Annotated in this window: 103 protein-coding genes, 1 other RNA gene and 3 pseudogenes (1 of these 107 running past the window's edge); 77 read left to right on the forward strand and 30 right to left on the reverse strand. The window is 44.4% G+C overall.

Annotation, left to right across the window (positions count from 1 at the left end; all coding sequences use genetic code 11):
• Nucleotides 1-4 precede the first annotated feature (4 nt).
• The 4 genes from tgt (at nt 5) to secF (ending at nt 4,473) form a co-directional block, all read left to right on the forward strand.
• Entirely contained in the window at nt 5-1,138 is a 1,134-nt protein-coding gene (tgt, locus tag DYB02_RS04130) for a tRNA guanosine(34) transglycosylase Tgt (protein ID WP_005460199.1), read from the forward strand.
• Between the two features lie 165 nt (nt 1,139-1,303).
• Nucleotides 1,304-1,633, forward strand: a complete 330-nt coding sequence (yajC, locus tag DYB02_RS04135) for a preprotein translocase subunit YajC (protein ID WP_005460204.1) — start codon at nt 1,304-1,306, stop codon at nt 1,631-1,633.
• 21 nt (nt 1,634-1,654) lie between these two features.
• Nucleotides 1,655-3,511, forward strand: coding sequence for a protein translocase subunit SecD (gene secD / locus DYB02_RS04140; protein WP_005460193.1), 1,857 nt, complete (start codon nt 1,655-1,657; stop codon nt 3,509-3,511).
• A gap of 14 nt (nt 3,512-3,525) precedes the next feature.
• Complete coding sequence (gene secF / locus DYB02_RS04145) at nt 3,526-4,473, forward strand: protein translocase subunit SecF (RefSeq protein ID WP_005460198.1); 948 nt, start codon at nt 3,526-3,528, stop codon at nt 4,471-4,473.
• Nucleotides 4,474-4,694: 221 nt separating this feature from the next.
• Here the strand turns inward: secF and suhB are convergent, their stop codons facing one another.
• On the reverse strand, nt 4,695-5,498 hold the full coding sequence (gene suhB, locus DYB02_RS04155; RefSeq protein ID WP_005460178.1) for an inositol-1-monophosphatase: 804 nt from the start codon (nt 5,496-5,498) through the stop codon (nt 4,695-4,697).
• A 231-nt stretch (nt 5,499-5,729) separates the two neighbouring features.
• Between suhB and trmJ the strand changes: the two genes are divergently transcribed.
• The 20 genes from trmJ to DYB02_RS04260 all read left to right on the forward strand — a co-directional run bounded on the left by trmJ (nt 5,730) and on the right by DYB02_RS04260 (nt 24,502).
• Nucleotides 5,730-6,449, forward strand: a complete 720-nt coding sequence (gene trmJ, locus DYB02_RS04160; RefSeq protein WP_005460175.1) for a tRNA (cytosine(32)/uridine(32)-2'-O)-methyltransferase TrmJ — start codon at nt 5,730-5,732, stop codon at nt 6,447-6,449.
• 125 nt (nt 6,450-6,574) lie between these two features.
• On the forward strand, nt 6,575-7,081 hold the full coding sequence (iscR, locus tag DYB02_RS04165; protein WP_005381720.1) for a Fe-S cluster assembly transcriptional regulator IscR: 507 nt from the start codon (nt 6,575-6,577) through the stop codon (nt 7,079-7,081).
• Between the two features lie 28 nt (nt 7,082-7,109).
• Nucleotides 7,110-8,324, forward strand: a complete 1,215-nt coding sequence (locus DYB02_RS04170) for an IscS subfamily cysteine desulfurase (protein ID WP_005460179.1) — start codon at nt 7,110-7,112, stop codon at nt 8,322-8,324.
• Between the two features lie 37 nt (nt 8,325-8,361).
• Nucleotides 8,362-8,745, forward strand: coding sequence for a Fe-S cluster assembly scaffold IscU (iscU, locus tag DYB02_RS04175; protein ID WP_005483070.1), 384 nt, complete (start codon nt 8,362-8,364; stop codon nt 8,743-8,745).
• Nucleotides 8,746-8,816: 71 nt separating this feature from the next.
• Nucleotides 8,817-9,140 (forward strand): iron-sulfur cluster assembly protein IscA, encoded by a 324-nt coding sequence (iscA, locus tag DYB02_RS04180; protein ID WP_005482998.1) that lies wholly within the window; start codon nt 8,817-8,819, stop codon nt 9,138-9,140.
• Between the two features lie 55 nt (nt 9,141-9,195).
• On the forward strand, nt 9,196-9,711 hold the full coding sequence (gene hscB / locus DYB02_RS04185; RefSeq protein ID WP_029806046.1) for a co-chaperone HscB: 516 nt from the start codon (nt 9,196-9,198) through the stop codon (nt 9,709-9,711).
• Nucleotides 9,712-9,732: 21 nt separating this feature from the next.
• Nucleotides 9,733-11,586, forward strand: coding sequence for a Fe-S protein assembly chaperone HscA (gene hscA / locus DYB02_RS04190; RefSeq protein WP_015296286.1), 1,854 nt, complete (start codon nt 9,733-9,735; stop codon nt 11,584-11,586).
• A 12-nt stretch (nt 11,587-11,598) separates the two neighbouring features.
• Nucleotides 11,599-11,937 carry an ISC system 2Fe-2S type ferredoxin gene (gene fdx / locus DYB02_RS04195; RefSeq protein WP_005460237.1) on the forward strand — a complete coding sequence of 113 codons (339 nt, stop codon included), beginning with the start codon at nt 11,599-11,601 and terminating at the stop codon, nt 11,935-11,937.
• Between the two features lie 44 nt (nt 11,938-11,981).
• Entirely contained in the window at nt 11,982-12,176 is a 195-nt protein-coding gene (iscX, locus tag DYB02_RS04200) for a Fe-S cluster assembly protein IscX (protein WP_005460231.1), read from the forward strand.
• 171 nt (nt 12,177-12,347) lie between these two features.
• On the forward strand, nt 12,348-13,646 hold the full coding sequence (gene pepB, locus DYB02_RS04205) for an aminopeptidase PepB (protein WP_005460223.1): 1,299 nt from the start codon (nt 12,348-12,350) through the stop codon (nt 13,644-13,646).
• An 86-nt stretch (nt 13,647-13,732) separates the two neighbouring features.
• Nucleotides 13,733-14,158 (forward strand): nucleoside-diphosphate kinase, encoded by a 426-nt coding sequence (gene ndk / locus DYB02_RS04210; RefSeq protein ID WP_005460254.1) that lies wholly within the window; start codon nt 13,733-13,735, stop codon nt 14,156-14,158.
• Between the two features lie 219 nt (nt 14,159-14,377).
• A complete protein-coding gene (rlmN, locus tag DYB02_RS04215) occupies nt 14,378-15,505 on the forward strand; it encodes a dual-specificity RNA methyltransferase RlmN (protein WP_015296287.1) in 1,128 nt (375 codons plus the stop codon).
• Between the two features lie 413 nt (nt 15,506-15,918).
• Complete coding sequence (gene rodZ / locus DYB02_RS04225; RefSeq protein ID WP_029806623.1) at nt 15,919-16,869, forward strand: cytoskeleton protein RodZ; 951 nt, start codon at nt 15,919-15,921, stop codon at nt 16,867-16,869.
• 6 nt (nt 16,870-16,875) lie between these two features.
• Nucleotides 16,876-17,994 (forward strand): flavodoxin-dependent (E)-4-hydroxy-3-methylbut-2-enyl-diphosphate synthase, encoded by a 1,119-nt coding sequence (ispG, locus tag DYB02_RS04230; RefSeq protein ID WP_005496320.1) that lies wholly within the window; start codon nt 16,876-16,878, stop codon nt 17,992-17,994.
• A gap of 26 nt (nt 17,995-18,020) precedes the next feature.
• Complete coding sequence (hisS, locus tag DYB02_RS04235) at nt 18,021-19,289, forward strand: histidine--tRNA ligase (RefSeq protein ID WP_020904180.1); 1,269 nt, start codon at nt 18,021-18,023, stop codon at nt 19,287-19,289.
• A 125-nt stretch (nt 19,290-19,414) separates the two neighbouring features.
• Complete coding sequence (locus DYB02_RS04240; RefSeq protein WP_005460236.1) at nt 19,415-20,029, forward strand: YfgM family protein; 615 nt, start codon at nt 19,415-19,417, stop codon at nt 20,027-20,029.
• Between the two features lie 15 nt (nt 20,030-20,044).
• Nucleotides 20,045-21,205, forward strand: coding sequence for an outer membrane protein assembly factor BamB (gene bamB, locus DYB02_RS04245; protein ID WP_005460257.1), 1,161 nt, complete (start codon nt 20,045-20,047; stop codon nt 21,203-21,205).
• Between the two features lie 167 nt (nt 21,206-21,372).
• A complete protein-coding gene (gene der / locus DYB02_RS04250) occupies nt 21,373-22,869 on the forward strand; it encodes a ribosome biogenesis GTPase Der (RefSeq protein ID WP_005496319.1) in 1,497 nt (498 codons plus the stop codon).
• Between the two features lie 233 nt (nt 22,870-23,102).
• The gene (locus DYB02_RS04255) at nt 23,103-23,984 is read left to right on the forward strand and encodes a metal-dependent hydrolase (protein WP_029805995.1); all 882 of its coding nucleotides are present in this window, start codon (nt 23,103-23,105) and stop codon (nt 23,982-23,984) included.
• Between the two features lie 293 nt (nt 23,985-24,277).
• Complete coding sequence (locus DYB02_RS04260; protein WP_005460239.1) at nt 24,278-24,502, forward strand: zinc ribbon domain-containing protein; 225 nt, start codon at nt 24,278-24,280, stop codon at nt 24,500-24,502.
• Nucleotides 24,503-24,523: 21 nt separating this feature from the next.
• On the opposite strand, the gene xseA is transcribed toward DYB02_RS04260, so the two are convergent.
• Complete coding sequence (xseA, locus tag DYB02_RS04265) at nt 24,524-25,855, reverse strand: exodeoxyribonuclease VII large subunit (protein ID WP_029805997.1); 1,332 nt, start codon at nt 25,853-25,855, stop codon at nt 24,524-24,526.
• Between the two features lie 232 nt (nt 25,856-26,087).
• Here xseA and guaB point away from each other — a divergent pair, with 232 nt between their 5' ends.
• From guaB to DYB02_RS04295, 6 genes are all read left to right on the forward strand, one after another.
• Nucleotides 26,088-27,554, forward strand: coding sequence for an IMP dehydrogenase (gene guaB / locus DYB02_RS04270; RefSeq protein WP_005460229.1), 1,467 nt, complete (start codon nt 26,088-26,090; stop codon nt 27,552-27,554).
• A gap of 98 nt (nt 27,555-27,652) precedes the next feature.
• Nucleotides 27,653-29,206, forward strand: a complete 1,554-nt coding sequence (guaA, locus tag DYB02_RS04275) for a glutamine-hydrolyzing GMP synthase (RefSeq protein WP_005460250.1) — start codon at nt 27,653-27,655, stop codon at nt 29,204-29,206.
• Nucleotides 29,207-29,371: 165 nt separating this feature from the next.
• A complete protein-coding gene (locus DYB02_RS04280; protein ID WP_029806455.1) occupies nt 29,372-30,892 on the forward strand; it encodes a Na+/H+ antiporter NhaC family protein in 1,521 nt (506 codons plus the stop codon).
• A 214-nt stretch (nt 30,893-31,106) separates the two neighbouring features.
• On the forward strand, nt 31,107-32,810 hold the full coding sequence (locus tag DYB02_RS04285) for a chitinase (RefSeq protein ID WP_029845832.1): 1,704 nt from the start codon (nt 31,107-31,109) through the stop codon (nt 32,808-32,810).
• Nucleotides 32,811-32,981: 171 nt separating this feature from the next.
• Entirely contained in the window at nt 32,982-33,572 is a 591-nt protein-coding gene (locus DYB02_RS04290; RefSeq protein ID WP_005460258.1) for an acetate uptake transporter, read from the forward strand.
• Nucleotides 33,573-33,757: 185 nt separating this feature from the next.
• Nucleotides 33,758-34,738, forward strand: a complete 981-nt coding sequence (locus DYB02_RS04295; RefSeq protein WP_024703694.1) for an HAD family hydrolase — start codon at nt 33,758-33,760, stop codon at nt 34,736-34,738.
• A gap of 104 nt (nt 34,739-34,842) precedes the next feature.
• On the opposite strand, the pseudogene DYB02_RS04300 reads toward DYB02_RS04295, so the two are convergent.
• Nucleotides 34,843-36,397 (reverse strand): annotated as a pseudogene (locus DYB02_RS04300) (alanine/glycine:cation symporter family protein).
• 304 nt (nt 36,398-36,701) lie between these two features.
• Nucleotides 36,702-37,958, reverse strand: a complete 1,257-nt coding sequence (locus DYB02_RS04305; RefSeq protein WP_029805102.1) for a D-amino acid dehydrogenase — start codon at nt 37,956-37,958, stop codon at nt 36,702-36,704.
• A 107-nt stretch (nt 37,959-38,065) separates the two neighbouring features.
• Between DYB02_RS04305 and DYB02_RS04310 the strand changes: the two genes are divergently transcribed.
• The 3 genes from DYB02_RS04310 (at nt 38,066) to DYB02_RS04320 (ending at nt 40,862) form a co-directional block, all read left to right on the forward strand.
• Complete coding sequence (locus DYB02_RS04310) at nt 38,066-38,986, forward strand: LysR family transcriptional regulator (RefSeq protein ID WP_029805099.1); 921 nt, start codon at nt 38,066-38,068, stop codon at nt 38,984-38,986.
• Nucleotides 38,987-39,138: 152 nt separating this feature from the next.
• Nucleotides 39,139-39,705, forward strand: a complete 567-nt coding sequence (locus DYB02_RS04315) for a DUF6795 domain-containing protein (protein WP_041955808.1) — start codon at nt 39,139-39,141, stop codon at nt 39,703-39,705.
• A gap of 20 nt (nt 39,706-39,725) precedes the next feature.
• On the forward strand, nt 39,726-40,862 hold the full coding sequence (locus tag DYB02_RS04320; protein WP_005464246.1) for a lipase family protein: 1,137 nt from the start codon (nt 39,726-39,728) through the stop codon (nt 40,860-40,862).
• A 154-nt stretch (nt 40,863-41,016) separates the two neighbouring features.
• Here DYB02_RS04320 and DYB02_RS04330 read toward each other — a convergent pair whose 3' ends face one another.
• Nucleotides 41,017-42,762 (reverse strand): amidohydrolase, encoded by a 1,746-nt coding sequence (locus DYB02_RS04330; protein ID WP_020904175.1) that lies wholly within the window; start codon nt 42,760-42,762, stop codon nt 41,017-41,019.
• A gap of 294 nt (nt 42,763-43,056) precedes the next feature.
• Between DYB02_RS04330 and DYB02_RS04340 the strand changes: the two genes are divergently transcribed.
• The 3 genes from DYB02_RS04340 (at nt 43,057) to DYB02_RS04350 (ending at nt 46,694) form a co-directional block, all read left to right on the forward strand.
• Entirely contained in the window at nt 43,057-44,325 is a 1,269-nt protein-coding gene (locus DYB02_RS04340) for an O-acetylhomoserine aminocarboxypropyltransferase/cysteine synthase family protein (protein WP_005496305.1), read from the forward strand.
• 207 nt (nt 44,326-44,532) lie between these two features.
• Nucleotides 44,533-45,864 (forward strand): aspartate aminotransferase family protein, encoded by a 1,332-nt coding sequence (locus tag DYB02_RS04345; RefSeq protein WP_041955841.1) that lies wholly within the window; start codon nt 44,533-44,535, stop codon nt 45,862-45,864.
• A complete protein-coding gene (locus tag DYB02_RS04350; RefSeq protein ID WP_029805093.1) occupies nt 45,855-46,694 on the forward strand; it encodes a beta-keto acid cleavage family enzyme in 840 nt (279 codons plus the stop codon). The genes DYB02_RS04345 and DYB02_RS04350 overlap by 10 nt, the downstream gene beginning before the upstream one ends.
• 75 nt (nt 46,695-46,769) lie before the next feature.
• On the opposite strand, the gene DYB02_RS04355 is transcribed toward DYB02_RS04350, so the two are convergent.
• The 4 genes from DYB02_RS04355 to DYB02_RS04370 form a co-directional block, all read right to left on the reverse strand.
• A complete protein-coding gene (locus tag DYB02_RS04355; protein WP_005464256.1) occupies nt 46,770-48,137 on the reverse strand; it encodes a Na+/H+ antiporter NhaC family protein in 1,368 nt (455 codons plus the stop codon).
• A gap of 166 nt (nt 48,138-48,303) precedes the next feature.
• The gene (locus DYB02_RS04360) at nt 48,304-48,891 is read right to left on the reverse strand and encodes a DedA family protein (RefSeq protein WP_031822889.1); all 588 of its coding nucleotides are present in this window, start codon (nt 48,889-48,891) and stop codon (nt 48,304-48,306) included.
• A gap of 222 nt (nt 48,892-49,113) precedes the next feature.
• A complete protein-coding gene (locus DYB02_RS04365; RefSeq protein WP_005464264.1) occupies nt 49,114-50,646 on the reverse strand; it encodes a bifunctional GNAT family N-acetyltransferase/carbon-nitrogen hydrolase family protein in 1,533 nt (510 codons plus the stop codon).
• 135 nt (nt 50,647-50,781) lie between these two features.
• Nucleotides 50,782-51,672, reverse strand: a complete 891-nt coding sequence (locus DYB02_RS04370; RefSeq protein WP_020904169.1) for a LysR family transcriptional regulator — start codon at nt 51,670-51,672, stop codon at nt 50,782-50,784.
• Between the two features lie 399 nt (nt 51,673-52,071).
• On the opposite strand from DYB02_RS04370, the gene DYB02_RS04375 reads away from it, so the two are divergent.
• Nucleotides 52,072-52,635 carry a porin family protein gene (locus tag DYB02_RS04375; RefSeq protein WP_015296308.1) on the forward strand — a complete coding sequence of 188 codons (564 nt, stop codon included), beginning with the start codon at nt 52,072-52,074 and terminating at the stop codon, nt 52,633-52,635.
• 127 nt (nt 52,636-52,762) lie between these two features.
• Here DYB02_RS04375 and DYB02_RS04380 read toward each other — a convergent pair.
• Nucleotides 52,763-52,915, reverse strand: a pseudogene (locus DYB02_RS04380) (lipase family protein); the annotation flags it as partial.
• A gap of 983 nt (nt 52,916-53,898) precedes the next feature.
• Here DYB02_RS04380 and DYB02_RS04385 point away from each other — a divergent pair.
• Both DYB02_RS04385 and DYB02_RS04390 read left to right on the forward strand, forming a co-directional pair.
• Nucleotides 53,899-54,771 (forward strand): site-specific integrase, encoded by an 873-nt coding sequence (locus DYB02_RS04385; protein WP_123766433.1) that lies wholly within the window; start codon nt 53,899-53,901, stop codon nt 54,769-54,771.
• A gap of 162 nt (nt 54,772-54,933) precedes the next feature.
• Nucleotides 54,934-56,622, forward strand: coding sequence for a DUF3987 domain-containing protein (locus DYB02_RS04390; protein WP_029806688.1), 1,689 nt, complete (start codon nt 54,934-54,936; stop codon nt 56,620-56,622).
• Between the two features lie 56 nt (nt 56,623-56,678).
• Here the strand turns inward: DYB02_RS04390 and DYB02_RS04395 are convergent, their stop codons facing one another.
• Nucleotides 56,679-57,539, reverse strand: coding sequence for a hypothetical protein (locus tag DYB02_RS04395; RefSeq protein ID WP_029805444.1), 861 nt, complete (start codon nt 57,537-57,539; stop codon nt 56,679-56,681).
• A gap of 161 nt (nt 57,540-57,700) precedes the next feature.
• On the opposite strand from DYB02_RS04395, the gene DYB02_RS04400 reads away from it, so the two are divergent.
• Entirely contained in the window at nt 57,701-58,063 is a 363-nt protein-coding gene (locus tag DYB02_RS04400; protein ID WP_029805443.1) for a hypothetical protein, read from the forward strand.
• Between the two features lie 120 nt (nt 58,064-58,183).
• Here the strand turns inward: DYB02_RS04400 and DYB02_RS04405 are convergent, their stop codons facing one another.
• The 6 genes and pseudogenes from DYB02_RS04405 to smpB form a co-directional block, all read right to left on the reverse strand.
• Nucleotides 58,184-59,278, reverse strand: coding sequence for a hypothetical protein (locus tag DYB02_RS04405; RefSeq protein WP_029805441.1), 1,095 nt, complete (start codon nt 59,276-59,278; stop codon nt 58,184-58,186).
• Nucleotides 59,279-59,435: 157 nt separating this feature from the next.
• A complete protein-coding gene (locus tag DYB02_RS26200) occupies nt 59,436-60,191 on the reverse strand; it encodes a DUF8371 domain-containing protein (protein WP_487251159.1) in 756 nt (251 codons plus the stop codon).
• A gap of 87 nt (nt 60,192-60,278) precedes the next feature.
• A pseudogene (locus DYB02_RS26205) lies at nt 60,279-60,853 on the reverse strand (DUF8370 family protein); the annotation flags it as partial.
• A 251-nt stretch (nt 60,854-61,104) separates the two neighbouring features.
• On the reverse strand, nt 61,105-62,370 hold the full coding sequence (locus tag DYB02_RS04415) for a site-specific integrase (protein ID WP_029805436.1): 1,266 nt from the start codon (nt 62,368-62,370) through the stop codon (nt 61,105-61,107).
• Nucleotides 62,371-62,456: 86 nt separating this feature from the next.
• Nucleotides 62,457-62,824: a transfer-messenger RNA gene (ssrA, locus tag DYB02_RS04420) on the reverse strand.
• Nucleotides 62,825-62,891: 67 nt separating this feature from the next.
• Nucleotides 62,892-63,377 (reverse strand): SsrA-binding protein SmpB, encoded by a 486-nt coding sequence (gene smpB, locus DYB02_RS04425; protein WP_021823221.1) that lies wholly within the window; start codon nt 63,375-63,377, stop codon nt 62,892-62,894.
• Between the two features lie 118 nt (nt 63,378-63,495).
• Here smpB and DYB02_RS04430 point away from each other — a divergent pair, with 118 nt between their 5' ends.
• Nucleotides 63,496-63,939 carry an SRPBCC family protein gene (locus DYB02_RS04430; protein ID WP_005381641.1) on the forward strand — a complete coding sequence of 148 codons (444 nt, stop codon included), beginning with the start codon at nt 63,496-63,498 and terminating at the stop codon, nt 63,937-63,939.
• The gene (locus DYB02_RS04435; protein ID WP_005456005.1) at nt 63,929-64,276 is read left to right on the forward strand and encodes an RnfH family protein; all 348 of its coding nucleotides are present in this window, start codon (nt 63,929-63,931) and stop codon (nt 64,274-64,276) included. Before DYB02_RS04430 ends, DYB02_RS04435 begins: the two co-directional genes overlap by 11 nt.
• A gap of 100 nt (nt 64,277-64,376) precedes the next feature.
• Here the strand turns inward: DYB02_RS04435 and bamE are convergent, their stop codons facing one another.
• From bamE to nadK, 4 genes are all read right to left on the reverse strand, one after another.
• Nucleotides 64,377-64,736, reverse strand: coding sequence for an outer membrane protein assembly factor BamE (bamE, locus tag DYB02_RS04440; protein WP_029805379.1), 360 nt, complete (start codon nt 64,734-64,736; stop codon nt 64,377-64,379).
• A 239-nt stretch (nt 64,737-64,975) separates the two neighbouring features.
• On the reverse strand, nt 64,976-66,640 hold the full coding sequence (recN, locus tag DYB02_RS04445; protein ID WP_005456006.1) for a DNA repair protein RecN: 1,665 nt from the start codon (nt 66,638-66,640) through the stop codon (nt 64,976-64,978).
• A 167-nt stretch (nt 66,641-66,807) separates the two neighbouring features.
• Nucleotides 66,808-67,998 (reverse strand): DUF3103 domain-containing protein, encoded by a 1,191-nt coding sequence (locus tag DYB02_RS04450; RefSeq protein ID WP_005483024.1) that lies wholly within the window; start codon nt 67,996-67,998, stop codon nt 66,808-66,810.
• A 250-nt stretch (nt 67,999-68,248) separates the two neighbouring features.
• Nucleotides 68,249-69,133 carry an NAD(+) kinase gene (gene nadK, locus DYB02_RS04455; RefSeq protein ID WP_005455932.1) on the reverse strand — a complete coding sequence of 295 codons (885 nt, stop codon included), beginning with the start codon at nt 69,131-69,133 and terminating at the stop codon, nt 68,249-68,251.
• Between the two features lie 145 nt (nt 69,134-69,278).
• Between nadK and grpE the strand changes: the two genes are divergently transcribed.
• From grpE to dnaJ, 4 genes are all read left to right on the forward strand, one after another.
• Nucleotides 69,279-69,875, forward strand: a complete 597-nt coding sequence (gene grpE / locus DYB02_RS04460; RefSeq protein WP_005455958.1) for a nucleotide exchange factor GrpE — start codon at nt 69,279-69,281, stop codon at nt 69,873-69,875.
• Nucleotides 69,876-70,292: 417 nt separating this feature from the next.
• Nucleotides 70,293-71,567, forward strand: coding sequence for a dicarboxylate/amino acid:cation symporter (locus DYB02_RS04465; protein ID WP_017448814.1), 1,275 nt, complete (start codon nt 70,293-70,295; stop codon nt 71,565-71,567).
• Nucleotides 71,568-71,912: 345 nt separating this feature from the next.
• Nucleotides 71,913-73,826: a molecular chaperone DnaK gene (gene dnaK / locus DYB02_RS04470; RefSeq protein ID WP_005455943.1), complete on the forward strand. Its 1,914-nt coding sequence runs from the start codon at nt 71,913-71,915 to the stop codon at nt 73,824-73,826.
• Nucleotides 73,827-74,030: 204 nt separating this feature from the next.
• Complete coding sequence (gene dnaJ, locus DYB02_RS04475; protein ID WP_005496291.1) at nt 74,031-75,176, forward strand: molecular chaperone DnaJ; 1,146 nt, start codon at nt 74,031-74,033, stop codon at nt 75,174-75,176.
• 68 nt (nt 75,177-75,244) lie between these two features.
• Here the strand turns inward: dnaJ and DYB02_RS04485 are convergent, their stop codons facing one another.
• Nucleotides 75,245-75,676: a type IV pilin protein gene (locus DYB02_RS04485; RefSeq protein ID WP_024700118.1), complete on the reverse strand. Its 432-nt coding sequence runs from the start codon at nt 75,674-75,676 to the stop codon at nt 75,245-75,247.
• Between the two features lie 103 nt (nt 75,677-75,779).
• Here DYB02_RS04485 and DYB02_RS04490 point away from each other — a divergent pair, with 103 nt between their 5' ends.
• The 6 genes from DYB02_RS04490 to tadA all read left to right on the forward strand — a co-directional run bounded on the left by DYB02_RS04490 (nt 75,780) and on the right by tadA (nt 81,130).
• On the forward strand, nt 75,780-76,289 hold the full coding sequence (locus DYB02_RS04490) for a GspH/FimT family pseudopilin (RefSeq protein ID WP_021454347.1): 510 nt from the start codon (nt 75,780-75,782) through the stop codon (nt 76,287-76,289).
• On the forward strand, nt 76,270-76,887 hold the full coding sequence (locus DYB02_RS04495) for a PilW family protein (protein ID WP_005496288.1): 618 nt from the start codon (nt 76,270-76,272) through the stop codon (nt 76,885-76,887). The genes DYB02_RS04490 and DYB02_RS04495 overlap by 20 nt, the downstream gene beginning before the upstream one ends.
• Nucleotides 76,884-78,194, forward strand: coding sequence for a hypothetical protein (locus DYB02_RS04500; protein WP_029806449.1), 1,311 nt, complete (start codon nt 76,884-76,886; stop codon nt 78,192-78,194). The genes DYB02_RS04495 and DYB02_RS04500 overlap by 4 nt, the downstream gene beginning before the upstream one ends.
• Complete coding sequence (locus DYB02_RS04505) at nt 78,184-78,594, forward strand: type IV pilus modification PilV family protein (protein WP_005455961.1); 411 nt, start codon at nt 78,184-78,186, stop codon at nt 78,592-78,594. The genes DYB02_RS04500 and DYB02_RS04505 overlap by 11 nt, the downstream gene beginning before the upstream one ends.
• A gap of 287 nt (nt 78,595-78,881) precedes the next feature.
• A complete protein-coding gene (locus DYB02_RS04515; RefSeq protein ID WP_029806448.1) occupies nt 78,882-80,441 on the forward strand; it encodes an AbgT family transporter in 1,560 nt (519 codons plus the stop codon).
• A gap of 164 nt (nt 80,442-80,605) precedes the next feature.
• Nucleotides 80,606-81,130, forward strand: coding sequence for a tRNA adenosine(34) deaminase TadA (tadA, locus tag DYB02_RS04520; protein WP_029846271.1), 525 nt, complete (start codon nt 80,606-80,608; stop codon nt 81,128-81,130).
• A 57-nt stretch (nt 81,131-81,187) separates the two neighbouring features.
• Here the strand turns inward: tadA and DYB02_RS25865 are convergent, their stop codons facing one another.
• Both DYB02_RS25865 and mltF read right to left on the reverse strand, forming a co-directional pair.
• Nucleotides 81,188-81,322: a hypothetical protein gene (locus tag DYB02_RS25865; RefSeq protein WP_005488686.1), complete on the reverse strand. Its 135-nt coding sequence runs from the start codon at nt 81,320-81,322 to the stop codon at nt 81,188-81,190.
• A gap of 308 nt (nt 81,323-81,630) precedes the next feature.
• A complete protein-coding gene (gene mltF / locus DYB02_RS04530; protein WP_021823507.1) occupies nt 81,631-83,208 on the reverse strand; it encodes a membrane-bound lytic murein transglycosylase MltF in 1,578 nt (525 codons plus the stop codon).
• A gap of 299 nt (nt 83,209-83,507) precedes the next feature.
• Here mltF and purL point away from each other — a divergent pair, with 299 nt between their 5' ends.
• Both purL and DYB02_RS04540 read left to right on the forward strand, forming a co-directional pair.
• On the forward strand, nt 83,508-87,416 hold the full coding sequence (purL, locus tag DYB02_RS04535) for a phosphoribosylformylglycinamidine synthase (RefSeq protein ID WP_021823365.1): 3,909 nt from the start codon (nt 83,508-83,510) through the stop codon (nt 87,414-87,416).
• A gap of 269 nt (nt 87,417-87,685) precedes the next feature.
• On the forward strand, nt 87,686-87,988 hold the full coding sequence (locus DYB02_RS04540; protein ID WP_005455950.1) for a DUF3622 domain-containing protein: 303 nt from the start codon (nt 87,686-87,688) through the stop codon (nt 87,986-87,988).
• 87 nt (nt 87,989-88,075) lie between these two features.
• Here the strand turns inward: DYB02_RS04540 and DYB02_RS04545 are convergent, their stop codons facing one another.
• Nucleotides 88,076-88,519, reverse strand: coding sequence for a hypothetical protein (locus DYB02_RS04545; protein ID WP_021823167.1), 444 nt, complete (start codon nt 88,517-88,519; stop codon nt 88,076-88,078).
• A gap of 210 nt (nt 88,520-88,729) precedes the next feature.
• A complete protein-coding gene (locus DYB02_RS04550) occupies nt 88,730-89,800 on the reverse strand; it encodes a succinylglutamate desuccinylase/aspartoacylase family protein (RefSeq protein ID WP_005455969.1) in 1,071 nt (356 codons plus the stop codon).
• 330 nt (nt 89,801-90,130) lie between these two features.
• Here DYB02_RS04550 and DYB02_RS04555 point away from each other — a divergent pair, with 330 nt between their 5' ends.
• The gene (locus tag DYB02_RS04555; protein ID WP_005455994.1) at nt 90,131-90,670 is read left to right on the forward strand and encodes a DUF3332 domain-containing protein; all 540 of its coding nucleotides are present in this window, start codon (nt 90,131-90,133) and stop codon (nt 90,668-90,670) included.
• Nucleotides 90,671-90,746: 76 nt separating this feature from the next.
• Here DYB02_RS04555 and DYB02_RS04560 read toward each other — a convergent pair whose 3' ends face one another.
• Nucleotides 90,747-92,219: an aminoacyl-histidine dipeptidase gene (locus DYB02_RS04560; RefSeq protein WP_029806934.1), complete on the reverse strand. Its 1,473-nt coding sequence runs from the start codon at nt 92,217-92,219 to the stop codon at nt 90,747-90,749.
• 453 nt (nt 92,220-92,672) lie between these two features.
• On the opposite strand from DYB02_RS04560, the gene vcdP reads away from it, so the two are divergent.
• From vcdP to pgpA, 15 genes are all read left to right on the forward strand, one after another.
• Nucleotides 92,673-92,759 (forward strand): small protein VcdP, encoded by an 87-nt coding sequence (gene vcdP / locus DYB02_RS26210; RefSeq protein ID WP_017188447.1) that lies wholly within the window; start codon nt 92,673-92,675, stop codon nt 92,757-92,759.
• A 482-nt stretch (nt 92,760-93,241) separates the two neighbouring features.
• The gene (locus DYB02_RS04565) at nt 93,242-94,531 is read left to right on the forward strand and encodes an NCS2 family permease (protein WP_005456001.1); all 1,290 of its coding nucleotides are present in this window, start codon (nt 93,242-93,244) and stop codon (nt 94,529-94,531) included.
• A gap of 268 nt (nt 94,532-94,799) precedes the next feature.
• The gene (gpt, locus tag DYB02_RS04570) at nt 94,800-95,264 is read left to right on the forward strand and encodes a xanthine phosphoribosyltransferase (RefSeq protein WP_005381590.1); all 465 of its coding nucleotides are present in this window, start codon (nt 94,800-94,802) and stop codon (nt 95,262-95,264) included.
• Between the two features lie 91 nt (nt 95,265-95,355).
• The gene (frsA, locus tag DYB02_RS04575; RefSeq protein WP_005455935.1) at nt 95,356-96,603 is read left to right on the forward strand and encodes an esterase FrsA; all 1,248 of its coding nucleotides are present in this window, start codon (nt 95,356-95,358) and stop codon (nt 96,601-96,603) included.
• Between the two features lie 116 nt (nt 96,604-96,719).
• Entirely contained in the window at nt 96,720-97,109 is a 390-nt protein-coding gene (gene crl / locus DYB02_RS04580; RefSeq protein ID WP_005455997.1) for a sigma factor-binding protein Crl, read from the forward strand.
• Between the two features lie 121 nt (nt 97,110-97,230).
• Nucleotides 97,231-98,370: a glutamate 5-kinase gene (gene proB / locus DYB02_RS04585; RefSeq protein ID WP_005483011.1), complete on the forward strand. Its 1,140-nt coding sequence runs from the start codon at nt 97,231-97,233 to the stop codon at nt 98,368-98,370.
• Between the two features lie 17 nt (nt 98,371-98,387).
• On the forward strand, nt 98,388-99,638 hold the full coding sequence (locus DYB02_RS04590; RefSeq protein ID WP_005496257.1) for a glutamate-5-semialdehyde dehydrogenase: 1,251 nt from the start codon (nt 98,388-98,390) through the stop codon (nt 99,636-99,638).
• Between the two features lie 127 nt (nt 99,639-99,765).
• Nucleotides 99,766-100,215 carry a transcriptional regulator NrdR gene (gene nrdR / locus DYB02_RS04595; RefSeq protein ID WP_005482986.1) on the forward strand — a complete coding sequence of 150 codons (450 nt, stop codon included), beginning with the start codon at nt 99,766-99,768 and terminating at the stop codon, nt 100,213-100,215.
• A 7-nt stretch (nt 100,216-100,222) separates the two neighbouring features.
• Nucleotides 100,223-101,347, forward strand: a complete 1,125-nt coding sequence (ribD, locus tag DYB02_RS04600) for a bifunctional diaminohydroxyphosphoribosylaminopyrimidine deaminase/5-amino-6-(5-phosphoribosylamino)uracil reductase RibD (RefSeq protein WP_029805217.1) — start codon at nt 100,223-100,225, stop codon at nt 101,345-101,347.
• Nucleotides 101,348-101,359: 12 nt separating this feature from the next.
• Entirely contained in the window at nt 101,360-102,013 is a 654-nt protein-coding gene (locus DYB02_RS04605; protein WP_005483039.1) for a riboflavin synthase, read from the forward strand.
• A 169-nt stretch (nt 102,014-102,182) separates the two neighbouring features.
• The gene (gene ribBA / locus DYB02_RS04610; protein ID WP_020840184.1) at nt 102,183-103,292 is read left to right on the forward strand and encodes a bifunctional 3,4-dihydroxy-2-butanone-4-phosphate synthase/GTP cyclohydrolase II; all 1,110 of its coding nucleotides are present in this window, start codon (nt 102,183-102,185) and stop codon (nt 103,290-103,292) included.
• Nucleotides 103,293-103,461: 169 nt separating this feature from the next.
• A complete protein-coding gene (gene ribH / locus DYB02_RS04615; RefSeq protein WP_005440184.1) occupies nt 103,462-103,932 on the forward strand; it encodes a 6,7-dimethyl-8-ribityllumazine synthase in 471 nt (156 codons plus the stop codon).
• Nucleotides 103,932-104,399, forward strand: a complete 468-nt coding sequence (nusB, locus tag DYB02_RS04620) for a transcription antitermination factor NusB (protein WP_005456038.1) — start codon at nt 103,932-103,934, stop codon at nt 104,397-104,399. Before ribH ends, nusB begins: the two co-directional genes overlap by 1 nt.
• An 83-nt stretch (nt 104,400-104,482) precedes the next feature.
• The gene (gene thiL, locus DYB02_RS04625) at nt 104,483-105,448 is read left to right on the forward strand and encodes a thiamine-phosphate kinase (RefSeq protein WP_005496252.1); all 966 of its coding nucleotides are present in this window, start codon (nt 104,483-104,485) and stop codon (nt 105,446-105,448) included.
• Between the two features lie 37 nt (nt 105,449-105,485).
• Nucleotides 105,486-105,992, forward strand: coding sequence for a phosphatidylglycerophosphatase A (gene pgpA / locus DYB02_RS04630; RefSeq protein ID WP_029845715.1), 507 nt, complete (start codon nt 105,486-105,488; stop codon nt 105,990-105,992).
• 76 nt (nt 105,993-106,068) lie between these two features.
• Here the strand turns inward: pgpA and dxs are convergent, their stop codons facing one another.
• Genes dxs through xseB form a run of 3 tightly spaced genes read right to left on the reverse strand, consistent with a single transcriptional unit; the run spans nt 106,069 to nt 109,103 of the window.
• Nucleotides 106,069-107,934: a 1-deoxy-D-xylulose-5-phosphate synthase gene (gene dxs / locus DYB02_RS04635; RefSeq protein ID WP_015296331.1), complete on the reverse strand. Its 1,866-nt coding sequence runs from the start codon at nt 107,932-107,934 to the stop codon at nt 106,069-106,071.
• Between the two features lie 20 nt (nt 107,935-107,954).
• Nucleotides 107,955-108,839 (reverse strand): (2E,6E)-farnesyl diphosphate synthase, encoded by an 885-nt coding sequence (gene ispA, locus DYB02_RS04640; protein WP_015296332.1) that lies wholly within the window; start codon nt 108,837-108,839, stop codon nt 107,955-107,957.
• 21 nt (nt 108,840-108,860) lie between these two features.
• On the reverse strand, nt 108,861-109,103 hold the full coding sequence (gene xseB, locus DYB02_RS04645; protein WP_005381566.1) for an exodeoxyribonuclease VII small subunit: 243 nt from the start codon (nt 109,101-109,103) through the stop codon (nt 108,861-108,863).
• Between the two features lie 261 nt (nt 109,104-109,364).
• Here xseB and pomA point away from each other — a divergent pair, with 261 nt between their 5' ends.
• From pomA to rlmM, 7 genes are all read left to right on the forward strand, one after another.
• A complete protein-coding gene (gene pomA / locus DYB02_RS04650) occupies nt 109,365-110,126 on the forward strand; it encodes a flagellar motor protein PomA (RefSeq protein ID WP_005482965.1) in 762 nt (253 codons plus the stop codon).
• Between the two features lie 15 nt (nt 110,127-110,141).
• The gene (locus tag DYB02_RS04655) at nt 110,142-111,089 is read left to right on the forward strand and encodes a flagellar motor protein MotB (protein ID WP_005460634.1); all 948 of its coding nucleotides are present in this window, start codon (nt 110,142-110,144) and stop codon (nt 111,087-111,089) included.
• Between the two features lie 294 nt (nt 111,090-111,383).
• Nucleotides 111,384-112,832: a tRNA uracil 4-sulfurtransferase ThiI gene (gene thiI, locus DYB02_RS04660; protein WP_017448801.1), complete on the forward strand. Its 1,449-nt coding sequence runs from the start codon at nt 111,384-111,386 to the stop codon at nt 112,830-112,832.
• A gap of 547 nt (nt 112,833-113,379) precedes the next feature.
• Nucleotides 113,380-114,300 carry a transcriptional regulator GcvA gene (locus tag DYB02_RS04665; RefSeq protein WP_011105705.1) on the forward strand — a complete coding sequence of 307 codons (921 nt, stop codon included), beginning with the start codon at nt 113,380-113,382 and terminating at the stop codon, nt 114,298-114,300.
• A complete protein-coding gene (locus DYB02_RS04670; RefSeq protein WP_021822845.1) occupies nt 114,281-114,904 on the forward strand; it encodes an alpha/beta fold hydrolase in 624 nt (207 codons plus the stop codon). Before DYB02_RS04665 ends, DYB02_RS04670 begins: the two co-directional genes overlap by 20 nt.
• Complete coding sequence (locus tag DYB02_RS04675) at nt 114,894-115,292, forward strand: DUF423 domain-containing protein (protein ID WP_005489963.1); 399 nt, start codon at nt 114,894-114,896, stop codon at nt 115,290-115,292. Before DYB02_RS04670 ends, DYB02_RS04675 begins: the two co-directional genes overlap by 11 nt.
• Nucleotides 115,289-115,343, forward strand: the beginning of a protein-coding gene (gene rlmM, locus DYB02_RS04680) for a 23S rRNA (cytidine(2498)-2'-O)-methyltransferase RlmM (RefSeq protein WP_015296337.1). 1,037 nt of this gene lie beyond the right edge of the window; only the first 55 of its 1,092 coding nucleotides appear in the window; the start codon lies at nt 115,289-115,291; its stop codon lies off the right edge, out of view. Before DYB02_RS04675 ends, rlmM begins: the two co-directional genes overlap by 4 nt.

The following is a 115,343-nucleotide window of genomic DNA, read 5'->3' on the forward strand; positions in this document are numbered from 1 at the left end:
CATCGTGAAATTAAAATTCGATCTTAAGAAGAAAAACGGCAATGCGCGTCGTGGTCAACTGACTTTCGAACGCGGCACTGTCCAAACGCCAGCGTTCATGCCAGTCGGTACCTACGGTACGGTTAAAGGCATGACACCAGAAGAAGTAAAAGGCACTGGGGCAGAAATTCTGCTAGGCAACACGTTCCACTTGTGGCTGCGTCCTGGTCAAGAAGTGATGAAAATGCACGGTGACCTGCACGATTTCATGAACTGGCACGGTCCTATTCTTACCGATTCAGGCGGTTTCCAAGTATTCAGCCTAGGTAAGATGCGTACTATCACAGAGAAAGGTGTTCACTTCCGTAACCCTGTGAATGGCGACAAGATTTTCATGGATGCAGAAAAGTCGATGGAAATTCAAAAAGATCTAGGCTCTGACATCGTAATGATTTTCGACGAGTGTACGCCATACCCTGCGACACATAACGAAGCGAAAAAATCGATGGAAATGTCGCTACGTTGGGCTCAACGCTCACGTGATCACTTCGATAAGCTAGAAAACCCGAACAACCTATTTGGTATTGTTCAAGGTGGTGTTTACGAAGACCTTCGTGATGTATCGGTAAAAGGCCTAACTGAGATCGGTTTTGACGGCTACGCAGTGGGTGGTTTGGCGGTTGGTGAGCCAAAAGAAGACATGCACCGTATTCTTGAGCACACTTGTCCACAACTTCCAGAAGATAAGCCACGCTACCTAATGGGCGTAGGTAAACCGGAAGACTTGGTAGAAGGCGTTCGTCGCGGTATCGACATGTTTGACTGTGTAATGCCTACGCGTAACGCACGTAACGGCCACCTATTTGTGACTGGTGGTGTGATCAAGATCCGTAATGCGAAACATAAAACGGATACAACGCCGTTAGATCCGCATTGTGACTGTTACACTTGTCAGAACTACAGCAAGTCGTACCTTCACCACCTAGAGCGTTGTAACGAAATTCTAGGTGCTCGTCTGAATACGATCCACAACCTGCGTTACTACCAGCGTCTGATGGAAAGCATTCGTAAGGCGATTGATGAAGACCGTTTCGATGAGTTTGTTCAAGAGTTTTACGCTCGTCGTGACCGCGAAGTGCCACCACTAAGCAAAGCTTAAAAGAATTAAAGCCTTTGGCATGTCGCCAGAGGCTTTTGCTAATAAAGTAGGCTAACGCACGTTATTTTTGAGAGAGCGATCTCTATTAGTCACTCTCAGACTTGAATCTAAATTGCGAAAGCCCAACTTGTTGGATTATCAATAAAATATAATGAGGATGTTTTAATGTTTATTTCTCAGGCTCACGCAGCAGCAGAAGGCGCGCCAGCTGGCGGTGGTTTCGAAATGCTAATCATGCTTGGCATGTTCGCAGTGATTTTCTACTTCATGATTTACCGTCCACAAGCGAAACGTGTTAAAGAACACAAGAACCTAATGTCTTCTATGGGCAAAGGTGACGAAGTTCTGACCAGCGGCGGTCTAGTGGGTAAAATCACTAAAATCGCTGAAGACAACGACTACATTTCAATTGAGCTTAACGCGAACAATGAAGTTGTAATCAAGAAAGACTTCATCACTGCAGTGCTGCCAAAAGGTACGCTTAAGTCTCTATAAAACAGCTAAAGGGTCCTCGCTGTGCTAAACCGTTACCCATTATGGAAGTACTTGATGGTGTTTTTTGCCATCATCACCGCTGCATTGTATGCACTTCCAAATATCTACGGTGAAGATCCGGCTATTCAAGTTACAGGGGCGCGTGGCGCCTCTGTAGATATGTCAACGCTGGATGCTGTCACCACTGCTCTTGATAAAGAGCATCTCTCTCATAAATCCATTGCTCTCGAGAATGGATCAATTCTTGTTCGTTTCAACGACACTGATACTCAAATTAGTGCTCGTGATGTCATCAGCGAAGCGCTTGGCAAAGACAAAATTGTTGCACTTAACCTTGCTCCTTCTACTCCAGATTGGCTAGAAGCAATTGGTGCGTCGCCACTTAAACTAGGTCTTGACCTACGTGGTGGTGTTCACTTCTTGATGGAAGTGGATATGGACGCAGCAATGGAAAAGCTTGTTGGTCAACAAGAGGAAGCTTTCCGTAGTGAACTTCGTGACGCTAAGATTCGTTACCGTGCAATCCGTCCTTCTGGCAAAGAAGGGGTGGAAGTGCTGCTACGTGACGAAGAGCAACTGGCTGAAGCGAAGCGCACGCTAACGAAGAATCATCCGGACATGAACTTTGTCGAGTCTGATTCGAATGGTCGTTACGCTCTTATCGCCACTTTTACTGAGCAACGTTTGCAAGAGATTCGTAACTACGCTGTAGAACAAAACATCACGATTCTACGTAATCGTGTAAACGAGCTGGGTGTTGCTGAGCCGCTTGTGCAACGTCAAGGCGCTAGCCGCATCGTTGTTGAGCTGCCAGGTGTTCAAGATACTGCTCGTGCGAAAGAAATTCTCGGTGCTACGGCAACCCTTGAATTCCGTGAAGTTGATGATAAAGCTGATTTAGCAGCGGCGGCGAATGGCCGTGCACCTGCGGGCAGTGAAATCAAACAAGATCGCGATGGTCGTCCTGTTGTACTTAAAAAGCGTGTCATCCTAAGCGGCGCTAGCATCACGGATGCAAGTTCTAGTGTGGATGAATACGGTCGCCCTCAAGTTAACATCTCGCTAGACAGCGAGGGTGGTAACAAGATGTCGGCGTTCTCGAAGAAAAACATTGGTAAGTTAATGGCTACCGTGTTTGCTGAGTACAAAGACAGCGGTCGTAAAACGCCTGAAGGCAAAGTTATCCTGACTAAGCACGAAGAAGTGATTAACCAAGCAACGATTCAATCTGCACTTGGCCGTAACTTCCGTATTACAGGTATCGACTCTGCTGCTGAAGCGCACAACCTCGCACTTCTATTACGTGCAGGTGCACTTATCGCACCGATCTCTATCGTTGAAGAACGTACCATTGGTCCGTCAATGGGTCAGCAAAACATCGACATGGGTATCCAAGCGTGTGTTTGGGGTATGGTAGCTGTAATGCTATTTACTCTGCTTTACTACCGCGGCTTTGGTCTGATTGCCAATATTGCGTTGATGGCTAACTTAGTGTTGATCATTGGTGTGATGTCGATGATTCCAGGGGCAACGATGACGCTGCCAGGTATTGCCGGTATCGTATTGACTGTGGGTATGGCCGTCGATGCTAACGTACTGATCTTTGAACGTATCCGTGAAGAGCTGCGAGATGGACGTAGTCCACAACAAGCGATTCACCAAGGTTACGCCAACGCATTTAGTACCATTGCCGATGCGAACATCACGACGCTTATCACTGCAATCATTCTGTTTGCTGTTGGTACAGGTGCAGTGAAAGGTTTCGCAGTTACTCTATCTATTGGTATCTTAACTTCAATGTTCACCGCCATCATTGGTACACGTTGTATCGTGAACCTACTGTACGGTGGCAAACGCGTTGATAAATTGTCGATCTAAGGCTGGGAATTAATATGTTTCAAATTCTAAAAGCAGAGAAGTCGATCGGCTTTATGCGTTGGTCAAAAGTGGCGTTCGTATTCTCAATCTTTATGATTGCCGCTTCTATCTTCACATTATCAACCAAATGGCTGAACTGGGGTCTAGACTTCACGGGCGGTACGCTAATCGAAGTTGGCTTTGAAAAACCAGCTAACCTTGAAGAAATCCGTACAGCACTTGATGCAAAAGGTTTCGGAGATGCGACAGTACAGAACTTTGGTAGTGCTCGCGATGTGATGGTGCGTCTTCGTCCTCGTGACGACGTTTCTGGCGAAACGCTAGGTAACCAAATCATCGGTGCGATCAAAGAAGGTACTGGTGAAAGCGTAGAAATGCGCCGTATCGAGTTTGTTGGTCCAAACGTTGGTGATGAACTAACTGAAGCGGGCGGTCTGGCGATCCTTGTGTCGCTCATCTGTATCCTGATTTACGTATCAATGCGATTTGAATGGCGTCTAGCGGCTGGTGCTGTAATGGCGCTGGCGCACGATATTATTATCACGCTGGGTGTATTCTCATTCCTACAGATTGAAGTGGACCTAACTATCGTGGCTGCGTTGCTAACGGTTGTTGGTTACTCGCTCAACGATACCATCGTAGTATTCGACCGTATTCGTGAAAATTTCCGCAAGATGCGTAAAGGTGATCCTGCGGACATCATGGATGCTTCGATTACACAAACATTGAGCCGTACGTTGATTACTTCTGGTACAACGTTGTTCGTAGTTATCGCACTGTTTGTACAGGGTGGGGCAATGATCCACGGCTTTGCAACGGCACTGTTGTTAGGTATCACGGTTGGTACTTACTCTTCTATCTACGTAGCATCTGCACTTGCTCTAAAACTGGGTATCCAGAAAGAGCACTTGATGCCACCGCAAGTAGAGAAAGAAGGCGCAGAATTCGACGAGATGCCATAAGGCTGATTGAGAATCGAAAACAAAAACCGCTGAACTCTCAGCGGTTTTTTGTATCTAGACTTTGAGCAAAGAAGTAGAGTGTTTTGCGGCCATCAAGTTTTTATAATCTAGCCCAAGTTTTTAGAATCTAAACAATGTGGGTTTGGATACAAAAAAGCCCCGCTCGTTGAGCGGGGCTTCTTAAAGTCATCAGCGTGACGGGCTAAATTGACTTTTAAATCTTACTTAAGGATCGCGCTGTTACCATTTTCGCGAATATGCTTAAGCATAGATTTCACGCCACGAGCGCTTGAAGCAACAATGTTACCAGACTTCATGTACTCAGTGCCGCCAGCAAAGTCAGTTAGGATTGCGCCAGCTTCACGAGCAATAAGCTCACCTGCAGCCATATCCCAAGGTTTTAGACCTAGCTCGAAGTAACCATCAACACGGCCAGCAGCCACGTAACATAGGTCAAGAGCAGCAGAGCCGCTACGACGGAAGTCAGCACATTCAGTGAATAGAGAACCAACGATCTTAATGTAAGACTCTGAGTGTTGCTTCTGCTTGAATGGAAAACCTGTTGCTAGAACAGTACCTTGAAGGTCTTTCAGCGGAGTAACACGAATACGTGCACTGTTTAGCTGAGCACCAGCACCGCGTTGTGCAGTAAATAGTTCGTTTTGCATTGGATCGTAAACACAAGCAACTTCAGTTTTGCCTTTGATACGAACAGCGATAGAAACCGCGAAGTGTGGGTAACCTTTTACAAAGTTAGTAGTGCCATCCAGTGGGTCGATGATCCATTGTACGTCTTTATCTTTACCTTCGATAAGACCTTGTTCTTCAGCAACGATGCAGTGCTCTGGGTAAGACTGCTTGATAGTATCGATGATGATGTATTCTGCTTCTTTGTCTACGTTAGTGACAAAGTCATTAGTGCCTTTAAGTGTAGATTCTACTTTATCAGTGTTTTCTAATGATTTAGCAATATGATTGCCTGCTTTTCGCGCAGCGCGAATAGCAATGTTTAGCATTGGATGCATACAAATTTCCCAACGGATGTTAAAGAACGAATAAAAGCGGCGGCGAGTATACCAAAGATAAACGAAAAAGGAAGTGGTTATTTTTTAGACGTTAATGAATGGTGTCATCTTTGATATCGCGTCATACAACACAACAATTGATGAGAATGCGAATAGAAGTCAGCTTCTCCCTAGGGTGTGTTAAAAAACTATGGTAACATCCTGCGGTTTTAATTTAGGTAGCAATCATAGATGTTGGATCAAGTAAAAGTCGTACTCGTAGGTACCTCACATTCTGGCAATATTGGCTCAGCAGCCCGAGCAATGAAAGTGATGGGTTTAAGCCAACTTGTATTGGTCGATCCACAATGTGAAGTGGATGAACAAACGCTAGCACTGGCCGCTGGTGCCGCTGATATCGCTCAGAATGCTCAAGTCGTAAGCACACTGGAAGAAGCTATTGAAGACTGTGGTCTTGTGGTCGGTTCAAGTGCTCGCTCTCGCACATTAGAATGGCCAATGCTTGAGCCACGTGAATGTGGTGAAAAGTTTGCAGTTGAAGGCCAAAAACATCCGGTAGCTTTAGTGTTTGGGCGTGAAAGAACAGGCCTAACTAACGAAGAGCTACAAAAGTGCCACTATCATGTATGCATTCCTGCTAACCCTGAATACAGTTCCTTGAACTTAGCGATGGCGGTTCAAACGCTAAGCTATGAAGTTCGTGTTGCTCATCTTAATCTTGAGCAGAAACAATTCTCACCAGTTGAAGTCGAAGAGTATCCTCGTCATAAAGAGCTAGAAATGTTCTTTGACCATCTTGAAAAGGTCATCGTAGAGACCCAGTTTATAAACAAAGAACAACCTGGCCAGGTGATGAATAAGTTGCGTCGTCTTTTCTCTCGAGCACGACCAGAGACTCAAGAGTTGAATATTCTTCGCGGTATTTTGACCTCGATTGAAAAGAAGCTCTGAATAAAGAATAACCTTTTTAGGTGTAAGGATGAATACCTGAGTAATTTAGTCAAATAAATACTTGACCATTTTACTCGGGTATGGAAAAATCTTAACCATTACAAACCATGTGGATACGGTGTGGTATGAAACTTACATCTAAAGGAAGATATGCGGTGACAGCCATGCTGGATGTGGCACTGCATTCGCAACAAAACCCTGTACCTCTTGCTGATATTTCAGAACGTCAGGGGATCTCGCTCTCTTACTTAGAGCAGCTTTTTTCTAAATTGCGTAAAGCAGGTCTCGTTGCCAGCGTTCGTGGTCCTGGTGGTGGTTACCGACTTGGTGCCGACGCACATAGTATCGCTATCGGTACTGTGATTGCGGCCGTTGATGAGTCAGTTGACGCAACCAAATGTCAGGGCAAAGGAGATTGCCAAGGCGGGACTCGTTGCTTAACTCATACGCTATGGCGTGACCTAAGTTCTCGCATTAGTGACTTCTTGAATAACATCACTCTTGGTGAGTTGATGACAGACAATGAAGTGCTAGAAATTTCTGATCGTCAGGATATTGATCTGGCGGTAACTCATGGGCTTTCAAACAAAAATACAACCGCCGCGCCCATCGGTGTAAACGTCCGCTCTTAGCGGTCAGCATTTTACATTGGAGTAGAGAATGAAACTGCCGATTTATCTTGATTATTCCGCTACATGTCCAGTTGATCCACGTGTTGCTGAAAAAATGGTTCAGTACATGACAATGGATGGCACATTTGGCAACCCAGCTTCACGTTCGCACCGTTACGGCTGGCAGGCAGAAGAAGCGGTAGATACTGCTCGTGAGCAAATTGCTGACCTTCTAAATGCAGATCCTCGCGAAATCGTATTCACATCTGGTGCGACAGAGTCTGACAACCTTGCGATTAAAGGTGCTGCGCACTTTTACTCGAAAAAAGGCAAGCACGTAATCACGTGTAAAACAGAGCATAAAGCGGTTCTTGACCCATGTCGTCAACTAGAACGTGAAGGCTTTGAAGTGACTTACCTAGAGCCAGAATCAAACGGCCTTATCGATCTTGAGAAGCTGAAAGCGGCAATGCGCGATGACACAGTGCTTGTGTCTATTATGCACGTAAACAACGAAATCGGTGTAATTCAAGACATCGCAGCAATCGGCGAACTATGTCGTGAGCGCAAGATCGTGTTCCACGTGGATGCAGCTCAGTCTGCTGGTAAATTGCCAATCGACGTTCAAGAAATGAAAGTTGATTTGATTTCACTGTCAGCACACAAAGTCTACGGTCCTAAAGGTATCGGTGCACTTTACGTACGTCGTAAACCTCGTATCCGCCTTGAAGCACAAATGCACGGTGGCGGTCACGAGCGTGGTTTCCGTTCTGGTACGTTAGCAACTCACCAAATCGTAGGTATGGGTGAAGCTTTCCGCATTGCAAAAGAAGAGATGCAGAAAGATTACGACCACGCACTAGCACTTCGTAACCGCCTTCTTAATGGTGTGAAAGACCTTGAAGCGGTAACAGTGAACGGTGACCTAGAGCAGCGTGTACCACAAAACCTAAACATCAGTTTTGCTTTCGTAGAAGGTGAATCACTGCTGATGTCGCTAAAAGATTTAGCGGTATCTTCAGGTAGTGCATGTACTTCTGCGAGTCTAGAGCCTTCTTACGTACTTCGTGCCCTAGGCATGGATGATGAATTGGCTCACAGCTCGGTTCGTTTCTCATTCGGTCGTTTTACCACTGAAGAAGAAATTGATTACGCAATTGAACAAATCCGCGTTGCAGTGACTAAGCTACGCGACATGTCTCCTCTATGGGATATGTACAAGGAAGGGGTTGATCTGAGCACTGTTGAATGGGCTCACCATTAATCTCACGGACTGAATAGAGGATTCGAGGTAATTTATCATGGCATACAGCGAAAAAGTAATTGATCACTACGAGAACCCGCGTAACGTTGGTTCATTTGACAAAGAAGACCCATCAGTAGGCAGCGGCATGGTTGGCGCTCCAGCTTGTGGTGACGTAATGAAACTGCAAATCAAAGTGACACCGGAAGGTATCATCGAAGATGCGAAGTTCAAAACTTACGGTTGTGGTAGTGCAATCGCGTCAAGCTCACTAGTAACAGAGTGGGTAAAAGGCAAATCAATTGATGAAGCGGCTGCAATTAAGAACTCTGAAATTGCAGAAGAGCTAGAACTTCCACCTGTGAAAGTTCACTGTTCAATTCTTGCTGAAGACGCAATCAAAGCAGCGGTTGCTGACTACAAGAAAAAACACCAAGAATAATTATTCCGTAATATAATGGGAGCCTTTAACGCTCCCATTCCAATCGTAATTTAGACAGACTAAGGTGCAGTATGGCCATCACAATGACAGAAACAGCGGCAAGTCGCGTAAAAGCATTCCTAGATAACCGAGGCAAAGGTATCGGTTTACGTCTTGGAGTGAAGACGACAGGTTGTTCCGGCATGGCCTACGTACTTGAGTTTGTTGACGAGCTAAACGAAGAAGATGAAGTGTTTGATTTCTCAGGCGTGAAAATCATCATCGACAAGAAAAGCTTGGTGTACTTAGACGGTACCGAATTGGATTACGTGAAAGAAGGGTTGAATGAAGGTTTTGAATTCAACAACCCTAATGCAAAAAGTGAATGTGGTTGTGGTGAAAGCTTCAACGTCTAATTGATTGTCCTTCTGGGCAAGCGAGTCCGGAAGGCTTTACTAGGACCCGATCTTAATGAATCACTTTGAATTATTTGGGCTACCAAGTCAGTTTCAGCTGGATGGTAGCCTTCTTTCTTCTAAGTTCCGAGAACTACAAAAGCGCTTCCACCCGGACAACTTTGCTACCGCCTCTGAGCGAGACCGCTTGATGTCGGTGCAAAAGGCTGCGCAAATTAACGATGCGTACCAAGTCCTCAAACATCCTATCTCTCGTGCGGAGTACATCTTGGCAGAGCAGGGAATGGAAATCCGTGGTGAGCAACATACCATGCAAGATCCGATGTTCCTGATGGAACAAATGGAACTGCGCGAAGAACTAGAAGATATTGCTGACTGCTCTGATCCTGAATCGGCGCTTTTTGACTTCGATTCTAAGGTCAGCAAAATGTATAAGCAGCATTTGGCAAGCGTTGAGCAAGAGCTTAACGATGGTCTTTGGGCTGAAGCCGCAGACCGAGTTCGTAAATTGAAATTCATTGCCAAACTAAAGAACGAAATTGAACTGGTTGAAGATAAGCTTCTCGGCTAGTTAGCGTGACAAGGACCAATCATGGCACTACTTCAAATCGCAGAACCGGGCCAAAGCTCGGCACCTCATGAGCATAAGTTAGCGGCTGGTATCGACTTAGGTACTACCAACTCTTTGGTCGCTTCTGTACGCAGTGGCGATGCCACCACATTAAATGATGAGCAAGGTCGTAGCATTTTGCCGTCGGTGGTGAATTACTCAGCAGAATCAACAGTGGTTGGTTACGATGCGAAAGCCAAAGCAGAGTTTGAACCTGAGAACACCATTATCTCAGTGAAACGCTTGATTGGCCGCTCGCTAAAAGACATTCAATCTCGCTACCCATCATTACCTTACCGTTTTAAAGAGAGTGATAATGGCTTACCAGTACTGCAAACTGCTCAAGGGGATAAAAACCCGATTGAAGTTTCTGCAGATATTCTAAAAGCGCTAGGTAAACGTGCAGAAGAAACGCTGGGTGGAGAGCTTGCGGGCGTGGTAATTACCGTTCCTGCGTACTTCGATGACGCGCAACGCGCGGGCACGAAAGATGCGGCTAAGCTAGCGGGTTTACATGTACTGCGTCTTCTTAATGAGCCAACGGCAGCGGCGATTGCCTACGGTCTGGATTCAGGTCAAGAGGGCGTGATTGCCGTTTACGATTTAGGTGGCGGTACGTTCGATATCTCTATCCTACGTTTGTCGAAAGGCGTATTTGAAGTATTAGCAACAGGCGGCGACTCTGCACTTGGCGGTGACGACTTTGACCACCTATTAGCGGATTACCTAATGGAGCAAGCAGGCCTAGAAGCGCCGCTTTCTGCTGAGAAAAACCGTGCATTACTGAACATTGCAACGGCTACCAAAATTGCTTTCTCTGAGCAAGACAGCGTAGAAGTTGACGTGTTTGGCTGGAAAGGCACTGTAACACGCGAGCAGTTCGAAGACCTGATTCGCCCACTCGTGAAGAAAACTCTGATGTCTTGTCGTCGTGCACTGAAAGATGCTGACGTAGAAGCGGAGGAAGTACTTGAAGTGGTGATGGTTGGTGGCTCAACTCGTACCTTGCTTGTCCGTGAAATGGTGGGCGAATTCTTTGGTCGCACACCACTCACTAGCATCAACCCTGATGAAGTGGTGGCTATTGGTGCGGGTATCCAAGCAGATATTCTTGCTGGTAACAAGCCTGACTCTGAAATGCTGCTGCTTGACGTGATTCCATTATCATTGGGTATTGAAACCATGGGTGGGTTGGTTGAGAAAATCATTCCGCGCAACACCACGATTCCTGTTGCTCGCGCGCAAGAGTTTACCACCTTCAAAGATGGTCAAACGGCGATGAGCGTGCACGTTGTGCAAGGTGAGCGCGAGATGGTGGATGATTGTCGTTCACTTGCGCGTTTCTCACTAAAAGGTATTCCTCCTATGGCGGCAGGTGCTGCGCACATCCGAGTGACGTACCAAGTTGATGCTGACGGTTTACTATCTGTGACTGCAATGGAAAAGAGCACTGGTGTTCAGTCCGAAATTCAAGTGAAACCTTCTTACGGTTTAAGCGATAACGAAGTTGCGAACATGCTGCGTGATTCGATGACTCACGCCAAAGAAGACATGCAAGCTCGTGCGTTAGCTGAACAACGCGTTGAAGCCGACCGGGTGATTGAAGGTTTGATCGCTGCAATGCAAGCTGATGGTGATGAACTACTATCAGAGCAAGAAAAACAAGATCTATTAAAAGCCATTGAAGCACTGATTGAGCTGCGTAATGGTGATGATGCAAATGCCATTGAGCAAGGCATCAAAGATACAGACAAAGCTAGCCAAGACTTTGCGTCGCGCCGTATGGATAAATCGATTCGAGCTGCATTGTCAGGTCAATCAGTAGACGATATATAAGAGAAAGTAGTTATGCCTAAGATTATTGTATTACCACACGAAGATTTGTGCCCAGAAGGCGCAGTGTTGGAAGCGAAGACGGGTGAAACCGTTCTAGACGTAGCACTAAAAAACGGTATTGGTATTGAACACGCGTGTGAAAAATCGTGTGCTTGTACTACTTGCCACGTGATCATTCGTGAAGGTTTTGATTCTCTTGAAGAGAGCGAAGAGCTAGAAGATGACATGCTAGACAAAGCATGGGGTCTTGAGCCGGAGTCTCGTCTTGGTTGTCAGGCGAAAGTTGCGGATGAAGACTTGGTTGTTGAAATTCCAAAATACACGCTAAACCACGCATCAGAAGATCATTAATACTATCGCTCCAAAATAGGGGCGAAGAAAAAGGAAGATGAGCAATGAAATGGACAGATTCTCGCGATATCGCGATTGAGCTTTGTGACAAGTTTCCAGATGTGGATCCACAAACCGTGCGTTTTACCGATCTTCATCAATGGATCATGGAGTTAGATGAGTTTGACGATGAGCCAAACCATTGTAACGAAAAGATCTTAGAAGCGGTTATCATGTGCTGGATGGATGAGGCAGACTGATGCTCAATTCGGCGGTAAAACGCAGCCGAGTTAACAATTCTTACTAAAAAAAGCGGACCTCTAGGTCCGTTTTTTTATCAAGTTGACATTTTTACCCTACATAATGCTAACATCCGTGAGTTATTAAAAAGAAGCGGCGTAGGCTACGCCGATATAAGACAAGGAGAAACCATGTCTACACAGATGTCTGTATTTTTAAGTCAAGATTCAGCTGCTCCACACTGGGGTGAGAAAGCACTACTTTCATTCTCTGAAACCGGTGCGACGATTCATCTAGGTGAAGGTCATGATCTTGGTGCAATTCAGCGTGCAGCTCGTCAGCTAGATGGCCAAGGAATTCATTCAGTTCTACTTTCCGGTGAACATTGGGATTTGGAAAGCATCTGGGCTTTCCATCAAGGTTACCGCAATCCGAAAAAACACGGTTTACTAGAATGGACTGCGCTTTCTGAAGAAGACCAAACTGAACTTCAAGCTCGCATTAAAGCGACCGATTTTACGCGCGATATCATCAACAAAACGGCGGAAGAAGTTGCACCTCGTCAACTTGCTACGATGGCGGCTGAGTTCATCAAATCTGTCGCACCAGAAGGCACAGTAACGGCTCGTATTGTTAAAGACAAAGATCTACTAGCTGAAGGTTGGGAAGGTATCTATGCGGTTGGTCGCGGTTCGGATCGCACATCAGCAATGCTGCAATTGGATTACAACCCGACTGGCGATGAAAACGCACCAGTATTCGCGTGTCTAGTAGGTAAAGGCATTACGTTTGATTCAGGCGGTTACAGCCTTAAACCTTCAAACTTTATGAGTGCAATGAAAGCCGATATGGGCGGTTCAGGTACGATTACTGGCGGTTTGGGGTTAGCTATTTTGCGTGGTTTGAACAAGCGCGTAAAACTGATCTTATGTTGTGCTGAGAATATGGTTTCTGGTCGTGCGCTTAAGCTTGGCGACATCATCACCTACAAAAACGGTAAGACTGTTGAGATAATGAACACCGACGCAGAAGGTCGTTTGGTACTTGCCGATGGTCTTATCTATGCAAGCGAGCATAACCCTGAGTTGATCATCGACTGCGCAACGTTAACCGGCGCGGCGAAAAACGCATTGGGTAACGACTACCACGCGTTAATGAGCTTTGATGATGAACTTTCTCATCAAGCTCTAACCGCAGCAAACAAAGAGAAAGAAGGCCTGTGGCCACTGCCTCTGGCTGATTTCCACCGTGGTATGTTGCCGTCAAACTTCGCTGATTTATCGAACATCAGCTCTGGAGACTACAGTCCAGGCGCAAGTACCGCTGCTGCATTTTTGTCTTACTTTGTTGAAGACTACAAGAAAGGCTGGTTGCACTTCGATTGTGCTGGTACTTACCGTAAGTCTGCATCAGACAAGTGGGCGGCTGGCGCGACTGGTATGGGTGTCCGCACTCTTGCTCGACTTCTTAATGAGCAAGCAGAAAAATAATATTTATGGTGGCGTCAGTTAGGCGCTGCCGTAGTCAAGTAAGTCACTTTTAAACACTATTATTACAAGTACAAAAAGGAAACTTTATGGCTCTAGAAAGAACGTTTTCCATTGTTAAGCCTGACGCTGTGGAAAGAAACCTGATCGGTGAAATCTACAATCGAATCGAGAAGGCAGGCCTACGCATTATTGCTGCGAAAATGGTTCACCTGACTGAAGAGCAGGCGAGCGGTTTTTACGCAGAACATGAAGGTAAAGAATTCTTCCAACCACTAAAAGAGTTCATGACTTCTGGCCCTATTATGGTTCAAGTGTTGGAAGGCGAAAATGCGATTGCACGTTATCGTGAATTGATGGGTAAAACCAACCCAGAAGAAGCGGCAGCAGGCACACTTCGCGCAGATTACGCGCTAAGCATGCGTCATAACTCTGTTCATGGTTCAGATAGTCCTGAATCAGCGGCTCGTGAGATCGAGTTCTTCTTCCCTGAGTCCGAAATTTGCCCTCGCTAATCGGTAGTTAGTTTGTGCTCGTAAAGATAGTTAGCCTCGGATAATTCCGGGGCTTTTTATTATCGAAACAGTTCGAAGACGCATTGGTGAGGTTGTTTAATATTTAACCGATGTGTTTTTAATGCCTTAGCAAAGACAGGGTTTTAGACCTCTTGTTGTAGCTGCATAAAGGCTGTACAATTCGCGCCCTTATTCTTGTTTCAGTCATTGAGAGGCAACATGACTACTGAAAAAATCAATCTACTCGACTTTGATCGCAAAGGCATGCGTCAGTTTTTCGCGGAAGAACTAGGCGAGAAAGCGTTTCGTGCTGATCAGGTTATGAAGTGGATCTACCATTTCGGTGTTGATGACTTCGACAACATGACGAACATCAACAAGAAACTACGTGAAAAACTGCAGCACAAGTGCGAAATTAAAGCCCCAACGGTTGCAGAAGCTCAGCACTCTTCAGACGGCACGATTAAGTGGGCAATGAAGGTGGGTGACCAAGACGTAGAAACGGTTTACATCCCAGAAGAGGATCGCGCGACGTTGTGTGTATCTTCTCAGGTAGGTTGTGCGTTGGAATGTAAGTTCTGTTCGACCGCTCAACAGGGCTTCAACCGTAACCTAAAAGTATCTGAAATAATCGGTCAGGTGTGGCGTGCTGCACGTGAAATCGGTTTGCAAAAAGAAACTGGTCGTCGTCCAATCACTAACGTCGTAATGATGGGTATGGGTGAGCCTCTTCTTAACATGAAGAACCTAATCCCTGCGCTAGAAATCATGCTTGATGATCTTGGTTTTGGCCTGTCTAAGCGTCGCGTTACTGTATCGACTTCTGGTGTAGTATCAGGCCTTGATCAGATGACAGGCAAAATCGACGTCGCATTGGCTATCTCCCTACATGCGCCAAACGATAAGCTACGTAGTGAAATCATGCCAATCAACGATCGTTGGGATATTCAAGACTTCTTAGCGTCAGTTCGTCGTTACATCGCATCTTCGAACGCAAACCGTGGCAAAGTAACAGTCGAGTACGTGTTGCTTGATCATGTGAACGATGACATGGATCACGCACGCGAGCTGGCTGAGTTGATGAAAGACACACCATGTAAGATCAACCTGATTCCGTTTAACCCGTACCCAGGTTCTCCTTACAAGAAGCCAAGCAACTCGCGTATTGACCGATTCCAAAAAACATTGATGCAATACGAGCATACGGTGACGGTTCGTAAAACACGTGGTGATGATATTGATGCGGCATGTGGTCAGTTAGTTGGTGACGTTATTGACCGTACTAAACGTACTGCGGCTTTAAAAGCTGCGCGCGGTGCAGAAACCATCGACGTAAAAGCGGTATAATTTGCCCCAAATTAAAAATAGCCAGAGCCTTTGCTCTGGCTATTTTGTTTGTTGTATTTGTAAAGTAACCCCTAAAATTGAATGGTTTTGGCGTTTATTTCAATTTACTGTGTCAAAGTTTGGACAAAAGCTTGAGCTATCTGTTAGTTTGAGTGGAAAGAGTTTTTGTCTTCGTTATACATTCGCTTATCATGGTGAAGAGCATTCATGAAGGCACCGATTATTCTCAACATTTTTTCTCATACGCTTTGCTGATTTTTGCAAAACGGGTATTCACACTCAATTGTTGAGAATTTCTTAAAAATATAATTTTGGTTAACGCGAACAGGCTAGCTATCTTTAAGTGAGGCTTAAGAACAACAACGAAAATAAATAACCGTGTTAGCCACTAAAACAGATTAAATACCACCATTATGACAGAACACGAAAATACCAATGAAGTACCGCTTTCGATTGAAGCGGGCACATTACTCAAAAACAAACGCGAATCTTTAGGTATGACTCAAAAGCAAGTTGCTGATCGCCTGAGACTTCGCGTTTCTGTTATTGAAGATATTGAAAACAACCGATTTGAATCTCAACAAGTAGCGACATTCACTCGCGGCTATTTGCGTTCTTACGCAAAGTTTGTCGGGCTAGATGAGAAAGTGGTGCTGGTTGCTCTAGAACAAACGGCAGATGTAAAGCCAAAAGAGCAAGAAATCGAAATGCAAAGCTTTTCTCGTAAAACCAAACACGAGAAACACAACAGCCGAATTATGTTGCTGACTTGGGTAATAGCCATTGTCATCATCGGTATCTCAGCAGCTTGGTGGTGGCAGAATCAGCAAGAAAATAGTCTCGCTCAAGTTGTAGCAGAGGCTAATGTTGAAACAAGCCAACCAAGTGCCGATGAAATTGCTGATATTGATCTAATGACCGAAGAAGAACTGATCGCAAGTACTCCAGCAGAACTAGCGGCATCAAACAATACAGCATCAGAATCATCCATCAATGCAGCGCAAACTGATGAAGTGGTATCTGCGGAAACAGAAGAGTCGACAACAGAAGCAACTAAAGAGCCAGTTGCTGTGATTGAAGCAGTAGAAGAGGTTCAAGAAGCATCTCCTGTAGTGCCAGAAGGTATGACTCTGCTCACCATGAAATTTAAAGCAGATTGCTGGATCCAAGTAAAAGATACAAACGGCAAAACACTCGTAAGTGGCACTCAGAAACCGGGTCAAGATGTAGAACTTACCGGAAAAGCGCCATTTAAAGTGATATTAGGCGCACCGGAAGGTGTAACAATGACATTTGCAAGTGAACCTGTCGACCTTTCTGGGTATACTTCAGGCAAAGTAGCTAGATTCACTCTACCGTTATAAAAAATTATGCAACACGAATCTCCAATTATTCGTCGTAAATCGACGCGTATTTATGTGGGTGATGTGCCAATTGGTGATGGTGCGCCAATTGCCGTACAGTCAATGACTAACACTCGCACGACTGATGTGGAAGCGACAGTCGCACAAATCCGAGCACTAGAAAAAGTCGGCGCAGACATCGTCCGTGTTTCAGTACCAACGATGGAAGCAGCAGAAGCGTTTAAGCTGATCAAACAGCAAGTATCTGTTCCTCTGGTTGCTGATATTCACTTTGACTACCGTATCGCACTGAAAGTCGCGGAATACGGCGTCGATTGTTTGCGTATCAACCCAGGCAACATTGGTAACGAAGAGCGTATTCGCTCGGTTGTTGATTGTGCGCGTGATAAGAATATCCCGATCCGTATTGGCGTTAATGGCGGCTCTTTGGAAAAAGATCTGCAGATGAAATACGGTGAACCAACGCCTGAAGCCCTAGTTGAATCAGCGATGCGTCATGTGGATCATCTCGATCGTCTTAACTTTGATCAGTTCAAAGTCAGCGTTAAAGCATCGGATGTATTCCTCGCGGTTGATTCTTACCGCTTGTTGGCGAAGAAAATCGACCAGCCGCTTCATTTAGGTATTACTGAAGCTGGTGGTGCGCGCGCAGGTGCTGTGAAGTCAGCAGTTGGCTTGGGCATGCTTTTATCTGAAGGTATTGGTGATACGTTACGTATCTCTTTAGCTGCTGATCCAGTCGAAGAAATCAAAGTCGGTTTCGATATTCTGAAATCTTTGCGTATTCGCTCTCGTGGCATCAACTTTATTGCTTGCCCAAGTTGTTCACGCCAAGAATTCGATGTTATTGGTACCGTAAATGCGCTTGAGCAGCGTTTAGAAGACATCATCACACCAATGGATGTGTCTATTATTGGCTGTGTGGTAAATGGTCCTGGTGAAGCTGAGGTTTCCCATTTGGGTCTTGCGGGTAGCAACAAGAAGAGTGCGTTCTATGAAGACGGAAAACGTCAAAAAGAGCGTTTCGATAACAATGACCTTGTGAATCAGCTAGAAGCAAAGATCCGTGCGAAAGCGTCTATGATGGATAGCGAAAATCGCATTGAAGTAAAAGTACAAGATTAATCTCAACGAGTATTACGGTAAGTATTGTGGCAAAAACAATCCAAGCAATCCGAGGCATGAACGATTGTCTCCCAACTCAATCTCCGCTGTGGCAGAAACTTGAAAACACAGTGAAAAATGTAATTAGCGCATACGGTTATAACGAAGTGCGCATGCCAATCGTTGAAGAAACAAACCTATTCAGCCGCGCTGTTGGTGAAGAGACAGACGTCGTTTCAAAAGAAATGTACACCTTTGATGATCGTAACGGAGACAGCCTAACACTTCGCCCTGAAGGTACTGCGGGTTGTGTTCGTTCATGTATTCAAAATAGCCTGATCAACCGTGACGAACAGCGTCTGTGGTACATGGGGCCTATGTTCCGCCATGAGCGTCCGCAGAAAGGTCGTTACCGTCAATTCCACCAATGTGGTGTGGAAGTGTTTGGTCTAAATGGCCCAGACGTTGACGCCGAGCTTATCATGATGACTGCACGTCTATGGCGTGAATTAGGCATCGACAAACACGTTCGTCTTGAGCTGAACTCAATCGGTTCTCAAGAAGATCGCGCAGACTACCGCACAGCACTGGTTGCCTTCCTTGAACAACATATCGATGTGCTAGACGAAGATTGTAAGCGCCGCATGCACACTAACCCACTGCGTGTTCTGGATACGAAGAACCCTGACATTCAGGCTATTTTAGGTGATGCACCGCGTCTTTCTGAGTACTTAGGTGAAGAATCTAAAGCACACTTCGCAGGTCTATGTGAACTTTTAGACGCAGCAGGTATCGAATACACAGTTAACGAACGTCTTGTTCGTGGTCTGGATTACTACAACCGCACAGTATTTGAGTGGATCACGGAAAGCCTAGGTGCTCAAGGCACTGTGTGTGGAGGTGGTCGCTACGACGGCCTTGTAGAGCAACTTGGTGGCAAACCAACACCAGCAGTTGGCTTTGCAATGGGTCTAGAGCGTCTAGTTCTTATGTTGGAAACTTTAGAGCTTACAGACGTACGTCGCAGTGTGGATGTTTACGTGGTAACTGCAGGTGAAGGCACCATGATGGCAGGTATGAAGCTAGCAGAGCAGCTTCGTGAAGCTATTTCAGGCGTTCGCGTGATGAATCACTTCGGTGGCGGTAACTTCAAGAAACAGTTTAAACGCGCAGATAAAGTAGGTGCTGTTGTAGCATTGGTTCTGGGCGAAAACGAAGTTGCCGACAATACCGTTGTACTAAAAGATTTAGTTGGTGGTGAGCAAGAGACTTACAGCCAAGCTGAAGTTGCTGAGAAGATCGCAGCACTGATTTAAGTCTTTTAATAAGCTAAAGATTAAATCCTAGTTCGTAACAATAAGGCTCCCAAAATCGGAGCCTTTCGACGAAATAGGAGCAATGGCAGCTTTGCTGCCATTTACATGTTTTAAGAGGACAGGAAGTGGAACTTTACGATACTGAAGAACAACAAGTTGAAGCTATTAAAGACTGGTGGAAGGAAAATGGTAAAGCCGTCATCATCGGTGCTGTTGTTGGCTTAGGTGGTCTATTTGGCTGGCGTTACTACCAGGATACTGTGATTCAGGCGAGTGAAACAGCTTCGCAAAGCTACACAACCGCAATGAATACGCTGCAAGAAAAAGGCGTAGATGCGCAATCAGATGTGCAAGCTTTTATCGAATCGAACGAAGTTAAAGAATATTCAGTATTGGCTGCTCTGCAACTAGCAAAAGCACAAGTCGAAGCGAAAGACTTTGCTGCTGCTCTTGAGCAACTTAAATGGGCTCAAAGCAATACGAAGGATGCTGCTTTATCTCCACTAATTAGCTACCGCATCGCTCGTATCGAGACAGAAATGGGTAACTTTGATGCTGCAAACACTGAGCTAGGCAAAGTGACAGATACAGCATGGGCTGGTCGCATTGCTGAATTGCGTGGTGATATTGCACTTCGTCAAGGTGACAAAGATGCAGCTTACGCGGCTTACACAGAAGCGCAGCAAGCAGCAGATGCAAGCCCAACACTGCAAATGAAATTGGACGACTTGGCGAAATAATAAGGACCGCATTGGATGAAAAGAGTCTTTAAGAAAGCCTTGTTAGGGGCATTAACGGTGGGCATCCTGGCTGGTTGTGCTGGCGAGGAAGATACCATTGTTATGGCACCACTACCGCAGGTAGATAGTCAGTTTACGACCAAGAGTGAATGGAGCACATCGATTGGTGATGGTGTTGGTCATTACTTCTCAAAGCTTTCTCCTGTCTACGCAAACGACATGTTGTTTGTCGCGAGCCGTGATGGTTTGGTGAAAGCGCTTGATCCAGAAAATGGTAAGCAATTATGGCAAACCGATCTGGAAGAAGACGTGATTGCTCGTCTGTCTGGCGGTATTACTGCGGCGTACGAACATCTTTACATCGGTTCTGAAAATGGTGAAGTGATTGCACTAAGCCAAGAAACTGGTGAAATCATTTGGCGCATTAAAGTCGGTGGTGAAGTTCTGGCGAAACCCGTTGCGGATTCAGGCTTGATCATCGTAAATACCAGCCGTGGTATGTTGATTGCTTTGGATGAAAGCTCTGGTGAGCAGCGCTGGGCACTAAGTACTGAAGTTCCAAACCTGACACTACGCGGAGACAGCACTCCAACTGCGATTGGTGGTGGTGTTTTCTGGGGTACGGCAAATGGTCGACTAGCCGCAGCGATTGTGGAGCGTGGTCAGCTTATTTGGCAACAACCAGTAGGCACACCGAAAGGCGCTACGGAAATTGACCGTCTGGTTGACGTTGACTCTTCTCCTATTGTACTGGGCGGAACTCTTTTCACCATTGGATACAATGGTCAGTTGATCGCTATTGATTTGCGTTCGGCTAACCCAATCTGGAAGCGTAATTATTCGTCAGCGAACGATATCGCAACGGACGGCAGTCGTATCTTTGTGATCACCGAAAAAGATCACGTGGTCGCGGTTGATGCTCGAAGCGGTACTGAACTTTGGGAAAATAGCCTATTAGAACACCGTCAGTTAACTGCGCCAGTTATCGTCGGTAACTATTTAGTTTTAGGTGATACCCTAGGTTACCTGCACTGGTTAGATCGTTCGACGGGTGAGTTCGTAGCTCAACAATTCGTTGATGACAGTGGTTTTGCGGTTGGTCCGACTCTATTGTCTGATGGTTATGTCATTACAACTCGCAACGGCGATGTAAAGAAACTAACCATTAACGAATAATATCGTGATATAATTCACATTCGGCTCCTGGCTGGTGACAGTTAGGAGCCGTTTTGTTGTTTGAAATTTTTAACCCTGACGTGGTTATAGGTAAAAAGCTGGCTTGATTTGGCATCGGGCAAGTCGTTACCTATAACTACAGAAGAAAGATTATTGTAGAGGTTGTTATGGTACCTGTTGTTGCTCTAGTAGGGCGTCCGAACGTAGGTAAATCTACACTATTTAACCGATTGACACGCACACGTGACGCGTTGGTTGCGGACTTTCCAGGCCTAACGCGAGACCGTAAATACGGCCAAGCTCGTCTTGATGAAGAGCACGAATTCATTGTCATTGATACTGGCGGTATTGATGGCACAGAAGAAGGCGTGGAAACCAAAATGGCAGAGCAGTCGCTAGCAGCGATTGATGAAGCTGACGTCGTGCTATTCCTTGTTGACGGTCGTGCTGGTCTTACATCTGCTGATGAAGCGATTGCGGCGCATCTGCGTAAAATTGAAAAACCAGCGATGCTGGTGGTAAACAAAATTGATGGTATTGATGCTGACGCTGCGTGTGCTGATTTCTGGCAGCTTGGTGTTGATGACATGTACCAAATCGCGGCTGCACACGGTCGTGGTGTTACAGCGTTGCTTGAGCGTGCACTAGCTCCATTCTTTGATGATTTACTAACAAGTGAATCAGAAGAAGGTGAGATTGAAGATCTGACAGAATTTGAAGACGCTGAAATTGCACCAGACGAATACACCGAAGAAGAAGCGGAAGCGGAGTTCCAACGTCTACAAGAACAGCCAATCAAACTGGCAATCATTGGTCGTCCAAACGTTGGTAAGTCGACGTTAACCAACCGTATTCTTGGTGAAGAACGTGTTGTGGTATACGACATGCCAGGCACAACTCGTGACTCAATCTACATTCCTATGGAACGTGATGGCCGTGAGTATGTAATCATTGATACTGCGGGTGTACGTCGTCGTGGTCGTATTAACGAAACGGTTGAGAAATTCTCCGTTGTTAAAACGTTGAAAGCCGTCGAAGACGCAAACGTAGTGCTATTGGTTATCGACGCACGTGAAAACATCTCTGACCAAGACTTGAGCCTGCTAGGTTTTGCATTGAACGCCGGTCGTTCAATCGTATTAGCGGTAAACAAGTGGGATGGTCTAGATAACGAAGTAAAAGAGAACGTTAAGAAAGAGCTAGACCGCCGCCTAGGTTTCGTTGACTTTGCTCGCATTCACTTTATTTCTGCACTGCACGGTACTGGTGTTGGTCACTTGTTTGAGTCTATCCAAGAAGCGTACAAGTCGGCAACGACACGTGTTGGTACCTCTGTTTTGACTCGTATCATGAAGATGGCGACTGATGATCACCAACCGCCAATGGTTCGTGGCCGTCGTATCAAGCTAAAATACGCGCACGCAGGTGGTTACAACCCACCAATCGTCGTGATTCACGGTAATATGGTTCGTGAACTTCCGGATTCATACAAGCGTTACTTGATGAACTACTTCCGCAAGTCACTGGAAATTATGGGTACGCCAATTCGTATCAACTTCCAGAATAGCGAAAACCCGTTTGAGAATCGTGCGAACAAGCTAACTTTGTCTCAAGAGCGTAAGCGTAAACGTATGATGTCTGTGGTTAAAAACCGCAAAAAATAATTTAAGCATTTGAAGATACCCAAGTTTTTACTTGGGTATTTTTTTATCTGTTTTTTGCAACCTCTAAAAGTGATGTGAGATGTGTCCTTTTCTAAACCTTACTTTCATCATTATCACAATGTTCTTCTGCGCGGTTTTTCTCTAGTGATATTAGTGATGACGTGCAGATTCCTGTATCTTCAAATGCTCAGCACACAACCTTAACTTCTTACATTCACAAAGATAAGCAAAGCATGACGATTACCGCGACACAAACCCGTTTCTGCCATCAAACTTGGCAGTTGGACGCTCAGATTCAACTCGTTCAAAACCACAATGAAGTGACCTACGTAGTCACCGACGTGACTCCGTTTCATCCCGTTAGCCATATCTGGCCTGATCATCCCGCAGATAAAGGCATCTTAGTATTTAATGATCAACAATTTGAAGTGATTGGTTGTCAAGTTGGTGCCATTGAAGTGGCAACCGGAGAGCTATTTGTTGGAGCGGCAATCCCTGTAAAGCGCGATACAGAAGGCTGGTTATTTGTTGTCGTACATGTATTAGCGCTTGTTGACACTCTATCTCAAGATACACGAGTGACGCTGAAAGTGGATAAAGAGTACCAACAAGCATTGAGTCGTGGACACAGTGCAGGTCATCTCGCCTATTTAGCCCTAAATAAAGTCCTCGCTGCCAGCTACTGGCGTAAAGATGCAGATCGTAAAGACCCACATGGCAACTATGATTTTAATAGTTATGCCCAAGAATCCAGCTTTGTAACACCAGACAAGTGCCTAGATACTTACCGTTTAGGTAAAACACTCCGTAAAAGAGGCCTAAACAGCGCAGAAATGCTGTCAGACTTAGAGAAAATAGAGAGTCAGGTGAATGCACAATTGAAGCTTTGGCTGGAAAGAGACGCGGCGATCATTATGGACTGCCATGGTGACAACTTGACCGATTCTCGTTATTGGAAATGTGACTTGGGAGAGGGAGAATTGGCCGTGATCCCTTGTGGAGGAACGCACGCAGAGCATTTGAGTGACTTTGGCTCGATACACGTCAAGTTGGTCGAAATGGATTCACAAACGATTGAAATGCACACCGATGTAATAGCTTGCTTTTCCAATTAGATCTTTTTATTAAATTCTGTTTTTTCTTTTTTTGAATTTAATTTTGGTGTTTTATGCTTCTTTAAATTGGAATGCAGAATATGTAACTTATGCTTTCGGTGTGTGGTTATATAAATATTCTTTTAGGGGGTGATCGCTGATCAAATGGTAAATATCCGATGATCAGAATAAGATCTTTCTTAAAGTAAGCTTCTCGTGAAGTAAACCCATTACCTTGCATACGGTGATATACATCAAGGCTAGCGGTTAGAAAATGTGAATACTGGAGCGAGTGAAACAGTAAGGTGAGAGATATGCAACAGAACAAATGTCCAGATTGCGAAGTAGAACTAGAATGGACTGGCCAATACCATTGTGGCCAATGTGAATCCGATTTCAAAAAAGTAGGTTTTTGTCCGGACTGTGGTGCTGAGTTAGAAAAGCTTCAGGCTTGTGGGGCTGCGAATTATTTCTGCAATACCTGTAATGAACTCAAATCTAAATCTCGTGTGCGATTTGAGTTTCAAAAAATCAGCTGATTAAGCTCATTTTAAAGTCGGCTAACTAACGGTAGAGTGAATCTCACCATTAGCCAAACGGGTGACTAAAAGGTCGCCCGTTTTTACATCATCTGCGCTTGTAACGACCTTACCTTGATCCGTTTGCGTGATGGAGTAACCACGCTTGAGTGTCGCTAGGGGACTGACGGTATCTAACTTCTCTGCCGCAATCGCTAACTGATGACGCATCGTCAGTAGTTTTCGATCCATTGCGTCTAATAGCTTGTGCTCAACACGTTCAAGTCTCGATTTTTGTTGTGTTAAGTGTTTAATAGGAGAGTTTAATTGCAGACGGTGGTGTTTACGCTCAACGGCTTGTTGACGTGTATCGATGAAGCGCTGCATAGCTCTACGCAAACGCATATCCAGCTCATCGAGTTGCTGTGACTGACGCTGCAACTGATAACTTGGATGTTGGCGTTCTAAGCGATGCAGAAGTTGCGCAGATTGCTGTTTTTGCTGTGCTAAGTAGTAGCGCATCGCACTAGCTAGTTTATGCTGTTTCGCTACAAGCGATTGATCTTTATGGCTGTTGTCACGGCTAACCAGTTCAGCGGCAGCTGATGGAGTAGGAGCTCGCACATCGGCAACAAAATCGGCAATCGTCATGTCGACTTCATGGCCCACAGCACTAATGATCGGGATTTGACTTGCAGCAATAGTGCGAGCAAGGATCTCATTGTTAAAGCACCATAAGTCTTCTAGAGAGCCGCCGCCACGACCAACAATCAATACATCACATTCATTTCGGCTATTAGCACGACCGATTGCTTGGGCAATTTGAATGGCTGCGTCATCACCTTGGACCATGGTCGGATAAATCACCACGGGTAGGGAAGGATCACGGCGTTTTAAAACGTCCAATATGTCGTAAAGCGCAGCACCTGTTTTAGAAGTGATGATACCAACACGCTTTGGATGCTCTGGTAGTGGCAGTTTGTTGGTTTGAGCGAACAAACCTTCCGCTGCCAACTTCATCTTAAGCTCTTCAAACTCTTGTTGCAGACGACCATCGCCTTCAGGCTGCATGCTTTCGATGATCAATTGGTAGTCACCACGTGGCTCATAAAGAGACAGACGGGCTTTAACTAAAACTTGATTGCCGTTTGCAGGTTTGAAAGTAACGCGACGATTGTTACCACGGAACATGGCACATTTTACTTGAGCACGAGAATCTTTAAGGGTGAGGTACCAGTGACCGGAAACAGGAGCAGAGAAGTTGGATATCTCTCCGACAAGCCAAACGATCCCCATTTCGTTTTCAAGGAGTAAACGAACTTCTGCGTTGAGACGAGAAACAGTGAAGATGTTCTGATTGGTCTTGGAGAGCACAGCTAATCTCTTAGACGTGAGTATGGAAATTAGCGGCAATATAATACATATCAAGGGGGTAATTGCAAGAAAAAAATTAAAAAACTTGTAGTCAAGCGATTGCGTTGAACGTATAATCCCTCCGCAATATCTAATCCAAATGTAACTTGTTACCTAAAACCAGTTACCCTCATTATGCGAAACGATGAGATTGGATTGTTCTTTTTACTCCTCTAATTGTGAGATATTGCAAATGCTAAGAATTGCCAAAGAAGCGCTGACATTCGATGACGTACTACTTGTGCCAGCACACTCCACCGTTCTCCCAAACACAGCTGATCTTCGCACTCAGTTGACGAAAAACATCAGTCTGAACATCCCTATGATTTCTGCGTCGATGGACACCGTGACGGAAGCCCGTCTAGCTATCGCTCTTGCGCAGGAAGGTGGCATTGGCTTTATCCACAAGAACATGTCTATTGAGCAGCAAGCGGCAGAAGTTCGTAAAGTTAAGAAGTTCGAAGCTGGTGTGGTAACAGACCCTGTGACTGTGAATCCTGATGCAACCATCGCCGATGTAGTCGCTCTGACTGAAAAGCACGGTTTTGCAGGTTTCCCTGTAGTAACAGAGCACAACGAGCTAGTGGGTATCATCACTGGTCGTGACGTACGCTTTGTGACTGACCTATCTAAGAAAGTGTCTGCGGTAATGACGCCTAAAGAGCGTCTAGCTTCTGTAAAAGAAGGTGCAACTCGTGAAGAAGTTCAAGAGAAAATGCATGAAGCACGCGTTGAAAAAGTACTGGTAGTGAACGATGAGTTCAAACTAACCGGTATGATCACGGCTAAAGACTTCCATAAAGCAGAACGTAAACCAAACGCATGTAAAGATGAGCGCGGTCGTCTACGTGTTGGCGCTGCTGTTGGTGCTGGTGCGGGTAACGAAGAACGTGTTGCTGCACTTGTAGAAGCGGGCGTTGACGTACTACTTATCGACTCTTCTCACGGTCATTCAGAAGGCGTTCTACAACGTATTCGTGACACTCGTGCTGCGTACCCAGATCTAGACATCATCGGCGGTAACGTCGCAACAGGTGCTGGCGCGAAAGCACTGATCGAAGCTGGCGTAAGCGCAGTGAAAGTCGGTATCGGCCCAGGTTCTATCTGTACGACTCGTATCGTAACGGGTGTTGGTGTTCCTCAAATCACAGCAATCGCTGACGCGGCTGAAGTGGCTAACGAATACGGCATCCCAGTGATTGCTGACGGCGGTATCCGTTTCTCTGGTGATATCTGTAAAGCAATCGTAGCAGGCGCATCATGTGTGATGGTTGGTTCTATGTTCGCAGGTACAGAAGAAGCGCCGGGTGAAGTGATTCTTTACAACGGCCGTTCTTACAAAGCTTACCGTGGTATGGGTTCTCTAGGCGCGATGTCTCAAGGTTCTTCTGACCGTTACTTCCAGTCTGACAACGCAGCAGACAAGCTTGTACCAGAAGGCATTGAAGGTCGTATCGCATACAAAGGCCGCCTAAAAGAGATCGTACACCAACAAATGGGTGGTCTACGTTCAAGCATGGGTCTTACGGGTTCTGCAACTATCGAAGACATGCGTACTAAAGCTGAATTTGTACGTATTTCTGGTGCGGGTATGCAAGAATCTCACGTACACGACGTTCAGATCACTAAGGAAGCGCCAAACTACCGTCTAGGTAACTAATAGCCTAACGTAAACGTTTGCTTTTTCCTTGAAGCATTAAGAAGAGGCGAGTACACTCGCCTCGGTTTTAATCACTTAGCCTTAAAAGACTGCTCAAAATGACTAAAAATATCCATGACCAACGTATTCTGATCTTGGACTTCGGTTCTCAGTACACTCAATTAGTTGCGCGTCGCGTACGCGAAATCGGCGTTTACTGTGAGCTATGGAGCTGGGACGTAGAAGAAGCGGATATTCGCGAATTCAACCCAGATGGCATCATCCTTTCTGGTGGCCCAGAAAGCGTTACAGAAGAAAACTCTCCTCGCGCTCCTCAATATGTATTTGACTCAGGTGTTCCTGTACTTGGCGTATGTTACGGCATGCAAACCATGGCAGAACAGCTAGGTGGGAAAGTAGCTGGCTCAAACGAGCGTGAATTTGGCTACGCACAAGTAAAAGTTTCTGGCGAATCTGCGATCTTCAAAGATCTTGAAGCGACTCAAGACGTTTGGATGAGCCACGGTGACAAAGTTGTAGAAATTCCAGCAGACTTCGTAAAAGTCGGTGAGACAGACACTTGTCCTTACGCGGCAATGGCGAACGAAGAGAAGAAATACTACGGCGTTCAGTTCCACCCAGAAGTAACACACACGAAAGGTGGCCTACAAATGCTAGAGAACTTCGTTCTTGGCGTGTGTGGCTGTGAGCGTCTATGGACCTCTGAATCTATCATCGAAGACGCTGTTGCTCGTATTAAAGAGCAAGTGGGTGACGATGAAGTTATTCTAGGTCTTTCTGGTGGTGTAGATTCATCCGTTGTTGCTATGCTGGTTCACCGTGCAATTGGTGACAAGCTTACATGTGTATTCGTGGATAACGGTCTGCTTCGTCTAAACGAAGGTCAGCAAGTAATGGATATGTTCGGCGATAAGTTCGGCCTAAACATCATCAAAGTTGACGCAGAAGAGCGTTTCCTTGAAGCGCTGAAAGGCAAGTCTGACCCAGAAGAAAAACGTAAGACTATCGGTCACGTGTTCGTAGACGTATTCGATGAAGAATCGAAGAAGCTGAAAAACGCAAAATGGCTTGCTCAGGGTACTATCTACCCAGACGTAATCGAGTCTGCTGCATCTAAAACTGGTAAAGCGCACGTGATCAAATCACACCACAACGTGGGCGGTCTACCTGACGATATGGAAATGGGTCTAGTTGAGCCACTACGTGAATTGTTCAAAGATGAAGTTCGTAAGATTGGTCTAGAGCTAGGTCTTCCATACAACATGCTTTACCGCCATCCATTCCCAGGTCCTGGTCTAGGTGTTCGCGTTCTTGGCGAGATCAAGAAAGAATACTGTGACTTGCTACGTCGTGCTGACGCTATCTTTATTGAAGAGCTTCACGCAGCAGACCTATACGACAAAGTATCTCAAGCGTTCACGGTATTCCTACCAGTTCGCTCTGTAGGCGTAATGGGCGACGGTCGTAAATACGATTGGGTGGTATCACTGCGTGCAGTTGAAACTATCGACTTTATGACAGCGCATTGGGCACACCTACCATACGACTTCCTAGGTAAGGTATCTAACCGTATTATCAACGAAGTTGAAGGTATTTCACGAGTTGTTTACGACATTTCTGGTAAGCCACCAGCGACAATCGAGTGGGAATAATTTCCCTCTAGACTGTTGAGTTTACAAGAACCAGCCTTCGGGCTGGTTTTTTTGTACTTCCAATTTGTGAAGAGGTGGATCAACTTTTTTATGAGAAATATATACACGCGCCTAAATTAAATATATATTCACTTTTATTGTTTAAATATTAAAAATGGTATTGCTATGGAACAGGCTGACGTTACCTCTCTCATTCCCATCCTTATTACTCTTTTCCTCGCGCTGACTACGAGAAATGTCGTAGTTGGTTTGTTCGCCGGTGTGGTCAGTGGCGTCGCCATGCTTGAAGGCACCTTTGTTGAAAAAGGACCACTAGACTCGTTTAGTGCGTTGATGAAAAGCTATCTACTGCCGCAACTTACGGATAGCTACAACGCTGGTGTGATTTTGTTGTTAGTATTTATTGGTGGTTTCGTCGCTTTAATGGAAAAGTCCGGCGGCGGTGTCGCCTTTGCTAAAAAGGTTACCCAATGGGTGGCGAGTAAATGCCAAGCTCAACTATCAGCATGGTTCGGTGGTGTCGTTATTTTCTTCTCAGACCTTGGTACACCACTGATTGTTGGCCCTGTTTTTCGCCCTTTATTTGATAAGTTAAAAGTATCACGCCAAAAATTAGCTTTCATTATCGATTCTACTTCCTCTCCCGTCGCAATCTTGATTCCTTTTATCGGGTGGGGCGTTTACATCATGGGATTGATTCAAAAAGAGTTTACTGCCCTGAATGTCAGTATGAGTGACTGGGATGCTTTCATTGGCGCGATCCCGTATCAGTTTTATGCCTTTCTTGCGATCGCGATTGTGCCGATTGTCTCTTTCTTCAAGTTGGACTTCGGCCCGATGGCGAAGGCTGAACAGTTAGCTGAACAAGGTTCAGACTTTGGCAAAGTTCAGGAATCGATGGATGTGTTTACGCATAAAAATGCAAAATCCAGTTTTGTCTGGGCGCCTTTGCTCGTTATGTTGGTGGTTCTATGCAGCATCCTGGTGCCACACGGTTTTCCATTTCAAAAAGTGGCAGGCTCAACGTTTAGGGCTGCACTCTCTTCGGCGTACTTCTTCGCGGCCTTCACTTTAATTGCGCTGATGGCGTTTTATGGCGTCAGAAAGCTTTCCGATGGTATCCAAGTGTACCTCAAAGGCATGTCAAACATGATGTCTGTCGCGGTTATCTTGGTATTGGCTTGGGCGCTTAGCTCTGTTGGGAAAGAATTAGGTGCAGCTGCATATATTGCTGAACAAGCTCAAGCCGGTTTCCCGTATTGGCTATTGCCAGCCGTTGCTTTTTTGCTTGCCGGTATTATCTCGTTTGCTACGGGATCTTCTTGGGGCACGTTCGCCATCATGATGCCATTAGTGATCCCAACGGCCGTTGCGATTGATGCTCCTTTGCTAGTTTGCATTGGTGCCGTGTTATCTGGCGGTTTATTTGGTGATCACTGTTCTCCAATCTCTGAGACCACGATTCTGTCGTCAACAGGAGCGGGGTGTGAACAGTATGAGCACTTCCGTACACAGTTGCCTTACGCGGTGTTGAATGGCTTGATTGCACTTGGGTGCTTTCTTTTGGCAGGCGTTGCTGCCTCACCTGTGATTGTACTTGCGGCGATTGTCGCTCAGTTAGCTATTTACTATGTGCTATCAAAACAGAAGCCAACCGAGCAACTTGAGTCTGTTTCAGCAGAGTAATAGAGATAGAAATATCATCAAACGGAGGCGTAGTCAGCCTCCGCTTTTCTTTTGAGTCAAGGTAACATTTTTCTTGTGACAAAATGTGTGCAAGGACTTATTTATTCATTTTGTCTCGCAGAATGAACTCACTTCGCTCGGCGTTTTTTATATATGATCCACTATATGTCTAGTTATTCCTTGTATATTGTATTGTTAAACCCGGAGACTAGACATGTTTGCACTCAAACATCTTCCTATTGCATTGAGTTGTGTCCTAGCGGCACAAGCGAATGCAAGTATGAATATCCAGCCTGATCCGCAAAATCCGAATGGTTATGTCATTGCTCGTGGTGACGTTCAAGCTATGGAGCAAAGCAAAACCTCTGACCCTATGTATGCCATTTGGTCACAAGCACTAGAGACGCGTCCTAACTCAGTCGTTGAAGCGATTGTTTCTGGAGCGGCAACCAACCCAGAAAACGTGAAGCGTGTAGAGCGTGTGTTCCCTGAAAGTGAGTGGGACTTCCTGACTCAAATGGCAGCACCAGAATACACTTACACGCGTTTCCTACGTGCGATTGGTAAATTCCCAGCATTCTGTGGTGAGTACACTGATGGCCGTGATTCGGATGCGATTTGTAAAAAATCGATCGTGACAGCCTTTGCTCACTTTGCGCAGGAAACTGGTGGTCATATTTCGATTGATAACGTATCGGATAATCCTTTTGGATTGGAAGAATGGCAGCAAGCTTTGGTTCACGTACGTGAAATGGGCTGGTCAGAAGGTCAAGAAGGTTACACGACAGGTTGTGGTCAGAATGACTGGCAAAACAAACGTTGGCCATGTGAACCGGGACAAGGTTACTTTGGACGTGGTGCTAAACAGCTTTCTTACCACTTTAACTATGGCGCGTTCTCTGAAGTGATGTTTGATGGTGATGCATCTGTATTGCTGAAAAATCCAGGTTTGGTTGCGGATTCGTGGCTGAACTTGGCATCGGCTATCTGGTTCTTCCTAACCCCACAAGCACCTAAACCAGCAATGCTACATGTAATTGACCGTACTTGGGTTCCTTCACAACGTGAACTTGATGCAGGCATTGGTTACGGCTTCGGTACCACTATCAACGTGATCAATGGTGGTATTGAGTGTGGTGAGCAAAACAAGGATAAAGGTCAGCCTGTTAACCGTATCCGTTACTGGGAAGGTTTGGCGGCACACTACCAAATTCCAATTGAAGCTGACGAGAAGAACACTTGTTGGCAGCAAACGCCTTACGGCAGTCTAAACCTAAATGGCGCAACTGACGTGCTTTACACTAACTGGGATGGTAACTGGAAATACTACTCAGATCGCCCTGGAGGCCATTCGTTTGAATGTGAGCTGGTTGGTTTCCAAACGGCTTACTCTGCGCTAGTTGCGGGTGATTACGAGAAGTGTGTAACTAACTTCTACCAATCTCATGCGGGTTGGCCTGAAGTTCGTGTGGTTGACAAGTTAGACCCTGTAGATCCGGTCGATCCGCCTGTAGGTGGCGTGGCAGCTTGGGATTCAGGCAAAGTCTACAACACTGGTGATCAAGTTTCTTACCAAGGTGCTGTTTACGAAGCGAAATGGTGGTCACAAGGTAATGAGCCAACGAAAGGAGACCCTTGGAAGTTGGTTTCAGGCACTCCTACGGAGCCGCCAACAACGGAACCTGAACCACCTGTGACTGAACCAGAACCGCCAGTCACAGAACCAGAGCCTCCGGTCACTGAGCCAGTGCCACCAGTAACAGGTAGCTTCATTCAGTGGGAGCCAGGCGTAACTCAAGTGGCTAACGGTGATAAAGTGACGTACCAAAACAAATGCTTTGTCGCAAAAAACGGCCCTGGAGTGTGGGAAAGCCCAACGCAGAGCAACTGGTTCTGGGATGAGATTTCCTGCCAATAAATAATTTAACTCTTTATAAAGGCTCTGCTTTTTAGCAGGGTCTTTTTTTATTTGTGCTGTTGCTTATTTGTGGAATCTAAGTTTTCAATAACGGCTTTTCTCTTTTTATTGGGTGTCCATTAAAATTCGCGCGCATTTTTTATCAACATTTTTGAAAAAAGGTATTTGTACATGTCGACAAAACTGGCTAACCCAGCACCGCTAGGTCTGATGGGTTTCGGTATGACCACTATTCTGCTGAACATTCATAACGCAGGATTTTTCCCACTTGACTCTATGATTCTAGCGATGGGCATCTTTTACGGTGGCCTTAGCCAAGTAATCGTTGGCATCATGTGCTTTAAACGCGGCGACACGTTCGGCACAACTGCGTTTACTTCTTACGGTCTATTTTGGCTAACATTGGTTGGTTTAATCGTAATGCCTCACATGGGTCTTCCTGCAAGCCCAGCAAGCTTTATGGGTTGGTACCTAGCACTTTGGGGTATCTTCACTGGTTTCATGTTCATTGGCTCTCTATGTTACCCAACAGCGAAGCAGGTGGTATTTGGTTCTCTAACTATCCTGTTCTTCTTGCTTGCTGCTCGTGATTTCACTGGTAGCGAAGTTATCGGTGCTATCGCTGGCTTCGAAGGTATCTTCTGTGGCGCAAGCGCAATTTACTTCGCAATGGCGCAAGTGCTAAACAACGAATTTGGTCGTGAAGTTCTACCTGTAGGTAAAGCAAAAATCGCTCGTAAAGTTGAAGCAGTCGCAGCTTAAGCGTTAAATCGAACTCATTGAAAAAGCGGGCCAATAGGTCCGCTTTTTTATTTCATTGAATTTTATGAATCTTTTGGGCTTTCAAGTAGGAATATTCCGAATAAGACATTGTTGTGACCAAGAGCGAATTTTTTCTTCGAGAATGCTCCATTATTAAACTCCCCTATATAAAGAGTTTACAACTGATGAAAAATTACCTCTTGAATGTTTTTACGCTCGCTGTCGCGGTGATTTCATTTCCTATTTTGGCGCAAAATAGTGACCCATTGCCTTCGTGGAACGACGGTCAAACCAAACAAGCAATTATCCAATTTGTCAGTGATGTTACTGACGCTAACTCTCCCAATTTTGTTGCTCCTCAAGATCGTATTGCCACTTTTGATAACGACGGAACGTTATGGTCAGAAAAGCCGATGTACTTCCAAATCTTGTTTGTGCTCGACCAAATTAAAGAGCAAGCGGCTAGCCACCCTGATTGGAAGACGACTAAACCATACTCACTGGTGTTAAGCGGGCAGATAGATAAGCTGAGCTTAGAAGATGTTCTAACTATGGTGCAAAAAACGCATTCAGGAATGAGCAGCGATGAGTTCACTTCTATTGTACAGGCTTGGATAAGTACGGCTAAGCACCCCGTAACGGGCCGCCCATACACCGACATGGTGTATCAACCAATGTTAGAACTGTTGGATTATCTTGATAGCAATGGCTTTAAAAACTTCATTGTGTCTGGTGGTGGCAATGCCTTTATGCGAGCTTGGGCGACGGATGTCTACAACATCCCATCCGAGCGTATCATTGGTACTCGTCTATCTACAGAGTTCGTTAATGTTGATGGTAGTTACCAAGTTAAGCGCGTACCGGGCATTGAAGTGAATAACGACAAAGCGGAAAAACCGCAGCAAATTTATCAGCACATTGGTAAGCGCCCAATAGCTTCGTTTGGCAACTCAGATGGTGACCTACAAATGCTGCAATGGACGACGTCAGGTACTGGTCCTCGTTTAGCAATGTACGTTCATCACACGGATGACCAACGTGAGTGGAAATATGACCGCACCTCTAGCATTGGTAAGCTAGATAAAGGATTGGATGAAGCGAAAGCGAAAGGTTGGTTAATCGCTGATATGAAAAACGATTGGAAGCAAGTGTATCCGACCAAGTAAGATTTCAAATCTGACTGATATAAAAAGGGGTTAACCACTGGTTAACCCCTTTGTTGTGTCCGAAGAACGGACCACTGCTTTTTCTTATTTTTAAGGAAAGAAACTTAGGTCGAAGGCTGTTCTACCGTGTCTGTTGCGGTAGTTTCAGTCGTTGGTGCTTGACCTGTTTTACGTTTGTATTTCTCTTCCCAGTAATCTGCCCCTTTGATACCTAGCGCAACTGGGTTGAACGTAAACTCTGTGACACCTTGCTTCTGTTGTTCTTCGTAGTCGGTTAGCGCTTTCAGAGCAGGCTTCGACATAAAGAAGATGATCAAGATACCTACGATGTTCAGCCAAGCCATCAAACCTACGCCAACATCACCCATCACCCATCGCCCATGCTAGGTTTGCGGTTTTTACTGTACCGTAAAACACGGCTGAGATAAGTACCAGTTTTAAGATAAACATCAGACCGTTCACTTTAAAGGTACGGCGAATGTAGGCAATGTTTGTTTCTGCAATGTAGTAGTAAGCCAAGATAGTGGTGAATGCGAAGAAGAACAGTGCAACAGCGATGAACGGTTTACCAACTCCAGGTAGAGCACTTTCAATCGCCATTTGCGTGAATACTGGACCATTGGCCCCAATATCGGCTGGTAGGTTTTGCACAAGGAATGCACCTTCAACCGCACCGTGTACGTTGTAAGCACCTGTGATAAGAATCATAAACGCAGTTGCCGAACATACTAGTAGTGTATCGATGTAGATTGAGAATGATTGAACCAGACCTTGCTGTGCAGGATGATCAACGCTTGCTGCCGCTGCTGCGTGAGGGCCGGTACCTTGGCCTGCTTCATTTGAGTAAACACCACGTTTAACACCCCAACCAATGGCAGCACCAACACCAGCCATAGGAGTGAACGCGTCTCCTAGGATCATGCCGATAATGCGTGGGATTTCACCGATGTTTAGAAGAATGATAACGAAAGCGGTGATGATGTACGCCAATGCCATGAATGGCACAACGATCTGAGTGAAGTTCGCAATACGCTTTACGCCACCAAAGATGATGAAGGCAAGAATGACACAGACAACCGTACCAGTGAAAATTTTAGCAAAACTGAAGGTACCAATAGCGGTTTCGATCATGTCACCAGAGCCAAATGCTGCTTCTACCGCGTTACCAATACTGTTGGATTGAACGCCAGGAAGTAGCACACCACACGCAAAGATGGTCGAGATAGCAAAGATCCATGCGTACCATTTTTGCCCCATTGCCTTTTCGATGTAGTAAGCAGGGCCGCCACGGAATTCACCTTCATCTTCTTCTTTGTAGATTTGAGCGAGAGTGGATTCTGCATATGCTGTTGCTGCGCCAAAGAAGGCAACAACCCACATCCAGAATACGGCGCCAGGGCCACCAAAGCCGATAGCCGCAGCAACACCGGCAATGTTACCTGTACCTACACGGCCAGATAGCGAAACGGCAAGCGCCTGAAATGATGAGATCCCCTTGGTTGAACTTTTGCCCGAAAGTAGCAAGCGCCACATCTCAAAGAAATGACGAATCTGCACAAAGCGTGTCATGATCGAATAGAACAAACCCGCCCCAAGACACAGGTAGATCAGTACTGGGCTCCAGATAATTCCATTCAGAAAATCAACTAATGACTGCATGAGTATTTTCCCTGTTAGTTGTGTTTGTGGTTATTTTTCAAACAACACATTACCCTTTTTGTAATGCAATTGTTAACTTTTTTGTCTATAAATCGTTTATAGCGTGATGGCGGGCACAGAATGGCTTGGTGTTGTTAAAATTTGGTTCTAGTTGATTATTGTGCGCAATTAGATGGGGAATTTATTGGTTTGATTAAATATGCAGCACGTTGTCATTTTAATGTGCTGCATATTCGATGAGTTAAAAATGCTAACTATTATGCAGTATGTGGAATAAAGGTCTGTTTGATTTTTGTGCGAGTATTTACGCGTAACGAAGTAAGTTGAGCTCTGAGTTCTCCATGATTTTGGCTTTTTCACCTGTCATGATATTGGCCAATAAGTGCCCTGAACCACATGCCATTGTCCACCCTAACGTCCCATGCCCAGTATTAGTAAAGAGGTTGTCGTATGGCGTTGCACCTATGATTGGTGTGCCATCTGGCGTCATTGGGCGAAATCCGGTCCAGAATTCTGCTTGGCTGAAATCACCGCAGCGAGGGAACAAATCGCGAACCACCATCTCAATCGTGTTTTTGCGCTTTTGTGGCAAGGATGGGTCGAAACCTGCAAGTTCAGCGGTGCCAGCCACTCGTATGCGGTCATCAAATCGAGTCATAGCGACTTTATAAGTCTCATCCATGACGGTAGAGCGCGGTGCGTATTCTTCATTTTCTATCGGTAGCGTCAGTGAATATCCTTTAACCGGATACACTGGAACATCAATATCGAGCTGCTTTAAAAGCGCAGTGGAAAAGCTACCAGAAGCAACGACAAATTGGTCTGCCTTAAACAAACCATGGTTCGTTTGGACACCTATGATCTTTTTGCCTACAGTAACCCAATTACTCACTTCGGTATTGAATTTAAACGTGACACCATGCGCTTTCGCAAGTTCTGTCAGCTGTTGGCAAAACTGAAAGCAGTCACCTGTTTCATCATCAGGCAAATACAACCCGCCTACGATTTTATCTTTGACCAGCGCTAAACCGGGTTCTTGTCGAAGGCACTGTTCAACGTCCATCAACTCAAATCGAGTACCACTTTGCTCAAGCAGCTTGAGGTCTTTTTCGATTGCGGTTAACTGTTGAGTTGTGCGGAACACTTGCAAGGTACCAAACTGGCGTCCTTGGTATTCAATCGCGTGCTCATTACGTAATTGTTCTAAGCAAGTTCGGCTGTGGTTGGCGATAGACAGCATGCGAGCTTTGTTGATTTGATAGCGAGGCAAGGTGCAGTTCGCAACCATCTTGCTTGCCCAACTGATCATGTCTGTGCTGAGCGACGGCTTTATTTTTAGTGGAGCGTGTTCTTCCATCAGCCATTTGATCGCCTTGAGCGGGATACCCGGAGCCGCCCATGGGGATGAGTAGCCATAAGAAATTTGCCCTGCATTGGCAAAGCTTGTTTCCATCGCGCTGCTTGGTTGGCGATCGATGACCGTGACTTGATAGCCTGCTTGAGATAAATACCAAGCAGAGGTTAAACCGATAACACCGCTGCCTAATACGATGACTTCCATTGAGGTACTCCACACATTTATCAGTAGCGGTTAGTTTCTTTTCTTTACCTTTTATTAACAATCGATATAAATTACATACAGCGTTTAGAAAAACTATAGGCTTAGTGATGAGAAGTAACGTGATAAGTGGTTTATGGTTGTTTAACCAAGTGGCGGCACATGCCAGTTTTACGGGCGCTGCTAAGCAACTACACCTTACGACAGGAGCTGTAAGCCAACAAATAATCCACTTAGAAGAGTCGTTAGGTTTTACTCTTTTTGAACGCCACTCTCGAGGGATCCGCCTCACCGAAAAGGGAATACAACTGCAACAAGCCACGCAGTTGCATTTCTCTGAGTTAAGCAAGTTGCTTGATGATCTGAGAGTAGAAAAGCATATCAATGAGGTTCGCTTGAAGCTCACTCCCTCATTCGCCTTTAAGTGGCTAGTGCCTAAACTCGAAAGCTTTCAACTAGAGAACCCAGAAATACAAGTGCAGATCTTTGCGGAAGGAGCGCTAGTCAACAGCGATTTGAAAGACTATGACGTCGCCATTGACTACGCTCTTCACCCTTATCGAGACCATGATGCCGAGTTGATTCTCGATGAACAATTGCTGCCAGTGATGAGCCCTAAATACCTTGAGGATCATCGGTGGCTAAAAACTCCTTTTGGTGATCAAACATCGTCGATGTCTGCGAATCAATGGCAAGCGGCTACGTTGTTGCACGACGCGATGCCGTGGGAAAAAGCGACACGTGACTATGAGTGGTTGTATTGGGCTTCGGCAATGGGATTGGATTTTAAAACCGATGTCGGTCACTTTTTCAATCGAACAGACATGGCGATGTCTGCGGCGGAAGCTGGAGTCGGGATCGCGATGGCACGCATGGCGTTGATTGAGGATGAATTGACGACGAAACGTTTGGTTTCTCCATTCGCCCCCATTCCTGCCAATGCTGGGTATTACTTGATCATGAATACAAGATGCCAGTCAACTGAGCGGTTTAGAGAGTGGCTTTTGAAGCAGATTGAGTCACGACGATGATTTAAGTGTTTAAGAAATAATAAAAATAAATTTCTTAATTACATATTATCTTGAGCCACTTCCCACAAATTATCTTCACTTTATTAACTTCTCTCTCTTACTCATCTTTTTCCATATCATCCTAGAAAATAACTAATGGATAGAGAAAGGCTATGGCTAAAAAAAACTCGCTTATATTGGTCCTAGCTCTATTTTCGGTAGGAGCAAGTGCAATGTTTTGGCCGTTTAAAAAATACGATGTGGAAATGTCACCAGAAGTACGTGGTGTTATTAAGCTTGATGGTAAACCACAAGTTGGGCTAACGGTTCATCGAGAACTTTTTTATGAAGGATATAAAAAAGGAAAAACGCTAAAGGATGAAGCCCAAACCAATGAACTAGGTGAGTTTTTCTTTCCTGGCGTTATTGTTCGGTCACGAGCTCCCGGAGACATATTTGGCGGGAGTTTGAAGGTGTATCAATATGTCTGCGTTGATTGCGAGTCTGAAAAGAAAGAAGTCTGGGGGGCGTGGGTGCCAACAGAAGGCGCAGACTCATTGAGATGGATGCTGATGAATATTGACTGTGAGTTATCGAACAACAAGCAAATCCACGAAGTTGATATTTCACCAGAAAGCACAAGGCGAACTCCTGTTCATTCTGTATGTGATTGGAATAGCGAGAGAATAAATACATACGAATATGACGAAACTACTGATACCCACGTATTGAAAAAATAAAGAGTAAGGAAAAACAACTAATGAGCACTATTTCTCCATTTATGGCGAGTGAACTATGTAATATTGCATACGAAGTGAAGCATAATCTTGAACGTGTGAAACTGCCAGCTGTTGTTGATAATCACTTTGGTTTTTCGAAAGTAGCGGTAGGTACAAGTGGTGGTTTTTTCTTTCGTCCTGAAACAGGGTTTGCTCTGCTAGGAAAGGGAAAAAGTGAGCGTTATAAAAATGACCTTGTCTTAGCTTTTAGAGGTACAGCAGGATTAGCTGATGGGATTACCGACTTAACGTGTAGCGGGAAAGGAACAGATACCGGAGAGACCGTCCATTCGGGATTCCAAACTACGTTCTATTCTATGAGAAAAGGTTTAACTCGTTTTCTTCGTGATAATCCGGTAACCGCTAACGGTACTATACATTGTGTTGGACACAGTTTAGGTGGTGCATTAGCGACTCTGGTTGCTAATTGGATTTCTGCTTCTCCAGAGTTTAAAGGCAGAGTTAACTTATATACTTTTGGCTCACCAAGAGTCGGAATGAAATCTTTTTCGATCAACTCATCATCTCGAATATCGACGCACTTCCGTTGTGTCAATGGTGCGGACCCCGTAACAAAAGCGCCAGTATGGCCTTTTTATCATGTGCCTTATGATGGTTCGGAGTACATATTGAATCGTGCTCAAGGTCTTTTTCCTAGCGCACATTTTATGGCGGAGTACAGTTCTTATACACAGACTGCAACCTGGGATAGCCTTGGCTTTCAAAAGGCAAGCTCCACTTTTAAACGCGTCGTTTTAAACTATGAGAATCGACTTCAAGCCACACCTTCTGCTGATTGGGCAGATAAGATCTCGGCAGCGCTCCTTACGTTGTTAGTTGATGGTGGGGCTGCGGCGTCAGTCTTTGCCCTGCAAAATGTAGGTTCTGCTATTGCTACTATATATGACGCGATTGCTCGTTCAATCGTCAAAATTTCAGAACTCTCTAGCGAATTTTCTGAACGCGTAAAAGGTTTACTTGGCCACATGTTGGTATTTGCGGGGAAAGGTGCAAATATCGCGATCAAATTTACTTATTCCTTTATTCGTTGGGTGTTTGAATTGGTGCTAAGTAAGTTGAATCAGGCTGTTAAAGCCGCCCTCAAAACGACCTTCTGATTTTGATTAATCCTCTTTTGCTTAGGTGTGGTTTATTCTTAAATACGAAAAGTTTCCTACTTGGTTAGTGAAGCTAGTGGCGAGCAAATAGATAAAGTGCTTGGTGAGTCAGATAGAAAACACCGCCTTGATAGCGGCGGTGTTTTATTTTGGATTACTGTCGTTGATAAACCGATTGACCTCTGCTGATGGTTTCTTCCACGTTTAGGTCTTTTAGCGCCTTAGGTTCAATCTTCATCGGGTTGTTATCGAGGATGATTAAATCCGCATTCTTACCCACTTCGATAGAACCCTTATACGACTCCTCAAAGTGTTGGTAAGCTGGCCAAATGGTCATGGCTTGCAGAGCGGTGTACGTGTCAACGCGCTGATCTGCACCCAGTACTTTATCAGTTCTGGTGGTGCGATTGACGGTCGCATCCAATACTCGGAATGAACTTGGCAGCGCAACAGGTGCGTCATGGTGAGTACTGAACTTTAACCCTGCCTTTCTCACCGCTTGAGTTGGTGAAATGAAATCGGCACGAGGATGGCCGAGCACCGAGTCCACATGCCAATCACCCCAATAAAAAGTATGCATTGGGAATAGAGAAGGGAAGATGCCTTGCGCAGCTAAGCGATCCACTTGGTCTTGGCGCATGGTTTGGCCGTGAATGAGTACAGGTCGGCGGTCTTGTTTTCCTAGCTTTTCATTTGCTTTGGTCACTGCATTGATAAATTGCTCGATCGCAGCGTCACCATTGGCATGCGTCAGCACTTGCCATTCATTTTTAAAGGCCGTTTCTACGTAATCGTAAGCTTGTTGATCTTCAAAGGTTGGGTAGCCAGCGTAGTCTTTATCTTGTCCATGTGGCGGGTGGAAGTAAGGCTGACTTAGCCATGCCGTTTTACCTTGTGGAGAGCCATCAAAGTTCAGCTTTACGCCACCGATGCGGAAATGGTTTGTGTACTCTGGCGTGTTGTATTCCGAGTCCATAAAATCACTGCTCGATACCATATCGGCGTAAGCAACCAAGTCGATCATCAGCTTGTCGTTTTTCGACGCGCGTTTCATCGCTTCATAACCTTCTGATGTCGCTCGTCCTTCTTGAGCTGTGGTATAGCCATATTTCGCGTACATACCTTGTGAGGCTTCTAACATGCGATCTTGAAGTTCTGAATCAATCAACTTATTGAGGTTGAACAGCATTGCAAAGTGCGCGTTTTCTTCTAGGACACCATTTGGCTCTTGGCTGTTTTCCATTCGGCGGATAATGCCACCTTTTGGATCTTCCGATTCTGATGTGATGCCTGCTAGCTCTAAGGCTTTACTGTTTGCGACACTCAAATGCCCCGAAGTGTGAATGATCAATACAGGCTTATCTGTGCTGACTTTATCGAGATCCGCTTTGGTAGGGTAGTAATCCAGTTGGGCGTCGTCGTAACCAAAACCTAAAATCCACCCCGTTTTCTCAATGAATAGGCGTTGCGTATTATTGTTCTCGGCATTTTTCAGAGTTTCTATGATTTTCGCAACGGTATCGGCTTCGCCATCAGGAGATGGCAGCACGTTTGCGACCATGGCTTGCAGACCAACACCATACACATGACTGTGCGGATCAACAAAGCCAGGCAACATAGTTTTGCCTTTTAAGTCGACCAACTGTGTTTTACCGAACTTGTGTTCCATCGCTCCATCTTTGCTGCCGACATAAATGATTTTCTCGCCTAATGTCGCGACGGCTTCGGCGTACTCTGGCTTATCGCCAGCCATGGTTAGGATGTCGCCACCATAATAAATTTTGTCTGCGGCGGTTACTTTGAGTGGCTCGGCGACGGCTTCTACTTCTTTCGCTTCTTCAGAAAAACACCCCGTTAAAGCAAGCCCAGATAGGGCAATGGGGATCCAGTTTTTGTTCATCGGTCATCTCCATACAGAGTAAGTTTTTTGCCTATTGCTCCCATCTCAATGAGTTTGAGAACTCAATAGGTCACATTCACTTTAGTTCATATTGAAGGAGGATTATCAACAAGATTAAAGACTTTCAATCAAGCGCAAGTTATACCTATCGATGAATATCAAAAATGTTACCTTTTCCCATTTCATAAACGTTTCTGGACTTGGGCAATGTGACCCATAACGAGGTTCTGAGGTTAAAAAGTCGGCATGATAAGATAAGTCCACGATTTATCTCGATGACGCTCAAGGAAGAACATGAAAGACGAAACGCTATCCATCCATTTTGGTTACGAAACTGACCCTACCACTAAATCTGTCGCGACGCCGATTTATCAAACGGTCGCGTACGAGTTTGATAACGCGCAGCACGGCGCTGATCTGTTTAACTTGGAAGTGCCGGGTAATATCTACACTCGCATCATGAATCCGACTAACGATGTTCTGGAAAAACGCATGGCGGCGTTAGAAGGCGGCATTGCTGGATTGGTTGTGAGTGCGGGGAGTGCAGCGATTAACTATGCGATTCTGACCTTAGCGCAAGCAGGCGATAACATCGTTTCTACGCCGCAACTTTATGGCGGTACTTACACCTTGTTTGCGCACATGCTGCCAAATCAAGGTATTCAAGTGAAGTTTGCCAAAGATGACAAGCCAGAAAGTTTGGCCGAGTTAATTGATGAAAATACCAAAGCGGTGTACTGCGAGAGCATTGGTAACCCTGCGGGTAATATCATTGATTTAGAACGTGTGGCGGAGCTTGCTCACGCACAAGGCGTGCCTGTGATTGTGGATAACACCGTCGCGACGCCAGTGCTGTGCAAACCCATCGAGTTCGGTGCGGATATCGTAGTTCACTCTCTCACTAAATACGTTGGTGGGCATGGCACCACATTGGGTGGCGTGATTGTGGATTCCGGTAAATTCCCTTGGGCGCAGCACAAAGGCCGCTTTCCCGTTTTCAACCAACCAGAACCTTCTTACCACGGCGTGGTGTATACCGAAGCGTTTGGTGAGGCAGCATTTATCGGGCGCGCGCGTACCGTACCATTGCGTAATACCGGTTCGGCATTATCACCGATGAATGCATTTATGCTTATGCAAGGGCTAGAAACGTTACCGCTGCGTATGGAACGCCATACTGAGAATGCACTCAAAGTGGCTGAATTCTTGGAACAGCATGACAAAGTCAGTTGGGTGAGTTATGCCGGCTTGCCGAGTTCAGCACACTTCAACCTCGCTGAAAAATACATGAAAGGTAAGCCTTCTGCGATTTTGTCGTTTGGTTTAAAAGACGGTTATGAAGCAGGTGTGCGCTTTTATGACGCTCTGAAAATCTTTAAGCGTTTGGTGAACATTGGCGATGCAAAATCATTGGCTTGTCATCCAGCATCGACGACTCATCGTCAGTTGAGCGAAGCAGAACAAAAACAAGCTGGTGTGTCACCAGAGATGATTCGTTTATCTGTAGGTATTGAGCATATTGACGATATCCTAGCCGATTTAGAACAGGCACTAAACGCGTAAAACGATTCTTTTTTAGCTTTTGGTTACCCATAGGCCAGCCTTTAAAAAAGCTGGCCAGTTTTTGTTTTATTGTTTAAATATCAAAGGTTTTAGTGTTTTTGGGTTGTGGTATTCCAAAAGCTCATGGTGGGTGAAATTTATTCCCTTGTCGCATTTGGGGTTGTTCCTGATGATGTGTGCAAATCTTACACATTGGAAGGGACTCAAATGTCTTACGTATTTCACCGTCATTGCCATGCCACGCTGCCAATCATCGATAAAGGTGAAGGTGTTTATCTATTCGATAAACAAGGAAAACAGTACCTCGATGCTTGTGGCGGCGCTGCGGTATCAAACCTTGGCCACAGTCATCAAGCCGTTAAAAAAGCCATGTTGGAACAGCTCGAGCGAGTGTCGTTTGCTCATACTGGATTTTTTACTAGTGACAGCAGTGAGCGACTAGCGGAATTGATTTGTCAGCATATGCCTGAGCAGTTCAACCATGTGTATTTAGTCAGTGGCGGATCAGAAGCGGTGGAGTCGGCACTAAAAATGGCGCGGCAGTATTTTGTGGAATCAGGTAAGCCAGAGAAGAAGCAATTCATTGCGCGTCAGCAAAGTTATCACGGCAATACGTTGGGAGCTCTGGCGGTCGGTGGTAATGAATGGCGACGTGAACCGTTCAAACCTATCTTGCATCCGAGTCATCACATTGCCCCTTGCTATGCTTATCGTTATCAGCAGAGTCATGAGTCGGAATTGGATTACTCATTGCGAGCGGCGAATGAACTAGAGGCAAAAATTCTTGAGTTGGGGGCTGAGAATGTAATGGCTTTTGTCGCCGAGCCTATTGTGGGAGCCACCGCTGGAGCTGTGCCTGCGACTCAAGGTTACTTCAAACGTATTCGCGAAATATGCGACCAATACGATGTGTTATTGATCTTGGATGAAGTCATGTGTGGCGTTGGGCGAAGTGGCAGTTTTTTTGCGTTTGAGCAAGAAGAGGCAGAGCCCGATCTGGTTTGTATGGCTAAAGGGCTTGGTGCGGGTTATCAACCTATTGGCGCGGTGGTTGCTAATGATCGAGTCTATCAAGCTATTGCTGATGGAAGCGGTTTTTTCCAACACGGTCATACCTTTATGGCGCACCCTATGGCGTGCGCTGCCGCCGTGGCAACAATTGAAACCATCTTCCAAGATGACTTATTAACGGCGGTGAATCGGCAAAGTGCTTTGCTGCGTAATGAGCTTACTTCTGCATTGGCCCATTTACCGTACATTGGCGACATTCGTGGTAAAGGCTTGTTTTTTGGCATTGAGCTGGTGGCGGATAAAGAAAGCAAGTCGCCTCTGAGTAAAGCCACATTGGCAGACAAACGCATCAAACAGCGAGCAATGGAAAATGGCTTAATGTGCTACCCAATGGGCGGAACGATTGATGGCGTTAATGGGTACCATATTTTGCTCGCACCGCCATTCATTATTCAGTCTCATCATATTGATGAACTAGTCGGCAAACTCTCACTGACGTTAAAAGAGGTGGCGGAGACATGGAAGTAGCAAACCAATATTTGCGAGAACCTATCGCCATTATCGTGGCTCCAAACGGCGCAAGAAAAACCAAGCATGATCACGCCAACTTACCCATGACAACGGACGAACTGGTTGCAGAGGCTATCGCTTGTCAAACAGCAGGGGCTGCCATGATCCATTTGCATGCTAGAGACGCCAAGGGACGTCATTCATTAGACATCGACGACAACATGGAAATTTACCATGCCGTGAAAGAAGCGGTGGGAGAAACCATGATGGTTCAGCTCACCACAGAGGCAGTGGGTTTATATTCTCCGCCACAACAGCGGGCGTTAGTCAAAGCTGTGAAACCTGAAGCTGCTTCTTTCGCATTGAGGGAGTTAATCCCCGATCGCGCAAGTGAGAAAGAAGGGCATGCCTTTTTCCATTGGTTGGCAGAGAACAGCATCGTGAGCCAAATTATTCTCTACGATGCAACCGACATTGAACGTTATTTCCAACTACGCGATGCGGGCGTGTTACCTAAAACGTATCAGCATGCCTTAGTGGTGTTAGGGCGTTATCACCAAGCTCAACAGTCTTCGCCATGGGATTTACGAGGTTTGAATTTGGCGCGTTTTGTCGAGGAAGAAATTCGATGTGCCATTTGTGCTTTTGGCGCGCGAGAGCAAGACTGTTTAGCGAGTGCGATGTTACTTGGATTCGATGTGAGAGTTGGGTTTGAGAATAACCACTTCGATGTGGCAGGCGAATTAGCAATCAGTAACGCGGATCAGGTGGAGGCTCTACGCGATGTGGCGCATCGCTTCGCGATTCCTTTACACAGTGCGCAAAGTTTGCGTTCAGTTTTAAAGTGAATCTGTTTGAAGCAAGGAAAATAAAGAAGAACGGAAAGCAAAAAGGCTCCATCGGAGCCTTTTCGGTATTTGTCGTTAGTTTTCGGTTTGCACTGCGGGTTGGCGAGCTGGGTGTTTGATAAACACCGCCACAATGGCTGCAATTGCCAGCGCGAAACAGTAGTAAGAGTTGGCAACCACTTCTAATGGAGAAAGGTTAAATACTGAGCCTAGCAACAATACTTGCGCGCCGTAGGGCAAAATGCCTTGTACCACGCACGAGAAAATATCCAACAAGCTTGCTGAGCGACGAGGAGAGACATTGTTCTCTTCCGCCAACTGGCGCGCCACGCTACCCGATACGATGATGGCGACCGTATTATTTGCCGTGCAACCATTCACCATAGAAACCAAGCCCGCGATACCTAGCTCACTTGCGCGGCTGTTCGCGTGTTTTGAATGGCTAGAGCCAAACGCGTGGATCATGCTGCTCACTAAGTTGGTCAGGAAAGCAAGACCGCCTTGACGACGCATCAATTCACTCAGACCACCAATCAGCATCGATAGTAGGAAGATTTCCTGCATGTTGCCAAAACCGCTGTACACGTCTTGCGCTAGGTTCGTTAGACCGTAGTCGTCAATCGAAACCAAGCTTACGCCACCCGCCAGTAAAATACCGATAGTCAGCACAACAAATACGTTAAGCCCTGAAACCGCCAAAATCAAAATGGTGACGTACGGTAGCACTTTTAACCATTCAATTGGGCCTGTCTCTGGCACTTGAGTCGCAGTGCTGTTGAACGCAAAAATACCCATAGCAACCAGTGCTGCGGGCAGTGCAATGCGGATGTTCTCTTTGAACTTGTCCTTCATTTCACAGCCCTGAGAGCGCGTTGCCGCGATGGTGGTGTCAGAGATGATAGAAAGGTTATCACCAAACATCGCGCCGCTGAGCACAACACCAGCGGTTAATGGCAAGCTCATACCTGCAGATTGAGCAATGCCCAAAGCCACAGGTGCAACGGCAGCGATGGTGCCCATCGAAGTGCCCATCGCTGTCGCAATGAAGGCTGAGATCATGAAAATACCAGGCAAAATCATGCTGGTCGGAATGGCAGATAGACCTAAGTTTACGGTAGCATCGACACCGCCAGAAGCCTTTGCAACGGCAGCAAACGCACCTGCAAGCAAGTAGATCATGCACATCGCGATGATGTCTTGATGACCAACACCACGCATAAAATGTTCAATAGAGCGGTTAAGTTTCTCTTTGCTGAGAAGAAACGCAATGATGATGGCTGGTAATACCGCAATTGGTGCTGGCAGCTGGTAGAAGGCAAATTCAACACCTTGCAAAGATAAGTACGTGCCTACGCCAATAAATAGCGCAAGGAATACGATCAATGGGATCAGTGCGACCGCAGACGGTGCAACTGTTTTAGTAGTTTGTTGGGAACCGGACATGTAAACGACAAAGATAATAATAAGAGAAGTGAGCAGACTAATCTCACCGACTTTTATTGTCAACGTCTAGACGTCTAAATGGCTGCGTAATTTTTGTATTTGGATGAAAGAAAAAAGCTCATGGCATCTATCTTACTGATACCAAGAGCCTTTATTGAAAGTACATTTATAGCGACGATTTTGTTTTTTTTCGCTTAAGCAAGCCTAGGATCATCAATGCGAACACAACCGCGGCGCTCGCCCAGATTGCGTATTTGTAGTGGCTATATAAATGGCTGAGTGCGCTGAGGTGCTCAAATGCAAAATGCGTAAGTAAACTGAACACCAAAACCCAAATGGTGGCAGCGAGTGCGTTGCCGAGTAAAAACTCTCTGCGTGGCATTTTTGCTATCCCACACGCCAGAGGCATAAATTGCTTCATCCCTTCAATAAATCGGCTGACCACCAAACAAGCAGGGCCATATTTTTGAATGGTGATTTGGAGCTTCTGCATTTTAGGGCCAGAGATGTAACCTTTTTTATCTAGCCATCCTTCAAAGTAGTAACCAAGTAAGTAGCCACAAGTATTGCCCAAAAAGCAGCTGAGCCAAGATATAACCATAACCATACTCAGATTCATGACTTGTTCTGAGGCCAGAATTGATGCTGCGATCATCAAAGATTGCCCAGGCATGGGAATGCCAATACCTTCAAAAAAGATGCTGACAATAAGCGCAAGGTAGCCGTACTGCTCCAGCAGAGGCTTCATGGATATGAGTAAAGCGTTAATGTGTTCCAAATGCTTTCCTCTAATAAAATTGGAAGGAAATTGGAGTGATACTCCTGTTGTTTTCTCTGGTCAATTCTTGTTTCTCATTCCCGAGAAAAACTGACACACCTCTGATAATGGTGTTTACCTGATGCGCTGTTGCGCTGGATTCCGCTCGCCGTTTGATTCGCGACGGCGAGCGGTCACTACCATGGCTTGGGTCTCAGGTTACTCTTTTGGTGTTGTGAACGCACCGTACAAATCGAGGCGTCTATGGCGCAAGTTCGTTACCGAGCCTTCGGTGTTGAGCTGTTTCAGCTTGGTTAAGTCAACATCGGCAAAGATGATCATTTCCGTATTTGCACTGGCTTCCGTCAATGTGGCATCGTGTGGGAAATAAATATCTGAAGGTGAGAACACCGCTGATTGAGCATATTGAATGTCCACGTTGTCCACGCGCGGTAAGTTGCCGACACTGCCGCCAATCGCTACATAACACTCGTTTTCGATCGCGCGAGATTGAGAACAGATCCGCACACGTTGATAGCCGTTTTTGGTATCGGTCCAGAATGGCACAAAGATAATTTGCGCGCCTTGTTCGGCGAGCATTCGACCCAGCTCAGGGAACTCGCTGTCGTAACAAATCAGAATGCCGACCTTACCAGCATCGGTTTCGAACACTTGTACATTATCGCCGCCATCAATTACCCAGTCTTTTTGTTCGTGTGGCGTGATGTGGATTTTGTACTGAGCGTTAATTTCCCCATCGCGTTGCAGTAAGTACGCTACGTTGTAGAGCTTGCCATCTTCGATGAGCGGCATACTGCCAGCAATGATATTGATGTTGTAAGTGACCGCCATTTGCGAGAAACGGTTTTTGATCTCTTCTGTAAAGCTAGCAAGAAAGCGAATAGCTTCAACCGAGTTTTGATCGTTTTGCAATCCCATCAACGGAGCGTTGAAGAACTCGGGAAACAAAGCGAAGTCGGCTTTGTAGTTGGCCAGAGAGGAGATAAAAAACTCGGCTTGATCGAGCAAGTCTTCCAAATCGTTCATCGCGCGCATTTGCCATTGCACCACGCCAATACGAATCAAGGTTTTCTCAATGTCGTGAACGGATTGAATGTCTTCCTCGTAGAAAAAATTATCCCACTCTAGCAACGTGGCGTAGCCTTTTGAGGCGTTATCTTCTGGCAAATAGCCACGCATGATGCGTTTAACATCAAAGTCATTCGCAAGCTGGAAGGAGAGGATCGGATCGTGCAATTCGCGGCGTTTTACTTTGTCGATGTACTCTGCAACGCTCAGTTCATCCGCGTATTGGTGGTAATTCGGAATGCGGCCACCGGCTAGTATTGCTTTAAAGTTTTTGCTGCGGCACAACTCTTTGCGCGCGTCGTAAAGACGTCGGCCCAAGCGAAGCCCACGGTAATCAGGGTGAACAAACACATCTAGGCCATACATGGCATCGCCTGTCACTTGGTTCTGAATGACGTTATTTTCGGTGATGATGTCAGTGTACAGGTGAGGAAGTGAAAATCGGTTGTAGTCCACTTTGATCGTCAGCGCTGCGCCGACAATTTTGCCGTTATCCTCAATACAGATTTGTCCATCGGGAAACTGATGAATGAGATCCATGATGGTCAGGCGTGGCCATGAGCCGCCTACATCAGGAAAAACGAGGTCCATTAATTCCGCGAGCTCTGGGTAATCGGTCGGCTCAATGGTACGTAAAGAGAGTCTTGGCGTGTTGCTGTCCATATCCTACTATCCATTTATCCTTTTCAAATAGTATGGATGAGAATGCCACAAATTTAACCATACTTACATTTGAGGCGCGGTAGGTGATAGGCTCTGCACAATCTTCATATTTATACTGGTTTCATATCGGTAGCTTTATGTATGATGGGTAAGTTTGTCTTTTAACCAGTCATGAAAAAGTGCCACTTTTCTTGACGTTAACCGGAAGTTTGGGATCACCACATAATAGCCATAGCCGCTGTGAAGCTTTAGATTCCCAATATGTTGGATGTCACCACGCAAAATAGAAAATTGCGCCATAAAATCGGGCAGCAAAGCCAAGCCCTTCTCCATTCTCACGGCTTCACACGCCAAATAAAAATGCTCAAACCCGACGGAGTGATAGGTGATTGGGTACTCTAAATCGTTCTCCTGTTTGAACTGCTCCCACAGTTGCGGGCGAGTCGTTTGCGGAATAAATGGGTAATGGCTGATAGCTTGGTTGTCTGACAGTTCTGGTAGGTTGGTGTTGCCAATCAGCAACAAGGTTTCCTCACATAAGAGCTGGCTATATTCATAATGAGTCGAAAGAGGCAAACATCGCACATGCAGATCACTTTCGCCATGAATGTTTTTAACTGCGCCATCTCCGGTAAGAATTTTCACGCGAATATTTGGATGGCGCTGGTGGAAATCATCGATATTTGGCACCAGCCAAAGACTGGCAAACGAGGGTGTGACATCGACAACCAACAGCTCTTGATCAGTATTGGTTTGAATTAGGCTGGCGGTTGCATGCTGAATGAGCTCCAGAGCTTCTGTTATTTGGGGCAAATAGCGCTTTCCTTCCTCTGTTAGCTCCACGCCGTTTAACCCTCGATGAATGAGAGGAAGCCCAACGAGTTGCTCTAAAGATGCCATCTGTTTACTGACCGCTCCTTGTGTTACGCATAGGTCATCGGCGGCTTTAGAAAAGCTGAGATAGTTAGCCACAGCAACAAAAGTCCTCAATGCACGAATGGAAGGGTACTCACTGCCTTTTATCATTCTTTCAATTCCATTGAATTTGATTAGGCACAGAGTAGAGGATTTGTGCTTTTAAGCAAAGCAAGGCACGACGGATGTGTGATTGGCTTCCTTTCTAGTAAACACGCAATGCGATATATCAATGACTATTTAACAACTCAAGAATATTCACGCTGTGTATTTTTATTTTGAAAAAACTACAAATTAGCGAGAAGCTTTTTCACTAGTTATATTTATCCTACATTTATATTGTTTGTGTAAGGTAAATAAATAGCCTGTATTTTGTTTTTTGTACGAGTGTTTTTAGCTAATTGTCAGAATCTTATTAAATTAAAATAGCTTTTCATGAATTTAATATTGGCATTGCTTTTGCTATTTATGATTGGAACTTTCGATAATCAGTTAATTTAGGAGAACGAAATGAAAAGCAATGTTGTTACTCTGGTTGGTCTATTTTCTCTAGCAACGTTTAGTACTTTATCTTACGCAGCGGACTCCAAAGATCATGGCGTTTATGTAGGTGCGAACTACGGTTATTTAAAAGTTGATGGACAAGATGATTTCGATGACGACAGCGATGCAATGCAAGCATTGGTGGGTTATCGCTTTAACCGTTACTTAGCGTTGGAAGGCGGCTACATTGATTTTGGTAGCTATGGTAACAACTTGGCTAATGCAGATACGGATGGTTATACCGCAGCATTGAAAGTGACGGCTCCAATCACCGATAGAGTGGATGTGTACGCGAAAGGTGGCCAAATGTGGTATTCGACAGATTATAACGTTGCTGGATTCCATGGGAACAAAGATGACGAAGGTGTATTTGCTGGTGCCGGTGTGGGTTTCAAAGTAACGGATAACTTTTTAGTTAACGCAGAATACACTTGGTACGATGTGGAACTGAACGCAGAAAATGTATTTGATGGTGCGAATACAAATACAGACTTTAAACAAGCATCTTTAGGTGTGGAATATAGATTCTAATATTGCTAATAATTCCAATCCATAATAAAAATGCGAAGCTTAAATAGCTTCGCATTTTTTGTTGTGTTATATGAACCAGACCTGAAATTCTTAGTAAGGAGAAAATTGAAGAGACTATTTTACTCACTCAATCTGTTGCTAATGAAGCAAGAGCACCACCTAAACTATGACCTACGCAGTGTATTACCTTTGGTGCTTTTATGTTCTTTTTCGAATAACCAGCGATGCATGCTGCAAGTTGTGGCTTTATTGTATTGAAGAGATTTACAAAACCAGCATGTACTCTGTAACCGGATGAAGTACCTTATATCCCAAAAGCTTAGAAAACTTTAAATTGAAAAGCATATAGTAAGTACACACTTTCTATCTTTTAATTAGTACTTTTGAATTCTCATGTGTGGTTGGTGTTGTACTTATGAGCGTATAGTCTGCTACTTAATACTCAACGAGTTTTTATCAGCATAGGTTGTAAAGTTACGCAGTAATGCTTGTGATAAGTCATCAGGTAGTATGAGAGCCTGAGAAAAGAAGGCAATATGATTGTTGATACAAAAAAGGCCACCCGAAGGTGGCCTTTTCCAAACGTTTGGTGGAGCTGGCGGGAGTCGCCAATTCTAAATTAAACACCTATTTTACAATCACTTAACTGAATGGTTATGGGGTTTTTAGTACCAAAATTTAGCACCTCATTTGCAAGTCATCAAGCTAAACTCGTCCGAAAATGAACTCCACATTTTGTGTTCTCCAACTCCACTTCATCACATGAGAGTTTGGACGCCAGTTCAACTCCTGAAATGGCAGGTTTTGAAGGTATTAAACGAGTCGAACTACTTGTGTAAAGTCAAAACGTCGCCAAAATCGGCGTCCCAAACATTTGTAAACATGTAAACGCTTAAATGTCAATTATTGTAGTGTGATTAAAGTCGCATATATTAACATTCATCTCCATGGTTTTTCCTTACTGAAATAAATACTTATCTCTTAAGTGTATAAATATTAAGCATTTTTATGGTGCTTAGTGAGAAATAAACGCTTGCGGCATAAAATTTTTCGCGTAAAAATTAATGACATAGAACGAAGGAAGAGTATTAATTTGGGTTTTTACTTGTGGATGAAAAAATAAAATCTGTGATCAACGGATACATTGAATATAAGCGACATAGAGGGTTGTCTTATAAGACGTGTGAGTCTAGTGGTAATGAGATTAGAAACATTTCTCGGTTGAGTAAAAAGAATATCCTATGCTGGGATAAGAGAGAATGTTTGAAAGTATATTACGCACTCGGAAAGCTGCCCATAAACTTATCATCGAATACTAGGTTGGCGGGATTTTGTGGTGAAGATCTCTTAAAGGAGGCGGAATCTCTAGGTGTTAAAAGAATAAAGTTAGCTACTGTAGAAAAATATCTTGGAAGACTAAAAGAATTTTTCGAATGGCTGGTATTGAAAGGGATAGTTAATACAAACTACTTCAAAGGTCTTAAAGCACCTAGGAACAAAATAAAGAAAAACAAAGCAAGATCAGCTTATTCTGAAGAGCATGTTAGTGAATTAATTAAAAGTGATATTTTCATAACTAAAAACAACAATTATCACTGGGTTTTAATTATCGCCATTGAAATGGGTCTAAGACAAAATGAAATATGCCAGATATATAAGGATGATATCATTATTAAAGATAATTTATGGTGTATTAGCGTGACGAACAAACGTAAAGATCAAAGAGTAAAGAATGCAGATTCAGAGCGCATTGTACCAATACCAAAAAGTCTACTCAGGTTAGGGTTTATCTCCTTCGTCGAAAAGAGTGAAGGAAGGATTTTTTCATCACTAAAGTATAACGAATCTGATGGGTATTCTAGACAAGTATCCAAATGGTTTTCTAATTATAAAAAACGATTTAATTGGGGGAGTGAATATAGCTTCCATTCATTTAGGCACTATTTTATTAGTAAGTTAAAAACTAACGGAGTTGAAGAGTCAATGGTGTCAGAGATTGTAGGTCATGAATACAAAAAGGAAACATATGGAAGATATGGGAAGGATTATTCACTAAAGAAAAAAAAGAAAATAATGGAAAAACATGGTTCTATTAGCCTTCGCTGGAAGGCTAGAATGAGTATTTTTAAAAAGTAACAAACAATAAATTTTTATCATCTAGGTTAGGGTGTGACTCCCAAGGATTGTTGCATCCAAAATTTCGAATGACACATGATTTTAATCCAGACATATAAATGTATTTTTCTGGGTTAAAAATACAATAGTGTATTTTTATGGATTAAAAATAGGATATAGAAAGTGTTTGGTTTATTTGGAAAAGCAAAATCTTTATTAAAAATAAATGCTTCTGAAAGTAAAGAAAAAAATCGAAAAGTAGATAGTTTAGTTAATTCAGTTGAATCTGATATTACCAAATTAAACCAAGGAAATGTAAATAATCAAAATTGTTACGCAGTAAAAAAAGGTAGTTCAAAATGTAAAGCTAAAAAAAATCTATCAAAAGATACAGAAAATAATGTATTAACTGAATCGTTAACTTGGACTGAGCCGCAACCTGTAGGTGAATTTTCGAATGAGCCTATGTTATTTGATATGGGAATGCTTCCAAAAACACTTGCAGAGTATACATTTAGAAATGCATATGCAATTAATAATACTGCTCCTGACTTCTTGGCTGTATCAATTGTAGTCTCACTTGCTAGCCTAATAGGGGGATCTGCATCAATTACACCGAAGAGAAGAGATAAAACGTGGATAGTGAAACCAACTTTGTGGGGGTTGGTCATAGGAGGGCCATCGACCTATAAAACACCTATGATGACACTGGGTGTATCCCCCTTGAACTACGCGCAAGAAAACGTTATTGACGTACAGAATTTTAAAAATGAAAAAATTGAAAAATATCATAACACTAAAGTCGAGAGGGAGAAGATAACACTAGAGGAGCAACTAAAATCAGCTATTGAAGAGGAAGATAACGACCGTGTTGAAGAGTTAATGAACTTGATGATGAATTTAAAAGTGTTAAATAACTCGGCGCGTAATATCGTTACGAACGATGCTACACCTGAAGCATTAATTCAAAAGCTAAGTACAAATCCGCTAGGGATTCTTATATTTCGTGATGAAATTAATGCGATATTTGTGGGAATGAAAAAACAGGGAAGAGAGCAAGAGCGGGCTCTTTTTCTTGAAGGATTTAACGCGTCTGGTTCTCGGTTTGTTCAGGAAAGGATATCGAGAGAAAATGTTGAACTGGATAATGTTCACATAAATATCCTCGGAGGAATTCAACCTAAAATTCTTATTCCAGTATTATCTGATCGAGCTAGCGGTCGAGGAGATGACGGCTTGTATGAACGCTTTCAGCTTGCAGTATATCCGAATGTTATCAATATGGAGTATATCGACATTGATAGGAATGTTGAAGACAATAAAGGTGTTAATGATATGTTTAGCCTTATTGCCAAATTAGGAGGTAAAGAATCGTCTTGTTTTAACTTTTCCGAAGAGGCACAGGATATCTGGGATAAATGGTCGAAAGAGTTTCATCAAAATGTAAACTTACTGTCTGATGATGAGCAAGCCATTGAAATAAAATATCCTGCGTTAGTCGCAAAATTATCTTTAGTATTCCAGATAGCACTAAACGCTGAGAGTAACGTAGCTGACTTAGGTACTGATAATTGTATTGTTAATTTAGTATCACTAGAAATGGCGTTGAAATGGTTAGAATATCTAAGATCACACTCAGCTAAGATTCGCGCGTTGATCACAAAAAATCCAAGTAATGTTAGTTCACTGCTTTGCAATTTAAGTAAGTTGAACGGTGCTTTTACAAAGCAAGAACTAGGTCAAAAGGACTGGAAATATTTGACCAATGCAAAGGATAGAAATGAAGCATTACAAGTTCTCGAAGAAAAGGGATATATTAAACTAGTAAATAATCCAAAAAAAATGTACTTGATACACCCTGAATATAAGTAAGTTTTAACCTGCAACACCTTCATTTTCATATTTATGAAGGTGTTGCAGGTTTATTTTTATATAATAATCTTCTTTCCCGATAAATTTTCTATTTCAGATAGGGTATGAGATAAATTACCCATAGATTCTTTGTTTATCTCGATATCACTTGAAATTATTTTGTAACTTTTTCTTATCCGATTCAATTGTCTATTAAGTTGACGGATATCTCTTTCTTTGAACGCGGTAAACCATTTGTCGATCTGTTCTTGAATCCGGCGGAGGTTCTCGGAGTTCTCTGCTTCTTTATTTCTATGATACTTCCAAATTTCCAGCCTTTTTGTTTTATTCAGTTGTGATGGAGTGTATTCGAAATGATTTAGTCCTACATACTTTAATATGGCAAAGTTAAATGCTGATTTAAGAGCTTTAGTTGTTTTTTTTTGCTGAAGTTCCGTTAATACTCTAGAGTTATCTCCTGCTAAGATTTTTCCTACAATTAAATGAACATGATCCCCGCTACCAGAGGTAATGGTTTGATCTTGCCTATGCAAAACTGCTCTTATGTTCTTATTGAAGGTGTGCTCTTGCTCGTTTGTAATAGAACATATCTTTTGTAATGATTTACAACAAAAACTGACTATCTCAAGCCACTGTTTGTTAGTTGGACACACTCCCTTAGGTAATGTTAGGCAATATTCCATTGCATAAGATGACAAGTGTCGTCCAGCTTTACCTGACATCTGTTGTCGTAATCGATATTGCTCACCGATTAGAGCTATATATCTTGCAGTTTTTTCGTTTCCAATTATCTCTTTAATGTCAGATGTGTTTTTGTGATTTGGATGTTTTCTTGAAGTAAGATACCGCTCGCGGTAAGCAATTCCTTTACTTCCATATCGTACTGGTTGAGTAATAACAGTCCAATTGTTTATCATAATTTATTTTCAATATACAAATTGAAAATAAATATATCAAATATCATTCTAATGTATGGATTTCAAGATAGGACAATTACTTCGTTATTGATCCAACTTGTTGGGGAATTATTCCCCAAGCCCCTTGAAGTTATCATTGCAAATATTTATTTTTAGAATAAATGACGAATTTTAATGAAAGGTTTAATAACGCTATTGACATGGTAAAATTGGAGAAAGCTGTAGAATTATCAAAAAGAGATAGTAGATTCAAGGAAATATTTAATATTATTTTTTTGAAATGCAAAACTGTGGGGTTCATTGATGATGTTGATAGGAAAAACAATACTTATAAATATAAATGGTTATCTATAGTTATTGATATTCATCTTACTGCAATGATGTTGACGGACTTACTCGATGAGAATGATATACCTATGGATTCGGATATGATTAGAGAAGATAATTTCATAAAGGCTAACCAAATTCTCGAGAATATAATTCTTTATTTGGTGGCATCAGTGCCAAAACTAAATGGCAAATAGTTTTATCTATTAATTATTGTGTGATTTTTTATGAACTGATGTGGTAGTATATTTAAATTAGAGAGGTATCTATATGGAATAGGTATCCTCTCTACATTATTAAATAAAAACACTAGATAGCTAGCTATCTACATCTATTTTTCTTTCAGCGGGGACTTCTAGTATCTCTGTATTAGCTTTCGGCATATGTAATTCTAGTTTTTCTAGCTGTTTATCTGCTTTGTTTACCTTGATTCTTTCCAATATAGCATCTCGAATTTTATGACGTGTATCCAAATCTAGAATCCCATCTATGCCCATTAATTTATTCCCAAATAACATACTATATGCTACGAATGTTGGTGCTATCCAGCTGTATTGTTCTACAGCACTAGACATTACTGTCCAGATGTCACCCGGTGAATTGAATTGAGCTTTAGTAGTTACAGTGAGTTTGTCGTTTTCTAGATATTCATCAAATATCTCTTCAAAATTGTTAATGTCAAAGTCACTGTTGAACTCTTTTCCAATAATCTCAATTTCATTCATTAGCTTTAGAAGACTCATGACTGAGTAGTTACTGATAGCTTGCTCAGACCTTATCTTAATAGAAAGATATAGGCTTCCATTAGCCTTGAATGCGGGAAAAATTGAATGGTGAAGAGCCTGCCAATGTTCATCTAAGCTAGTTACAGTCTGTCTTGCGCGGAGGGCTTGTGAAAGACCATATGGTAGGTTCCTTCTCCGAATAATCGGTCCCCAATTTACGTTTCTGCGAAGATGTTTAGTCATTTTGACTTCATAATCGCCGTTTTGATAGTCCACAACGAGTGGTTCGGTTCTAATATATGGAGAGCTAGTAATCACTCCATAGCGAATACCAATTTTACCAACCGTAATTACCCAGTCGCCAACTTCCATTTCATAGATGAAGCGTATGGCTTGGTTTATTTGACTATAAGCTTTTGTCTTAGCTTTTTTATTCTTTTGATCTATGAGTTTCATGTATCTATCTCTAAGATCATCGGAATCTAAGATGAATTCATTAACATCACATTCATCTAATTTAAGTTTATCTAAATGCCCTAGAGCAATGACATTATACATTGTAAAGTGATCAAAATATTTACCTGAATCAGATCGAACAAGCCAGTATCTCCTATTGGCTGGTACTTCAAAAATTCCATTGAGGTCTTGATTTTCAGTTTCTTCCGGTGGTAAAGAATTATTTGTCATGCATATCTCCATAAACATTAATATTGGAGTTACTTAAACTAGGTATAAATAAAGTAGTTACCAATATTCAGATTTATATAAATGTCTTGTCATTTGGTTTTTACTATATTTTACGAATATAGATTAGAGGCTTTTATCTTAGTTTTATTGAAACAAATTACTTTCTCTTACTAGCGGAAATTTTTTTAGTAGCATCGATTACAACTATATCAGAAGCGGGCTCTCCATTTTTTATCCTACGTTCTCTAATGTCATTAATCTGCTTTAATTTTTTCCCTAGGTCACCATAATTCATCACTACGAATATACCATAGTTAGTTTTTGAAGCATCTTTGTAGATTTCTAATTGCGTTTCATAACCATGTTTGACTGTTCCTGTTGATCGTTTCATCTCCACTAATACTTTTGCTTTGTAACCAATAGAAAATTTGAAATCGATTGGCCCTCCACCCATGTTTGCTTCTGGAGATACATCTACATTATTTGCAGAACAAAAACAGTCAGCTATAGCAAAATACATTAACTGTGCTGCCCTTTCTTTTTTGGGTTTGTCGTCAATCCACAGTTCTTCCCATAAATTTCCGTTTTCTACATGGTGTTTAAAGTGTGCAATAGTCAATAGAACAAGTTTTTTTAAGTTGTCAGGACTTTGATAAATATTTGGTATATCTTTAAATATGTACTGTGTTTGATCTCCTCGAAGAATTTGACGCAGTTTGTAGTAACCTAGGGCGTCTTCATTGACATTATAATTATCTGCATTTTCCTTAATTGAATCTAAAAAATGTTGGAAAGTATCAGAAGAACCTAGAGCAGCATCTCTTAGTGCTGCTTTTCGTTGAGTTACCGTTGGTCTTGCGATATTTGCAAGATACTTGTTTACCCTGTCACGGATTTCTTTGTTTTGAAGCACTGCTGATTCTATGTCTGACCAGTCATTTGCTATCGGAAGATCCCTTACTATATCTTGTGGGACTAAGACTACAAATGCGCCTTTATATACGGGAAGTTCAATTCCGTTGGATATGTTAGATGGTTGTGTTGGAATATTATGTTCGGAGCAAAATTTTTGAGTGACGATTGCTAGGCTGTCTAAAATAACTCTTGTCGTAAAATCACTTATGGTATCTGGGCCTACATTTTCTTCAAAAAATCCCATTAGCGAAACCATCTCGGGATCTTTAGCTCCTAGATCAACAATTTCTTTGGCTGTGCGCATCATTTTTTCTTTTATGTCGTCAGGCCTAGAGCTACCACTACGACTACTTCCTCCATACCCTAACCCTGTTTGAGCTGGTTCTCTCAAGTCGAGCAAGTTACGTGCTGCTTTCCATGCTGCATCACCTTCTTTCTCTGAGATGGTTAAAAGTCGTACATAGTTGGAAAATGATGACAAAAATGGGTATATCCGTTTTTGCTGATCTCTTCAAAACGAGATTTCTTTAGAAGAACAGGATCAATGAATAGTTGAGTGTCTACGTTCAAGAACGGGTCAATTAATCCTGCGTCATGCAGCTTGATCTCGTCTATATGAAAGTGCGCTGAAAACAGAAGCGGTTTCGTAATTTTAGCCATCTTTTATACGCCGTTGAGGAGGGTAGAATTTGTTAACTTCCCAAATATCGAACAATTAACACCCAATTGTTGTGTAGATGATAATCGAATTGTTGATATGAAACCATGTTAGTTGTGCAATGGCTCCAGATTTTTTGATGGTTGTCAAAAGAAGTATTGGCTGATTTGAAGATTAGTTGTAAGGCTTTCTAGGATTTTAGGAGCCATGCAAGCAAAAGTCTTCGACCTTCTAACCTCCATGGCTCTAATACTTAAAGTAAATAAATGTTGTTGATTACCTTTTGCAATTTTTTGATGCTAACTGATTTACCGTATCTGTCATACGTAATACTGTTTTGTGCGTGTCCTAACAGCTCTGCCGCAAGTAAAGATGACACCTCAGCGTTTTTGAGTTGTGTTGCCACTGTATGACGGAATGAGTGGAAATCGTGGCCACGGCCAAAGCCAAGTTTAGTCTTAAAGCGTCCGAACCACTTGGAAGCAGCTGTGCCAAAGCCATCACGTTCCTCTTTAAGAGCTGGGAACACACGTTCGTGTTGCACGCTATTGATATATTCGATAAACCCGAGCTCCAACAGCTTTTCATGAATAGGGATTAGTCTGCGGCTAGTATTGTTTTTGAGCCTTTGTCCCTTGAGCTTGTCATCAATGTTGATGACCCATATTCCATCTTTTTTATATATATCTTGGCGGTATAGTTGGCATAGCTCGTTTAAACGTGCACCAGTGAATAGGCCCAGAAGTGGTAACCAGTAGTAATGGGGGTGCTTATATTTTTTATGTGTATGGATTTCTGTGCTAAATACTATTTTTAAGTCAGCATGGCTATAAGCTTTTTTGGCTTCACTATCCTTGCGAGTTTTCTTGAATCTCATGCTTTTAAATGGATTTATGTCCGTCATTTCCATCTGTAAACACCACTCAAAAAACGACGAACATTTTTGAATGTAATCTTTGACGCTCTCGGCGCTTAGGGTAGGGAGTTTATGTTTTTTATTAGCTTCTATTAGCTGTTTGCCTTTCATCCCATCAAATTGTTTATGCTTGGTTGCATTGATTGGATATTGGCCCAACAAGGTACGGACTTCTTCTGCTTGAAGTCTACGAATTTCTTTTATGCTTTTGGCTTTTAGCAGTGCGAGTACGATATGACATTTCGCATAAGCCATATCAATTGTCTTTTGGTTAACGAGGTCTTTTTTGGAGTCTCGGTACATTTCGAGGCATTTGAAAGGATTAAGTGATGCCGTTTCTGTCTTCGAAACTAAAATTGCAGGTAATGCAGGTTTCGCTGGCTCATGTGATGCCACATTAGAAGGAGTTAGAGGTTGGTTGTTCTGAATTGAAATACGAATTTCTAGCTCAAGTTGCAACGCCTTTACAATAGCTGACTGCTTATCGGACGTGCGAAGAGATCGTTTGATTTCATATCGATTGCTGAAGAGATGTCGATGCGCCACTGGAATCTGGTAGCGGAATTGCCAAATACCACTTTTTGAAATCTGCAGGTTTCGCATGTTTCAGTACCTTGTTTTAGTACCAAACAGCCAAAAAAAAGACCGAATCAACGAAAATTCGTTTAGATTCAGTCTCTTATAGTGATTGGTGGAGCTGGCGGGAGTTGAACCCGCGTCCGAAAACCTTTCATCATTGGTACTACATGCTTAGTCGATCTTTAAATTCACCATCCACCTGCGAACCGACACGCTAATGAATGACTATCCTGAATTATAATTCGCCGTTCATCTCTCAGGCGGGAGAATCCGGGCTAGCGCGTTTGGGTTTGATCTCTCGTTATTCCCCGTCTTACGTGCGGAAGCTAGGGCGAGAGAGCTCTGAGCAGGGTATTAAGCTGCTAGTGCGTAGTTTTCGTCGTTTGCGACTATTTTTTTGCGGTTTGTTAACGAGGCCTACCGCACCTCGGCATGCACCTCAGACTTCTGAATTCCCGTCGAATCCTAAATCAGCCCCAAGGTATGATTCGCATAGTAACAGAAAAGACTTAGCTGTCCAGCACTATGCGTTTAAGTGGTCAAGATTAACGCAGTGTGCTCTTCATTACGCGTGCTTTTTCTCTTGCCCAGTCTTTTTCTTTAAGATCTGTACGTTTATCGTGAAGCTTTTTACCTTTTGCTACACCTATTTTTATCTTCACCCAAGAGCGAGACCAGTACAGAGAGAGTGCCGTAAGTGTCATACCTTCACGGTTAATGCGACCGAGTAGGTTGTCAAGTTCACGACGACTCATAAGTAGTTTGCGCACACGAGTAGGGTTCGCCACTACGTGTGTCGATGCCTGATTTAAAGGAGTGATTGTCATGCCACTCACAAAGGCTTCACCGTCACGCATGAATACGTAACTTTCAGAAATATTGGCTTTACCTTGGCGAAGGGCTTTCACTTCCCAACCTTGGAGCTCCAAGCCAGCTTCGATTTCATCTTCGATGAAATACTCGTGGCGAGCTTTTTTATTCAGCGCGATAGTGTTACTACCCGCTTTTTGTTTTGATTTTTTCTTTGCCATAATGGCGTCATTATACGGGTTGGATATCGGATAGGAAATCCTTTTATTTGCGCAATCGTGGAATAAAAGTAAAATTGTCGCGAGCTTTAAATCTGTACATGTATCGATAGGAGTATGTATGAAGCAAGTCAGCCGTTCTGCGTTGGTGTCTTTTAGTGCAGAACAGATGTTTAATCTGGTCAATGATGTTGCTAAATACCCTGAATTTTTGCCTGGTTGTTCGGGCTCTCGAATTATTGAGTCTTCGGGTAACGGCATGGTCGCTTCTGTCGATGTTGCGAAAGCGGGCATCAGTAAAACGTTCACTACGTCCAATGAGCTTATTCCTGGCCAAGCTATTATGATGAACTTGGTTGATGGTCCGTTTAAAACGCTCCGAGGTGGTTGGATTTTTACTGCGTTGGATGAGCAGGCATGTAAGGTTGAACTTAAGCTTGAGTTTGAGTTTTCGAGCAAAATGATTGAAATGGCGTTCGGCAAGATTTTTAACGAGCTAACTAGCAATATGGTTAATGCATTTACCAAACGCGCGAAACAGGTGTACGAGTGTTATGAGTATTGAGTCAGACATGATTCACGTTGAGGTCGTGTATGCATTGCCTCATGAGCAACGCGTGTTTAACTTAGTTGTGAATAACCACGCGACGGTTGAAGAGATCATTCGTCAGTCGGGTGTCTTGGAATTGTATCCAGAAATTGATTTAGCGAAAAACAAAGTAGGTGTGTTTAGTCGTAATGTAAAACTAGACGCGACCGTACGTGATAAAGACCGCATTGAAATCTATCGCCCTTTATTGGCAGATCCAAAAGAGATTCGTCGTAAGCGAGCAGAGCAAGCAAAAGCGGCTGGGAATGCCGATCCAGTGACTGGTGGCAAGCCAAATGCTCTGCGCAAGTAAGCAGAATAAGCAATATTTTAGATGATAAAAAACCTCCCAAGTGGGAGGTTTTTTTGCATAAAGGTTTTATGATGCCAATCGATGTAATGACAGGATTGGTTTATTGGATCTGTTCGTAAAACGTGTCACTTTTCGGGAAGTCACCGCTGATATCGGCCAGCGTTCCTTGGTCATTAAAGTTTACGACAAGATCTTTCTGTACTGGGTCACCGTGGCCTGGCGTGTGATGGTAGATATAATACCAAGTGTTAGGATAGCCATTTTCGATAAGCATTGGCGAGCCAAGTACGAAGCGAACCTGTGCTTTAGTCATCCCAAACTTTAATTTATCAACCGCACTTTGTTCTACATAGTTGCCTTGGTTGATATCAATACGATAAACCAGTTTTTCCAATACCGAACATCCTGTCAGCAATGTCATTGCTAATGGTACGGCAACTAACCACTTCTTTAATTGCATAATAATTTCTTAGTAACCTTTAAAATACTGCGCTGATAATAAACAAGCTCGACGCAGATGTAAAAAGCTATGCGTCGCATGGTAGGGAATCTGACAACGAATTTTGAGTTGAGTTGCATTTATTGGCAGATATTAAGGGGTGATAGGGAGCCTAATGGTGTTTTCGTTAGCCGAGTCATTGAAGTGATTAATATGAAAAGAGTCATCAACTGGAATGCCGATGACTCTGTGTCATATGGTTAGGCGGCGATAAGGAGTTCTTTCGCGTTAGCTAATGTTGAATCAGTGATTTGGCTACCACCGAGTAAACGAGCCAGTTCTGCCACACGTTGTTCTTCATCTAGTGCGCGCATTTGTGTTTCCGTTTGACCACCTTTGGTGTGTTTTGCGACAAACATTTGTTGGTGGCCACAACCGGCTACTTGCGGTAAGTGTGTGACACACATGACTTGAGTCGATTCTCCAAGCTTGCGTAGCATTTTGCCTACTACCGCAGCTGTTGGGCCACTAATACCCACGTCCACCTCATCGAAGATCAAACTTGGCGTATCTACTTTTTGAGCAGTGATCACTTGGATCGCTAGCGAGATTCGGGATAACTCACCACCTGACGCAACTTTCGCAATTGGTTGTAAAGGTTGACCCGGGTTAGTGGAAACCAAGAAGCACACACTGTCCATACCCAGTGGCGACGGATGTGTGTTTTCGTTGTTTACTTCAATGCTGAAGACGGCTTTTTCCATGCTCAGTTCGTGCATGCTTTGCGTGATCAGCTTGTTCAGTTCTTTTGCGTAACGGCTGCGTGATTTATGCAGCTTTTCCGCTTGAGTCAGGAAGCTTTGGTATTTCTGTTCCACTTCTTGAGCCAATTCATCCAGACGTTCATCAGAGCAATCCAATGCTTCGATTTGTGCTAGAAGGTCTTGGTGATGTTGGTATAACTCATCAGGCATAACATGATGCTTACGAGCCATCGACATCACTTTAGAAAAACGCTCTTCGACATAAGCCATACGACCTGGATCAACATCGATGCCATCCAAGTAGCTACGAAGTTCGTTTTTGGTTTCTTCTAGCTGGATCATCGCGTCAGCCAGCATATTTGGTAGCTCGGCTAATTTTTCATCTAATTCCGCTAATTGAATTAGGGAGTGATTGGCCGATTGCAAAATACCAAGCGCATTGACTTCTTCACCTTCGTAAATAAGTTCGAGGGCTTGCTGACAGGTAGCGGCGAGTTCACCGCTATTGGACAGTCGTTTGTGCTCTTGCTCGAGTTCTGCGAATTCTTCTTCACCTAGCGATAGCTCATTCAGTTCTTTGATTTGGTATTCAAGCAACTGTTTTTGCGCCTGATTCTGCTGGCTGTTTTCCTTGAGTTGCTTGAGGTTATTGTCTGCCTGACGCCAATGTTGGTACGCACTGCGTGTACTCTTTAATAGATTTAAGTGTCCGGCATATTGATCCAACATCGCCATTTGGTATTCGCTTTTCATCAGTTGGTGATGCGCGTGTTGTCCATGGATGTTGATTAACAGCTGCCCAAGAGATTTTAATTGTGAAAGTGGTACTGGGCTGCCGTTGATGAAGGCTCTTGAACGGCCTTCTTTAGTTATGATGCGACGCAAGATACATTCAGTGCCATCCAGCAGATCGTTATCTTCTAGCCAACGCGTTGCATGTAGGTTGTTGTCCAGTAAAAAGGCGGCACTGACTTCGGTTTTCTCTTCACCTTGACGCACCATACCTGCATCGGCACGTCCGCCTAGGCACAGACCTAACGCATCAATCGCAATAGATTTACCAGCGCCTGTTTCACCTGTAATGGTGGTCATGCCCTTAGAAAGCTCGAGTTGTAAAGACTTAACAATCGCAAAATTATTAACACTTAGATGAGCCAGCATTTTTATTTACCTGTATAACTGAACAATACTGTATATGAGAACAGTATATACTGTTTCTTTATACAGTAAAGATGAGCGGGAATATTTTTATCTAACAGGTTATTTTTTGTGATGAGGTGGGAAAAATGAGTCGAAGTCTCGACAACGACTCATTGAAATTGAAAGGGTTATGGGCGAGTTGGATTGATCGTCAGTGGCTCTAGTGTCACGACAGCATTAACACTTGCTCCTGGGTGATCGACATACGACGTGTCTTGCATCAACGTGTAGAAAACGTCAACAAAGTCATCATCGTTGGTAAGCACACCATCTGGAATGGCATCGATGATCTTGTTAGTGATTTGTGGGATGACTGCGTATGCCTGAACTTGCGGATCTGGGATGGCTTTCAGAACTTCTTCAGCGACTTGCACCAATAGTTTAGCCAGCTGTTTGTAGTCTGTGCCGTCATCTTGCTCCATCAGAACAATATCTGCAGCGCCCCAGCGGTAGCGAGACCAGTGAATGATGATTTGATTTGGGTAGTAATCTTGGTTGTCGTAATCCAAGTAAGGAAGCTCTACCAGATCAATTGTCGGCTCGTCGCGGCTTGGATTGACACCTGTCACGATGGCGTAAACCTCTGCTTTGCCAGAGATCCACGGTTCTTTGTCATCCGCTAAGCGAATTTTCTTCAGTTGAGTTGTTTGAATCGGAGCGACATCACTTGTCGCTGCGCTTTGTAGCGTTGGTGAAGATTGTTTTTGACTCTCTGAATAATAAGGCTGAATTAGAGCTGGCTGACCCAGCTTTTTCATTTCTGCCTGCATCGCCTGTAAGCCTGCTTTGAGCTCTGCAGAGCTGTTGTTATCGACAACTAGAACGGGAACGTCAGGAAGCTGATACACATCAAGTTGATGAATTTGCCCGTAAACGTCAAACGCTTCGATGTATTGCCAGCTTTCATCATCACCGCTTGGTTCAAAGGCAAAGAGTGGTGCAACGTCGCCATTGAGCCATGCTCCTAGCATTTTTTCGTTGGCTAAGCGCACTTCTAGCAATTGATCTGAGAATTCAGTAATTCCTTTCCAGCTACGAATTTGAGCGTCGGCTTCAACGAGCTGTTGGCTAAATTCTGCAGTAGGGTTTTGCTCAATGAAAGAGGAGACAGGAACATTGGTTTGTTGAGCAGTAATATCTCTTCTCAACATTGGCTCAATTGCCGTATAGTTTTCGCTCAGTTGTTGAGCAAGTTCCCGTTTGGTTTGTGTAATGTCGTCCGCACGCGCATTAGATACGTTTGTCACTTTAGTATCTTCAGATTGGCAGCCAATCAGTGCTAATGTACTGAGAACAGACAGAATGATAGTTTTTTTCATAGTATGTCCTTTATTGATTTTATGAAATAGAGTTAATACTCTATTCATGGTGAGAATATCACCCGACATACTCCATTCAATTTGCTTTTCTGGAATAAGTTAAACTTTGCACACAGGATCAAAGTTTATAAATTTCGTTTTAACGGCAGGATATATTGCGTCGCCTTATTAGTAAGTCTTTACGTGTTATCCCAAAAAAGAAAAAAGCCAGCAGCAATCAGCAACTGGCTTAAATTCGTGTTCATGAAAGCTAGAATAACTTACTAGACCAACCGAGTTTGTTCCTTAATACGTGATAGTAGCTGTAGTCTTTCGGATGGATGAGTTTGAGCACATTTGGGCTTTGATAAATGTGGATCTCATCGCCGGGAGAAACTGGCAGCGACACTTGTCCATCACAACTTACTTCTTGTGTACCGCGATTTTCTGGTGACACAATCAGTTTGATTCTACGTTTGCCATCAACCACCAACGGTCGGCTAGATAAGGTATGAGGGAACATAGGCACCAGTGAAATGGCATTCAGGCTTGGTGACAGAATAGGGCCACCACCAGAAAGTGAGTATGCTGTCGAGCCTGTTGGTGTGGAGACAATCAACCCATCGGCGCGTAAAGAGAAGGCAAAGCTTTCATCAATGTACACCTCAAACTCAATCATATGTGCGATTTGCCCAGGATGGAGCACGGCTTCGTTTAAAGCGGCGTTATGACTTTTTATTTGACCATGACGATGCACTTCTGCCTCAAGTAAGAAACGCTCTTCTTCAATGTACTCTCCCGCAAGTACGGCTTTGAGTGCCGCTTGGAAATCGTCTGGGTTTAAATCAGTTAAAAAGCCTAGATTGCCACGGTTTACGCCAATCACAGGCACGTCAAAACGCGATAAAATTCTCGCTGCGCCCAGCATGTTGCCATCACCACCGACAACTATCGCAAGATCTGCGTTTTTGCCCAACTCAACTAAGCTGGCGAAGTGGTTTTGCGGGATCTCGTCCAAAATCGCTGCAAGGCGATCGTCAATAAACACTTTGTAACCTTCTGAGGTCAGCCATTCGTAAAGCTCTTTATGAGTCTGAATCGCTTGTTGATCTCTTGGTTTTCCGATAATCGCGATCACGTTACATGGATTTTTCATAGCATTTCCGCATTAAAGAGGCTTGAATCAGGAATCTTCATCCCCATAATAATGGCAAGTTACCTAAATATGCGAATTTTTATGTGGTTAAAGCCCGCAAAACGAGCATGGCTTTAAGGGCATTACGTTGAATTCTGGAGATATCATGAGCAACGAAGAAAACAAAGTTACAGAAGAAGAGCTTGATCAAATCATCGAAGAGGCTGAAAAAGTAGAAGCTGCGGCTCAAGAAGCTGAAGCAGAACTTGAAGAAATTGGTGACGAGAAAGACGCTAAGATTGCTCAACTAGAAGCGGCATTATTGTCTAGCGAAACCAAAGTAAAAGATCAGCAAGATGCAGTGCTTCGCGCAAAAGCTGAAGTTGAAAATATGCGTCGTCGTACTGAACAGGAAATCGACAAAGCGCGTAAATACGCTCTTAACAAGTTCGCTGAAGAACTGCTTCCTGTTATCGATAACCTAGAGCGTGCGATTCAAGCTGCAGATACAGAAAACGAAGTGATTAAGCCGATCCTTGAAGGTGTTGAGCTGACTCACAAGACATTTGTTGATGTGGTTGCTAAGTTTGGTTTGAAAGAAATCAACCCTGAAGGCGAAACGTTCAACCCTGAATTCCACCAAGCAATGTCTATTCAAGAAAGCCCAGATCATGAATCAAACACCGTGATGTTTGTTATGCAGAAGGGTTATGAGTTAAACGGCCGTGTGATTCGTCCTGCAATGGTTATGGTTGCTAAATAACGACACAAGTCACTGCAAAGTAAATACAAAATGCCTGTCACGTTTGTGATGGGCATTTTTGTTTCAAACAAAGGCGTGCTCCCTCTGTCTCGCTGAACCATCGATATCTAAAATTTGATCCCTTTCAAAGTTTTTCCTATTGAGGATATTTTTTCTTATAGGGAATTTTCTTTCTATCAACTGCGTAGTTATACAACCTTCAACCGATAACTGGTTGTTATCATTTGACTAAGTGAGTTTTGTTCTGAATATGAATGTATTCATAGTTTGTTTTGCTGAATTTTATTGTTAACAAAAATGTAAATTATCGCTTTATTTTGTAACTTTGATATGTATTATTTGCGATCACTGCTTTAGAAATAAGCAGATATAACTACAAAAATGTAAATAGTAAACACAACATATCGGAGATTTATAATGGATAAATCGCTTTCTAGTAAGATTTTCATAGGCTTGTTTGCCGGCCTTGTGCTGGGCACAGCTATTCAGTACTTATTTAGTGGTATTGCGATTTTTGATACTTACCTACTTGGAACGGCAGAAGGGGTTGGCGGCATGTTTGTCTCGCTGATCAAGCTTTTGGTTGTGCCTCTTGTGTATGTTTCAATCGTGTGCGGCATTGTCGATTTGAAAGACATTAGTGCTTTTGGTCGTCTTGGTGGGAAAACTTTTACTCTCTACATTCTCAATACCATCATTGCGATCGCAGCAGCGTTGACCGTAGGTTTAATTTTCCAACCGGGTGCTGGTGCAAACTTAGCGGGTACGGTTTCTGAAACCGTCAAGCTGACGACAACTGAAACACCAGATATTTTCTCGCTCGTGGTAAACATTGTACCAAGCAATCCAGTACAAGCTTTTGCTAACGGCGACATGCTACAAATTATCTTTATGGCTATTTTGACAGGTCTAGCCATTCAAGCTCTGGATTCTCGTGGTGGCCCTGCTATCCGCACGTTTAAGATGGCCAATGAGATCATGATGAAGCTGGTTGGTTTGGTCATGAGTCTAGCACCTTACGGTGTGTTTGCTCTGATGATTCAACTAGGTGCAACCTTAAATGCGAATACACTGATGTCTGTTGCAGGTTACGTTGCGCTTGTCGTGGCTATGCTTGTGTTCTGGATTTTCATCTTCTATCCAATGGCAGTTGGCATTACGACTGGAACTTCTCCAAAGGCATTTCTCCGTGCAACTCGTGAACAAATCCTATTTTCCCTATCTACGGCAAGTTCAAATGCAACCATCCCTGTAACCATGCGTACTCTGACAGAGAAACTGCAAGTTTCTAAATCAGTTGCGGGTTTTGGTGTACCGCTAGGCGCGACGATGAACATGTCAGGTGTATCTATTTACATCGCGCTTGCAACAATCTTCGTTGCTAACGCGTTTGGCCAGCCAATTAACACCGCTGATGTGTTTACACTCGGTCTGACGATTCTTCTTCTTTCTATTGGTGCTGGTGGCGTACCAGGTGGTGGTGTGGTGATGGTTGGCGTGCTTCTTCACCAATTGGGTCTTCCACCAGAAGGTTTAGCTATCATTGCAGCGGTTGACCGTATCAACGATATGTTCTGTACCTCTTCGAACGTGGTAGGAGATACCGCAGTGAACACTATTGTCGCCAAAACAGAAGGTGAGATTGGCAATCAAGAAGAAGTAGAGGCGCAGCCTGCACAAGCTAATGCTTAGTCTTGAACAATAGAGTTGAATCTATATATAGAAAGCGAGCGGAATGAGCTCGCTTTCTTGTTTTTATGTCACAGAAAAGTAACCGCTTTTCATCATGTTTACTTTGGAAGTTGTCTCTGGAATGTGATGCATTCCCAACAAGCTTGAAAGAAATCAATTAATTCATAAAAAATACGCTTTTTTTCAATTCTGCCCTTGAAAAGCGTTTTGACGCCCTTATCTATGTGGCATAGAGAAGCAAACATTGATTATTTTTGTTTGTGAGCAAGGGTTGAAACCCGATTCTCCTCCCCCCACATTGGGGTTATAACCAAACGAAAATAGAATTTATTCGGAGATAGCCAGATGGGTAAAATCATTGGTATTGACTTAGGTACTACTAACTCATGTGTTGCTGTACTAGACGGCGACAAACCACGTGTAATTGAAAACGCAGAGGGTGAACGTACTACTGCATCGGTTATTGCTTACACTGACGGTGAGACGCTAGTAGGTCAACCTGCGAAACGTCAAGCAGTAACTAACCCAACTAACACGCTATTTGCAATTAAGCGTCTAATTGGTCGTCGTTTTGAAGACGAAGAAGTTCAGCGTGACATCGAAATCATGCCTTACAAAATCGTTAAGGCTGACAATGGTGACGCTTGGGTAGAAGCGAAAGGCCAAAAAATGGCAGCTCCTCAGGTTTCTGCTGAAGTTCTTAAGAAAATGAAGAAAACTGCTGAAGACTTCCTAGGTGAGGAAGTAACTGGCGCAGTTATCACAGTACCTGCTTACTTTAACGATGCACAGCGTCAAGCAACGAAAGATGCTGGCCGTATCGCAGGTCTAGAAGTTAAACGTATCATCAACGAACCAACAGCAGCTGCGCTAGCTTACGGCCTAGACAAGAAAGGCGGTGACCGCACTATCGCTGTATACGACCTTGGTGGTGGTACATTCGATATTTCAATCATCGAAATCGATGAAGTTGAAGGCGAAAAAACATTCGAAGTTCTAGCAACTAATGGTGACACTCACCTAGGTGGTGAAGACTTTGATAACCGTCTAATCAACTACTTAGTAGACGAGTTTAAGAAAGAGCAAGGTATCGATCTTAAAAACGATCCACTAGCAATGCAGCGTGTTAAAGAAGCAGCAGAAAAAGCGAAAATTGAGCTTTCTTCTACTTCTCAAACAGACGTAAACCTACCTTACGTTACTGCTGATGCAACTGGTCCTAAGCACATGAACATCAAAGTGACTCGTGCGAAACTAGAATCTCTAGTTGAAGACCTAGTACAACGCTCTCTTGAGCCACTAAAAGTAGCTCTAGCTGACGCTGACCTATCAGTAAACGATATCACTGACGTAATCCTAGTTGGTGGTCAGACTCGTATGCCAATGGTTCAAGCGAAAGTTGCTGAGTTCTTCGGTAAAGAAGCGCGTCGTGACGTGAACCCTGACGAAGCAGTAGCAATGGGTGCTGCAGTTCAAGGTGGTGTACTTGCTGGTGAAGTTAAAGATGTTCTACTACTAGACGTAACTCCACTGTCTCTAGGTATCGAGACTATGGGTGGCGTAATGACTAAGCTAGTTGAGAAGAACACAACTATCCCAACTAAAGCGAACCAAGTTTTCTCTACTGCAGAAGACAACCAGAGCGCGGTAACTATCCACGTTCTACAAGGTGAGCGTAAGCAAGCGATGTACAACAAGTCTCTAGGTCAATTTAACCTAGAGGGCATCCAGCCTGCACCACGTGGCATGCCACAAATCGAAGTAACTTTCGACCTTGATGCGGATGGTATTCTACACGTATCAGCGAAAGACAAGCAGACTGGTAAAGAGCAGAAGATCACAATCCAAGCTTCTGGCGGTCTAAGCGACGACGAAATCGAGAAAATGGTTCAAGAAGCAGAAGCTAACAAAGAAGCGGACAAAAAGTTCGAAGAGCTAGCAACTGCACGTAACCAAGCAGACCAAATGATTCACGGTACTCGTAAGCAAATGGAAGAAGCGGGTGACGCACTTCCAGCTGAAGAGAAAGAGAAGATTGAAACTGCTATCTCTGAGCTAGAAGAAGCACGTAAAGGCGAAGACAAAGAAGCAATTGATGCGAAAGTTCAAGCTCTTATGACTGCTGCTCAAAAACTAATGGAAATCGCTCAACAACAAGCTCAAGCGCAACAAGCTCAAGGTGCTGACGCTGGCGCACAGTCAAAAGATGACGACGTTGTAGATGCGGAGTTCGAAGAAGTTAAAGACGACAAGAAATAATCTTTCTTAACCAGATGGCTGCAAAGCCATCTGGAGTCGATACGACTTCGGTGTGCGGGCGTTTGGGGTGACTCTTACGCCCGTCTGTTTGTAAACGCTGTCTTTCTAGTTAAGTATTTTGCAATAAGTGCACTTACCTAGAACGATACAAACACCAAGCGGTGAATCGATGCCGTTTGTAGTAATTAACTGGTGACGAAGAACATGTCAAAACGTGATTTTTACGAAGTATTAGGCGTAAGCCGTGATGCCTCAGAGCGTGATATCAAAAAGGCGTACAAGCGCCTAGCGATGAAATTCCACCCAGACAGAAACCAGGGTGATGAGTCTGCGGCGGACAAGTTTAAAGAAGTAAAAGAAGCGTACGAAGTTCTAACCGACTCTCAGAAAAAAGCGGCTTATGACCAATATGGCCATGCTGCTTTTGAACAAGGTGGCGGTGGTTTCGGCGGCGGCTTTGGTGGAGGCGGTGCTGACTTCGGCGACATCTTTGGTGATGTGTTTGGCGATATCTTCGGTGGCGGTCGCCGTGGTGGCGGTGGTCATCGCGCGCAACGTGGCGCCGACTTACGTTACAACATGGAGCTAACGCTAGAAGAAGCCGTTCGTGGTGTAACTAAAGAGATTGAAGTTCCGACACTGGTTCACTGTGACTCTTGTGACGGTAGCGGTGCGAAGAAAGGCTCATCAGCGGAAACATGTGGTACCTGCCATGGCCATGGCCAAGTGCAAATGCGTCAAGGTTTCTTCGCTGTTCAGCAAACCTGTCCTACCTGTCATGGTAAAGGTAAGATCATTAAAGACCCTTGTAATGAGTGTCATGGTCAAGGTCGCAAGCAAAAAACGAAAACACTTAACGTTAAAATCCCAGCTGGCGTGGATACCGGCGATCGCATTCGTCTATCTGGCGAAGGCGAAGCGGGAGAAATGGGTGCACCATCAGGTGATCTATACGTACAAGTACACGTGAAAGAGCACCACATTTTCGAGCGTGACGGCAACAACCTCTATTGTGAAGTGCCAGTAAGCTTTGCTATGGCTGCACTCGGCGGCGAAGTTGAAGTTCCAACACTTGATGGACGAGTAAGCCTAAAAGTGCCTTCAGAAACACAAACTGGCCGTATGTTCCGTATGCGCGGTAAAGGTGTGAAAGGCGTCCGTGGCGGTGGTATTGGTGACTTGATCGTTAAATTGGTTGTAGAAACGCCAGTTAACTTAAGCGCTCGCCAAAAAGAACTGTTGAAAGAGTTTGAAGAGTCTTGTGGCGGTGAAGCTGCAACTAAACACAAACCAAAATCTGAAGGCTTCTTCAATGGTGTGAAGAAGTTCTTTGATGATTTAACCAGCTAAGATAAGTTCACTAAAAGCTCAAAAACAAAGGCCTGCTGAAACGCAGGCCTTTTTGCATTTGTCGTTTTTTAGTTCCAGCAAGCACTTGGTGATTCAACATTTGTTGACGTTAAAGTGATAGTTGTAGTGCCATTCAAGCACTCGTCGTCGTCCTGTCCAAGATCCGATTTTGCTGTTGCTGTAATGATGTAGGCTGTGCTTGCAGAGCTCGCAATATCGAACGAAAATCGATCTGTGTCGGAATCACATAGAGTACAGGCGCCACCAGAAATAATATGACTCCAGTCATACCCACCATCATAAGATGTCTCTAGTTCCAGTTGAATTCGACTAAGATCGCTCAAGGCAACCGTTCTATGGGACTTGATCACATGATTGGTATAAGAAGGGTAGGCGATTGCTGCAATGATTCCGACGATCGTTACGGCTATCAGTAATTCGATCAATGTCATCCCTCTCAATCTTTTTTTGTAGCTGTTACAACGAGAAATTCGAATCATCACGAGTAGTTTCCTTTTCACTTTTCCGCCTATTTTTGGCAGGTGATAGCATCTGTGCAAGATGAATTACGGTCGACTAGCCGTTTGCATAGGAATTTGGGAAATGCCTCGCGGGTTTACGTTGTTGGAACTTATGATCACTGTTGCTGTACTGAGTATTATATTAGCGTTTGCAGCGCCAAGCTTTAGTCGTGTTTCTCAAACAGTACAAATGCAGAGACTTGCAACAGAGTTGGTCGGTTTTTTGAGCCAAAGTAAATCTGAAGCAGTCGTACGAAATAAAAAACTATATGTCCATTTCTCTATGAATAAAGGCAATGTAGTGAGTCAAGGTGCTTGGTCAATCACCTTAACCGATGCAGAAAGTGGTGCGGGGAATGTTATTTTACACCTTTCCGGGACACAGTTTTCAGAATTATCAGTGTTACATAGTTATGAGACTAAAAAAATGAGTTTTGAGGAAGTGAGAGGTCGACCGCAAAGCGGAAGTATCGAGTTCTTCCCGACCGGTGAGCAAAGTACAAAATTAAAAGTGGCACTTTCTAATCCGCCAGGGCGAATAAAAGTTTGTAGTATGTCTGGAGCTAAATTGTATGATTACCTTAAATGCTAGCAGACGTTACCAAATAGGTAGCTCTTTGATTGAACTCATGATTAGCTCTCTAATTGGACTCATGGTTTTAGGAATAATTGGTTCGATATTTATTAGCATACAACAAACAGCGAAAGAAAAAAGCTTAGAACTAAATTTGCTACAAGGGCTTAATATTACTCTAGCTGTCATGAAAGAGGATATTCAAAGAGCGGGTTATGATGGTGGTCATGGTATGTCTCTTAAATTATCCGGAGCCTCGGAAACAATAACAGTCAGTGGTGCATCTTCTATTGGGTTTGTTTATTTTAGAGATGACTCTCCGTTAAATAAAAACTATAGAAATATTAAGTATGAGAAGCGAGATAGCAAACTTGTAATCTGTGAGAATGGTGTAGTATCCCAAGCTCAAATACTGTCTTTTGATGGTGTGGATTTTTGCCGTTCTTTATTTGATGAAGATATTTTTCAAGTGACGAATTTTACAGTGAATTCTAAAGTCGTAACGAATGGCACAAATATTAGCGCTGTAACGGATGTTACTTTGGCTTTACAAACTGTAGACGGCGTAATTAATCAAGTTGCAGAGTTTTCAATTAAGCAAAGGAATTGGCAATGAGATCTAAATTTGGATGTTCTGGATACACGACGTTGTTAGTAACATCCATACTATTATTGTTTGCTTTGATTGCATCTCTCGCATCATCAAAGGGCGTATTCTTTCAATTAAAAGTGGCTCAGAATGAACTAAAAGCTCGACAAGAACATTGGAAGGCTGAAGGAGGATTGGAATGTGCTTTTGCACAAATAAAGGAGAAGATGTTAGTACTTCCTCCTTCGGGAACAATTACTCTACTGGGTTGTGCAGTATCTACTACGATAAGAAAGCTCAGCGATTATGAATATTTGGTTACATCTAAAGAGGGAAATACAAATTTAAGTAAAGTGATAACTTCGACAGGAAACGGCCTTGGTGCAGTACTAAAAACGAGTGCGTCGGTAGAGCTTACTGGCTCAATGCACTTTGTCCCTAAAGCAAAAGGTTTGTCGTCTGACAGTGAGTGTACATCCATTATTGCTGGTGGAACCGTGAGTTATGTAGCAAGTGTAAGTGGTTCTGATGAGCACTTTCTGACGGTGGACAGTTCAGTCAGTAGTCATGCTACTGGGATTTTAGGGGCTCCTAGCTTTACTTGTAAGAATTCGCACAAATCCAATTTATTTGAAGAAACCAAACGTCCAACCTACCTAGCTACTACTAGCACTTCGAATAAAAATGAAGATATCAAAGAAAATGTTGCAAATATTTCGGTTTTCAAAGACTTATTCACTATGGATTTCAACGCAGTTAACGTAGCAAAACTCAAAAACGAGATTAAAGCGGATCCTGTTGGCGTTGTAATTACTAGCGGTAAGACACCTAAAGGTTGGGTTAAGTCATGCCATACTAAGTTGGCCAATGCTTATGCTGCTGGAAAACGAAGGTTTTGGGTCGATGGCAGTTGCGCAATATCAGGCAATATTTTTGGTTCTACTACTCAGCCTGTAGATAATGCTATTCAGCTTATTATTTATGATGGTGTTCTCTACAGTCAAAGTATGAGTTATTTTGATGGACTTCTTTACCAATACCTTTCAAAGCCAACTGTGTTGGATGTTAAAGAAATATGGATTGATCTTTTTGATTCTAAAAATGATATAGGTGTAACCCCTACTTCTTTTCACAAGCATGATATTAATAATGACTTTAATAAATATGCTTTTTTGCTAGATGGTTCATTGAAGCTTGATGGCGGGATAGGGTTAGATGCAGAAGATAGAACTATAAAATTAAATGGATCTTTGATACCTGCCTACAATGGTGGAAAGAGCGGCAAGTACATTGAGAAACTAAAGTGGCAGCGAGGCTCTTGGAATGATCTCTAAACAAAAAGGTTTTAACCTTCTTGAGGTTCTAATTTCTTTTTTGCTTATCGGTGTCGGGGCTCTAGGTTTAACAAAGCTAAACGTGTATCTCGAACAAGAATCCGACTATGCGATAGAAAGTATTGAAGCGTTGCGTCTTGCTGAAAATAAATTGGAATGGTTCCGTACGCGTGGAGCATCGGATGCGCTTTCGACGATCTCTACGGCTAGCTTTGCCTCTATTGCAACAGGATCTTCCGCTACTGGTGCGTATACAGTGGAGTGGGTTGTGCCGTCGGCTACTGTGTCTGGATCTCTTAAAACCATTACTATTACGACCAGTTGGAAAGATAGAGTGGGACAAACGCAATCAGTTCAGTTGAAAACTATGATTTCACAGTACAGTGAATTCGAAAACTAAGTTCAATTGCATACATGGCTTGAGACAAAGTCGTGGATAATTTCTTTTTGATACCGGGTTTGTCTCAGTTAATGAATGGTTTTCGAACTGTTAATGCGGTTGATGTGCTACTGTTTTTATTATGTTTAATTGGAGTGGCGTTTTTGCAAAATATGTCTCCAATTATGGAAAAAATCATAGAACCTTGTGCTTTCCCTATCCTTATTTACTAGAATGCTGTGTTGATAATAGGCCGTTATAATTATTCAAATAGGCCTTGGCACCAACATCATTCATATGGAGTTACCATGAGTAACCAAGCTGTAAATAAGGCACCATCATCGAAGCCGAGCGGGATGGATCGCTTTCTAAACTTTATCGAGCGTGCAGGTAATAAAATTCCTGATCCTGCGATTTTGTTTTTCTGGGCACTGATCATTACTTGGGCTGCGTCTGCACTTTTGTCGAATGTGACTTTCGACCTTCCAAACCCTCGAACGGGCGAAGCTCTTACCATTACTAACTTACTTACGGGTGAAGCTCTAGCAAGTTTCCTTGCTAACATGGTCACTACGTTTACTGGTTTTGCACCTCTAGGCATCGTATTAGTTGCAATGTTGGGTGTAGGTGTTGCGGATTCTTCTGGTTTTATCACGACTGGCCTTAAGAAGATGCTGAACTTCACTCCAGCGAAGCTACTTACACCAATGCTTATTCTTGTCGCAATCATCTCGCATACCGCGGCTGATGCGGGCTACGTTTTGGTTATTCCTCTAGGTGGTATCATTTTCCATGCCGCTGGTCGTCACCCTCTAGCTGGTATCGCAGCGGCATTTGCTGGTGTGTCTGGTGGTTTCTCTGCAAACTTCATTCCTTCAGGTATTGACCCATTGCTCGCTGGTTTCACACAAACGGCAGCACAGGTTCTTGATCCTGAATACGTGGTTAACCCTCTAGCAAACATCTTCTTCACTGGTCTATCTTCAGTGATCATCGTTGCTATCGGTTGGTACGTGACTGAGAAAATCATCGAGCCACGTCTTGCAAAGATGCCAATTGATGAAGATGCAGAAACGGCACCAAACTTAGGCTCTTTCACTGAGTTGGAATCAAAAGCATTCCGCTACGCTGGCTGGGCTATGATGGCGGGTATTGCACTTCTTGTTGCCGCGTTATTGCCTGAGAACTCGGCACTTCGTTCTCCTGAAGGCGAAATTACGGTGTTTTCTGCGCCTATCATGAAGTCGATTGTTCCACTGATCTTCATTCTATTTATCATCCCTGGTTACGTTTACGGTAAAGTATCTGGCACCTTTAAGACAAGTAACGACATCATCAAAGCGATGGCGGACACCATGTCGACCATGGGCGCATACATTGTCATGTCGTTCTTCTGTGCTCAGTTCCTATCTGCATTTGCTCAGTCAAACATCGGTACGATGCTAGCGTTGTATGGTGCTGAAGGCTTAAAAGCGATGAACCTACCAGGTGAAGCAACCATCATTGGTATGATCTTGCTAACAGCGGCTGTAAACCTACTTATCGGTTCCGCTTCTGCGAAATGGGCTTTGATTGGTCCAATCCTAGTTCCAATGCTAATGGCGGTAGGTATTTCTCCTGAACTATCTCAGGCGGCTTACCGTGTGGGTGACTCAGTATCGAACATCATTTCGCCTCTGATGGTATTCTTCCCTCTTGTAGTGGTTTACTGTCAACGTTACGTGAAGTCGACAGGCATTGGTACACTTGCGTCACTGATGATGCCATTCTCGATTGCTATGTTGATTGGTTGGTCAATCTTCCTAGTTCTTTACTGGATGGTAGGTATCCCACTAGGTATTCAAGCTCCGTACACATACACGATGTAAATGATCGAATATTAGAGAAGCGCAGGTCGAAAGGTCTGCGCTTTTTTGTTTTGAGGTGCTATTACGAAAGAGGCGCATCTCCAAAACTTATGTCCTGCTGTAGTGAAAGCGATGTTGGTGGTAATATTTCTCTATTCATAGTTACCTTCCTTTCTGGAGCCCTTTTGTCTGAGCATCAATTTACCCCACAAGACGAAATTTTTATGCGCTGTGCACTTGCATTAGCTGAACAAGCTGAATTGGAAGGAGAGGTGCCTGTGGGAGCGGTATTAGTTAAAGATGGAGAAGTGATTGCAGAAGGCTGGAACCGCTCTATCTGCTCTCATGATGCAACAGCACATGCGGAGATTCAGACTCTACGTAACGCTGGGGCTGTGTTAGAAAACTATCGACTTTTAGACACCACTCTCTATGTCACACTAGAGCCTTGCCCGATGTGCGCAGGAGCACTGTTGCACAGCAGAGTGAAACGCGTGGTATTTGGCGCGCCAGATCTTAAAGCTGGCGCGGCTGGTACGGTATTGAACTTGTTTGAGAGCCAAGCGGCTTACCATTACGCAACGGTCGAAAAAGGGCTGTTAGAAGATGAGTGCCGTGAGCAGTTGCAGGCCTTTTTCAAGCGTCGTCGCAAAGAAATTAAGGCCAAGAAACAAGAGAAAAAAGCGTTAGAAGGTAAGCAAGAAGATTAAGTTGGTGAGTTGTGTTCAGCAAACATCTACGGGTGCGTAGATGTTTGCTTTAAGTTCTTAGTGATTTACTAAGTGAACGAATACACGATTGCGTGAGCTGACTTTCTTTTTCATCGTTGTCAGCTTTCGCTTGCGGCGAATCGCAGCCACTGTCTTATTCAAACGCTTTGACTGCACTCTACGTCTTCTCATATCCGAACCTCCTGCAGACAAGACTACAAACACCCTCTCGCGATACAGCGCACGCTGCATCTACTTTGCATTGTGGATGACATTCTAGTGATGGAGTCACTTCAAATTAGGAGAGAGGGAAACCAACCGAACCGATTTATTCCGCAAGCATCAATTAACGGGTATGGACGCTGCAGTAAGGTGTTGACCAATCACGTTTGTATGCACTTACTATGATGACTGGTCTGGATCGGAACATCGGATTTTAGATAAGTTCTACCTTGGACTCAACAAAAAAGACGAGCTTCACACTCGTCTTTTTTGCGTGTTTATTCTTCTTCTTGGTCTAAATCTTCATCGACGTCATTGGTGACATCAGAGGCACCAGACACTTCTTTTGCAATGGTTTCCACCGCACCAGAAACAAGCAACTCTGGATTTAGCGGTGGGATAACCTGTAGATCATCCGTATCTTCATCAATGGAAGGCTTTTGGCTGACATGCCCAATGATTGATTGGTAGTAGCGTCGAATATTTTCAACGTAATTTCGTGCCTCGTCTCCACGAGCGTAGCCATAACGAGTTTGGCTGTAGTAACGCTTTTGTCGTAACAGCGGTAGTCGGTCTTTTACATCTGCCCATGCGTTTGGATCGCCACCTTGTGCCTTGGTTAATCGACGCGCGTCCATCATGTGGCCATAACCAATATTGTACGATGCCAATGCAAACCAAATTTTTTCATGTTCGTTAATCGTATCAGGTACGCGAGCGACAATGCGACGCAGGTATTCCACACCACCACGAACAGATTGTTCTGGGTTTAGACGATCGGTTACACCAACACTTTTCGCAGTTGGTAAAGTCAGCATCATCATGCCACGAACACCCGTAGGCGATTTTGCTTTTGGTTTCCAATGAGATTCTTGGTAGGCCAAAGCCGCGATTAAACGCCAATCAAACTCTTCGCTGTATTTTTGGAACAGCGGGGCCCATCTCGGCAACTTATCATCAAGAGCACGAATAAAGGCACGCGTGTCCACGTAGTCAAACGCTTCAATATGGCCAATGTACTTCTCTTCAAGAGAAGCTAGCTCGCCAGATTGTTTGATATTGCCGAAAAACTCAATCAGCATCGCATACAAGCTCTCATCCTCTGAGCGGCGAGTAAACCATGATACTGGTTGATCTTCGGTGAGCTCAAAAGCAAGTGCTAAATCTGGATACAGGCGTTGCGCGAGAGACAGCTCTACGGAATCAGTGACGGTGAAACGCAGTTCTCCAGCCGATACATGTTTCAGTAAATCGCGAGTGTCAGCATCGCCCACGATTTCAAACTGCAATTCAGGATACTGCTTTTTCAATGCCGTCAGTGTCGGAACATATTGAGACTGTTCGACAATTTTCAATGTTTGCGCGCCAGCATTCACGTCTTCTTCTGATTGACTGTCTTTGGATGCTTGATACTCGATAAGCTGCTCAATATCACGAGGACGAAGCTGGCCCTTTTTGTAGACCACTTGCTGGCTTACATAATAATAAGCAGGGCCAGGTCTAAAACGTTTGACGGCTTGTGAGGTTTGATTAAGCCCCGTAGCAATAATATCGATGTCGCCCTTCTTTAAGGCAGGGAAAAGGTCGGCTTGTCTGAAAGCGGGTTTGATTTCTAGCTTTACGCCCAACTCTTCTGCAAATTTACGCGCCAGCTCATAATCCAAACCCGCAGGGCCATCAGGACCAATGTAGTACGAGAGTTGGTTGTTGAGCGTGCCAACGCGTAGCACTCCGCGCTCTTGGATTTTCTCGAATTCACTTTTCGGCTGCGACTCAATTTGGCAGGCAGAAAGTAGTAGCACAGAAGCAAAAAGTAGAACGCTGCGCTTGAGTCGGTTGAAGTGGCGTATTTGCATTGATCGGTACATCTCAGAAAATTTCTAGTGGTCTTTATATCAAAGCGTGGAGATGGGGCAAAGTGAATCGGACAGATAGAGTGCGACATTGTGTGTTTTATCGACATTTCGGCTACAACTCAAATTTGACAAAAAAAATGACGCAAACGGTTGCTTTTGATGTTACATCACAAAAACAATTGCTATATAATGCGCTCGCAATGACGAGGTGGAATCGGCATAGGTTCGATAAAGATTAAGTTAAGTGTCTGAATTTATTCCAATATCACCTTAATCAATTGCATAAGAGACCTAAGCACATGAGAATTTTGCGTGGCTCCCCAGCTCTTTCTGAGTTTCGTGTAAATAAACTACTGGAACTTTGTCGTGAACAAGATCTGCCTGTAACTGGCATCTATGCCGAGTTTATGCATTTTGCAGATCTAAAGTCTGACCTTGATGACCAAGAGTTAGAAAAACTTGAAAAGTTACTAACTTACGGCCCAACAATTGAAGAGCATGAGCCAGAAGGTCTTCTACTTCTTGTAACGCCTCGTCCAGGCACTATCTCGCCTTGGTCTTCTAAATCTACCGATATCGCTATTAACTGTGGTCTGGACACTGTTAAGCGTCTGGAGCGCGGTACGGCTTACTACGTAGAATCTTCAGTTGTTCTATCAGAAGCTCAAGTTGACGCTGTCAAAGCGTTAATTCACGACCGCATGATGGAAACGGTGTTCACAGAACTTGAAGCCGCGTCAGCGCTGTTTACAGTCGCAGAGCCAAAGCCTGTGGCGCATGTTGATATCTTAGCGGGCGGTCGTCTTGCGCTTGAAGAAGCAAACGTTTCCCTTGGTTTGGCACTCGCAGAAGATGAAATTGATTACTTGGTGGAGAATTTCACTAAGTTAGGTCGTAACCCTAACGACATCGAGCTGATGATGTTTGCTCAGGCGAACTCAGAGCACTGTCGTCATAAGATCTTTAATGCAGACTGGACTATCGATGGCGTCGACCAAGAGAAGTCTCTGTTTAAGATGATCAAAAACACATTCGAAACGACACCAGACCATGTTCTGTCTGCTTACAAAGATAATGCAGCGGTAATGACGGGTTCTAAAGTGGGTCGTTTCTTCCCAGATCCGAAATCTCGTCAATACACTTACCACCATGAAGATGCGCACATCTTGATGAAGGTAGAGACGCACAACCACCCGACGGCTATCTCTCCTTGGCCAGGTGCATCAACGGGTTCTGGTGGTGAAATCCGTGACGAAGGCGCGACCGGTATCGGTGGTAAGCCAAAAGCGGGTCTGGTTGGTTTTACAACGTCTAACTTGCGTATTCCTGGTTTTGAACAGCCTTGGGAAACGGACTTCGGTAAGCCGGGTCGTATCGTAAACGCACTGGACATCATGCTTGAAGGTCCTCTGGGCGGCGCTGCATTCAACAATGAATTTGGTCGTCCAAACCTACTGGGTTACTTCCGTACTTACGAAGAGAAAGTGACCTCTCACGCAGGTGAAGAAGTGCGTGGTTATCACAAGCCAATCATGATTGCTGGTGGTATGGGTAACATCCGTGACGAACACGTGCAGAAGAAAGAGATCCCAGTTGGTGCAAGCCTAATCGTACTTGGTGGTCCAGCAATGAACATCGGTCTTGGTGGCGGTGCGGCGTCTTCAATGGCGTCTGGTCAGTCAGCAGAAGATCTGGACTTTGCTTCAGTACAACGTGAAAACCCAGAGATGGAGCGTCGTTGTCAGGAAGTTATCGACCGTTGTTGGCAGTTAGGTGAAGAGAACCCAATCGCATTTATCCACGATGTGGGCGCGGGCGGTATCTCTAACGCACTTCCTGAGCTTTGTGACGATGGCGAGCGTGGCGGTAAGTTCCAGCTACGTGATGTACCAAATGATGAATTGAGCATGAGCCCGCTGGAAATCTGGTGTAACGAATCTCAGGAACGTTACGTTCTTGCGGTTGCGCCAGAGCATATGGAAGCATTCGATGCAATCTGTAAGCGTGAGCGTGCACCTTACGCAGTGGTTGGTGTGGCAACAGAAGAGCGTCATCTGACGCTAGAAGATTCTCACTTCGATAACACTCCAATTGATATGCCAATGGATATCTTGCTTGGTAAAACACCGAAGATGCACCGTGAAGCAACGACTTTGAAAGTAGATAGCCCAGCGATCGTACGCGACGGTATCGAAATCAACGAAGCGGTAGATCGCGTACTTCGTCTTCCTACGGTTGCTGAGAAAACATTCCTGATCACGATCGGTGACCGCTCAGTTACTGGTTTAGTTGCTCGTGACCAAATGGTTGGTCCTTGGCAGGTGCCTGTGGCGAACTGTGCAGTTACGGCGGCAAGTTACGACACATACCACGGTGAAGCGATGTCGATGGGTGAGCGTACTCCGGTTGCTCTATTAGACTTCGGCGCGTCTGCTCGTCTGGCGGTTGGTGAATCTCTGACTAACATCGCAGCGACAGATATCGGCGATATCAAACGCATTAAGCTGTCAGCGAACTGGATGTCTCCAGCGGGTCACCCAGGTGAAGATGCGGGTCTTTACGAAGCAGTGAAAGCGGTTGGTGAAGAGCTATGTCCGGCGCTAGGTCTGACTATCCCGGTTGGTAAAGACTCAATGTCAATGAAGACTAAGTGGGAAGAGAATGGCGAAAGCAAAGAAGTGACTTCGCCACTATCGCTAGTTATCACTGCGTTTGGTCGTGTTGAAGACGTACGTAAGACAGTAACGCCTCAGCTACGCACATCTGATACCTTGGAAGGACTAGGTGACACTTCACTTGTTCTTGTAGACCTAGGTAACGGCAAAAACCGTTTGGGTGCAACAGCACTGGCACAGGTTTACAAGCAGCTGGGTGATAAGCCGGCAGACGTAGACAATGCAGAGCAGCTAAAAGGCTTCTTCGATGCAATGCAAAATCTCGTACGTAACGACAAGCTGCTTGCTTATCACGATAAAGGTGACGGCGGTCTATTTGTAACATTGGCTGAGATGGCATTTGCTGGTCACTGTGGCGTAAAGGCGAACATCGCAGAGCTGGGTGAAGATGCGCTAGCTGTTCTATTTAACGAAGAATTAGGTGCGGTTGTTCAGGTTAAAAACGACGACCTGGACTCAGTCCTATCTACGCTAGCGGCAAACGGCTTAGAAGCATGTTCACATGTAATTGGTTCTGTTGAAGCATCAGACGACTTTGTTATCACTTCTGGTGATGATGTTGTGCTTAAGCGTTCACGTACCGAACTACGTGTTATCTGGGCAGAAACTACGCATAAAATGCAGGCGCTACGTGATAACCCTGCATGTGCAGACCAAGAATTTGAAGCGAAGAAAGACAACTCAGACCCAGGTCTGAACGTATCTCTAAGCTTTGATGTAAATGAAGATATCGCAGCCCCTTACATTGCGAAAGGCGCGAAACCTAAGATGGCGATTCTGCGTGAGCAAGGTGTCAACTCTCACGTTGAAATGGCAGCAGCGTTTGACCGCGCTGGTTTTGAAGCAACTGACATCCACATGAGCGATATTCTGACAGGCCAAGTGGTACTGGATGAGTACCAAGGTCTGGTAGCATGTGGTGGTTTCTCTTACGGTGACGTACTAGGTGCGGGTGAAGGGTGGGCGAAGTCTATCCTGTTTAACGCACAAGCGCGTGAGCAGTTCCAAGTGTTCTTTAATCGTGAAGATACATTCTCTCTCGGAGTATGTAACGGCTGTCAGATGCTGTCGAACCTGAAAGAGCTGATCCCGGGGGCAGACTTGTGGCCACGTTTTGTTCGCAACGAATCTGAGCGTTTTGAAGCGCGCTTTAGCTTAGTTGAAGTACAAAAGTCTGATTCTGTGTTCTTCGATGGCATGGCGGGATCTCGTATGCCTATCGCGGTTTCTCACGGTGAAGGTCGTGTCGAAGTACGTGACGGTGAGCACCTAAATGCAATCGAAGCATCAGGTACTGTAGCGCTACGTTACGTTGATAATAACGGCAACCCAACGCAACAATACCCGAACAACCCGAACGGTTCGCCAAATGCGATTACCGGTCTGACTACCGCTGACGGCCGTGTAACCATTATGATGCCTCACCCTGAGCGTGTATTCCGCACGGTTGCAAACTCTTGGGCTCCAGAAGGCTGGGGTGAAAACGGTGCTTGGATGCGTATGTTCCAAAACGCACGTAAGAACATCGGTTAAGTCTTAATACTTTACAAACGCAAAGCGCAGATCGAAAGATCTGCGCTTTTCTTTTTTGGGATTGTGGAAGTGCGAAGTCGAAAACGGGCTAGTACACTTATTGCCAACAACCAATGTGGTTTAAGTGTGGAAAATAAAATTTTTGCAGCCAATCATAATGATTTATGCTCTAATACCGCGCTTACCAAGGGATGGTGTTAAACAGCTCAGCTTAGATGGAGTTATCAAGTTGACCGAATCCCTGATTAATCCCTTAGGAACTGAAATAGATGTCTAAAAATCCAAAATTTGCTATCCGCGTAACTGAAAAACGTAACGGTTGGAGCGCAGAAATCACTCGTCAAGTAACGTCTCGCAAAACAATGGTTTCAAAACGTGAAACTGGGTTTGACAGCGAAGAAAAAGCACAAGCTTGGGCTGAACAAGAACTTGCGGGCTTCATCGAAAACCAAGTTGTTCGTAATGAGCGTAAAGCTGTACAGCGTCAAGAACGTGAAGCAGAGCAACTTGCGGCAAAAGTTCGCAAAGAAGAAGCTCGTAAAGCACGCGAAGCTGAAGCTGACGAAGAATAATGGCATATATTCCGATAGATGTTTCGATCTGCCGGTAATGCTAAAAAGCCCTGAAGTTTTCTTCAGGGCTTTTTTGTTGGCTCATTTTCATAAGCAGTCAGAAGAAACCGAGAAGCCAAAAGAGCCTTCGGAAGGTGCGGCAAACTGTTGGTTACCAGGCAGTAAGTGAGGATTGTTTGCGTAAACACGATGAGATGATTTGTTATTACGTGTATGCACAGGCGGTAAATCAATATGATGTAAGCCATCCGAAAGATCGTTGGCCTCACCGTAGTCAAAGTCTGTTGTAACCTCGGCGTTATTTTTTGTGTGGTAACAATGATCTGGCTTACCTTCCTCTCGCCATTTGAGTTCTGAGCGTTGCGCGTCCAAGTTGAGTTCATCTGGAACAGATGAAGCATAATGATCTTCTAGTGAATGTTGTTGACTTTGTTCTTGTAAGTATTGAGCGATGTTTTCAGATTCTTGAGCGAGGAGATTTGCAGAAAGTCCAAGTCCCAACAAACAGCTAATGAGTTGTGTTTTATTCATAGATGTGTGCAAGCAAAAAGAAAACATAATACGAATAAATAAAACGCTGTGCAATTGTGCGGTGAACAAGATGAATTGAAATAAGCTAAACACGAAGCACAAACGTTAAGTTTTCATGTTTAAGTGTTTGTAATAAATAATATTGGTGAGTAAACATAACAAAAAAAGCCCGGCAACAGGTACTGGGCTTTGAGATCATAGAGCATGCAATTATGACTGAGTGTCGAGTGGGATTTGTCCCGTCGTTACCTGTTCGACGTCAAACTCAGTTAATCCTTCAATGTAGCTTTCTACCGCTTGTTCTACTTCATCGTCGCTTTGGCTGAAGTATGCGAGGTGGAAAATGGCATCGCCTTCGTTTACCAATGGCAGCGTTTGCTGACCGATCACTAAACCACTTTTAGGTGCTTTTAGCTCTATTTCATCGTGACCGAGGGGTGAGCTGATGTAAGCTAAGGTTTCACCTTTTTCTACTTTATCGCCTAGGTTCACCACCGTGCGCAAAATACCGTTGCCTGGCGCTCTAACCCAGCTGGTCGATTTCGCGATAACAGGTTCAGGCAGTTTTTTACGGCTGGCTCTTAACATACCGATCGCTTGCATAACGCGTTGAACGCCTAAAACACCAGCACTGATAGATAGCGGATCAAAGCGAAGTGCTTCACCAGCTTCGTAAGTCAATACTGGGATATCACACTTCTCGGCTTCGCTACGTAGCGAGCCATCACGCAATGCAGAGTCAACGATCACTGGCGTGGCAAATGCTTTAGCAATGCGTAGTGTTTCCGGATTGCTCAGGTTAGCGCGTATTTGGGGTAGGTTAGTACGATGAATCGCACCTGTGTGTAAATCTAAAATGTAATCACAACGTTTCGCTATATTATTGAAGAATCCATACGCCATACGTGAAGCGAGTGCGCCTTTTTCGCTGCCAGGGAAACAACGGTTTAGATCGCGGCGATCGGGTAAGTAACGAGACTTATGGATAAAGCCAAATACGTTTACGATTGGCACCGCAATAACCGTACCTTTTAGCTTTAATGGGTTTAACTGGTTGATCATCTGACGAACGATCTCTACGCCATTAAGCTCATCACCATGGATTGCGGCGTTCACCATCAGCACTGGACCTTCTTGTTTCCCGTGAATGATTTCCACAGGGATAGAAAGTGGAGAGTGCGTGTATAGCTGAGCAGCTTCGAATTCTACTTCTAAACGCTGTCCTGGTTGTATTTTATGCCCGAGCAGCTCAAATACTTTGCTTGTTTTACTTCTGGCCATAAACCATCTCTGTCAAATAAGTTAGCAACAATGTAACAATCGCGTCAAAATCACACTAATCATTCTAATTAAGGATACGACAAATCATTTTAATCAAGGAGAGCGAATAATAACCTTTTGTAGAAAGTTTGTTGTAAATGTGACGTTTATTATTTGCTGAATATCTCGTCACCCTTATCTTAAATTGGTTATTTATTGTTTAGATAAATGTCCACGTATTAAAAATAATAAAGATGCTTTCTTCGGAAAATTCTGTCTTTTATCCCTAGTTTTTATAAGCTAATATCCGCGCCGAATTTTCGACCTAATACTTTCTAACTAGAGGTTTTGATGAAAAAGGCAATTGCTAAAATTGGCGCATTGACTGCTGTGGCAGTTTCACTTTCAGGTTGTGTTGGCAGCAACGCGGTAACTGGCTATGTTATGGGCTTCAACTTGAAAGCGGTAGATAACCGTTACGCTCGTGGTGGTCTAAACATGCTTATGGCACCAGTTTACGGTGTGGCAATCGCAGCTGACTACATCGTATTTAACTCTCTAGAGTTCTGGACTGGTAAAAACCCGCTAAACGGCAAACCACACATCTTCGATACTAAGATGGACACTTACATTGATGTAAACCACCAGCTAGATAAGTCGCTTACAACAGCGCCGATTGGCCCACTTACAAACAACCGCGTTATCGAGCAAGGCCAAATGCACCAAATCGATGAAAATACGGTTCAGATGAACATCACATACAACAACGGCGAAAAAGCGACGTTAATGGGTGTACGTGAGGGTGAGTTTGTTACTTACTACATCAATGGTGAAGTGGTCGCGAAGACTTCTATGGATGAGCTAGCAGCGTACGCGCAAACTCGTGCATAATTCGCGATACTCTCGTGATAAATAGCAATAAAAAAGGGTGCCTCGGCACCCTTTTTGTTTTGTTGTCGTGTTTGGATTACGCTTTCTCAGGAATTGCTTCTAGAAGCGCTACCATTTGATCCCAGAACAGTTGAACGGTATCAATCTTCACTTTTTCATCAGGAGAGTGAGGGAACTTGATCGTTGGGCCGAAAGAAACCATGTCCATGTTCGGGTAAGGCTCTTTAAATAGACCACATTCAAGACCAGCGTGAATAACCATGATGTTTGGTTTGTGACCGTAAATGCCTTCGTACATATCACGGAAAATCGCCATAATTTCTGAATCAGCGTCTGGTTTCCAACCAGGGTAAGCGCCTGAGAACTCAACTTGTGCCCCTGCGAGTTCAGCAACAGAGCGTAACATGCTCTCTACTTGGCTGCGGCCAGAGTCAATCAAAGAGCGAATTAGGCAAAGTACGGTTACTTTGTCCTCTTCTGTTGTGATCACGCCAACGTTCAGTGACGTTTCAACCACACCTTCAATTTCGTCGCTCATGCGCATCACGCCATTAGGACATGCGTTGAGAGCAGCAATAAAGCGTTGTTGATCCGCCGCAGTGAAAGCTTGTGATTCGGTTACGCTCTCTTCATTGAACGTCACAATGCCCGTTTCTACTTTGCCAAGCTCAGCTTTTAATAGCTCAGTGTAGTAGTTGAAAAGCTCTGCAAGCTTCTCTTGGTTTTCAGCAGGAACAGCAACTGTTACGAAAGCTTCGCGAGGAATAGCATTACGCAAACTACCACCACGGAATTCAACCAAGCGAAGATCCAACTCTTGTGCATGGCCCGCTAGGAATCGGCCAAGCAGTTTGTTGGCATTACCACGACCAGTGTGGATATCACAACCAGAGTGACCGCCTTTTAAACCCTTCAAGGTTAGCTGACGAGCCACAAAGCCAGTAGGGATCGCGTCGCGTTTGATGTCAAAAGTCATCGCACCATCGATACCACCAGCGCAGCCCATGTACACTTCGCCTTCTTGCTCGGAGTCTGTGTTTAGAAGAATATCACCTTCCAACCAACCTGCTTCAAGCCCGAATGCACCTGTCATGCCTGCTTCTTCATCAATTGTTAGTAGAACTTCAATTGGCCCATGCTTGATATCTTTAGATGCTAATACAGCCAGACAAGAAGCCATACCAATACCGTTGTCTGCACCAAGCGTCGTGCCTTTCGCTGTTACCCACTCACCATCGATGTACGGTTGAATTGGATCTTTTGTGAAGTCGTGGTCAGTGTCTTCATTCTTCTGTGGCACCATGTCAATGTGTGCTTGAAGAACCACGCCCTTTTTGTTTTCCATCCCAGGCGTTGCTGGCTTTTTGATGAATACGTTGCCCGTTGGGTCTCGGCGAACATCGAAGCCTTGCTCTGTTGCCCAGTTGATAATGTACTGTGCTAATGCTTCTTCATGCTTAGATGGATGAGGGATGGAACAAATCTTATCGAAAAACTGCCAAAGTGGAGCAGGTGACAAGGTACTGATTTCAGAATGGAATTCAGACACGGAAGACTCCTTTTGATGTGCTTTGCCAAATATATACCGTATAAATAATGTGTGATTAGCAGGAAATGCTAATGATATTTGGCATGAATTAGCTCAAGGATACCACCAGACGAAGGCTACTAGTAGTCGAGAACAAAAGGATTTCCTTCCTCACTGTCACACTTTATGAACATGGTATAAGTCGTAAATGCGCTTATGTTTATATGAACTGAAAGTAGAATAATTTTTAATTCACAAAAATGTAATTTAATTACAGTTAAAATTTGATTGACGTCAATTTATGGATTTTTTGTGACTTTTATCACTAAAATGCTTGTAATTAAATTTCTTGGTGGTATATTTGTAACCAGCTTCTGAGATGAAGAATGAAATGCTCAAAGGATGAGTCCGTTTATCGCCTCCAAGGAACCGAGAAATCAACGACTGTTTTAATTGATTTAGAAGGTGATATTTATGAAAGGTTTACCAAGTGCAATGTTCTGGAATAGCAAATCTGTATATACCGGTAACTTTGTATACCCAACAAGCTTTGGCTACTAAGTGAAGTCAACGCATGTGACTCGAACAGTTTGTTCACCCCTATAAATTGGAATTTTTTTTCAGTGATAGTGCTGACATGATTCACCGCCACTCAAATTGAGTGGCGTTTTTTTATCTCTTTTTTCTACTTCCGACCAAATTTCCACCACTAAGCCTCCATTCTCTTATTGCTGCTAAAAGGAATCCCACTTACGCAGTAAATTGTGAGTGAATATTGCCCTTTAACGTCCATTTCTGTTTGAAAGTTTAGAACATTGCTCAATTTGAACGCATTGAAGGCAAAGTGAACATGAGCGGTTAGTTATTGTTTAATAAGCGCTATATTCATTCTTGATTTTAAATACTAACGGATGGGTTTCATATCCTGCGAAAAAAAACGCTTTAGAGTGATGATTCTATCTAGAATTTGCTATTTGATAACTTTATAATTCCTGCCAATCGATTACGCAACCGTTTACTTTTTACCTTTACAGGATTCGATCATGCTCGAAAGGCTCTTTAAACTTAGTGAAAACGGCACAAATGTGCGCACTGAGATCATTGCAGGTATTACGACCTTCCTTACCATGGCTTACATTATTTTTGTAAACCCAGCTATTTTGTCTGATACCGGTATGGATCGTGGTGCGATCTTTGTTGCAACGTGTCTTGCCGCCGCGATTGGCTGTTTCATTATGGGCTTAGTCGCAAACTACCCAATTGCTCAGGCTCCGGGCATGGGTCTAAACGCATTCTTCACATATTCCGTTGTGTTAGGCATGGGTTACACATGGCAAGTCGCGCTGGCTGCAGTGTTTGTTTCTGGTGTTTTGTTTATTCTGCTGAGCATTTTTAAGATTCGTGAGTGGATCATTAACTCGATCCCGCATTCGCTTCGCACCGGCATTTCTGCAGGTATTGGCCTTTTCTTGGCGTTTATCGCCCTTAAAAACGCAGGTATTGTGGTTGATAACCCAGCGACATTGGTTTCAATGGGCGATATCACGTCGTTGCCATCAGTGTTGGCGGCGATTGGTTTCTTCCTTACTATCGCGCTTGTTCACCGTGGTGTGAAAGGTGCGGTGATGATCGCGATTTTGGGTGTGACGGCGCTTGGTCTTCTATTTGGTGATGTGCAATGGAACGGTGTCATGTCAACACCACCAAGTATCGCACCAACATTCTTACAATTGGATTTCTCGGGTCTATTTGAAGTCGGCATGATCTCTGTTGTGTTCGCTTTCTTGTTCGTCGACTTATTTGATACGGCTGGTACGCTCGTTGGCGTTTCTCAAAAAGCCGGTCTAACGGATGAGAATGGCAACATTCCTCGTCTAAACAAAGCACTACTTGCTGACTCAACAGCGACTTCTGTTGGTGCGTTGCTAGGTACGTCAAACACGACTTCATACATTGAAAGTGTTTCGGGCGTAGCTGCTGGTGGTCGTACTGGCCTAACCGCAGTGGTTGTTGGTGTACTCTTCCTGCTTGCACTATTGTTCTCGCCACTAGCGGGTATGATCCCTGCGTATGCAACGTCAGGTGCATTGTTCTATGTAGCAATTTTGATGCTTTCTGGCTTGGTGAGCATTGATTGGCGTGACCTAACTGAAGCATCTCCAGTCGTTGTAACTTGTCTTGTGATGCCGCTTACTTTCTCTATTGCAGAAGGTATCACCCTAGGCTTTATTGCGTATGCTGCCATCAAATTGTTTAGTGGCAAAGGCCGCGATGTATCGATGAGTGTTTGGGTTATGTCTGCCATCTTCATCGTTAAATACCTAGCCGGGTAATTACTTTTAAAAAGCCAGCGCGAGCAGCAAAAGCTGTTCGTGCTGGCTTTTTGCTTTTAGCGTTGTTCACTGAATTCGATTTTTCTGCGTAATAGACGGAGAATTTTGATATCACCGTTGGTATTAACGGTGTGTTTCGGTAGAATAATCGTTTGCGCAGCTTGAAATCCTCTTCTCCTGACCTCTGGAGAGCATAGTGAATATTCCGCTTTAAAGCCGTTTCGCTAGATTTTGAGGATGCATATTTTCAAATTATTAGGTTATTACAATGAGTAAAAAATTCATTATCACTTGGGATGCGATGCAGACTTACTGCCGTGAACTGGCTGAGAAACAGATGCCAGCTGAGCAATGGAAAGGTATTTGGGCGGTAAGCCGTGGCGGTCTAGTACCGGGTGCTATCTTGGCTCGTGAACTGGGTATTCGCTACGTTGATACAATTTGTATCTCAAGCTACGACCATGATCATCAACGTGATATGACAGTGCTTAAAGCACCTGAAGGCGATGGTGAAGGCTACCTAATCGTTGAAGACCTAGTAGATAGCGGTGATACAGCGCGCAAACTGCGTGAAATGTACCCGAAAGCAAAAATGATTGCAGTATGTGCAAAACCGTCGGGTAAAGAATTGTTAGATGACTACGTAGTAGACATCGCGCAAGACACTTGGATCGAGCAACCTTGGGATATGTCTATCCAGTACGCAGAGCCAGTAAACCGCAAGCAAAAGTAATCGCTAGCGAAGAATATTGAGAAATGCCCCTTTATAGGGGCATTTTTTTTATTATCATTACAGCTAATGCTAATAGCCAAAGGTTCTTCCTATGTCTGAAGACGTCAGTAAAAATCTTTCCGAGACTTTGTTCGTAAAACATAAGCAAGCGAAAGAAACCTCCGCGCTCACTCAATACATGCCAACCAGCAAAAAGATTCTTGATGATCGAGAACAGCAAGAAGATCGTGCTTGGTATCGTCATTTGCGTCGCTTGCAGTGGGCGTGGCAAGGCTTATCTCCAATTGAAATGGAAGGCGTGTTGTCGCGCATTGCTTCGTCAACGCATTCTCGTACTCACGATGATTGGTTAGATACTGTGATGGGGTATCACAGTGGTAACTGGACGTTTGAGTGGATCAAGTTAGGTATGGAACACCAACGACGTGCCAATGATCTTAAAGGTGAGGATGCTGCCGACGAGCTGTTTACCGCATCGTTGTGTTTCAGCATTGCGGGCTATCCTCATTTAAAAAACGACAACTTGGCGCTTCAGGCTCAGGTGTTAGCAAACAAAGCCTATTCTGAAGGGGCTGAGAAAACTCAATACACCATCAAGCAAATTGAGGTGCCTTACCAAAAACGCAAAATTATTGCTAACTTGCATTTGCCAAGAACCGATAAGCAGCTGCCAGTTGTGATGGTGAGTGCAGGACTCGACAGTTTACAAACCGACATGTGGCGTTTGTTCCGCAATCACTTTGCTCCTAAAGATATTGCAATGCTGACCGTCGATATGCCATCAGTCGGACACAGTTCTCATTGGCCTTTGACGGAAGATTCAAGCTGTCTTCATCAAGCCGTGTTGAATGAGCTTTATTCCATTCCTTACGTTGATCATCACAAAGTTGGTTTGGTCGGTTTCCGTTTTGGTGGCAATGCCATGGTTCGTCTGTCTTTTCTTGAGCAAGAAAAGATCAAAGCGTGTGTGGCACTAGGCGCACCGGTGCATGATCTGTTTACCTCGCCGAAAAAGCTGCAAAAAATGCCGAAGATGTATCTGGATATGCTGGCTTCTCGTTTGGGTAAAAGCGCAGTTGATATCAACAGCATGGCTGGGCAGATGATGGCTTGGTCATTGAAAGTTCAAGGCTTCTTGAGCAGTCGTAAAACTAAGGTGCCAATTTTAGCGCTGAGCTTAGAAGGTGACCCCGTTTCGCCTTACAGTGACAACCAGTTAGTCGCGCTATTTAGCCACTATGGGCAGGCGAAGAAGATCAGTTCCAAGACAATTACAAAAGGATATGAGCAATCCCTCGATTTGGCGATAAAGTGGTTGGAAGATGAATTATTAAGATGACAAATCTCCTAATTTAGTTAAGAGTGATATACCTGAGCAAAAAATAAGCTCATGATAATAAAAAATAATAATCATTATTGGGTGTTTACTTTAACTATATGGAAACGGAGATTCATATGTCAGAGACGACTCAGGGTCCAACACACTTTCGCTTGATGTCAAAGCTGAAGGCCATTGGGCCTTACCTGCGTGAACCGCAATCACAAGAAGGGCGCTACTATTTTGATTGTCTATCTGTTTGTGTAGATGACAAAAAGTCACCTGAGAAACGCGAGTTCTGGGGCTGGTGGATGGATTTAGAATCCATCGAAGGGGGCTTTACCGCTAAGTACCATATTGGGAAATACAACAAAGAAGGGAAATGGGTGTCTGAAGCTCTGCCGCAAAAAGTGGTAGAGGAAGTGTACTTTACACAAAGTACCTTTCATCAGAAGCTCATTGATACCTTGGCTGAACACTTCAAACTCGAAGTGGAATATCATACCGAGTCATTTGATTTCGCCTGATTTGGCGGTTTTCTTTTTCGACTGAACAAAAAGGTGCGTTTTCGCACCTTTTCTCTTGTTAAATCCCAATTTGATTGTTAAAACATCCTCTCTTTATTTGTTTTTCACTTCAGAAGACATCATGACAACGAATCAACAAAACGCAGTTGTTTCGCAACCACAAACCGTCGTTGTGAAACTGGGTACAAGTGTGCTGACAGGCGGCACATTGGCACTAGATCGCGCTCACATGGTTGAGCTAGCGCGTCAGTGTGCTGAGCTTAAGAAACAAGGCCATTCAGTGGTAATGGTTTCGTCTGGTGCAATTGCAGCAGGCCGTGAGCATCTTGGATACCCCGCACTGCCCAACGAGATGGCGAGCAAACAGTTGCTTGCTGCTGTGGGTCAGAGTCGTTTGATTCAAACATGGGAGTCTTTGTTTGGTATTTACGGTATCAAGATTGGTCAAATGCTACTGACTCGTGCTGACTTGGATGATCGTGAGCGTTTTCTTAATGCGCGTGACACCATCAATGCGCTTGTGGCGAACGATATTATTCCAATCGTGAACGAAAATGATGCAGTAGCCACCAGTGAAATTAAAGTCGGCGACAATGACAACCTATCGGCTTTAGTGGGTATTTTGTGTGGTGCAGATAAGTTATTGCTACTGACAGACCAAAAAGGTCTGTTTACTGCTGACCCACGAAAAGATCCGAATGCAGAGCTGATCAAAGAAGTTAAAACCATTGATGACACGTTGCGTAAAATTGCTGGCGGCAGCGGTACAACACTCGGTACGGGTGGTATGGCGACGAAACTTCAAGCAGCCGACATCGCACGTCGCGCGGGTATTGAAGTTATTATCGCAGCAGGTAGCGCGCCAAACGTAATTTTTGACTCGTTGAGCACGGAGCCTCAAGGTACGCGTTTCCTACCTTGTTCAGAAGCATTGGAAAACCGTAAGCGTTGGATCCTCGCAGGTCCTGCAGCATCGGGTGACATTATCATCGATGATGGTGCGGTGAATGCGGTTGTTGGTAAAGGCAGCAGCTTGCTAGCAAAAGGGGTCATCAAGGTGAGCGGTGATTTTGCCCGTGGTGAAGTTGCTCGCGTAACAAATTCTCATGGCAAACTGGTTGCGCGTGGTATTAGCGCCTACTCAAGTGAAGACTTGGCAAAAATTACTGGCAAACACAGTAAAGACATCATCTCTATTTTGGGTCATGACTACGGCTCAGAAGTGATTCATCGCGATGATCTTGTCGTCATTCAAGAATAGAAATTGAGGGAAGCAACGTGGATTTAACGAATATGGGTAAAGCTGCTAAAGATGCAGCTTTCGAATTGGCGACGGCGTCAACTGCTCAAAAGAACCAAGCTCTAGCGATCATCGCAGATGAGCTAGAAGCAAACTCAGCTGCGATTTTGGCAGCAAACGCAAAAGACATCGAACTTGGTCGCGAAGCTGGTCTGACCGATGCGCTGCTAGACCGTCTACTGTTGAATGAAGAACGCTTAACGGGCATTGCAAATGATGTTCGCAATGTGATCAGCCTAAACGATCCTGTGGGCAGCGAAATCGACAGTAAAGTGCTAGAAAACGGCATGTCTCTCTCTCGACGCCGTGTACCACTTGGTGTTGTGGGTGTGATTTATGAAGCGCGTCCAAATGTGACCATCGACATTGCCGCACTGTGCCTGAAAACGGGTAACGCCAGTATCCTACGCGGTGGTAAAGAGACGTTTTTCTCTAACATGGAACTTGTGAAAGTTATCCAATCAGCCCTTGCAAAAGCAAACTTGCCAGCCGCTTCAGTACAGTACATTGAAAAGCCAGATCGCGAGCTGGTTTCTCAACTGCTTAAACTGGATGACTACGTTGATATGATCATCCCACGTGGTGGAGCTGGTCTGCACAAAATGTGTAAAGAGAACAGCACAATTCCAGTGATCATCGGCGGTTTTGGTATCAGTCACATTTTTGTTGATGAATCCGCGGACCTAGAGAAATCGCTAAACGTGGTTGAAAACTCGAAAGTTCAACGTCCTTCGGCATGTAACTCGCTAGACACACTGCTTGTTCACGAGAAAGTGGCGGCGAAATTCTTGCCAATGATTGTCGAGCGAATGAGTGACAAAGTGACGTTTGTAGCAGAACCAAAAGCGAAAGCGCTAATGGCTCAAGCTACGCAAATTCGCGATGCCGTAGAAGGTGATTTTGATACCGAATGGCTAAGCTACACGTTAGGTGTAAAAGTTGTCGCTGACGTGAAAGATGCGATTGAACACATGCGAGTTCACAATGCGAGTCACTCAGATGCAATCATGACCAACAGCTTGATTAACTCAGAGTTGTTCATCAATTCGGTGGGCTCGGCTGCAGTTTATGTGAATGCGGCAACGCGCTTTACTGACGGTGCTCAGTTTGGCTTGGGGGCTGAAGTGGCCGTCTCAACTCAAAAGCTACATGCACGTGGCCCGATGGGTTTGGAAGAATTAACAAGCTACAAATGGGTCGGCAAAGCGAACTACTTAGCACGCAGTTAACAGATTCGACTCGATATTGATTGAAAAAGGGGCACTAGTGCCCCTTTTTGTTTTCTCTCACATATCAATTCCGCTACACTAGTCTGGCTTTTGGGACGGCCCCAAAGGCACGTTATTTGGAGGTGATATGCATTGTCCTTTTTGTTCAGAGAACGATACAAAAGTAATTGATTCCCGATTGGTTGCGGATGGTCATCAAGTCCGTCGCCGCCGCCAGTGTTTAGCCTGTAGTGAACGTTTTACTACGTTTGAAACGGCAGAATTGGTCATGCCTAAAGTCATTAAGTCGAATGGCAATCGCGAACCATTCGATGAAGATAAAATGGTCGGTGGTATTCAGCGCGCATTAGAGAAACGTCCGGTAAGTGCCGACTCTATCGAGCTTGCAATCAGTATGATTAAGTCGCAACTCCGCGCAACTGGTGAGCGTGAAGTACCGAGCCAAATGATTGGTAACTTGGTTATGGATCAGCTTAAAGAGCTCGACAAAGTGGCTTACATCCGTTTTGCATCGGTTTATCGTAGCTTTGAAGATATTCGTGAATTCGGCGAAGAAATTGCCCGCCTTGAAGACTGATTAAATCATGCCTCAACACACTTCTGCATCTCCATTTTCTCCTCAAGATTTTTCAATGATGTCGCGTGCGCTCAAGTTAGCTCGACGCGGCATTTATACGACGGCTCCAAACCCGAACGTCGGTTGCGTAATTGTTCGTGATGGCGTGATCGTTGGTGAAGGTTATCATCATCGCGCTGGAGAGCCGCATGCTGAAGTGCACGCGATGCGTATGGCTGGTGATAAAGCTGAAGGTGCAACGGCATACGTTACCCTTGAACCGTGCTCCCACTATGGACGCACGCCACCTTGCGCTGAAGGGTTGATAAAAGCCAAAGTGGCGCGAGTAGTGTGTGCGATGGAAGATCCGAATCCAAAAGTGGCTGGACGTGGCATCCAAATGCTACGTGAAGCCGGGGTCGAGGTTCAGGTTGGATTGTTAGAAAACGATGCGATTGAGCTCAATCGTAGCTTCATTAAATTCATGCAAACAGGCATGCCATTTATCCAATTGAAAATGGCAGCAAGCTTGGATGGACAGAGTGCGCTAAGCAATGGCAAGAGCCAATGGATCACCTCCCCACAGGCTCGCCAAGACGTGCAGTGTTATCGAGCGCAAAGCGGTGGCATTCTGTCTACAAGCAAAACAGTGATGGATGATAACGCCTCTCTCAACGTTCGTTGGGATGATTTGCCACAGACTGTTCAAGCGCACTATGAGCTGACGGAAGTTCGCCAACCAGCAAGGGTAATACTCGACCGTCAACAGAAACTGAGTGATGACCTTAAACTGTTCAGTACCGAAGGTGAGCGAATTATTGTCAGCAGCGAAGGCGATGTTTGCCCACAACTAGACCAAAGCGGAAAAATTGATTTAGCTGCGACCCTAAAAGCGGTCGCGACTCAGCATAATATCAACCATTTATGGGTGGAAGCTGGAGCGACGCTCGCGAGTTCTCTAATCAAAGCTAACCTTGTAGATGAGTTGATTGTCTATCTCGCTCCGAAACTAATGGGAAGCGATGGACGTGGTTTAATTGGCGCGCTGGGATTGACGGAGATGGCGCAGGTCATCGATTTAAATATTACTGATGTGCGAATGGTGGGCAGAGATATCCGTATTACCGCCACCGTTGTACGTAAAGAAATTTAGAAAAGAAGCACTATGTTTACAGGAATTGTAGAAGCAGTTGGTAAATTAACTGCGATTACGCCAAAAGGCGAAGACATTACCGTTACGGTAGAAGTAGGTAAGTTAGACATGTCTGACGTGAAGTTAGGCGACAGCATCGCAACTAACGGTGTGTGCTTAACGGTGATTGACTTTGGAAGCAATTACTACAGCGCGGATTTGTCTCTCGAGACCTTGAAAAAAACCGGTTTTGCAAACTACCAAGTCGGAGAAAAGGTTAACTTAGAAAAAGCCATGCTGCCGACGACACGTTTTGGCGGACACATTGTATCTGGACACGTGGACGGCGTGGGTGAAATTGTGGAGCGCAATCAAGTTGGTCGTGCGATAGAGTTTTGGGTCGCGATGCCTGCTGAGATCAGCAAGTACGTGGCAGAAAAAGGCTCTATCACCGTTGATGGCATCAGCTTAACGGTGAATGATTTACGTAAAAACGCATTCAAACTGACGATTGTGCCTCACACCAGTGAAGAAACCACCATTGACCAGTTCCAAGTGGGCCGCAAAGTGAATTTAGAAGTGGATGTGTTGGCGCGTTACATGGAACGCTTGCTGCAAGGTCAGCAAGAAGAGCAGCCTGAATCTCGCATCACCATGGATTTCTTACAACAAAATGGCTTTGCGTAAGCGCTCAGCCACGTTGCGATAATTGCCATAACAGACCGGATTCACAGAACATCGTTAGGGCAATTGACTTGCATTGTGCAAGGCTCAAACTGTTGATGTCATTACCATTGCAATAAGATTTCACGCATTGCTGTCGGAAAATAAATTTTAGAATAACGGGAAACAGAATATGCCAATCAGTACACCACAAGAAATTATTGATGATATTCGTGCAGGCAAAATGGTCATCCTAATGGATGATGAAGACCGTGAGAATGAAGGTGACTTGATCATGGCTGCCGAGCATATTACGCCGGAAGCGATCAACTTTATGGCGACTTACGGTCGTGGCTTGATCTGTCTGACCATGACTAAAGCGCGTTGTGAAAATCTCGGCTTGCCGCCAATGGTGCAAGACAACAACGCGCAGTACACCACTAACTTTACCGTTTCTATTGAAGCTGCTGAAGGCGTCACCACGGGTATTTCAGCGGCTGACCGCGCACGCACCGTTCAAGCTGCGGTTGCGCCAAACGCAAAAGCGGCGGACTTGGTTCAACCGGGTCATATTTTCCCTCTTGCTGCGCAAGATGGTGGTGTATTGACTCGCGCTGGTCACACCGAAGCGGGTTGTGATTTAGCTCGCCTTGCGGGGCTTGAGCCTGCTTCTGTGATTGTTGAGATTCTAAACGACGACGGCACCATGGCTCGCCGCCCTGATCTTGAAATATTTGCTGAAAAACACGGCTTGAAGTTAGGCACTATTGCGGACCTTATCGAATACCGCAACAACACAGAAACGACCATTGAGCGTGTAGCAGAATGCAAACTGCCAACTGAACACGGTGAGTTCACTTTGGTGACTTACAAAGACACCATCGATAATCAAGTGCATTACGCGATGTGCAAAGGTGATTTGGCCGGCGAAGCGCCGCTGGTTCGTGTGCATCTACAAGACGTATTCACCGATGTATTACGCAGTGACCGCAATGCAGAGCGCAGCTGGACACTGGATAGAGCGATGAAGCGTATCGGTGAAGAAGGTGGTGTTCTGGTTGTTCTTGGCAATGAAGAATCAACCGAGTTGCTCATCCACCGCGTGAAGATGTTCGAAGCGCAAGATAAAGGCGAAGCACCTACTTTAGCGAAAAAGCAGGGCACCTCTCGCCGCGTGGGAGTGGGGTCGCAAATTCTTGCAGACCTTGGTGTTCACGATATGCGTCTTCTGTCTTCGACCAACAAAAAATACCATGCATTGGGCGGTTTCGGCCTGAACGTGGTTGAATACGTTTGCGAATAAGAAATGAACGATAAGTTCCTAGTCCCATGCACACCTATTTTGGTGTGGACTAGGAACTCGTGACACGCGGCCAATTTCCATTAGATATTGCTCACAAATTTGTGCTAGAATCCGGCGATTCTCACTTGATGAACAAATTTCACTTATAAATAGAGTTAAAGGAAAGCTTATGAAAGTGATCGAGGGTGGCTTCCCAGCGCCAAATGCAAAAATTGCTATCGTTATTTCTCGCTTCAACAGTTTTATTAACGAAAGCTTACTTTCTGGTGCGATCGATACACTAAAGCGTCACGGACAAGTAAGCGAAGACAACATCACTGTTGTACGTTGTCCAGGTGCCGTAGAACTACCTCTAGTAGCTCAACGTGTTGCTAAAACTGGTAAATACGATGCGATCGTATCTCTAGGTACAGTAATCCGTGGCGGTACACCACACTTTGATTATGTTTGTAGTGAATGTAACAAGGGCCTAGCACAAGTGTCTCTGGAATACAGTCTTCCAGTCGCATTCGGTGTGCTGACTGTTGATACTATCGATCAAGCGATTGAACGCGCAGGAACCAAGGCTGGTAATAAAGGTGCAGAGGCTGCACTAAGCGCACTTGAAATGATTAATGTACTATCTGAAATTGATTCCTAATGGGGGCCAGTGTGAAACCAGCCGCACGTCGTAACGCACGTCAATTCGCTCTACAGGCGATCTACTCATGGCAAATTACTAAAGAGAATGTTGCCACGATTGAAGAACAGTTTTTGTCTGGCGACAAATACGATGAAGAAGAACTTCGTGCATCTGAGCCAGCACTTGCTGCTCCAGAAACAGACGTTGCTTACTTCCGTGAACTATTAAGCGGTGTTGTACTTAGCCACGCTGAGCTAGATAGCAAAATTCGTCCTTACGTATCTCGTCCTATGCAGGATCTAGATATGATGGAACTTGCTCTTCTTCGCCTTGCTATGTACGAGATGACTCGTCGCGAAGATGTTCCTTACAAAGTGGTAATCAACGAAGCGATTGAACTTGCTAAAGTATTCGCTGCAGAAGACAGCCACAAATTCGTGAACGGTGTGCTAGATAAAGCCGCACCACACGTACGTAAGAAATAACGATTTCTTCAATAAAAAGGTCAGCACATGCTGACCTTTTTTGTATGATATCAATGCCATTGGCATGAAAAGATAAATGAATTATGTCTGGTGAATTTAACCTGATTGATAAGTATTTTGTTGGCCGACAAAACCAGCGCAAAGACGTACACCTCGCCGCAGGGGACGATTGCGCTCTCGTTAAGGCGCCAGCAAATGTACAGATTGCTATCAGCACCGATACCTTGGTTGCTGGAACCCATTTCCTTCCTCACGCGAACCCTGCTTGGGTTGCTCACAAGGCGCTTGCATCCAACATCAGCGACTTAGCTGCCATGGGCGCAACACCTGCTTGGGTAAGCTTTGCATTGACCATGCCTGAAGCGGATGAAGAATGGCTCGCACCCTTCTGTGATGCGTTTTTCGAACTGGCGGATTACTTTGGTATTCAGTTAATCGGCGGTGATACAACGAAAGGCCCATTAAGCTTAACACTGACAGTGCAAGGTTTTGTGCCTGAGGGCAAAGCGCTGACTCGCTCTGGCGCGAAAGTCGGGGACTGGGTGTATGTCACTGGGAATTTGGGTGACGCAAAAGCAGGGCTGGATGTCATCTTAGATGAAACACTTCGCAGTCGCATTGGTGCTGATGAACTAGAAAAAGCCCACTACCTAAGTACTCCGAGAGTGTTAGCGGGGCAAGCTTTGGTAGGATTAGCATCTTCGGCGATTGATATTTCAGACGGCCTGATTTCGGATATCAAACATATTTTAAAACGCTCACAAGTTGGTGTGAGTATCGATGTGTCTCAATTACCAATCTCTTCAGAGCTGGTACAATTTTTAGATGATAAGGTCAGCGCACAGCAGTATGCTTTATCTAGCGGTGAAGAATACGAGTTGTGTTTCACTGTATCAGAACAAAATCGAGGTTCTTTGCAGAGTGCTTTGTCTTATAGCGGGTGCAAAGTGACGTGCATTGGCCAAATTAGACCAAATGGAACGTTTGAGCTTCACGATAACAACCAACCTCTCGACTGGGATTTAAGTGGTTTCGACCACTTTAAATAAGCTCATCGAGTTAAACTAGCAGTATAGGTTTAAGGATATGACCAACCCTCTTTCTCTGATCTCATTAAAGAACCCGTGGCATTTGTTGGCGACGGGGTTTGGCAGTGGTTTGTCGCCAGTAGCTCCTGGAACAATGGGGACGCTTGCTGCGGTTCCGTTTTTTCTGTTGTTGGCGCAGCTGCCATTTCCGGCTTATGTCGTTGTGGTATTACTTTCGTGCGTGATTGGCATCAAAATCTGTCAAGTCACGTCAGATGATATGAAGGTGCATGATCACGGTTCAATTGTTTGGGATGAGTTTGCGGGCTTTTGGATCACCATGAGTATTGTACCAGCCCTGAATATTCCTATCACGGAATGGAAATGGTTGTTGACGGGTTTCATTCTTTTCCGCTTTTTCGATATGGTCAAACCGTGGCCAATAGGTTGGTTAGACAAACGCATCCATGGCGGGCTTGGCATTATGCTCGATGATATTGTTGCGGGTATTATGGCAGGTATTGCTTTGTTTCTCGTTGCAAAGTATGCGGGTTGGATGAGTTAGTACATCACCTATCACTCGAAGAACAACAAGAATTAAAAAGGGATGCCATTGGCATCCCTTTTTGCTATTTAATTGCTTACTTTGCAAGGTATTCCGCAATGGATTTTTCAATCCCTTTTGCGTCTAAACCAAGTTCTTCGTGAAGCTCTTCTTGAGTACCTTGATGGATGAATTTATCAGGTAAACCAAGATTGAGTACTGGTTTGATGATTTTCTCTTTCATCATAAATTCAATAACACCTGCACCAGCACCACCTGCGATTGCGTTCTCTTCTAGCGTGACAAGAACGTCATGTTCATCAGCGAGTTGGCGAATCAATGCTTCATCAAGAGGTTTGACGAAACGCATATCAGCAACCGTTGCATTGAGGTTTTCAGCTGCTTCTAGTGCATTCGGTAAGAAAGTACCGAAGCTCAGGATTGCCACCTTTTCACCTTTGCGTACCACTCGACCTTTACCAATCTCAAGAGCGGTAAACTCTTTTTCGATCTCTGTACCCATACCACTACCACGAGGATAACGTACGGCACTTGGTCCAGTGTGCTTATGACCTGTGTACAGCATTTGGCGACATTCGTTTTCGTCGCTTGGAGCCATGATCACCATGTTAGGAATGCAGCGCATAAAGCTAAGATCAAATGCACCTTGGTGTGTTTGACCATCTGCACCGACCAAACCTGCGCGGTCGATAGCGAACATTACTGGTAAGTCCATGATAGCGATGTCATGGATAAGTTGATCGTAACCACGTTGCAAGAAGGTTGAGTAAATAGCCACGATCGGATGATCGCCAGCAATTGCCATACCCGTTGCAAGTGTCACAGCGTGTTGCTCTGCAATTGCCACATCAAAGTATTGATCTGGGTACTCTTTCGAGAAACGCACCATGCCAGAACCTTCACGCATTGCTGGCGTAATTGCCATTAGCTTAGGATCTTGCGCTGCCATGTCACATAAGAAGTCACCAAAAATCTTTGAGAAAGTTGGTTTGCCGCCACTGCTTTTTGGTAAGCAGTTATGGCTTGGATCGAACTTAGGGACGCCGTGGTAGCCAATAGGATCTTTCTCTGCTGGCTCATAACCTTTGCCTTTCTTGGTCATGATGTGCAGGAACTGAGGGCCTTTAAGCTCACGCATGTTCTTCAGTGTTTTAACGAGCTCATTCACATCGTGCCCATCAATTGGACCAATGTAGTTAAAGCCAAACTCTTCAAACAGAGTGCCAGGGACAACCATGCCTTTTAGATGTTCTTCAGTGCGACGAACCAGTTCTTTGATTGGTGGCACACCTGATAGCACTTTTTTCCCACCCTCACGGATTGAGGTGTAAAGACTACCGGAAAGCACTTTCGCTAGGTGGTTGTTCAGAGCGCCAACGTTTTCTGAGATCGACATTTCATTGTCGTTAAGAATCACCAACATGTCAGGGTGAACATCGCCTGCGTGGTTCATGGCTTCGAATGCCATGCCTGCAGTAATCGCACCATCACCAATCACACTGATGACTTTACGACCTTTCCCTTCTTTTTGAGCGCTGATGGCTAGGCCAAGCCCTGCACTGATGGAAGTAGAAGAGTGACCAACTGATAGCGTGTCGTACTCGCTCTCTTCGCGCCAAGGGAAAGGGTGTAAGCCGTCTTTCTGACGAATCGTTGGCATTTGATCGCGACGACCCGTCAAAATTTTATGTGGGTAAGCCTGATGACCAACATCCCAGATAAGTTTATCTACGGGTGTGTTGTAAACATAATGCAGAGCCACAGTTAGCTCTACGGTGCCTAAGCCAGACGCTAAGTGTCCGCTAGATTGGCTCACTGAATTTAGCAGATACGTTCGCAGCTCATCACACAGAGTTGGTAATGTTTCTTTTGGAAGAAGACGCAATTCTTCCGGTGTATTTGCTAACGCCAGTGTTGGGTACTTTGAAATATCAAGAGTCATATAAATGCGCGCTTATAGTGTTAGTTTTTGCGCTCGATGACGTATCGGGCGAACTCTTCGAGTAACTGAGTATTGTATGGGATAGCTTCCAATGCTTGAAGTGCTTCCTGTAATAGAGTGTGAGCTTTCTCAATGGCTCCCTCTAAACCCAGCAGGGATGGGTAAGTGCTTTTGTTCAGTTCTTGGTCTGAACCTTGAGGTTTACCCAATGTTTCTGTGTCACTAATGATATCAAGAATATCGTCTTGAACCTGAAACGCCAAACCAATTGCTTTTGAATAGCGTTCTAAATGAGGTAAAACCTCGATACCTTTTTCACCAGCGGCCAGAGCACCTAATTTTACCGCACAATCAATCAGAGCTCCGGTTTTTTTACGGTGTATCTCTTCCATTTCTGCAAGAGAAACTTGGCGATTCTCCGCACCCAAATCCAATGCTTGGCCGACACACATGCCGTTCGCACCAGAGGAGTGAGCTAACGCTTTGATCATGTTGACACGTTGGCTTTCTGCGCTTGGGCTCAACGGACCGTCAGCAATGATGGTAAAAGCAAGAGTTTGTAGGGCATCACCGGTTAAAATGGCGGTCGCTTCATCAAATTTGATATGGCAGGTTGGCTGACCTCGGCGCAGATCATCATCATCCATAGCAGGAAGATCGTCATGGATGAGCGAGTAGGCATGAATACACTCGATGGCTGAAGCTGGAGTGTCTAGATCTTCAGGTTTACAGCCGAGCATTTGACCTGTGATGTAAACAAGAAATGGGCGAACGCGTTTGCCGCCTAACAAAAGGCCGTATTTCATTGCTTGAATCAATGGCTGCTCTTGATATGGAAGCTGTTCTAGCCACAAATTCAATTGCTGATTGTTTCTTTCTTGGAAAGACGTCAATGTCTGTTGCATCACATTGCTCACTACTGATGGTTATTCTGAATCTGGTTTGAAATCGCTAAGAGGGGCTTCGTCATCTTCGCTAAGAAGAATGCTTACGCGCTGTTCTGCGTCGCTCAGTTTGGTTTGGCCAGCACGAGCTAAGGCAATGCCTCGTTCAAATTTACGTAAGGCATCATCTAGGGCAAGATCGCCGTTTTCTAATTGATCAACCAAGCTATCAAGCTCTTCAATGGTTGCTTCGAAGGTCATGTTTTCTGGTTTCTTGACCGCCATCTTTTTTCTGCCTTAATCAAGCCTTGAATAGGATGCACGAAAGTTACCTTAGCCTAGTTACTTGGTCAAATTTAACCTTACATAATTGTCACAAAATTGGCTCTAAACGGGTCTGATTAGACAAACCCCATATTTTAGTTAAGGTTGTTGGCGTTAATTTGTGATCTATTAGCTAAGATTTTTCTAAAAAATCTGTTCTAGTTGTCGATACAAGTAATAATCCGCCTAACGGCAGTATTTAAATAGCGTGAGGAGTGCTTTGTGGATTTAGCAACCCTAATAGGTTTGATCGGTGGTTTTGCCTTCGTCATCATGGCAATGGTGCTAGGTGGCAGTATCGGCATGTTCGTCGACGTTACATCGATCCTTATCGTAGTAGGTGGCTCTGCATTTGTAGTATTGATGAAGTTCACGCTCGGCCAGTTCTTTGGTGCGGCGAAAATTGCAGGCAAGGCATTCATGTTTAAAGCCGATGAGCCAGAAGACCTCATCGCAAAGATTGTTGAAATGGCCGATGCAGCGCGTAAAGGCGGTTTCCTCGCTCTGGAAGAGATGGAAATCAACAACAGCTTTATGCAGAAAGGCATTGACCTTTTGGTGGATGGTCACGATGCGGACGTGGTTCGCGCTGCGTTGCAAAAAGACATTGCCTTGACGGATGAGCGACACACGCAAGGCACGGGTGTTTTCCGAGCGTTTGGTGACGTTGCTCCAGCGATGGGGATGATCGGTACGCTGGTTGGTCTGGTTGCGATGCTTTCGAACATGGATGACCCAAAAGCGATCGGCCCTGCAATGGCGGTAGCCCTTTTAACCACACTTTACGGTGCGGTGTTGTCAAACATGCTGTTCTTCCCAATTGCCGATAAGCTTTCTTTACGCCGAGATCAAGAAACGCTTAACCGCCGTTTGATCATGGACGGCGTACTTGCCATTCAAGATGGTCAAAACCCACGAGTTATCGACAGCTACCTGAAGAACTACCTCAACGAGGGTAAACGTGCTCTTGAGATTGATGAGTAATCGCGGAGATTTGTGATGGATGATGAAGATAACAAATGCGATTGTCCGCCACCCGGTCTCCCGTTGTGGATGGGGACATTCGCGGACTTGATGTCGTTGTTGATGTGCTTCTTCGTACTGCTGCTTTCATTCTCTGAAATGGATGTTTTGAAGTTCAAACAGATTGCTGGTTCGATGAAGTTTGCATTTGGTGTGCAAAACCAACTGGAAGTGAAAGACATTCCTAAAGGCACCAGCATCATCGCACAAGAATTTAGACCAGGCCGTCCTGAGCCGACACCGATTGATGTCATCATGCAACAAACCATGGACATCACTCAGCAGACGCTAGAATTCCACGAAGGTGAGTCTGACCGAGCTGGTGGTACTAAGCGTGATGAAGGCAAGCTGACGGGCGGTCAATCACCGGAAACTTCGACACAAAGCAATCAGTCCGCAGAGTCAGATATGCAACAGCAGCAGTCTGAAGAGATGTCACAAGAGATGGAAACCTTGATGGAGAGCATCAAGAAGGCGCTCGAACGTGAAATCGAACAAGGCGCGATTGAAGTGGAGAACCTCGGTCAGCAAATCGTTATACGAATGCGAGAGAAAGGCGCATTCCCAGAAGGTTCTGCATTCCTGCAACCGAAGTTCAGACCATTAGTGCGACAGATTGCTGAGCTAGTGAAAGATGTGCCAGGTATTGTCCGAATCTCTGGTCACACGGACAATCAGCGTTTGGATTCTGAGCTGTATCGCTCGAATTGGGACTTGTCATCGCAGCGTGCGGTGTCGGTCGCTCAAGAGATGGAAAAGGTCAGAGGTTTCTCGCATCAGCGTCTTCGTGTGCGAGGTATGGCGGATACCGAGCCTTTGGTGCCGAATGATTCTGATGAAAACCGCGCACTTAACCGTCGTGTTGAAATCAGTATCATGCAAGGTGAACCTTTATACAGTGAAGAAGTGCCCGTTATTCAATAACAAAGCGCGTCTATAAATAGTTTAGAAGATAAAAAGCGAGCAGAGTGCTCGCTTTTTTATTAAAGATTTTTAGTCGAGAGTCGCTTGTTCTTAAAATCGTAGCCTTGCCTGCAATCCAAGGCATTCTCGCTGCACCTAGCATCTTAAGGTTGTTTGGGTATATAATCTTGCGCCCTAAAAGTGAGCTCATTACATCGTTGAAAACGGCGTGCCTTTCACGCGGATTTCGATTTGATTCTATAGTTATGAGAGTTCACTCATTGTTGATTGCGAAACTAACCTGCGAATTAGACTATGAAATTTATTGTAAAGCCCCATCCAGAAATTTTTGTAAAAAGTGAATCTGTGCGTAAGCGCTTCACAAAGATTTTAGAGTGCAACATTCGTAATATCGTCAAGAGCCGCACGGAATCTGTCGCAGTATTTAACCGTCGTGATCACATTGAAGTGACCTCTGAGAGCAACGAATACCACGCTGAAGTTTTAGAAATCCTGACTCACACGCCAGGCATTCATCACGTTCTAGAAGTGAAGCAATCTGAGTTTAAAGACCTGCACGACATCTACGAGCAGGTGCTGGAACTTAGCCGTCCGCTTATTGAAAATAAAACGTTTGTGGTGCGTGCAAAACGCCGTGGTAAGCATGACTTCACGTCTATCGAGCTTGAACGTTACGTTGGTGGTGGTCTAAACCAAGCAGTAGAAAGCGCACGCGTTAAATTACACAACCCTGATGTGACGGTAAAAGTTGAAGTATCGGGTGACAAACTTAACCAAGTGTTGGCACGTTACAAAGGTCTAGGTGGCTTCCCTCTAGGTACTCAAGAAGACGTACTAAGCCTGATCTCAGGTGGTTTCGACTCTGGTGTATCAAGCTACCTACACATCAAACGTGGCTCTAAAGTTCACTACTGTTTCTTTAACCTAGGTGGCCCAGCTCATGAAATCGGCGTTAAGCAGGTTTCTCACTACCTATGGAACAAATACGGCTCATCAGCGAAAGTGCGTTTCATCTCTGTTGATTTCGAACCTGTGGTTGCTGAAATTCTTGAGAAAGTAGATGACGGTCAAATGGGCGTCATCTTGAAGCGTATGTTCATGCGCGCTGCTGGCATGATTGCTGAGAAGTTTAAGATTGAAGCGTTGGTAACGGGTGAAGCTCTTGGCCAGGTATCTAGCCAAACGCTAACGAACCTTCGTCACATCGATAATGTTACGGATACGCTGATTCTGCGTCCTCTTATCAACTGGGATAAAGAAGACATCATCAACTTAGCTCGTGAAATCGGCACAGAAGACTTCGCGAAAACCATGCCTGAGTACTGTGGCGTGATCTCTAAGAAGCCAACAGTAAAAGCGGTGAAAGAGAAGCTAGAAGCAGAAGAAGCGAAGTTTGACTTCAGCATTCTAGAGAAAGTGGTTTACGAAGCGCGTCAAATGGACATTCGTGATATCGCAAAAGAATCTGAGCAAGCGGCACCAGAAGTCGAGCAAGTACAAGCGGTAGAAGAACACGCAGTGGTACTGGATATTCGTAGCCCTGATGAGGAAGACGATAACCCACTAGAAATCGCTGGTGTGGATGTGAAACACATTCCGTTCTACAAGCTGGGTACGCAGTTCGGTGACCTAGACCAGTCGAAAACTTACCTACTGTACTGTGACCGTGGCGTAATGAGCCGTCTGCAAGCGCTTTACTTGCAAGAGCAAGGCTTTAACAACGTGAAAGTTTACCGTCCATAGTCACTCAGTAAATAAACACTCTTTCGATGTCCGCCAATGGCGGTGATCTGAAGCAGACCCAAAGCGCAAATTGCTGATGTGATTTGCGCTTTTTTGTTTTTGATCGCGCAATAAATAAGCGTAACTCGGCATAATGTTGAGGCTTATCGCAAAGCTATATTGGTTGTGTTGATATAACGATAATTAATCCGAAATACAGATAAAAAGTGATGTTGATTCCAGATTTGAAAGATGGGATTTTCTTTAGATAAAAAAACACCGCCTAAAAAGGCGGTGTAACAAATTTGACAGACAGGTCAAAAATAAATACAGGAAGTATCTGTTTTGTCACAGGGAGTGTGGACAAAACATCATGGTAGAAATCTACCTAACTCGAAATACGAGTTTGCAAACACAACATCGCAACAACGAAGCCAATTGATTTCCAAGGAAATCAAGCCGTTCAGGCTCGTGTTGCGGGGTGAAATATAGAATTTATCTGGCTGTTCGACAACGGACATTTTATAATGTTTCAGATTAAAAAAACTAATCCTATTTGAGGTCCCATATGTCTCGCAGATTGCCTCCTTTAAATTCGCTTCGAGTATTTGAAGCAGCCGCTCGTCATCTCAGTTTTACGCGTGCGGCAGAAGAGTTATTTGTGACTCAAGCCGCAGTGAGTCATCAAATTAAAGCCCTAGAAGAGTTTCTATCTCTAAAACTTTTCCGTCGCCGTAACCGTTCTTTGCTGTTAACAGAAGAAGGGCAAAGTTACTTTCTCGACATCAAAGACATCTTTACCTCGATTGCTGAAGCTACCGATAAGGTATTGGAACGTAGCGAAAAAGGTGCGTTGACCATCAGCTTGCCACCGAGCTTTGCCATTCAGTGGTTGGTGCCTCGTTTGGCGGACTTTAATGCTCAGGAGCCAGACATTGATGTACGCATCAAAGCCGTGGATATGGATGAAGGTTCACTGACTGATGATGTAGATGTAGCGATCTACTACGGCCGTGGGAACTGGCCGGGTTTGCGAGCGGATAAACTGTACCAAGAGTTTCTGATCCCACTTTGTTCACCTTCGTTACTTTTAGGTAACAAACCATTAGAATCTCTAAGTGACCTCAAATTACACACTTTGTTACATGATACTTCGCGTAAAGATTGGAAGCAGTTCGCTCGTCATTACAACATCGAAGGCATTAACGTGAATCACGGTCCGATTTTCAGCCACTCGACGATGGTGCTGCAGGCTGCTGCACACGGACAAGGCGTAGCATTGGGCAACAACGTGTTAGCAAAACCAGAAATGGAAGCGGGACGACTGATTGCGCCGTTTGATGAGGTGCTTATCTCCAAAAATGCCTTCTATGTGGTGTGCCATGAGCAGCAGGCAGACATGGGACGCATCGCGACATTTAGAGATTGGATGCTGGCAACGGCGAGAAAAGAACAAGAGGAAGTATTGGATGAGCCAGTGGATAGTTGAGGGGCCTGAAAACGGGCCGCTGTTTGTTTTTGCTCACGGCGCAGGGGCGGGGATGGAGCATGACTTCATGACTGCTGTCGCCAAAGGATTAGTTGAGCAAGGCATTCGTGTGGTGCGTTTTAATTTCCCTTACATGGTGAAACGTTCGGAAGATGGCAAAAAGCGTCCGCCCGATCGCACCCCAAAGTTGCTCGAAGCATACAGCGAAGTGATCGCTCACTTTGCTTCTTCTCCCGTGGTCATTGGTGGCAAGTCGATGGGGGGGAGAATGGCGAGTTTACTCGCAGAGCACGAGCTGGTGGCGGGCATTGCCTGTTTAGGCTTTCCATTTCACCCTCCGGGTAAGCCAGAAAAATTCAAAGGTGATCATCTTGCAAGCATCGACAAGCCCACTCTGATTCTTCAAGGTGAGCGAGATACTTTTGGTAAGCGTGAAGAGTTTGATGAGTTTGTCTTTTCTCAGCAAGTAAAAGTGAGCTTCTTACCTGATGGCGACCATAGCTTTAAGCCGCGCAAGAGCTCGGGACATACCGAAGCGGGCAATATTGCACTTGCAGTAGAGCAACTGTCAGCATTCATCAATGAGGTGTGCAGTGAAAAGTAAGTGGTTACTCTCTTTTGCGGGACTTTCGGGACTAGTTTCTGTTGCACTAGGTGCTTTCGCAGCGCACGGCTTAAAAGCCAAGCTTGCGCCTTATTTGCTTGGCGTGTTTGAGACGGGTGTGTTGTATCAGTTCATCCACACCTTAGCGGTTGCATTTTGTGCCATTTTGCTTCTGCTCAATTTGGGACAAAAAGCACAAAAATATTTTTTCATCGCGGCGATTTGCTTTATCATCGGCATCTTTTGTTTTAGCGGCAGTCTTTACGCGCTGGCGCTGACGGGCATTAAATGGTTTGGACCCATCACCCCAATGGGAGGATTCATGTTCATGATCGGCTGGTGTCTGTTCTTTTTTGCTGCGTTTAATATCAAAGAGGTCTCCAAGTGAAACAACTAATGCTCTATTGCCGTGCTGGCTTTGAGAAAGAGTGTGCTGGTG

This window comes from Vibrio parahaemolyticus, from assembly GCF_900460535.1.
GTDB lineage: Bacteria > Pseudomonadota > Gammaproteobacteria > Enterobacterales > Vibrionaceae > Vibrio > Vibrio parahaemolyticus.

Bases quoted from the DNA above. Each gene is read 5' to 3' on its own strand.
- dxs (WP_015296331.1), bottom strand. From the start codon at position 107,934: ATGACTCTTGATATTTCAAAGTACCCAACACTGGCGTTAGCAAATACA.
- nusB (WP_005456038.1), top strand. From the start codon at position 103,932: ATGGGGGCCAGTGTGAAACCAGCCGCACGTCGTAACGCACGTCAATTC.
- recN (WP_005456006.1), bottom strand. From the start codon at position 66,640: ATGCTGGCTCATCTAAGTGTTAATAATTTTGCGATTGTTAAGTCTTTA.
- DYB02_RS04540 (WP_005455950.1), top strand. From the start codon at position 87,686: ATGTCTAAAAATCCAAAATTTGCTATCCGCGTAACTGAAAAACGTAAC.
- iscA (WP_005482998.1), top strand. From the start codon at position 8,817: ATGGCCATCACAATGACAGAAACAGCGGCAAGTCGCGTAAAAGCATTC.
- bamB (WP_005460257.1), top strand. From the start codon at position 20,045: ATGAAAAGAGTCTTTAAGAAAGCCTTGTTAGGGGCATTAACGGTGGGC.
- nrdR (WP_005482986.1), top strand. From the start codon at position 99,766: ATGCATTGTCCTTTTTGTTCAGAGAACGATACAAAAGTAATTGATTCC.
- guaB (WP_005460229.1), top strand. From the start codon at position 26,088: ATGCTAAGAATTGCCAAAGAAGCGCTGACATTCGATGACGTACTACTT.
- DYB02_RS04565 (WP_005456001.1), top strand. From the start codon at position 93,242: ATGCTCGAAAGGCTCTTTAAACTTAGTGAAAACGGCACAAATGTGCGC.
- DYB02_RS04345 (WP_041955841.1), top strand. From the start codon at position 44,533: ATGTCTTACGTATTTCACCGTCATTGCCATGCCACGCTGCCAATCATC.
- DYB02_RS04260 (WP_005460239.1), top strand. From the start codon at position 24,278: ATGCAACAGAACAAATGTCCAGATTGCGAAGTAGAACTAGAATGGACT.
- fdx (WP_005460237.1), top strand. From the start codon at position 11,599: ATGCCTAAGATTATTGTATTACCACACGAAGATTTGTGCCCAGAAGGC.
- thiL (WP_005496252.1), top strand. From the start codon at position 104,483: ATGTCTGGTGAATTTAACCTGATTGATAAGTATTTTGTTGGCCGACAA.
- dnaJ (WP_005496291.1), top strand. From the start codon at position 74,031: ATGTCAAAACGTGATTTTTACGAAGTATTAGGCGTAAGCCGTGATGCC.
- DYB02_RS04315 (WP_041955808.1), top strand. From the start codon at position 39,139: ATGGCTAAAAAAAACTCGCTTATATTGGTCCTAGCTCTATTTTCGGTA.
- grpE (WP_005455958.1), top strand. From the start codon at position 69,279: ATGAGCAACGAAGAAAACAAAGTTACAGAAGAAGAGCTTGATCAAATC.
- iscR (WP_005381720.1), top strand. From the start codon at position 6,575: ATGAAACTTACATCTAAAGGAAGATATGCGGTGACAGCCATGCTGGAT.
- DYB02_RS04670 (WP_021822845.1), top strand. From the start codon at position 114,281: ATGAGCCAGTGGATAGTTGAGGGGCCTGAAAACGGGCCGCTGTTTGTT.
- DYB02_RS04370 (WP_020904169.1), bottom strand. From the start codon at position 51,672: ATGATAAAAGGCAGTGAGTACCCTTCCATTCGTGCATTGAGGACTTTT.
- DYB02_RS04280 (WP_029806455.1), top strand. From the start codon at position 29,372: ATGGAACAGGCTGACGTTACCTCTCTCATTCCCATCCTTATTACTCTT.
- iscX (WP_005460231.1), top strand. From the start codon at position 11,982: ATGAAATGGACAGATTCTCGCGATATCGCGATTGAGCTTTGTGACAAG.
- DYB02_RS04655 (WP_005460634.1), top strand. From the start codon at position 110,142: ATGGATGATGAAGATAACAAATGCGATTGTCCGCCACCCGGTCTCCCG.
- hscA (WP_015296286.1), top strand. From the start codon at position 9,733: ATGGCACTACTTCAAATCGCAGAACCGGGCCAAAGCTCGGCACCTCAT.
- DYB02_RS04355 (WP_005464256.1), bottom strand. From the start codon at position 48,137: ATGTCCGGTTCCCAACAAACTACTAAAACAGTTGCACCGTCTGCGGTC.
- DYB02_RS04545 (WP_021823167.1), bottom strand. From the start codon at position 88,519: ATGAATAAAACACAACTCATTAGCTGTTTGTTGGGACTTGGACTTTCT.
- thiI (WP_017448801.1), top strand. From the start codon at position 111,384: ATGAAATTTATTGTAAAGCCCCATCCAGAAATTTTTGTAAAAAGTGAA.
- pgpA (WP_029845715.1), top strand. From the start codon at position 105,486: ATGACCAACCCTCTTTCTCTGATCTCATTAAAGAACCCGTGGCATTTG.
- DYB02_RS04665 (WP_011105705.1), top strand. From the start codon at position 113,380: ATGTCTCGCAGATTGCCTCCTTTAAATTCGCTTCGAGTATTTGAAGCA.
- crl (WP_005455997.1), top strand. From the start codon at position 96,720: ATGTCAGAGACGACTCAGGGTCCAACACACTTTCGCTTGATGTCAAAG.
- ndk (WP_005460254.1), top strand. From the start codon at position 13,733: ATGGCTCTAGAAAGAACGTTTTCCATTGTTAAGCCTGACGCTGTGGAA.
- ribD (WP_029805217.1), top strand. From the start codon at position 100,223: ATGCCTCAACACACTTCTGCATCTCCATTTTCTCCTCAAGATTTTTCA.
- DYB02_RS04170 (WP_005460179.1), top strand. From the start codon at position 7,110: ATGAAACTGCCGATTTATCTTGATTATTCCGCTACATGTCCAGTTGAT.
- DYB02_RS04395 (WP_029805444.1), bottom strand. From the start codon at position 57,539: ATGATAAACAATTGGACTGTTATTACTCAACCAGTACGATATGGAAGT.
- DYB02_RS04340 (WP_005496305.1), top strand. From the start codon at position 43,057: ATGAAAGACGAAACGCTATCCATCCATTTTGGTTACGAAACTGACCCT.
- DYB02_RS04330 (WP_020904175.1), bottom strand. From the start codon at position 42,762: ATGAACAAAAACTGGATCCCCATTGCCCTATCTGGGCTTGCTTTAACG.
- DYB02_RS04490 (WP_021454347.1), top strand. From the start codon at position 75,780: ATGCCTCGCGGGTTTACGTTGTTGGAACTTATGATCACTGTTGCTGTA.
- DYB02_RS04495 (WP_005496288.1), top strand. From the start codon at position 76,270: ATGATTACCTTAAATGCTAGCAGACGTTACCAAATAGGTAGCTCTTTG.
- guaA (WP_005460250.1), top strand. From the start codon at position 27,653: ATGACTAAAAATATCCATGACCAACGTATTCTGATCTTGGACTTCGGT.
- iscU (WP_005483070.1), top strand. From the start codon at position 8,362: ATGGCATACAGCGAAAAAGTAATTGATCACTACGAGAACCCGCGTAAC.
- DYB02_RS04555 (WP_005455994.1), top strand. From the start codon at position 90,131: ATGAAAAAGGCAATTGCTAAAATTGGCGCATTGACTGCTGTGGCAGTT.
- DYB02_RS04415 (WP_029805436.1), bottom strand. From the start codon at position 62,370: ATGCGAAACCTGCAGATTTCAAAAAGTGGTATTTGGCAATTCCGCTAC.
- trmJ (WP_005460175.1), top strand. From the start codon at position 5,730: ATGTTGGATCAAGTAAAAGTCGTACTCGTAGGTACCTCACATTCTGGC.
- secF (WP_005460198.1), top strand. From the start codon at position 3,526: ATGTTTCAAATTCTAAAAGCAGAGAAGTCGATCGGCTTTATGCGTTGG.
- DYB02_RS04430 (WP_005381641.1), top strand. From the start codon at position 63,496: ATGAAGCAAGTCAGCCGTTCTGCGTTGGTGTCTTTTAGTGCAGAACAG.
- xseB (WP_005381566.1), bottom strand. From the start codon at position 109,103: ATGGCGGTCAAGAAACCAGAAAACATGACCTTCGAAGCAACCATTGAA.
- frsA (WP_005455935.1), top strand. From the start codon at position 95,356: ATGTCTGAAGACGTCAGTAAAAATCTTTCCGAGACTTTGTTCGTAAAA.
- DYB02_RS04465 (WP_017448814.1), top strand. From the start codon at position 70,293: ATGGATAAATCGCTTTCTAGTAAGATTTTCATAGGCTTGTTTGCCGGC.
- dnaK (WP_005455943.1), top strand. From the start codon at position 71,913: ATGGGTAAAATCATTGGTATTGACTTAGGTACTACTAACTCATGTGTT.
- yajC (WP_005460204.1), top strand. From the start codon at position 1,304: ATGTTTATTTCTCAGGCTCACGCAGCAGCAGAAGGCGCGCCAGCTGGC.
- pepB (WP_005460223.1), top strand. From the start codon at position 12,348: ATGTCTACACAGATGTCTGTATTTTTAAGTCAAGATTCAGCTGCTCCA.
- vcdP (WP_017188447.1), top strand. From the start codon at position 92,673: ATGAAAGGTTTACCAAGTGCAATGTTCTGGAATAGCAAATCTGTATAT.
- ribBA (WP_020840184.1), top strand. From the start codon at position 102,183: ATGCCAATCAGTACACCACAAGAAATTATTGATGATATTCGTGCAGGC.
- DYB02_RS04500 (WP_029806449.1), top strand. From the start codon at position 76,884: ATGAGATCTAAATTTGGATGTTCTGGATACACGACGTTGTTAGTAACA.
- DYB02_RS04350 (WP_029805093.1), top strand. From the start codon at position 45,855: ATGGAAGTAGCAAACCAATATTTGCGAGAACCTATCGCCATTATCGTG.
- DYB02_RS04450 (WP_005483024.1), bottom strand. From the start codon at position 67,998: ATGAAAAAAACTATCATTCTGTCTGTTCTCAGTACATTAGCACTGATT.
- DYB02_RS04365 (WP_005464264.1), bottom strand. From the start codon at position 50,646: ATGGACAGCAACACGCCAAGACTCTCTTTACGTACCATTGAGCCGACC.
- hscB (WP_029806046.1), top strand. From the start codon at position 9,196: ATGAATCACTTTGAATTATTTGGGCTACCAAGTCAGTTTCAGCTGGAT.
- DYB02_RS04485 (WP_024700118.1), bottom strand. From the start codon at position 75,676: ATGATTCGAATTTCTCGTTGTAACAGCTACAAAAAAAGATTGAGAGGG.
- smpB (WP_021823221.1), bottom strand. From the start codon at position 63,377: ATGGCAAAGAAAAAATCAAAACAAAAAGCGGGTAGTAACACTATCGCG.
- ispG (WP_005496320.1), top strand. From the start codon at position 16,876: ATGCAACACGAATCTCCAATTATTCGTCGTAAATCGACGCGTATTTAT.
- DYB02_RS04515 (WP_029806448.1), top strand. From the start codon at position 78,882: ATGAGTAACCAAGCTGTAAATAAGGCACCATCATCGAAGCCGAGCGGG.
- DYB02_RS04290 (WP_005460258.1), top strand. From the start codon at position 32,982: ATGTCGACAAAACTGGCTAACCCAGCACCGCTAGGTCTGATGGGTTTC.
- ispA (WP_015296332.1), bottom strand. From the start codon at position 108,839: ATGCAACAGACATTGACGTCTTTCCAAGAAAGAAACAATCAGCAATTG.
- ribH (WP_005440184.1), top strand. From the start codon at position 103,462: ATGAAAGTGATCGAGGGTGGCTTCCCAGCGCCAAATGCAAAAATTGCT.
- purL (WP_021823365.1), top strand. From the start codon at position 83,508: ATGAGAATTTTGCGTGGCTCCCCAGCTCTTTCTGAGTTTCGTGTAAAT.
- DYB02_RS04605 (WP_005483039.1), top strand. From the start codon at position 101,360: ATGTTTACAGGAATTGTAGAAGCAGTTGGTAAATTAACTGCGATTACG.
- DYB02_RS04435 (WP_005456005.1), top strand. From the start codon at position 63,929: ATGAGTATTGAGTCAGACATGATTCACGTTGAGGTCGTGTATGCATTG.
- mltF (WP_021823507.1), bottom strand. From the start codon at position 83,208: ATGCAAATACGCCACTTCAACCGACTCAAGCGCAGCGTTCTACTTTTT.
- DYB02_RS04400 (WP_029805443.1), top strand. From the start codon at position 57,701: ATGACGAATTTTAATGAAAGGTTTAATAACGCTATTGACATGGTAAAA.
- rlmN (WP_015296287.1), top strand. From the start codon at position 14,378: ATGACTACTGAAAAAATCAATCTACTCGACTTTGATCGCAAAGGCATG.
- DYB02_RS04375 (WP_015296308.1), top strand. From the start codon at position 52,072: ATGAAAAGCAATGTTGTTACTCTGGTTGGTCTATTTTCTCTAGCAACG.
- proB (WP_005483011.1), top strand. From the start codon at position 97,231: ATGACAACGAATCAACAAAACGCAGTTGTTTCGCAACCACAAACCGTC.
- DYB02_RS04550 (WP_005455969.1), bottom strand. From the start codon at position 89,800: ATGGCCAGAAGTAAAACAAGCAAAGTATTTGAGCTGCTCGGGCATAAA.
- suhB (WP_005460178.1), bottom strand. From the start codon at position 5,498: ATGCATCCAATGCTAAACATTGCTATTCGCGCTGCGCGAAAAGCAGGC.
- DYB02_RS04505 (WP_005455961.1), top strand. From the start codon at position 78,184: ATGATCTCTAAACAAAAAGGTTTTAACCTTCTTGAGGTTCTAATTTCT.
- rodZ (WP_029806623.1), top strand. From the start codon at position 15,919: ATGACAGAACACGAAAATACCAATGAAGTACCGCTTTCGATTGAAGCG.
- DYB02_RS04310 (WP_029805099.1), top strand. From the start codon at position 38,066: ATGAGAAGTAACGTGATAAGTGGTTTATGGTTGTTTAACCAAGTGGCG.
- DYB02_RS04285 (WP_029845832.1), top strand. From the start codon at position 31,107: ATGTTTGCACTCAAACATCTTCCTATTGCATTGAGTTGTGTCCTAGCG.
- bamE (WP_029805379.1), bottom strand. From the start codon at position 64,736: ATGCAATTAAAGAAGTGGTTAGTTGCCGTACCATTAGCAATGACATTG.
- DYB02_RS25865 (WP_005488686.1), bottom strand. From the start codon at position 81,322: ATGAGAAGACGTAGAGTGCAGTCAAAGCGTTTGAATAAGACAGTGGCT.
- DYB02_RS04305 (WP_029805102.1), bottom strand. From the start codon at position 37,958: ATGGAAGTCATCGTATTAGGCAGCGGTGTTATCGGTTTAACCTCTGCT.
- DYB02_RS04255 (WP_029805995.1), top strand. From the start codon at position 23,103: ATGACGATTACCGCGACACAAACCCGTTTCTGCCATCAAACTTGGCAG.
- der (WP_005496319.1), top strand. From the start codon at position 21,373: ATGGTACCTGTTGTTGCTCTAGTAGGGCGTCCGAACGTAGGTAAATCT.
- DYB02_RS04320 (WP_005464246.1), top strand. From the start codon at position 39,726: ATGAGCACTATTTCTCCATTTATGGCGAGTGAACTATGTAATATTGCA.
- gpt (WP_005381590.1), top strand. From the start codon at position 94,800: ATGAGTAAAAAATTCATTATCACTTGGGATGCGATGCAGACTTACTGC.
- DYB02_RS04405 (WP_029805441.1), bottom strand. From the start codon at position 59,278: ATGACAAATAATTCTTTACCACCGGAAGAAACTGAAAATCAAGACCTC.
- DYB02_RS04295 (WP_024703694.1), top strand. From the start codon at position 33,758: ATGAAAAATTACCTCTTGAATGTTTTTACGCTCGCTGTCGCGGTGATT.
- nadK (WP_005455932.1), bottom strand. From the start codon at position 69,133: ATGAAAAATCCATGTAACGTGATCGCGATTATCGGAAAACCAAGAGAT.